At 64.5% G+C, this 115,343-nt stretch carries 94 protein-coding genes and 2 pseudogenes (2 of these 96 only partly in view); 63 read left to right on the top strand and 33 right to left on the bottom strand.

Going from position 1 to position 115,343, the window contains the following annotated elements; translation table 11 throughout:
- The 5 genes from GGC64_RS09815 to asnB all read left to right on the top strand — a co-directional run.
- Positions 1-366 carry the 3' portion of a hypothetical protein gene (locus GGC64_RS09815; protein WP_192722171.1) on the top strand. Its footprint begins 912 nt before the window's first position, so 366 of the gene's 1,278 nt are visible here — the last part of the coding sequence; the start codon falls outside the window, past its left edge; the stop codon is at positions 364-366.
- On the top strand, positions 353-1,465 hold the full coding sequence (locus GGC64_RS09810; RefSeq protein WP_192722170.1) for a glycosyltransferase: 1,113 nt from the start codon (positions 353-355) through the stop codon (positions 1,463-1,465). The genes GGC64_RS09815 and GGC64_RS09810 overlap by 14 nt, the downstream gene beginning before the upstream one ends.
- A 23-nt stretch (positions 1,466-1,488) precedes the next feature.
- The gene (locus GGC64_RS09805) at positions 1,489-2,262 is read left to right on the top strand and encodes a class I SAM-dependent methyltransferase (RefSeq protein WP_192722169.1); all 774 of its coding nucleotides are present in this window, start codon (positions 1,489-1,491) and stop codon (positions 2,260-2,262) included.
- 182 nt (positions 2,263-2,444) lie between these two features.
- Positions 2,445-3,401 carry a glycosyltransferase family 2 protein gene (locus tag GGC64_RS35265; protein ID WP_370582061.1) on the top strand — a complete coding sequence of 319 codons (957 nt, stop codon included), beginning with the start codon at positions 2,445-2,447 and terminating at the stop codon, positions 3,399-3,401.
- A gap of 45 nt (positions 3,402-3,446) precedes the next feature.
- Positions 3,447-5,288 (top strand): asparagine synthase (glutamine-hydrolyzing), encoded by a 1,842-nt coding sequence (gene asnB, locus GGC64_RS09795; protein WP_192722167.1) that lies wholly within the window; start codon positions 3,447-3,449, stop codon positions 5,286-5,288.
- A gap of 24 nt (positions 5,289-5,312) precedes the next feature.
- On the opposite strand, the gene GGC64_RS09790 is transcribed toward asnB, so the two are convergent.
- From GGC64_RS09790 to GGC64_RS09775, 4 genes are all read right to left on the bottom strand, one after another.
- Positions 5,313-5,828, bottom strand: coding sequence for a class I SAM-dependent methyltransferase (locus GGC64_RS09790; protein ID WP_192722166.1), 516 nt, complete (start codon positions 5,826-5,828; stop codon positions 5,313-5,315).
- A gap of 181 nt (positions 5,829-6,009) precedes the next feature.
- Positions 6,010-7,452 (bottom strand): polysaccharide biosynthesis tyrosine autokinase, encoded by a 1,443-nt coding sequence (locus GGC64_RS09785; protein WP_192722165.1) that lies wholly within the window; start codon positions 7,450-7,452, stop codon positions 6,010-6,012.
- 167 nt (positions 7,453-7,619) lie between these two features.
- Entirely contained in the window at positions 7,620-10,352 is a 2,733-nt protein-coding gene (locus GGC64_RS09780; protein WP_192722164.1) for an AAA family ATPase, read from the bottom strand.
- Between the two features lie 120 nt (positions 10,353-10,472).
- Positions 10,473-10,796 (bottom strand): hypothetical protein, encoded by a 324-nt coding sequence (locus GGC64_RS09775; RefSeq protein ID WP_192722163.1) that lies wholly within the window; start codon positions 10,794-10,796, stop codon positions 10,473-10,475.
- Between the two features lie 792 nt (positions 10,797-11,588).
- On the opposite strand from GGC64_RS09775, the gene GGC64_RS09770 reads away from it, so the two are divergent.
- Genes GGC64_RS09770 through GGC64_RS09745 form a run of 6 tightly spaced genes read left to right on the top strand, consistent with a single transcriptional unit; the run spans position 11,589 to position 19,348 of the window.
- Positions 11,589-12,524, top strand: coding sequence for a glycosyltransferase family 2 protein (locus GGC64_RS09770; protein WP_192722162.1), 936 nt, complete (start codon positions 11,589-11,591; stop codon positions 12,522-12,524).
- Positions 12,508-13,794, top strand: a complete 1,287-nt coding sequence (locus GGC64_RS09765; protein WP_192722161.1) for a lipopolysaccharide biosynthesis protein — start codon at positions 12,508-12,510, stop codon at positions 13,792-13,794. The genes GGC64_RS09770 and GGC64_RS09765 overlap by 17 nt, the downstream gene beginning before the upstream one ends.
- Positions 13,795-13,823: 29 nt before the next feature.
- Positions 13,824-15,497: a glycosyltransferase family 2 protein gene (locus tag GGC64_RS09760; protein WP_192722160.1), complete on the top strand. Its 1,674-nt coding sequence runs from the start codon at positions 13,824-13,826 to the stop codon at positions 15,495-15,497.
- Positions 15,494-17,278, top strand: coding sequence for a hypothetical protein (locus GGC64_RS09755; protein ID WP_192722159.1), 1,785 nt, complete (start codon positions 15,494-15,496; stop codon positions 17,276-17,278). The genes GGC64_RS09760 and GGC64_RS09755 overlap by 4 nt, the downstream gene beginning before the upstream one ends.
- Entirely contained in the window at positions 17,223-18,536 is a 1,314-nt protein-coding gene (locus GGC64_RS09750; protein ID WP_192722158.1) for a hypothetical protein, read from the top strand. Before GGC64_RS09755 ends, GGC64_RS09750 begins: the two co-directional genes overlap by 56 nt.
- On the top strand, positions 18,533-19,348 hold the full coding sequence (locus tag GGC64_RS09745) for an alpha/beta hydrolase (protein WP_192722157.1): 816 nt from the start codon (positions 18,533-18,535) through the stop codon (positions 19,346-19,348). The genes GGC64_RS09750 and GGC64_RS09745 overlap by 4 nt, the downstream gene beginning before the upstream one ends.
- Before the next feature lie 10 nt (positions 19,349-19,358).
- Here GGC64_RS09745 and GGC64_RS09740 read toward each other — a convergent pair whose 3' ends face one another.
- From GGC64_RS09740 to GGC64_RS09730, 3 genes are all read right to left on the bottom strand, one after another.
- Positions 19,359-20,564 carry a DUF1501 domain-containing protein gene (locus tag GGC64_RS09740; RefSeq protein ID WP_192722156.1) on the bottom strand — a complete coding sequence of 402 codons (1,206 nt, stop codon included), beginning with the start codon at positions 20,562-20,564 and terminating at the stop codon, positions 19,359-19,361.
- Between the two features lie 18 nt (positions 20,565-20,582).
- Complete coding sequence (locus GGC64_RS09735) at positions 20,583-21,911, bottom strand: DUF1800 family protein (RefSeq protein ID WP_370582042.1); 1,329 nt, start codon at positions 21,909-21,911, stop codon at positions 20,583-20,585.
- Positions 21,912-21,979: 68 nt separating this feature from the next.
- A complete protein-coding gene (locus GGC64_RS09730) occupies positions 21,980-22,978 on the bottom strand; it encodes a sulfotransferase domain-containing protein (RefSeq protein WP_192722155.1) in 999 nt (332 codons plus the stop codon).
- Between GGC64_RS09730 and GGC64_RS09725 the strand changes: the two genes are divergently transcribed.
- On the top strand, positions 22,935-23,789 hold the full coding sequence (locus GGC64_RS09725) for a Stf0 family sulfotransferase (RefSeq protein ID WP_192722154.1): 855 nt from the start codon (positions 22,935-22,937) through the stop codon (positions 23,787-23,789). The two genes, GGC64_RS09730 and GGC64_RS09725, sit on opposite strands and share 44 nt — an antisense overlap.
- Here GGC64_RS09725 and GGC64_RS09720 read toward each other — a convergent pair.
- Positions 23,776-25,176, bottom strand: coding sequence for a lipopolysaccharide biosynthesis protein (locus GGC64_RS09720; protein ID WP_369434918.1), 1,401 nt, complete (start codon positions 25,174-25,176; stop codon positions 23,776-23,778). The genes GGC64_RS09725 and GGC64_RS09720 overlap by 14 nt on opposite strands.
- 196 nt (positions 25,177-25,372) lie before the next feature.
- On the opposite strand from GGC64_RS09720, the gene GGC64_RS09715 reads away from it, so the two are divergent.
- Positions 25,373-26,962 (top strand): GMC oxidoreductase, encoded by a 1,590-nt coding sequence (locus GGC64_RS09715; protein ID WP_192722153.1) that lies wholly within the window; start codon positions 25,373-25,375, stop codon positions 26,960-26,962.
- Positions 26,962-27,807 carry an NAD(P)-dependent oxidoreductase gene (locus GGC64_RS09710; RefSeq protein ID WP_192722152.1) on the top strand — a complete coding sequence of 282 codons (846 nt, stop codon included), beginning with the start codon at positions 26,962-26,964 and terminating at the stop codon, positions 27,805-27,807. The genes GGC64_RS09715 and GGC64_RS09710 overlap by 1 nt, the downstream gene beginning before the upstream one ends.
- Here GGC64_RS09710 and GGC64_RS09705 read toward each other — a convergent pair.
- Both GGC64_RS09705 and GGC64_RS09700 read right to left on the bottom strand, forming a co-directional pair.
- Entirely contained in the window at positions 27,690-29,483 is a 1,794-nt protein-coding gene (locus GGC64_RS09705; RefSeq protein WP_192722151.1) for a GMC oxidoreductase, read from the bottom strand. The two genes, GGC64_RS09710 and GGC64_RS09705, sit on opposite strands and share 118 nt — an antisense overlap.
- 19 nt (positions 29,484-29,502) lie before the next feature.
- Positions 29,503-30,696 (bottom strand): glycosyltransferase family 2 protein, encoded by a 1,194-nt coding sequence (locus GGC64_RS09700; protein ID WP_192722150.1) that lies wholly within the window; start codon positions 30,694-30,696, stop codon positions 29,503-29,505.
- A gap of 443 nt (positions 30,697-31,139) precedes the next feature.
- On the opposite strand from GGC64_RS09700, the gene GGC64_RS09695 reads away from it, so the two are divergent.
- The gene (locus GGC64_RS09695; protein WP_192722149.1) at positions 31,140-32,135 is read left to right on the top strand and encodes a glycosyltransferase; all 996 of its coding nucleotides are present in this window, start codon (positions 31,140-31,142) and stop codon (positions 32,133-32,135) included.
- 2 nt (positions 32,136-32,137) lie between these two features.
- Here the strand turns inward: GGC64_RS09695 and GGC64_RS09690 are convergent, their stop codons facing one another.
- Positions 32,138-32,851, bottom strand: a complete 714-nt coding sequence (locus GGC64_RS09690; protein ID WP_192722148.1) for a sulfotransferase family 2 domain-containing protein — start codon at positions 32,849-32,851, stop codon at positions 32,138-32,140.
- A 4-nt stretch (positions 32,852-32,855) separates the two neighbouring features.
- Entirely contained in the window at positions 32,856-33,782 is a 927-nt protein-coding gene (locus GGC64_RS09685; RefSeq protein ID WP_192722147.1) for an endonuclease/exonuclease/phosphatase family protein, read from the bottom strand.
- Positions 33,783-33,923: 141 nt separating this feature from the next.
- Between GGC64_RS09685 and GGC64_RS09680 the strand changes: the two genes are divergently transcribed.
- The 5 genes from GGC64_RS09680 (at position 33,924) to GGC64_RS09660 (ending at position 38,912) form a co-directional block, all read left to right on the top strand.
- Positions 33,924-35,138 carry a glycosyltransferase family 4 protein gene (locus GGC64_RS09680; RefSeq protein WP_192722146.1) on the top strand — a complete coding sequence of 405 codons (1,215 nt, stop codon included), beginning with the start codon at positions 33,924-33,926 and terminating at the stop codon, positions 35,136-35,138.
- Positions 35,135-35,908 (top strand): serine aminopeptidase domain-containing protein, encoded by a 774-nt coding sequence (locus GGC64_RS09675; protein ID WP_192722145.1) that lies wholly within the window; start codon positions 35,135-35,137, stop codon positions 35,906-35,908. Before GGC64_RS09680 ends, GGC64_RS09675 begins: the two co-directional genes overlap by 4 nt.
- 63 nt (positions 35,909-35,971) lie before the next feature.
- Positions 35,972-36,739, top strand: a complete 768-nt coding sequence (locus tag GGC64_RS09670; protein ID WP_192722144.1) for a glycoside hydrolase family 16 protein — start codon at positions 35,972-35,974, stop codon at positions 36,737-36,739.
- Between the two features lie 104 nt (positions 36,740-36,843).
- Positions 36,844-38,199, top strand: coding sequence for a cytochrome P450 (locus GGC64_RS09665; RefSeq protein ID WP_192722143.1), 1,356 nt, complete (start codon positions 36,844-36,846; stop codon positions 38,197-38,199).
- Positions 38,193-38,912, top strand: coding sequence for a class I SAM-dependent methyltransferase (locus tag GGC64_RS09660; protein WP_192722142.1), 720 nt, complete (start codon positions 38,193-38,195; stop codon positions 38,910-38,912). The genes GGC64_RS09665 and GGC64_RS09660 overlap by 7 nt, the downstream gene beginning before the upstream one ends.
- A 287-nt stretch (positions 38,913-39,199) precedes the next feature.
- On the opposite strand, the gene GGC64_RS09655 is transcribed toward GGC64_RS09660, so the two are convergent.
- From GGC64_RS09655 to GGC64_RS09645, 3 genes are read right to left on the bottom strand one after another with little or no spacing between them, the layout of a single operon-like run.
- Positions 39,200-40,138, bottom strand: a complete 939-nt coding sequence (locus GGC64_RS09655) for an endonuclease/exonuclease/phosphatase family protein (protein WP_370582041.1) — start codon at positions 40,136-40,138, stop codon at positions 39,200-39,202.
- A 19-nt stretch (positions 40,139-40,157) separates the two neighbouring features.
- A complete protein-coding gene (locus GGC64_RS09650; RefSeq protein ID WP_192722141.1) occupies positions 40,158-41,375 on the bottom strand; it encodes an RNA polymerase sigma factor in 1,218 nt (405 codons plus the stop codon).
- Positions 41,376-41,383: 8 nt separating this feature from the next.
- A complete protein-coding gene (locus GGC64_RS09645; RefSeq protein ID WP_192722140.1) occupies positions 41,384-42,091 on the bottom strand; it encodes a YciI family protein in 708 nt (235 codons plus the stop codon).
- Positions 42,092-42,246: 155 nt separating this feature from the next.
- Between GGC64_RS09645 and GGC64_RS09640 the strand changes: the two genes are divergently transcribed.
- A complete protein-coding gene (locus GGC64_RS09640) occupies positions 42,247-43,827 on the top strand; it encodes a PE-PPE domain-containing protein (protein WP_192722139.1) in 1,581 nt (526 codons plus the stop codon).
- A 127-nt stretch (positions 43,828-43,954) separates the two neighbouring features.
- Here the strand turns inward: GGC64_RS09640 and GGC64_RS09635 are convergent, their stop codons facing one another.
- From GGC64_RS09635 to GGC64_RS09610, 6 genes are all read right to left on the bottom strand, one after another.
- A complete protein-coding gene (locus GGC64_RS09635; RefSeq protein ID WP_370582040.1) occupies positions 43,955-44,851 on the bottom strand; it encodes a cyclopropane mycolic acid synthase family methyltransferase in 897 nt (298 codons plus the stop codon).
- Positions 44,852-44,943: 92 nt separating this feature from the next.
- Positions 44,944-45,840, bottom strand: a complete 897-nt coding sequence (locus tag GGC64_RS09630; protein ID WP_192722138.1) for a cyclopropane mycolic acid synthase family methyltransferase — start codon at positions 45,838-45,840, stop codon at positions 44,944-44,946.
- Positions 45,841-45,955: 115 nt separating this feature from the next.
- Complete coding sequence (locus GGC64_RS09625) at positions 45,956-46,816, bottom strand: cyclopropane mycolic acid synthase family methyltransferase (RefSeq protein WP_192722137.1); 861 nt, start codon at positions 46,814-46,816, stop codon at positions 45,956-45,958.
- A 43-nt stretch (positions 46,817-46,859) separates the two neighbouring features.
- Entirely contained in the window at positions 46,860-47,729 is an 870-nt protein-coding gene (locus GGC64_RS09620; RefSeq protein WP_192722136.1) for a cyclopropane mycolic acid synthase family methyltransferase, read from the bottom strand.
- A 132-nt stretch (positions 47,730-47,861) separates the two neighbouring features.
- Positions 47,862-48,764, bottom strand: a complete 903-nt coding sequence (locus GGC64_RS09615) for an alpha/beta fold hydrolase (RefSeq protein ID WP_192722135.1) — start codon at positions 48,762-48,764, stop codon at positions 47,862-47,864.
- Positions 48,765-50,111 (bottom strand): AarF/ABC1/UbiB kinase family protein, encoded by a 1,347-nt coding sequence (locus GGC64_RS09610; RefSeq protein WP_192722134.1) that lies wholly within the window; start codon positions 50,109-50,111, stop codon positions 48,765-48,767.
- 206 nt (positions 50,112-50,317) lie between these two features.
- On the opposite strand from GGC64_RS09610, the gene GGC64_RS09605 reads away from it, so the two are divergent.
- Positions 50,318-51,577 carry an MFS transporter gene (locus tag GGC64_RS09605; protein WP_192722482.1) on the top strand — a complete coding sequence of 420 codons (1,260 nt, stop codon included), beginning with the start codon at positions 50,318-50,320 and terminating at the stop codon, positions 51,575-51,577.
- A gap of 144 nt (positions 51,578-51,721) precedes the next feature.
- Positions 51,722-51,985 (top strand): hypothetical protein, encoded by a 264-nt coding sequence (locus GGC64_RS09600; RefSeq protein ID WP_192722133.1) that lies wholly within the window; start codon positions 51,722-51,724, stop codon positions 51,983-51,985.
- A gap of 135 nt (positions 51,986-52,120) precedes the next feature.
- Here GGC64_RS09600 and GGC64_RS09595 read toward each other — a convergent pair whose 3' ends face one another.
- The gene (locus GGC64_RS09595; RefSeq protein ID WP_370582039.1) at positions 52,121-52,999 is read right to left on the bottom strand and encodes an alpha/beta fold hydrolase; all 879 of its coding nucleotides are present in this window, start codon (positions 52,997-52,999) and stop codon (positions 52,121-52,123) included.
- A gap of 145 nt (positions 53,000-53,144) precedes the next feature.
- Here GGC64_RS09595 and GGC64_RS09590 point away from each other — a divergent pair, with 145 nt between their 5' ends.
- A complete protein-coding gene (locus GGC64_RS09590; RefSeq protein ID WP_370582038.1) occupies positions 53,145-56,213 on the top strand; it encodes a TIM-barrel domain-containing protein in 3,069 nt (1,022 codons plus the stop codon).
- On the opposite strand, the gene GGC64_RS09585 is transcribed toward GGC64_RS09590, so the two are convergent.
- Together GGC64_RS09585 and GGC64_RS09580 are read right to left on the bottom strand one after the other, a co-directional pair.
- Positions 56,200-56,811, bottom strand: a complete 612-nt coding sequence (locus GGC64_RS09585) for a DinB family protein (RefSeq protein WP_192722132.1) — start codon at positions 56,809-56,811, stop codon at positions 56,200-56,202. The two genes, GGC64_RS09590 and GGC64_RS09585, sit on opposite strands and share 14 nt — an antisense overlap.
- 2 nt (positions 56,812-56,813) lie before the next feature.
- Complete coding sequence (locus GGC64_RS09580; protein ID WP_192722131.1) at positions 56,814-57,344, bottom strand: DinB family protein; 531 nt, start codon at positions 57,342-57,344, stop codon at positions 56,814-56,816.
- A gap of 61 nt (positions 57,345-57,405) precedes the next feature.
- Here GGC64_RS09580 and GGC64_RS09575 point away from each other — a divergent pair, with 61 nt between their 5' ends.
- Positions 57,406-58,359 (top strand): YafY family protein, encoded by a 954-nt coding sequence (locus GGC64_RS09575; RefSeq protein ID WP_192722130.1) that lies wholly within the window; start codon positions 57,406-57,408, stop codon positions 58,357-58,359.
- Here the strand turns inward: GGC64_RS09575 and GGC64_RS09570 are convergent.
- Positions 58,356-58,940 (bottom strand): nucleotidyltransferase family protein, encoded by a 585-nt coding sequence (locus GGC64_RS09570; RefSeq protein WP_225951227.1) that lies wholly within the window; start codon positions 58,938-58,940, stop codon positions 58,356-58,358. The two genes, GGC64_RS09575 and GGC64_RS09570, sit on opposite strands and share 4 nt — an antisense overlap.
- Between GGC64_RS09570 and GGC64_RS09565 the strand changes: the two genes are divergently transcribed.
- From GGC64_RS09565 to GGC64_RS09530, 8 genes are all read left to right on the top strand, one after another.
- Positions 58,939-59,706 (top strand): endonuclease/exonuclease/phosphatase family protein, encoded by a 768-nt coding sequence (locus GGC64_RS09565; protein ID WP_192722129.1) that lies wholly within the window; start codon positions 58,939-58,941, stop codon positions 59,704-59,706. The genes GGC64_RS09570 and GGC64_RS09565 overlap by 2 nt on opposite strands.
- A 36-nt stretch (positions 59,707-59,742) precedes the next feature.
- Positions 59,743-63,906, top strand: a complete 4,164-nt coding sequence (locus GGC64_RS09560) for an NEW3 domain-containing protein (RefSeq protein ID WP_192722128.1) — start codon at positions 59,743-59,745, stop codon at positions 63,904-63,906.
- A complete protein-coding gene (locus GGC64_RS09555; protein ID WP_192722127.1) occupies positions 63,903-64,451 on the top strand; it encodes a malonyl CoA-ACP transacylase in 549 nt (182 codons plus the stop codon). The genes GGC64_RS09560 and GGC64_RS09555 overlap by 4 nt, the downstream gene beginning before the upstream one ends.
- Positions 64,451-65,353, top strand: coding sequence for an ROK family protein (locus GGC64_RS09550; protein WP_192722126.1), 903 nt, complete (start codon positions 64,451-64,453; stop codon positions 65,351-65,353). Before GGC64_RS09555 ends, GGC64_RS09550 begins: the two co-directional genes overlap by 1 nt.
- 312 nt (positions 65,354-65,665) lie before the next feature.
- The gene (rplJ, locus tag GGC64_RS09545) at positions 65,666-66,238 is read left to right on the top strand and encodes a 50S ribosomal protein L10 (protein ID WP_192722125.1); all 573 of its coding nucleotides are present in this window, start codon (positions 65,666-65,668) and stop codon (positions 66,236-66,238) included.
- A 48-nt stretch (positions 66,239-66,286) separates the two neighbouring features.
- Positions 66,287-66,679, top strand: a complete 393-nt coding sequence (gene rplL / locus GGC64_RS09540; protein WP_192722124.1) for a 50S ribosomal protein L7/L12 — start codon at positions 66,287-66,289, stop codon at positions 66,677-66,679.
- 186 nt (positions 66,680-66,865) lie between these two features.
- Positions 66,866-67,945, top strand: coding sequence for an ATP-binding cassette domain-containing protein (locus tag GGC64_RS09535; RefSeq protein WP_192722123.1), 1,080 nt, complete (start codon positions 66,866-66,868; stop codon positions 67,943-67,945).
- Positions 67,946-67,948: 3 nt separating this feature from the next.
- Positions 67,949-70,189, top strand: coding sequence for a molybdopterin-dependent oxidoreductase (locus tag GGC64_RS09530; protein ID WP_192722122.1), 2,241 nt, complete (start codon positions 67,949-67,951; stop codon positions 70,187-70,189).
- On the opposite strand, the gene GGC64_RS09525 is transcribed toward GGC64_RS09530, so the two are convergent.
- Positions 70,161-73,616, bottom strand: a complete 3,456-nt coding sequence (locus GGC64_RS09525; protein ID WP_192722121.1) for a serine/threonine-protein kinase — start codon at positions 73,614-73,616, stop codon at positions 70,161-70,163. The genes GGC64_RS09530 and GGC64_RS09525 overlap by 29 nt on opposite strands.
- A 176-nt stretch (positions 73,617-73,792) precedes the next feature.
- On the opposite strand from GGC64_RS09525, the gene GGC64_RS09520 reads away from it, so the two are divergent.
- From GGC64_RS09520 to GGC64_RS09505, 4 genes are all read left to right on the top strand, one after another.
- Entirely contained in the window at positions 73,793-75,427 is a 1,635-nt protein-coding gene (locus GGC64_RS09520) for an alpha/beta fold hydrolase (RefSeq protein WP_192722120.1), read from the top strand.
- An 81-nt stretch (positions 75,428-75,508) separates the two neighbouring features.
- Positions 75,509-78,328: an alpha/beta hydrolase fold domain-containing protein gene (locus GGC64_RS09515; RefSeq protein ID WP_192722119.1), complete on the top strand. Its 2,820-nt coding sequence runs from the start codon at positions 75,509-75,511 to the stop codon at positions 78,326-78,328.
- A gap of 291 nt (positions 78,329-78,619) precedes the next feature.
- Positions 78,620-82,105 (top strand): DNA-directed RNA polymerase subunit beta, encoded by a 3,486-nt coding sequence (locus GGC64_RS09510; protein ID WP_370582037.1) that lies wholly within the window; start codon positions 78,620-78,622, stop codon positions 82,103-82,105.
- A 57-nt stretch (positions 82,106-82,162) separates the two neighbouring features.
- The gene (locus tag GGC64_RS09505) at positions 82,163-86,116 is read left to right on the top strand and encodes a DNA-directed RNA polymerase subunit beta' (protein WP_192722117.1); all 3,954 of its coding nucleotides are present in this window, start codon (positions 82,163-82,165) and stop codon (positions 86,114-86,116) included.
- Between the two features lie 404 nt (positions 86,117-86,520).
- On the opposite strand, the gene GGC64_RS09500 is transcribed toward GGC64_RS09505, so the two are convergent.
- Entirely contained in the window at positions 86,521-86,895 is a 375-nt protein-coding gene (locus GGC64_RS09500; RefSeq protein WP_192722116.1) for a hypothetical protein, read from the bottom strand.
- Between the two features lie 336 nt (positions 86,896-87,231).
- Between GGC64_RS09500 and GGC64_RS09495 the strand changes: the two genes are divergently transcribed.
- Together GGC64_RS09495 and GGC64_RS09490 are read left to right on the top strand one after the other, a co-directional pair.
- Positions 87,232-87,984 (top strand): deoxyribonuclease IV, encoded by a 753-nt coding sequence (locus tag GGC64_RS09495; RefSeq protein ID WP_192722115.1) that lies wholly within the window; start codon positions 87,232-87,234, stop codon positions 87,982-87,984.
- A 67-nt stretch (positions 87,985-88,051) separates the two neighbouring features.
- Positions 88,052-89,209, top strand: a complete 1,158-nt coding sequence (locus GGC64_RS09490; RefSeq protein ID WP_370582036.1) for a phosphatase PAP2 family protein — start codon at positions 88,052-88,054, stop codon at positions 89,207-89,209.
- A gap of 110 nt (positions 89,210-89,319) precedes the next feature.
- On the opposite strand, the gene GGC64_RS09485 is transcribed toward GGC64_RS09490, so the two are convergent.
- Entirely contained in the window at positions 89,320-89,778 is a 459-nt protein-coding gene (locus GGC64_RS09485) for an STAS domain-containing protein (RefSeq protein ID WP_192722114.1), read from the bottom strand.
- 241 nt (positions 89,779-90,019) lie between these two features.
- On the opposite strand from GGC64_RS09485, the gene GGC64_RS09480 reads away from it, so the two are divergent.
- The gene (locus GGC64_RS09480) at positions 90,020-90,364 is read left to right on the top strand and encodes a VOC family protein (protein ID WP_192722113.1); all 345 of its coding nucleotides are present in this window, start codon (positions 90,020-90,022) and stop codon (positions 90,362-90,364) included.
- Positions 90,365-90,416: 52 nt separating this feature from the next.
- Here the strand turns inward: GGC64_RS09480 and GGC64_RS35260 are convergent, their stop codons facing one another.
- Together GGC64_RS35260 and GGC64_RS09470 are read right to left on the bottom strand one after the other, a co-directional pair.
- The gene (locus tag GGC64_RS35260) at positions 90,417-90,782 is read right to left on the bottom strand and encodes an ACT domain-containing protein (protein ID WP_192722112.1); all 366 of its coding nucleotides are present in this window, start codon (positions 90,780-90,782) and stop codon (positions 90,417-90,419) included.
- A 21-nt stretch (positions 90,783-90,803) separates the two neighbouring features.
- Entirely contained in the window at positions 90,804-91,376 is a 573-nt protein-coding gene (locus GGC64_RS09470) for a dihydrofolate reductase family protein (protein ID WP_192722111.1), read from the bottom strand.
- Positions 91,377-91,551: 175 nt separating this feature from the next.
- Here GGC64_RS09470 and GGC64_RS09465 point away from each other — a divergent pair, with 175 nt between their 5' ends.
- From GGC64_RS09465 to GGC64_RS09430, 9 genes and pseudogenes are all read left to right on the top strand, one after another.
- A complete protein-coding gene (locus GGC64_RS09465; RefSeq protein ID WP_192722110.1) occupies positions 91,552-92,340 on the top strand; it encodes an alpha/beta fold hydrolase in 789 nt (262 codons plus the stop codon).
- A gap of 73 nt (positions 92,341-92,413) precedes the next feature.
- Positions 92,414-92,617, top strand: a pseudogene (locus tag GGC64_RS35255) (sigma factor); the annotation flags it as partial.
- 217 nt (positions 92,618-92,834) lie between these two features.
- On the top strand, positions 92,835-93,419 hold the full coding sequence (locus GGC64_RS09460) for a sigma factor-like helix-turn-helix DNA-binding protein (RefSeq protein ID WP_370582035.1): 585 nt from the start codon (positions 92,835-92,837) through the stop codon (positions 93,417-93,419).
- Between the two features lie 141 nt (positions 93,420-93,560).
- Positions 93,561-94,421 carry a CPBP family intramembrane glutamic endopeptidase gene (locus GGC64_RS09455; RefSeq protein ID WP_192722109.1) on the top strand — a complete coding sequence of 287 codons (861 nt, stop codon included), beginning with the start codon at positions 93,561-93,563 and terminating at the stop codon, positions 94,419-94,421.
- A 107-nt stretch (positions 94,422-94,528) separates the two neighbouring features.
- Positions 94,529-94,759, top strand: coding sequence for a deoxyribodipyrimidine photolyase (locus tag GGC64_RS09450; RefSeq protein ID WP_192722108.1), 231 nt, complete (start codon positions 94,529-94,531; stop codon positions 94,757-94,759).
- Positions 94,760-94,804: 45 nt separating this feature from the next.
- Entirely contained in the window at positions 94,805-96,433 is a 1,629-nt protein-coding gene (locus GGC64_RS09445; protein ID WP_192722107.1) for an acyl-CoA dehydrogenase family protein, read from the top strand.
- Positions 96,430-97,368, top strand: a complete 939-nt coding sequence (locus GGC64_RS09440) for a crotonase/enoyl-CoA hydratase family protein (protein ID WP_192722106.1) — start codon at positions 96,430-96,432, stop codon at positions 97,366-97,368. The genes GGC64_RS09445 and GGC64_RS09440 overlap by 4 nt, the downstream gene beginning before the upstream one ends.
- A gap of 23 nt (positions 97,369-97,391) precedes the next feature.
- The gene (locus GGC64_RS09435; protein WP_192722478.1) at positions 97,392-98,105 is read left to right on the top strand and encodes a PaaX family transcriptional regulator C-terminal domain-containing protein; all 714 of its coding nucleotides are present in this window, start codon (positions 97,392-97,394) and stop codon (positions 98,103-98,105) included.
- Complete coding sequence (locus tag GGC64_RS09430; protein ID WP_192722105.1) at positions 98,102-98,869, top strand: crotonase/enoyl-CoA hydratase family protein; 768 nt, start codon at positions 98,102-98,104, stop codon at positions 98,867-98,869. Before GGC64_RS09435 ends, GGC64_RS09430 begins: the two co-directional genes overlap by 4 nt.
- A 2-nt stretch (positions 98,870-98,871) precedes the next feature.
- Here the strand turns inward: GGC64_RS09430 and GGC64_RS09425 are convergent, their stop codons facing one another.
- Positions 98,872-99,276, bottom strand: a complete 405-nt coding sequence (locus GGC64_RS09425; protein ID WP_192722104.1) for a DUF3060 domain-containing protein — start codon at positions 99,274-99,276, stop codon at positions 98,872-98,874.
- A 1-nt stretch (position 99,277) separates the two neighbouring features.
- The gene (locus GGC64_RS09420) at positions 99,278-99,721 is read right to left on the bottom strand and encodes a DUF3060 domain-containing protein (RefSeq protein ID WP_192722103.1); all 444 of its coding nucleotides are present in this window, start codon (positions 99,719-99,721) and stop codon (positions 99,278-99,280) included.
- Between the two features lie 87 nt (positions 99,722-99,808).
- On the opposite strand from GGC64_RS09420, the gene GGC64_RS09415 reads away from it, so the two are divergent.
- The 10 genes from GGC64_RS09415 to GGC64_RS09370 all read left to right on the top strand — a co-directional run bounded on the left by GGC64_RS09415 (position 99,809) and on the right by GGC64_RS09370 (position 110,097).
- Entirely contained in the window at positions 99,809-100,342 is a 534-nt protein-coding gene (locus tag GGC64_RS09415) for a DUF3558 domain-containing protein (protein ID WP_192722102.1), read from the top strand.
- A gap of 2 nt (positions 100,343-100,344) precedes the next feature.
- Positions 100,345-100,878 carry a DUF3558 domain-containing protein gene (locus tag GGC64_RS09410; protein WP_192722101.1) on the top strand — a complete coding sequence of 178 codons (534 nt, stop codon included), beginning with the start codon at positions 100,345-100,347 and terminating at the stop codon, positions 100,876-100,878.
- Positions 100,879-100,942: 64 nt separating this feature from the next.
- Positions 100,943-101,527 (top strand): TetR/AcrR family transcriptional regulator, encoded by a 585-nt coding sequence (locus tag GGC64_RS09405; protein WP_192722100.1) that lies wholly within the window; start codon positions 100,943-100,945, stop codon positions 101,525-101,527.
- 277 nt (positions 101,528-101,804) lie between these two features.
- Entirely contained in the window at positions 101,805-102,179 is a 375-nt protein-coding gene (gene rpsL, locus GGC64_RS09400; protein WP_007167812.1) for a 30S ribosomal protein S12, read from the top strand.
- Positions 102,179-102,649, top strand: a complete 471-nt coding sequence (rpsG, locus tag GGC64_RS09395) for a 30S ribosomal protein S7 (protein ID WP_192722099.1) — start codon at positions 102,179-102,181, stop codon at positions 102,647-102,649. The genes rpsL and rpsG overlap by 1 nt, the downstream gene beginning before the upstream one ends.
- A gap of 84 nt (positions 102,650-102,733) precedes the next feature.
- Positions 102,734-104,839, top strand: coding sequence for an elongation factor G (fusA, locus tag GGC64_RS09390; RefSeq protein WP_192722098.1), 2,106 nt, complete (start codon positions 102,734-102,736; stop codon positions 104,837-104,839).
- Positions 104,840-104,928: 89 nt separating this feature from the next.
- Positions 104,929-106,119, top strand: coding sequence for an elongation factor Tu (gene tuf, locus GGC64_RS09385; RefSeq protein ID WP_015304990.1), 1,191 nt, complete (start codon positions 104,929-104,931; stop codon positions 106,117-106,119).
- 535 nt (positions 106,120-106,654) lie between these two features.
- Complete coding sequence (locus tag GGC64_RS09380; RefSeq protein WP_192722097.1) at positions 106,655-107,914, top strand: hypothetical protein; 1,260 nt, start codon at positions 106,655-106,657, stop codon at positions 107,912-107,914.
- Between the two features lie 175 nt (positions 107,915-108,089).
- Positions 108,090-109,031 (top strand): hypothetical protein, encoded by a 942-nt coding sequence (locus tag GGC64_RS09375; protein WP_192722096.1) that lies wholly within the window; start codon positions 108,090-108,092, stop codon positions 109,029-109,031.
- Between the two features lie 139 nt (positions 109,032-109,170).
- A complete protein-coding gene (locus tag GGC64_RS09370; RefSeq protein ID WP_370582060.1) occupies positions 109,171-110,097 on the top strand; it encodes a cutinase family protein in 927 nt (308 codons plus the stop codon).
- A 65-nt stretch (positions 110,098-110,162) separates the two neighbouring features.
- Here GGC64_RS09370 and GGC64_RS09365 read toward each other — a convergent pair.
- A pseudogene (locus tag GGC64_RS09365) lies at positions 110,163-111,293 on the bottom strand (MFS transporter); the annotation flags it as partial.
- Positions 111,294-111,426: 133 nt separating this feature from the next.
- Here GGC64_RS09365 and GGC64_RS09360 point away from each other — a divergent pair.
- From GGC64_RS09360 to GGC64_RS09345, 4 genes are all read left to right on the top strand, one after another.
- Positions 111,427-112,263 carry an SHOCT domain-containing protein gene (locus GGC64_RS09360; protein WP_192722095.1) on the top strand — a complete coding sequence of 279 codons (837 nt, stop codon included), beginning with the start codon at positions 111,427-111,429 and terminating at the stop codon, positions 112,261-112,263.
- 59 nt (positions 112,264-112,322) lie between these two features.
- Positions 112,323-113,765 (top strand): basic amino acid/polyamine antiporter, encoded by a 1,443-nt coding sequence (locus tag GGC64_RS09355; protein WP_192722094.1) that lies wholly within the window; start codon positions 112,323-112,325, stop codon positions 113,763-113,765.
- 8 nt (positions 113,766-113,773) lie between these two features.
- Positions 113,774-115,015: an arginine deiminase gene (locus GGC64_RS09350; protein WP_192722093.1), complete on the top strand. Its 1,242-nt coding sequence runs from the start codon at positions 113,774-113,776 to the stop codon at positions 115,013-115,015.
- 67 nt (positions 115,016-115,082) lie between these two features.
- A protein-coding gene (locus tag GGC64_RS09345; protein WP_192722092.1) for a mycofactocin-coupled SDR family oxidoreductase crosses the window boundary here: on the top strand, positions 115,083-115,343 show its 5' portion. The gene runs 594 nt beyond the window's last position; only the first 261 of its 855 coding nucleotides appear in the window; the start codon lies at positions 115,083-115,085; the stop codon falls past the right edge of the window.

The following is a 115,343-nucleotide window of genomic DNA, read 5'->3' as shown; positions in this document are numbered from 1 at the left end:
TTCGCCAGCATGTTTTTGCCGATAGGCCCGACGCTCATGCACCAGCTAGGTGCCGGCCAGATAGCCGTTCCTCAAAGCGTGCTAATACTGACAGCCCTCGTGATTTCATTCGATCTATTCAACTCTGTTCTGGCCTTCGCGGTGATGCCATCATTAGACCGCCTCGAGATTGTCACCCGAGCAACGGCCACGAGCGTTCTAGTGATGCTACCGATCACCTTGGTGGGGACCCTCCGATTCGGTGCCACTGGAGCGCTGGCCGGGGTGATATGCGGTCTCGTCGTGCGGATCGCCATTGAGATCGCAGGTGCCACAGCCCCTACTCGCGCCCAGAAACGAGAACGCTTCCACGATGGGATCCGATGAGAACATGGCGATTAAAGACGAAAATACGTCCTGTTCGCGCATTGGCGTCGCTGTCGTCGCGTCTGAACTATCGCCGCGGTTTGGCATCGAAGCAGCGACACTTTCACTCGTCGATGTGCTCGCACGTTGTTACAGCGTGCGAGTGATCACCATCGCTGACGCTGAACCCGAGGATTTCGTGGACACGCAGGCAACCCTTGAGTCGTGGGGACGAAAAGTAGCCGGGTGGAAACGGGTTGTCACGGTGTTACGAGCTTTCAGACATCGAAATGACTTGCGCGATAATGTCATCATCCTGAGCGGCGTATGGGCGGCCGTCCCCATGTTGTGCGTCTTGCCGAAGCAGTTTCGGATGCGGACCATCGTGTGGGAGCACGCCTTTTCCAGCGCGCAAGTCCGGTCACTTAAAAAGTTGCGGATATTGCGCGCGCTCGCGCGCCCACTCTATGCACGTGCATTCGCGATCGTTTCCGTGAGTGAGTCACTACGGAGTGATATGCGTTCAGCGGGATTTGATGGTGCGATAGAGGTGATTCCAAACATTACTCGCACCTTTGAATCGGGCGATACCGCGCGAGTGGTGGCTAGGAGGCTCCTGACAATTGGTTCGTTGGACAAGCGCAAGAATCAAGCCCTCGCTTTGCGTGCTCTTGCCCTCCTTCCGACAGACTATAGTTTGGACGTTCTGGGAAATGGTCCTGAACGGACCGCACTGGAAAACCTTGCGACGGAACTCGGAATCGCAGATCGCGTTAACTTCTACGGTTTCGTCTCAAACCCCGCCGAATACTACGCCCGCGCACAGTGCGTGATACACCCGTCCTTAACTGAGACCTACGGATTGGTGTTTTTCGAGGCAGCCGGATTCCGAAAGCCTGTCGTCGCGTTGAACAGAGGCGTAATGCGGGAGACGATACCGCAATTCGTTAGTGGTTTGCTCGCGGAAGCGGACCCAGGAGACTTCGCGGCCGCGATTCTTTCGCTCGAAACTAACCCGGTCTCGGACAAGGAGTTCACGGACGCAGAGCGTAGGCGAGATGCTCGCGCGCAGAAAATTGTTCATGACTGGCAGCTTCTGATAAACAGTGCTGCCTCATGAGTCGGCGAAGGCAGCGTGGCTGAATGGATGGTCGGGGGAGTGACTTGCAGCGGCTGGGCGAATGGCGCGAATCGAAATATGCGGTTGACGGACCGTTCGTCCGAGCCTCGAAAAACAGACGTGAATTGCCGTGCCACTCGCGCATCATCGCAGATCTCGTCGGACAGTTTTACTCGCGTACGATACCGCGGTGGGTATCGGGCGATTTGGTAGATTTGGGTTGCGGGAAGGCCCCTTTGCTGGGAGCGTACCGAGAGTACTGTTCTTCGATTCTTCTGGTGGACTGGCCGAATTCACCACACACCGATTCAATGGTCGATTTGATGCTCGATCTAAATTTCCCCCTGGAGGGTCTGAATTCTGATTCTTTCGATGTGGTTGTTCTTTCGGATGTGCTCGAACACATTAGTGAGCCCGCTTTGCTGATGTCAGAAATCGCGCGCATACTTAAGCCCGGCGGTCGACTACTATTGAACGTGCCGTTTATCTACTGGATACATGAAGGCCCCTACGATTATTACAGGTATACGCGTTTTGCTTTGGATCGACTCGCACGTCAAGCGGGGTTAGAAGTCGTTGATTTAGTTCCGTTGGGAGGCTGGATCGAGGTGATGGCTGACCTCTCTTCTAAATTGCTTGAACACTTTAGGCTGGCTTTCGTCGTCACTTCAATTCATCGCCTCGTAATGGCTTTCCACCGCACACGCCCTGGTTATCGATTATCGATGCTCGGCAGCGAGACCCTGCCGTTGGGTTACGGACTAGTTGCCCAGAAGCCGATGCGCACGGTGCCATGAGAATTAGTCCTGGCTCTGTCTAGATGTGTCCGCGGTTCGCTGGGTTGCCGTAGTGTGGTCGGGGGGTTATTTGCTGACACAGGAGACTGCGCCCACAGTGGCTTGGCGCGACGCACCGGGGGGATACGGGATTGGATGCAGACAAAGCAGCCATCGGCAGGCCGCTAGCAACCCCCGTCAGTGTGATCGTGCCGTCAATCGGCAGGCCTGAGCTCATCAGAGCGTTGCGTAGTGTGCGTGCACAGCGCTCCGCTGCGGCGCTGGAAGTGATCGTGGTTTACGACGGTGAACCTGGTCCTGAACTGCCAGCTGGGGTCGGCCGTCTGGCGGATCGTGTCATCCGCACTGCTGGCCGGGTCGGCGCTTGCCGTGCCCGGAACATAGGTATCTCGGCAGCCGCCGCCGACATTGTTGCGCTGCTTGATGACGATGACGAATGGTTGCCGGGGAAGCTTGAAGCGCAGCTTGCGTTGTTGGGGAAAGCGTCGGACCCGGCCCATACCGTGGTTTCCGGCCGGCAGCTATTCGTATCCCGCAAAGGTGCCGTGTCCAGACCATGCCCGGACCGTTTGATCGGTGCCGGCGAGCCCGTGGAGCATTATTTGTTTCGACGCCGGCCGCCGAACGGCGGACGCCCGACTTTGACCACTCCCACATTGCTTCTCCCCCGCGAACTGGCGGCATCGACACCTTGGAACGAGTCGCTGGTGCGGCACCAAGACTGGGATTGGTTAATACGACTGGGCCGCAGGCCTGGGACCACCTTTGTCCAAACGCCCCAGGCTGTGGCGCGCGTTCACCTCGGCTCAGCGCTTTCCATCTCAATGACGACCGACTGGCGCGCGTCTCTAGATTGGGCAAACCAATTACTCCGTGGCGATCCAGCGGTCTATGTCGATTTCGTTGCGGCGCAACCACTGCGTTACGCGTTAGCGGCTCGTTCATGGGCAGGGGTCCGAGCCGTGATTACCGCCCTGCGGGGCGTCAATCAATTTCCGTCGGCCGGGCCAATCGTGATTGGAGTTGCCGGGCTGATGCCCCGCCGGGCCATTGAACGCGTTGCCGTGGCAACCGGTGGCAGGCAACGACTTGCCCGCCGCCGATTGCGATGGGGTGTTCCCCACGAAGCCGGTCGGTAACGGCGTGCGTACTCAACGTGGAATGAAACCGGGAAGGTTCTTCGCATGTGTGGGATAGCCGGGATCCGCCGGACCGACGGCAAGCCGATCGACTCCGAGACACTATTAGCAATGGCAAACCAGTTGCGTCATCGCGGTCCGGACGCAATGGACCACTGGTTAGGCCGCTCGATTGGCATGGCGCACACACGGCTGTCGATCATTGATTTGCAGGGCTCCCAGCAGCCCATGGCCAGCTCAAATGGGCTTCGGCACCTTGTCTTTAATGGCGAGATCTTCAACTACCAGCAGTTGCGCCGGGATATTTCGTACCCGTATCGCACGCTGGGAGATACCGAGGTTCTGCTTGCCGCCTACGAAAAATACGGGCCCGCCGGAGTAGAGCAAGTGCGCGGCCAATTCGCCTACGCGATACACGACTCTGAGACCGGCGAGACGCACCTTTTTCGTGACCGCCTCGGGGTGCTGCCGCTGTACTACTACGCAGACACCGGCGTGTTCGCGTTTGCTTCGGAAATCAAGGCGCTTCTGCCGCTCATCAACTCGCCCTCGGTAGACGAGGACAGCCTCCACGATTACTTGGCGCATCGCGCAGTGCCCAGTCCACACACGCTCATCAAGGGTGTCCGCAAACTGCCCCAGGGCCATCACCTAGTTGTTAGGGCCGACGGAACGTATCGCGAATCCGCCTACTGGGAGTTGCCTCCGCAGGCCATCCCGCGCGCGGTGACAACCGCCGAGGCCATTCAACTAGTCGACAGCGCACTCAAGACTTCTGTGCACGAGTCCCTCGTCGCCGACGTACCGGTCGGCGTGTACCTGTCGGGCGGCGTTGATAGCAGCCTGTTGACCGCGATGGTAAAGCGAGAACATCCAGACCAAGTCCTGCACACGTTCGGAGCAAGTTTCGGCGACGAGCGGCATGACGAAAGTCCATGGGCCCGCAGAGTGGCTTCTCTTGCCGGGACGAGCCATCACGAGGTCGTGGTCACCGCAGACGACTTCCTCGACAATTGGGGGAAGTTGAGTTGGCATCGGGACGGACCATTGTCGGAGCCCGCAGACGTGGCGATCTTCCGGCTTGCCCAGCTTGCCCGCGATTACGTCAAAGTCGTGCTGAGCGGGGAAGGCAGCGACGAACTATTTGCCGGCTATCCCAAGTACATCTTTGCTGGCGCCACCCGTTGGCTAGGTGCCGTTCCCTCTGTCGGGCTGTTGGGGTCGTTTGAAAGATCTTTGCCCCCGGGCAAGGCCCGCATGAGGACCGTAGCCCGCGCCCTGGCGCAGAGAAGATACGAAGAACGGCTGCGCGGCTGGTTTGCTCCCTTCACGGTGGCGGAACGGAGGCTGCTAACGGGCCGCCCACCACAGCGCAGGGCGCCCAACCCTTACCGCCTTGGGCGCGGAGATAGCTTGCGCCGGATGCTGTACGCGGATACGTGTGTTTGGCTCGCCGATAATATGCTTGAGCGCGGTGATCGCATGTCGATGGCGGCGTCGCTCGAATCCCGCCCCCCTTACGTGGATTATCGGCTAGTTGAACTGGCCTTCGAATTGCCAAGCCGCCTAAAGACGAGGGGCTTCACAACTAAGTGGGTGCTGAAGCAAGTGGCGCGCCGATACCTACCCGACGACATCGTTCACCGCCCCAAAATCGGTTTCAGGGTGCCCTTGGATCGCTGGTTTCGACATGGTCTGAAGGACTTGGCATTCGACCTGCTTACCGGCCCTTCGTCGTACGTCGGAAATAACCTAAATAGCGGCGCAGTCAAGAGGCTTCTCGTGGACCACACCAGCGGACGTCGTGACGAGGAATTGCGTATCTGGACGCTGCTTTCGCTGGAAGTCTGGTATCGCGATCTGGTCAGTCGAGCGGTCCTATGCTAACTCACTCCAGCGCCGCGACCAGTGCTAAGAGTTGGTCAGTTTGTGATGTACTGGCTCGGATCGAGCACCGCACTGGCCGCAGTAGTATGCGGTGAACGTCGGACTCCAGAAAGAACCATCGATTCGCGCACCCTCCGGAAGCATCGATTCAAAATCTCGCTTCGACAGCAGTCGGAAGCGATCTGCTCGGCGTTGACGCCAAGAGGGCAGCCAGTGCAGCAAAACTGTTGCGGTATGGGCCTCAATTGGGAACCACAGGTTGGGGGTAGTAATGACCCAGCAGCGCGCGACACGACTCATCTCCGAGACCATACGAGCCTGGTCTGATCGGGTGCCGACATGTTCGATGATGGCGTTTGCCAACGCGAAATCGACGTAATTTTCCTCGAAGGGGAGGTCACGTGCATCTGCAACCATGAACGGATACGAGGTGTTGGCCGGGACAATATTGATCCCCATTTTTACATCAAATTCGGACAGCAGTCTTCTCTCGACGATGTCAGCGCTAGCGATGTCGGAGCCCGAGTATTCATCGCCCAAGACCCCGACGAGAAGGACTGTCCGACAGTCGTGCTCTCTCATCCAGCGGGATATGTTGTGCGCTTTCCTTTTGCGATTTCGAACGCTGTAAAAAAGAACGCCTCGATTCACGAAATTTCTGAATGCTTCAGACAGCGACAAGCCGATCACCTACCCCCATTAATCTAGCTCTTCCCCATGGTCAATCTCTTAGTCGGGCGCGATGCTTGGCGTCGTCGCTCCACGAGTCAAAACCGTCGGCTGACGCGCCGGGACCGCCCGATCGTTTTCCCGTGACATACGAGCCGTAGTAGCGGTAGTGGTATGCGCCTCCTTTGCCTTCCGGCGTCATGGTAAATGCCGCACCAAGAAGTGAAGCGCCGACATCTTCAAGGTTTTTGACCGCGTACGCTAGGTGGTCCCGTTTGGTTTGCCCATACCGTGCCAGGATTAGCGCGCCGTCTGAATGGGCGGCTAGAACCGCGCCGTCGGTCACCGCGAGCAGCGGTGAGGAGTCCACGATGACGTAATCGAAACGCGTGCGCAATTCACTGAGCACCTTCCGCGCTGCCAGCGACGCGAGGAGCTCGCTCGGATTCGGCGGGATCGCGCCCGAAGTTAGGACGGTTAGCCGGGGAAACCTCGACTTTTGCAAGACCTCGGAAAGCGATGCGCCGCCACTGAGCACGGTGCTAAAACCCACCGAACCGATCAAGTCAAGGTATTTATCCACCCGGGGCCGGCGCATATCACCGTCGACAAGCACTACGTTGTGCTCGGACTCTGCGAGCACTAGCGCAGTATTTATCGCCGCCGTTGTCTTACCCTCGCTCGGCTCCGAACTTGTGAAAACGATGAGGCGCGGGGGATTGTCCACCGCGAGGAACTGCAAATTAGTTCGCAACTTGCGGAATGCTTCGGCAGCCGGTGTGTTGTCGTTATCAAAATGGATCGCCGGCGTATTCCGCAGCTCTTTGTCGAACGGGATGCTGCCGACGACTCCGACACCCGTGATTTCTTCAACAATTTGCTGGTCTCTTATTGTGTTGTCCAAGCGGTCGCGAAGCAATGCTAACGCGATTCCCAGCAGTACACCGAGCGCGAGGCCACCTGCCATATTGATCGCGGTTTTCGGAACTACCGGCTCGGTAGGAGTCGTGGCACGTTGTTCTACGACCACGCGAGCATCGGGTTCGGCGCCAGACCCCGAAGTTTCCAATTCACGGACCATTTCGACCAATTCGTCGGATAACGTATTGGCGATGTCGCGAGCTTTGGTAGGCGACGCGTCCCGCACCGCCAGGTCTATCAGAACCGTCTGGCGTTTTGTCGTCGCCTTGACTTGTTTTTGCAGCTGTTGCGCGGTCATATCGAGGTGGAGCTTGTCGATTGTTCGCTGAGCGGCCGTCTTACCCATCAGTAGCTCGGCGTACGAGAAAACGCGCTCCTGGGACAGGAGATTGCCCTCATAAATATCGGTCGCCGAGGCGCCGGCCGTAGTCGAGACATATAGCCGCGTGGAAGCCTCATAAAGCGGCGTCGTGAGCAGCGTCAGCGCGGCGGCTCCGCCGACGGCCACGGCGACGGCCAGGAAGATGGTGATCCACCGGGCTCGCAAGAGCCGCAGGAAATTTTGAATTGTCAATCCGCCCCCTCAGCGCTATTTGTCCCGCCCCCCGTGCCCTTGGTCAGGGCATCGCTGCGGTTTGCTGGAGTATACAGTCGTTGATTTCGTTACCACTTGAAAACAGCTAGACCAGCGGTAAAAAGTGCGAAACAGCTCGGACCTTGCAGGATGGCGGTTGTTGCCGGTTACAGCTCCCCAATCACCCGCCCCAGCTCCGCGCGCGTCTTGATGCCCAGCTTGCGGTAGATCCGCACCAGGTTCGCCTCGACCGTCTTCGGGCTGATGAACAACGCGGTCGCGACGTCCTTGTTGGTCATGCCCGACGCCGCCAGCTCGGCCACCCGCCGCTCAGACGGCGTGAGCGATCGGTCGTGGGACGGGACCACCTCTGCGCGGGCGAGTTCGGACTGAACGCGCCCGGCCCACAGCGGTGCGCCGATCGCTTCGAACGTTTTCAGCGCCTCCCGCAGCGTCGCCCTGGCGCGCTCCTTCTGTCGTTGTCGACGCTGGAGCTGGCCCAGCAACAGCTGAGTTCGCGCCCGCTCGAACGGCATCGGCAGTCGGTCGTGCTGGGCCATCGCCTCCTGCGCCTCGGCCGAGGCGGCCTCGACATCGCCCCGCGCCGCCGACAACATGGCCCGGCAGCGACCACCGACAGCGAGCATCCACGACCGATCGAGCCTGCGGCCATTGCTTTCCAGCGCCTCGATCAACGGCTCAGCCTCGTCGCTGCGGCCAAGTGCGATCATGGCTTCGACCGCGTCGGGCATGAACGACGCGGTCATGATCTCCGTGCCGGGGATCGCCTCGAGCGTTCGCCGCATCGGGGCAAGCACCTCGAGCGCCTCGGCGTAGTGACCGAGCGATACCTCCAGAAATCCCAGGGTCATCGTGGGCCATTCCGCGAGGCGTGGTGAAGCAGTGCGGCTCGCGATTTCCAACGCGTGGCGGGCTGCGTCTCGCGAGACCTGCACGCGCCCAAGGTAAGCCATCGCCATTGCCTGCATAGAAAGCGCAATGCCAAGCGACCCGCTGCCCTGTTCGGCGCGCAACAGAGCCTCTTCGGCAAGTCGATCGGCGGCGTCAAGGTTTCCTCGCCAAATCTCGATTATGGCCTCGCAGCTCTCGACGGCGGTGAGGTCGTTTTCCGCGCCGCGCGCCGTGCATCGGCGTTGCAGCGCCTCCATTCTGGCGTGGGCAGCGTCCAGACGTCCTGTCCAGGCCATGATCAAACCTTCAATCATGCTGGCGCTGAACGGAATAAGCAGATCGGCGTCGGGGTCCTCTAGTTCTACGGCGCGCCGAAGGCTGATTTCATCGACGCCGTTGCCGAACATGAAGTTCAGCTGGACAGACATCGCCAACGCACTGCTGATTAGCGCCGCATCGCCACAGCGCTCGGCCTCGGTCAGCGCTGTGTGCGCGGTGGCCAACGACTCTTCGTATCTCGAAATCATTCGTTGACCGAATGCCAGCAGGATCAGCGTCTGCACCAACAGCGCCGGATTGTCTTCTGCGTCAGCCAGCGCCCGCTCGAGAACAGCGACGGCCTCGCTCCAGTTGTCGTCGTATAGGTGTATGCCGGCCAGCAAGTTGAGTGCGGCCCCGCGCCGCTCGCCAGACGTCAGCACGCCCAACGTCGGCTCGAGAGACGCCCGCGCTCTTTCGGGATCCCCGGCGTTGAAATGGTGTACCGCACCGTTGATTCGGCGATCGGGACTGTCGCCGCCGAGGCCGATCGCGAGCTCCACGAGCTCGGCGGCGGCGGCAGGCGCGCCACGGGCCGCGGCTTCTTCCGCCGCGGTGTCCAGGGCATGCAATGTGTCCGGGTCCGCGCTGGACGCTGCCAGCGCCATGTGCCTTGCCCTCAGTTCGGGCAACGTCACTGTTCGCGCCAATGACCTGTGCATGGCACGCCGCTCGGCCGCACTCGCATCCGCATAGACGCTCTGGGCCAGCAGCGGGTGGGTGAAACGCACCATATTGCCGTCGATTCCGACGATTCCCTTCGCTTCCGCTTCATCGAGCGAGTCGATGGAAGCGCCGGTGACTTTCGTGAGTAGTTCGACCGTCGGATCGGCGACGGATGCCGCCGCCAGCAACAGTTTTCGGGCGTCGCGGTCCAGCCGCCCGATCCGCAGTCGCATCAATTCGGCAAGCGAACCGGGTAGCGCTGTCTGCGGGCCCGTGGAGCCGAGATCGATGGCGCGCGCCAACTCGAGCGCGAAAAACGGGTTACCCCCAGAGATTTCGGCGATGCGCACCATCGTCGGTCGTGAGAACGCATGGCCGAGGCGCCCGGAAATCAACACGTGCAGCGCGCCAAGGCTCAGCGGCCCCACATGCAACCTTTCGATGCCGTCGGGCCTGGACAACTGCAGCCACGACGCCGTGTTCGCGCCATCTGCATCGGACCGTTCGGTGAGCAACAACCCGACCGGGCTTCGCAATCGCCGGGCGGCGAACGAGATCACGTCCTGGCTGGACCGGTCCAGCCACTGCGCATCGTCGATCGCAATCAACACTCGCGCGTCCGCTGCGAGGCATTCGAAGACCGCCGCGAAGGCGGCCGCAACGATGCGTTGGTCGGTGGCGTGATCCTCGCCGCTGGCACGCAGCAACACCCGGTCGACGGCGAGGCGCTGGACGTCCGGCAAGCCGGCAAGGACTCCCGGGTCGACGTCACGGAGCAGGTCCGCCACCGCCGCATAGGCGAGCATGGACTCCGCCTGGCCAACGCGGGCGCTGAACACGAGACAACCGTTGTCGCGCGCCCGTTCGACGGCCGACAACCACAGCGTGGTCTTGCCTATCCCCGGCTCACCCTCGATGACGAGTGCAGACGGCTGATGGGCTGCCGACTCCAGGAACTCCGAAACCGCGCGGATCTCCAGCGGACGGCTCACCACGCCCGGCATCAACGATCACCCCCAAATTGCCCCCAGCAAACAGAGGGTACATCGAACGAGGGTGCCTTCGTGGCGCATTGCGATGCCGCGCGTGGCAGCTAGATCACAGTTTCGCTGATCAGTTAGCGATCAGACGGGTGCGCTATCGGCAACTTCAGCCACGGGGTGGGGTTGAATCCGGGCACCCACGTCACCGGATATCCGCTGGAACGGGACGCCGGCACGAACACATGTCTGCGACACGATGTCGGGTGACGGCGCCCCAAAGACTCCGTACAGCACTTCGTCGGTCGGCACGGAAAGCGTGACGATCAACCGAACCGGCGTGCCCTCGGTACTGACGGCCACGGCGGCGGCATCGAGTTTGGCCACCATCTCATCGACCGATGTCGCGGTCATCTCGGGCAGATACCACTCGGCGAGGTAGTACGCCACATCAGCGAGGGCATCCATGAATCGGACGGTAGTGCGCAACGGTGCTGCTGGAATCGGGTGTTTCCCTATCCGTTCGCCTATCGGCTTGGACCACTCGGGCGTTGACGTCGCGCTGCTCGACCGTCGAATTCGCCACTAGCTCTATGCGCCATGATCATTTTGGCCCGGGCACCGCAATTTCCCGCAGCGATAATATTTGCCATCGTGAAGGATCCGTGCGATTACGGGAGGTTCTCGGTCTTGCCGTCGGCTCCGTGCGGCCGTCGCGTCCGCCGAATCGGAGGGTCGCCGAGTTCAATGCGACGTTGCGGCCCGCGCCCAGATTCGAGCGGCGCTCGGTCTGCCAAGGCCGGGGTGGATGGTGCGGCCATTTATGCAGCTAAAGGGCCGAATATGGGTCGTGTCGGGCAACGTTGAAGGGCCGGTTGGCCTGCCGCTTCACTCGGGCTCAGGCTGCCGTGCACCGCAAGCCGTCGGGCGTGGTTGGCGTAGGGATGTCCGTTAAGCGAAACAGCCGGGACCAAATGGTTGCATTGGTAACTAAGAGGAAATCTCCTCAATTTGCTGCAATCCCGCTGCGGTTATGAAAGGCTGATCCCGTTCGCAATCTTCGCAGATGTTGCCATGACCGACTCGTCGGCGCGGAGGCGAACGAAGGGGGTTAGAGGGCAGTGGTTCCGCACGCACCGTGATCGTCGGACGTCGAAGCGCACCGTTTGTGAATTGATAGCGCATGGTCAGTCGGGGGATTGGCCAAACAGCGTTCCGAGTAGATCCGATTGACGTACCACCTGGGGGAGTGCCATCGAAATGGCCGCACTAGCCAGCATCTGGGACGGAATACCGCACGAGACCCATCGTCCGAGGGTGTCCGTTGTCATCCCGGCGGTGAACGAAGAGCGAAACCTGCCGTACCTGGCATCCCGGATGCCGCGCGACATCGACGAGATCGTGTTCGTGAACGGGCCGTCGGTCGACCAAACTGCCGAAGTCGCCAGGCAGCTTTGGCCCGACGGTATCCACCTGTCGCAGACCCGCCGCGGCAAAGGCAATGCATTGGCATGTGGGTTCGCTGAAGCGTCCGGCGACATCATCGTGATGATGGACGCCGACGGCAGCACGTGTCCGACAGAGCTACCGCGATTCCTGGGCGCGCTGATCTCTGGTGCAGATTTCGCGAAGGGGTCTCGATTCGTCCAAGGCGGCGGCAGTGCAGACATCACGCGGTTCCGCAGTTTCGGGAATCACGGTCTCGTCGGCATCGTCAACAGACTGTTCTCCACCAAGTACACCGATCTGTGCTACGGCTTCAATGCGTTCTGGCGGCACTGCCTGGTTCACATGTGGCTGCCCGACATCGACGCGCCGCTGCCGCAGTGGGGGGACGGCTTCGAGATCGAAACCCTGATCAATCTGCGCGTGGCCGCTGCCGGGCTGAGCGTCGCAGAAGTGTGCAGCTATGAGAAGGCAAGGATGTACGGCCTGAGCAACCTCAACGCGGTCGGCGACGGGATGAGGGTGCTTCGGACCATCCAAAAGGAATACGCGCGTCTCAGGGCGTGTGGCGAATCGCCACGCGGAGACGGCAACATAGTGTCGACGCTCGACGCCGATGTCATCATTCCGGAAATCCTGAGCGGGCTACCGGAAGTTGTTGAATCACAACGCAGTTTCGAGCCTCACGTGATCAATGGCGCGAAGGTCCAAGCGTTCGTCGACAAGCCCGCCGATGACCGCGGAGCCTGAGGCGGTCGTCGACGGGCCGGCCTCACGGTTCGGGGCGCAGCGTCTGTATCGAGATGCTGCGTCACTGGCGTCGTCGTCTGTCACGAATGCTGTACTGGGCGTAGCCTTCTGGGCGCTTGCCGCGAAGATGTTCCCGCCCGCGCAACTTGGCGTGATGACCGCCGTGCTGGCGGTCATCGTGTCGGTCGCCATAGTGGTGGCGACGGGTGTCGGCGACGCGTACACCGCACTCCTTCCGGCCGCCGGGGTGGCTCGACTCCAGCTGTACCGCCGTGGCCAGCGGGTGTTCGTCGTGTTGGCGCTCGTGAGCGGCTTCGCTGCTGCCGGTGCGACGGTCGCCTGGCTCGATGAGGTCCGCGGCTCCGTCGTGGTCGCGATGTTGGTCATCATCGGCGTATTCGCCTGGGCCACCCTGACATTGCAGACCTCGGCGCTCGTTGCGCTCGGCCGGGCCCGTTGGTTGCCTGCGACCACCGTCGCGGTCAATCTCACGAAGATCGCGCTGCTCGTGCTGTTGGCCTACACCGAGAGCTGGCACCCGGTCGAACTGTCTTTCATCGTGGCCGCGGCGGTGGTGATCGCCGTTCTGCAACCGATGATCGCCAGGGTCGTGCGATCAGGTAGAGACCTGCCCCCGGCCGCCGCCCCCGAGGGTGTGCTCAACCGCACGTTCCGCTTGTTCGTCGGACAGACCGTGACGTCCTCGGCGCTCACCATGGGGTTGCTGATGGTCACCCCGTTTCTGGTGACGGTCTATTCCGATCCGAAGCAGGGCGCGTTGTTCGCCCTATCCCTTTCGATAGCGCAGGCGCTCGATTTCGTCGGCGGGTCCCTTGCCATGTCACTTGTGGTTCACGCATCCAGTGCGCCCGAAGAAGCGGGGGTGATGACGCGCAAGATCATGATCCGCGCCGTCGCGCTGTCGAGCGTCGGGGCGGTCGTTCTGATCGCCGTCGTCCCAACGGCTTTGCGCCTACTCAATCCGGAGTACGGCGCACTGGGAGCCACCGGCGTGATCGCGGCCCTGGCCGCAGGCTCGGTTGTTCGCTGCATCTACATGGTGTGGGCCGCGCTGCAGAAGGCGCGCCGCAACATGACGACCCCGCTCGTCCTGAACGCCATCACCGGAGTCGTGTTGATCACCGCCATACCCGTCCTGGTGCCCGCGCGCGGGGCATGGGGTGGAGCGATCGCGCTATTGTTTGCCCAAGTCGTCCTCGTTGCTGGAATCATCATCCATTACGGGGCCACGCGGAGGCGGGCCAGGTGAGCGCTACCGTCCGGTGGGGGGACGAGGAAATGACCGAGACGCTTCGGCCGATCGTCAGTGCCGCTCCCGCGCAAACATGGGCAGGCGCGACGTGGGTTGGCCAGATCGACGAGGAGCACGTCGATGGTCAGCGGATGCAGCTCTTCGGCGCCGAGGATTTCGCCAGGGCGCGGCTGCTGGTGTGGAGCAATGGCCAACCGCGCGGTTTCGTTGAGGCTTCCATTGTCGACGGAGGAGTCGACGGCTCGGTGCTGCGAGCCGGCATCGACGAGTTGCCTGCAATCGTTGAGAAGTCGGAGCGTAAAGATTTGCCACCGATCTCGGTAGTGGTGTGCACGCGTGACCGCCCCGAGCAATTGCGAGACGTCATAAAGAACCTGACGGAGCTGCCTTATCCGGAGTATGAGGTGCTGGTCGTCGACAACAACCCCGCCAGCGGACTGACACCGCCGGTGGTCGAGGCGTTCGCAGGCGCCAACGTCCGTCTCGTCAGCGCCGCGGGCAGCGGGCTCTCGATCGCTCGCAACACAGCGTTGAAGCACGCCCATTTCGACATCGTCGCCTTCACCGACGACGACGTCATCGTCGACCCGAACTGGTTGGACAATCTCGCATTCGGCTTCGGGCGCGACGAGCGCGTGGCGTGTGTGTGCGGCATGGTGCCGAGCGCCGAGCTGGCTACTCCCGCGCAGTCGTATTTTGACCGACGCGTTGGATGGGCTCGTCGGTGTGATGCCGCGGTGTTCAGCCTCGCCGATCCGCCGCCCGACGACGCGCTTTTTCCGTTCCGGGTGGCTCAATACGGGACAGGCGCGAACTTCGCGGTGCGCACGGATGCCGCCGTCGAGGTCGGCGGGTTTGACGAAGGAATGGGAATCGGATCACCGACCGGAGGAGGCGAGGACATCGACATGTTCGTTCGCCTGTTGTTGGCCGGTTGGTTGTTGGTGCGCGAGCCGTCGGCGGTGGTCTGGCATCAACATCGCCGTACGCCAGAGGAACTCGAGGACCAGATTCACAATTACGGCCTCGGGCTTGGGGCGTGGATCTCGAAGCTTCTGGTCAAGCCGCGGACGCTGCGGATGGTGTTGGTGCGTGGCCGCAAGGCCATCGACCATCTCAGAGGTGTGACCGTTGTCGACCCGCCGGACACGATCGCAGATGATCCCCGCCTGGTGCGGCTCGATCGTCGTGAACTTCATGGTGTGCTCACAGGACCGTTCGCATTGGCGCGAGCGCGAATCGCGGGTCGAAAGGCGAAACCATTGACGACGCCCTCATTTTCGCTGTTTCGGGCACTCGACTACCGCCAGGGTCAGATGTTTGGTGATCCGGACAATGCCATTGCCGCCGGACGATTGGCAGTCCTTGCTGTCGTGCTGGGCTTGGTCGGCGCTCTGGGCGCGGTTTCGGCTTTACCCACATTTCTGCTGGCGATTGCGGTGGGGCTCTTCATGTTTGGCGGGCCCGGCAGCCTCGTGATGTCCTGGTACACGCGCCTGCCCACCGGCGTGATGGTTTCCCTTGTGCCCGCGATCAGCGTGTCGATCTGCCTGCTGGTGGTGACGGCCCTCATCATGCTCGGCTTCTATGACCCAACCGTCGTCCTGTTCGGGCTGACCGGAGCGACCGTTGCCTTCGGGCTGCTTCGACTCGGATTCCTCGCCGCCCGAGCCCGTCGGAAGGCGGTGACGTCCGCATGACCGCGACGGTCGTCGCCGGCCAGGAAGTCGAGACGGTTGCCGCCGACATCGCCGAGCCCGCCCGGCCGCCCCGCCGGTGGTTGCCATGGGCGCTGCTGGCTGTCAGCGCCATCTGCTATGTCATCGGCGAACGCTCGATTCCCGACGCCGGACCATCGCAGTGGGGATTGATCGGCGCCACGTCACCGGCCTATCCGATCGCCATCGCGCTCGTCGTCATTGCGTTCACGATCGCGATCCGGCAGGCCAACGTGGTGTCGTCGGCGATCGCCACGATCTGCCTCGTCTTGGTGTTGCAACTGCCGCGGGCGACGGCAACCGATATGCCGATGTATTCCTGGACGTACAAGCACCTCGGTGTCGTGGACTACATCCAGCACTCCGGCGGGTTGGCGTGGGGCCTCGACATTTACAACGGTTGGCCCGGCTTGTTCGCGCTGACCGCCTGGTTCTCGGATTTGACCGGCGTCCCGCCCATCGTGATCGCGCACTGGTGGACACCGTGCTTCCATTTGGCGCTGGTGGCCATGGTGTACGGGGTGGCGCGAGCATGGGGTCTTGCTCCGTTGCACGCTGTGACGGCGATGTTCATGGTCGCAGCGCTCAACTGGGTTGCCCAGGACTATTTTTCGCCCCAGTCGGTTGGTCTCTTTCTGTCCGCGGCGATCATCGCGCTCCTCGGGCTGTCGCGGGAACGCCGAACGGGCGTATGCCTGATCATCGTTCTGTTCGCAGCGGTGAACCTGACGCACCCGCTCACTCCCTACTGGGTCGCGCTGCTCATCGGGCTGCTGGTCATTTCGCGCAACATGCGGCCGTGGTGGATCCTGTTTCCGCTGGCCGCTCTGCTGGCCGGCCAGCTGTGGCTGAACTGGGACCAGGTCAGCGACTTCAAGGACCACCTGTCGCTGGACTTCTTCAGAAACCTGCAGACAAATCTCGGCCGCTTCCATTTCGATCCGGTATTCGGCCAGCGTGTTGTCGGCTGGGGCAACCGCGCGATGGCCGTTGCCCTCTGGGGCGCAACGGCTTTGACGCTGCTGTACCGGTGGCGCAGGAAGCAGCCGTTCTTCGCGCTTGCAGTGCTGTCCTTCACTGGCATGTGTCTGGTCGGCGGCCTCGACTACGGCGGCGAGTCGATTTTCCGCGTTTACCTGTACTGCTTGATGGGGTGTTCTCTGGTGCTCGCGCCGGTAGTGGTGGCAATACTGCAGGGCGGACTGCGCGGCTACACCGCGGCGGTGTGCGTGTTGCTGATCGCGATCTCGGCGTCGGTCATGGGGAACACCGGTTCGTGGTTCGCCAACGTCATGCCCAAGAACCAGGTCGAGACGTCAGAACAGGTGCTGGCTCAGGCGGAGCTACCCGCATACATCACCGAAGCCGCACCGAACTGGCCGGAACGCAGCACCTGGCGGTATGCGAACTACATGCGCTTCAAGAGCAGTTTTGACCAGCCGATGATCTTCAAGAACGAGTTGATCAAGCGGCATTTCAATACCGACGAAGACTACGAGTGGGTCATCAAGGCACTCGACGGGCGTCAGGACGCGTCGACGTACTTGATCATCACCGACCAGATGCAGGTGTACTGCTGGTATTTCGGAATCCTGCCGTGGGATGCGCTGCCCAATCTGAAGGCACGGCTCTACGCAGACCGCGAACGGTGGGAGCCCTTCTTCGAGGGCGAAGGTGTCACGGTCTTCGTTCACAAGATTCGGCCAAGTGGCTCACCGGACCCGGTCATGGTGGGCAACGCCGCCCAGCGAGGCCGCGGGTAGGCCGCCGATGAACAGGGTCCGCGGCCGCAGTGACGACACCGTTGCGTTGCAGCGGCGCGACCGGCCCTGGCTCGACACCTACGTCACGGTCCTGGTCGGCTCCTTCGAGATGCCTTCGACGGATGACTTGAGGACAGCGGTCGCCGCACTGGCGAAGCGATATCCGGCCAGCCGCCTGACGTGGCGACCCGACGACGCCAGGCGGTACTGGATCACCGACCGGCCCGCCGAATCCATTGTCGTCGAACGGGATTGGGACGACGCGACCGATGTCGGCGACCGGGTCGCCGACCTGGCAGGCGACCCGACACTGGAACCACCGCTCAGCCTGATCCGCTATCCGCGGCACATTGGACTGAGGATGTCGCACGGTGTCGGCGACGGTCGGCTGTTTCTCACTGTGATCGCCGCGGCCTTGCAAACCGCCATCACCGGCGAAGTGGTGCAATGGCCAGTCCAGAGCGCCGGTCGTTTCCCACTGGCCTCGGCGGCATTCAACACGTTCGGCCGTCGGCCCGCGTTGGCCTTGGCTGCCATTGCTGATCGACCGGATCACGACGGTGCGACGAATCCGCCTGGCGAGCAGCGCCCTTGGTCACCGTCTCGCAGCGTGCAGCACACCAACATGCCGCGAGAGCAGGCGGACGAAATGTATGCCTGGGGTAAGCGAAATACTCCGCGCGCCAGTCGGTTCGCACTTCAGGTCTCTCTGTATCTGAAGGCATTGCACAAGGCGGGCCTCGAGATTGCCCCGGATGTGCGGGTCATCGTCGACCTTCGGCGGTATCTCGGGTGGAAGTACATCGACGGGAATTTCGTCGCAGGCGTTCCGATGCTGCTCGACTGGACCATGGGTCCCGAGGAGATTTCGGTGCGGATCAAGTCGACGAGCGCCTCTGGGCGTCCGCTCGCCGGCCAGATGCTCGCTGCGCTGCTGGGCGGCGTTTCGATGCCGGAGGCGACGTCGGTCGACACCGCCGCGCGACCGAGGATGACATTCAGCAATCTCGGGTGGTCGCCCGAGATCGACAGCCTGCCCTTCCTGCCCGACGAACCGCCCGTCTATGCGGGAAGCGTCCCGCCGGAGGGTCCGCTCGGGATGACAGTTCTCTGCGGCGACAACCGCCGAGTGATGGCCATGGATACGACGTTTCACGACAACGCGGTCAATCCGGTCATGTTGAGAGAGGCGATGGGCTTGGCATTGGCCGACCCGATCGGCCTCCTTTCCGACTCACGAGGAGCACGACTAGGTTGACCGCTTCTACGCAGTCCTCGATCCGGCGGCCCTCGGCCATCCGTTCACTACTCGTCCTGGTGCTGTGCGTGGTCATGGTCACCGCAACCGCATGTGCCGACCGGCAGAAGGGCGTCGAATACGAGTATTTGAGGCTCACGGTCGACGGTCAGGAAACGCTGGGCATCGCGGGCAAGGACAAGCTCATCCGAGCGGTGGTCGTCTACTTCCACGACGCCGGTGACGACGAGTTCGCAATGACTGCTGACGAGCCACACGCAAAGCTGACAAGCGCGCTCGTCAACGCGGGATTTGCCGTGGTTGCGAGCAGGGCCAGTGGGGACGCGTGGGGCAACGCGGCATCGCAACGCAACTACATCTATGTGGGCGGTACGGCCGCACAGCACTACCGGACCGAAAACGTGTTTTTTCTCGCCGACGGGATGGGCGCCATCGCCGCTGCGAATCTGCTCGCAGCGGGGCCCACGGTAAGGGTACGTGGCTTCGCGGCGATCAACCCGGTGTTTGATTTGAAAGCCGTTGCACCACAATATGAATCCGCGGTCACGAAGATGTACCCCGACGCTTCGATTCATGAGGTGAATCCGATGGGGCTGCCCTTCAACGCGTTCAAGGGCAAGGCCATGCGGTTCTATGTGAGTCCTGACGATCAGGTCGTGCGTAGCGATGCGAATGCACGCGCGTTCGCGGCCCGATTCGGATCAGTCTCAGACATCTCCGTCGTCGATTGCGCGGGCAACGACGGCAGCGCCGCCTGCTATCAAGGTGACGACCTGGTGAAATGGTTCGCCGAGCAGGAGAAGCGTTCGTAGCCTGCGCATCTCACAGAAATCCGAGGTCCCTGCGGCCCGCTCCCACGATCTGTTCGGAATCCGTGCCGAGGCCGTGCATGAGCACCTCGGAGTAGACGTCACGAAAATCCGTGGTCACCTTGAGGTCACCGTCGTCGAGATCGGTCAGGCTGGGCTCGTCACCATAGAACCCACCCTTGACTCGGGCGCCTGCGATGAACACGGGGCCTGCGGTGCCGTGATCAGTGCCAAGCGATGCGTTGGCCGCCAGTCGCCTGCCGAACTCCGAGTACGCCATCACCACCACGTTGCGACCGTAGCGGTCCTCCGCCATCCGTTGCAGGAACCCGCTGACGGCGGTATCGAACGTCGAAAGCAGTTGCTGTTGGGTGTCTCGTTCGTCGGCGTGGGTGTCGAACCCGCCCAACGAAACGGTATACACCTGGGTGGGGACGCCGGCGGAGATCGCGCGGGCCACCATCTCGAGTTGGTCGGCGAGCGGGTTGTCGTAGCCGTCGTAGGCAGCGGTGGCGCCGGCATCGGCCGGTTGCGGTTGCAGAGCGCTGTCGGCACGCTGCGCTGCCCGGTAGGCGGCGCGCACAGTCGACATCGCCGGGGTGTCTTCGCGATCGTCGGCACCCAGTGCGGCGATGGTGTCCTGGTACGGGTGTCCCGCCTCATCGCCGACGATGAGTGCTGCGGCCGTGTACTTTTCGCCGATGGTCAGCGGAGGCAACACGGCTCCGATGTTGACCGCGCGTAGCGGGTCGTCGCCGGTCGCGTCGAGCCAACGTCCGATCCAGCCGGTGTTCACCGGCTCCGACGGGGAGGCGGTCTGCCAAATGTCCATCGACCGGAAGTGGCTGCGGTCGGGTTTCGGATACCCCACGCCGCGGACGACCGCAAGGTGGCGGCTCTGCCATAGCTCGTACATGCCCTTGAGGCCCGGGTTCAGCCCGAGCTGGTCATCGAGGTGCAGCACTTCGGTTGCGTCGTAGGCCAATTCGGGCCTGGCACTGTAATATGAGCTGTCGCTGTATGGCACCACGGTGTTGACGCCGTCGTTACCGCCGTACAGCGTGACGAGCACCAGGATTCCGCTGCCGTGGGCAAGGGGTCGAGTACGCGCCGCGTCCAGCAGGTCGGGCCACGTCACCGCGGCGGTACCGACCAGCAGTCCTGCCGCACCGGCACCGGCGCTGGCCAACAGGAATCGTCGGCGGGTGAGTTCGACCATGTCTGTGCCTTATGCCCCTTACGAAGTCAGATTTTCCGGTGTGTTCGCCGCCGCCGCGACGAGCGCAGGCGGGTTGTCGACGAACTTGCGCAATGCCTGCGCGCTGTGGTCGGTCCAGGCACCGATGCCGAGGAGATAGCCGGCGGCATCCAAACGGTCAGCGGCAGCGGCCTGCTCGACGGTCGACAGATCAGCCGAGCCGGCCAGCGACACCGCCACGGCGAATCGGATGTCGGTGCTGGCATTCGACAACCACGCGCGACCGCTCGGCCAGCCGCCGACGTCGGGGGGATAAAAGGGTTTGTGCCCGAGGTTTGTGAGGGTGTCTGCGAGCCCCTTGGCGAGCGGGAGATCGAATAGCCGGGCGTCGAACGGAACGCGCAGCGACCGCACCAGCCCGACCGCCCATTCGGTTGGGGTGTTGATCATCCCGCCCGGGTGCTCGGTGAACTCCCGGTCGGTCAGTATCGCCTTGGTCAGCGCCATCAGATCGCGGTTGGGGCCGTATGCGGTGACGAGCCGGTCAAGCGTGCTCGGCGGTGGAGCCGAATCGATGGCGAGTTGGCGCCACAGCCGACCGGCTACGAAATGAGCGGATTCGGGCGCCGCGAGGACGATATCGCAGAACGCCGCGGCGTCGAGGTCGCCGGAGACGCCGAGCACTGTCTTCGACTGGGGGTCGCGGTCCTTGGCGACAACATGGGGCTGGCCGCCGCGGCCGACCGCCCATCCGGTCAGCGCCCGCGCACCCTCGCGGACGTCGACCTCGCCGTAGCCGTTCCCGTGTCCAAGGGCGAACAACTCCATGAACTCACGCGAGAGGTTCTCGTTCGGCGAAGCCGCGGTGTTGCGTATGCCGTCGAGCCACCGCAACATCGCCGCGTCGGTGAGCATCGCGTACGCCAAGGTCCGAAAGTCGCCGAGCTTCAAGGTGCGCAGCGCCTGGTTCTGGGCCGCCATCCACGCCGCGTACCGAACCTTCTTTGCCGAGGTGGCAAAGTGGTTGTGCCACAACAATGTCAACTTCTCGTGGACGGGCTCCTCGACGGACGCCATCCGGGTGAGCCACCATGAAGTCAGCGTCCGCATCTGTGCGTCGCGTTGTTCCTCGTAGGCCGCCATGGCGTCATCGGTTTGGTCGCCGGCCGGTTTCGCAGGCGGCGTCAGCTCGGGCATTGGCGTCGCGATCGCCCCGGGATCGGCATCCGGATCGGAGGCAAGAATGCGATCGAGATACGCGGACGGTTCCTCGCCCGCGATGGCGTCCACCGCGGCACCGGCGGCGCCGAACCCGATGCGCCGCATCAACCGTGCGGCGGCGATCCACTCGGCGGACTGCGTAGCCACCCATCCGATTCTAGCCACGCCGCCGCTGCCGAAGCGCGTTTGCTGACAATCAGCAGTTCCGGTCCGGTTTAGCGACTCTGCGCCCAGTCGGATATGTCGAAATCGAGGGTGGCCGCGAGATCTTGATTGTGCGGACGGAAGAATTCCTGCAGCATCTCGCGGGTCTTTGGACTCATTGCGCTGCCGTAGGTGCCTTGATGCAGGCGTGGGTAATTGAGGTCGGCGACTTCGCTGGAGGAAAGCCCGAGGAACTCCACCGTTCGCTGTACGACCGCGGCAGGGTGGTTCGACAGATCTTCGCTCTTCAATACGAGAATCTGCTCGGGTCGGTAGAGCGAATACCACCGGTCAAGCTGTTGGGCGTACAAACCGCGACTCATGTAGGTGTGATGCTGGTGTGAGTAGTCGTCGCCGACGTCCTCGGCGAGCCTGGCGCCGTCACCGATCAGTTTCAATTCACGTGCCAGCGCATCTTCGAAGGATGACGTTTCAAGTCCGTGTTTGACGGAGTGCGCATAGTGCGAATAGGCGCGGTCAACTGGATTGCGCAGGACCGCGACGAGCCTGGCGTCGGACAGCATGTCGGCGACCCGCCGGGGTACAGCAGGGTGAAACAGATAGTAGGGCGTCGCCTCGCCGGTGATCGACCCGGGCGGCACGCGGGATGGAAAATGAGTCAGGTACCAATTCCGGCCTCTCTCGAAGTTGAGATCGAAGTAGTGAATCTCCTTCCGTAGGGCGGGTTTCACCGAAGGGTGCGCTGTCAAATATCGGTAAAGCGATGTCGTTCCGCTTTTTTGGGCGCCCAAGATGAGGAATGCCGGCTCGGTGTAGCGGCCGACGGACACCGCGATCGTGCGATCGATTCGAAGCCGCCGCGCCAAACCGTATTTGCGATCGTCGCTGAGCGGGATGGCTTTCAGCGCTGCCTTCAGTGAATCCCTCACCACACCCCCTGCGGCGGTTACCGAGTTAGCCCGGCAACTCGCAGCATACAATCGAGACGTCGATCCGGGGGAGCTCGTGTACGAAGAAGTGGTAATCACCGAAAGAGCCGTCAACGGCATCGAGTTCGATCAGCCACCTTCGGCGCCGACCCGGCGGCTGATAATCTGTACCACCCCTCGGTCTGGCTCGTATCTCCTTGCGCGACAGTTGATTCGCGCTGGTATTGGGATTCCTCACGAGTATCTGAATCCCGTCAACATCTCGGTCATCGCGGCCCGCAGTTGCGGCTCCTATCTTGACTGGGTCGAGCACAACCGAACGACGCCGAACGGCGTGTTCGCCGCCAAGTTGCACTGGCCACAGATGGAGAAGCATCCAGAAGTGATCAACGCGTGGCTACGCCAACCCGGCACCGTATGCCTGTTCTTGCACCGCCGCCGCCTGCTTTCGCAGGCCGTGTCTTTCAGGGCGTCCCTGCACACCGGCATCTGGGACGTCGCAGACGAGATCAGCGCTGCCCCGCGGGCGCTGCCAGGGCTGACCGAGAACCGGGAGACGGACCACCTGGCATACCGCCTCATCGCGTGGAACGGCATGTGGCGGTTCTTCTTTGAGTCCAACGACATCGACGTAGTCGACCTGGCGTACGAGGACTTCGTGGCCGATCAGTCCAAGACGATCGCGGATATCGGCGCGAAGCTGGGGGTCGCGTGTGACGTGCCGCCCCCGGAGCCGTATTCGGGTTCGGGATCGAAAAGCGACGAGCAGGCGCAGCGTCGCTACCTTCAAACGTGGGCGTACCCGGATGATGGAGCGCCGCCACTGCGATATTCGCGCAGACTTGCTGTCGGCGCGCTGCTCGACTCGACTCGTCGCGGCGTCACCCGTCGATTGCGTTCGGTGCCAAGAATTTTCGTCAAGCGAAGCTGACACGGTTCGAGCGCAGTATCCCGATGACCGGGGGCAGCATGATCAGCCCTTCGATGAACAGCACGCCGCACAGCAGGGTGGCCGCCCTGTCGATCCCGCCGCCGAGCTTCATGGCCGTCGCCACGGCGACAAGCTCGACAATGGCGCCGATCATGCAGACCATGCCTGCCGTCCGAACGCGATCACGGACCCGCGATATCGCCGCGTAGTGCTGTTTGATCACGATGGGGACATAGGCGAGGGTCAGGATCGCAAGGGTGGTTGCCCCGAAGTCCGCGTATTCCGGACGGAAGATCGACAGCACCGGATGCGCAAGCAATGCCAGCAGCGGCATGCCGACGCATCCCGCGACGACAGAGACCGAGAGCGTGAAGCGGACCTTCCTGCGGAGGGTTTCTGGATCGCGCGTCGAGACCGCGAACAGGGTCGTGGAGAGGTGCGTCGGCACCAGGTAGAGGAAGCCGACGAGCATCCACGAGACATAAAAGACCGCGGTGGACTTGCCTGGGGCGAATGCCGCCACAACAACAGGCATCGCGAGCCGAGGGATGCTGATGGCCATGTTGAGCGTGTTGTAATGCGCTATCTGCGTTACCAATCCACGAAGGTGACGGGGAGAGCGCAGTCGCATGCTTGGCACGCCCCGTCGTCGTAACGGCCGAGCGGTTATCGCGACCGAGAGCACGACGGTGCTGGCCCACACGATCAGGACGGTGTCGGACGTCCTGCCGACCAGTAAGGCCAGCAGAAATACGCCGGGGATGCGTAGCGCCACCAGCACGGTGTTTCGCACCATCCGGGTCATCTGGACATATCCGCCGGTGACGCCGAGCGAAGCCTGATCCAAGACCAGCGCCCAACTCGAAACGGCGACGCCGACGATGAACAACACATACGTCGGCCAGTGAGTTCCGAAAACGTGATGCAGGCCCATGTTCGGTAGCGAGGCGACGACGAGCGCAAAGCACGTGGCAAGGGCCGCCGACAGCACCGCCGAAACGCCAAGCGCGGCCGGTAGTAGCGGATCGATGCGCGTGCGGTCCTGCGCCAACTGCCCGACCAGCATGGTGCCGAGCCCGAATACCCCAAGCACGCTCAGCACTGTCACCGAGGAGACGATGGCTGTCGCGTGGCCCATCTCGGTCGGTGAGAACGTGCGCGCGACGACGAGCCAGAAGAAGAATCCGCCGACGGACGTGACGAGCGTCGAGCCCATCAACGAAACCGAGCCAACCACGATGTCGCGGTGACCGACTAATTTGCCGCCGACGCGTCGAAACAGGGTCTGCGAGGGCGCTTCTTGCCGCGGCGGCGGCGGGTCTGATCGAGACTTGACGGGCGCTCCGCACCCCTTCTTGCCGGCTGGTTCGTCAAACGAGTCGGTCACAGATCCCCCACACAAACACTTCGAGCGCCCCACTCCCGGCCCGCTGCCCCGTCAGCCGCCGTTAATTTCGCATGGTACGGGGGTCTGGTTGCTGCGCGCAGCACAATGGCATTTGCGAATGGTCTGCAGGGTTAGCCAGATTTGCGGCGTAAGCGCAGTTAGGATGACCGGACATTCGTCGTGCGGGCGGGGAGCGATGGAAGTTGTGATCGTCGGGTCGGGTCCATCCGCGGCCGCCGCGGCGCTGGCGCTCGACGAGACACCGGATGTCGCGATCACCGTTCTTGACCTCGGCGGCGAACTCGAAAGTGAGCGAGTGACCGCGCGCTCGGCGATGGCGCGAACGGCACCGGACTCGTGGCGGCCCAACGATCTGCAGCTCGTGTCGGCGCGGCCGGAGTCCGGCAGTCCTGGCGAATTACCGACGAAACAGATCTACGGATCGAACTTTCCGTTTCAGGACTTCGGCCAACTCGACCGGATCGGTGCCGACGCGGGTGCGAACCGGTTGGTGGTGTCCGGTGCCTACGGTGGCTTCTCCAACACCTGGGGCGCGCAGGTGATGCCGTACTCGACGGGCACCTTCCGGACCTGGCCTATCGCGCGCAGCGATCTCGAACCGCACTACCGCGACGTCCTCGAGCGCATCCCGTATGCCGCAGAGTCGGACGATCTCGAGGAGACGTTTCCCCTGATGGGCGCCCCCGACCGGCTGCCGAAGGTGACGGCCCGTACCGCCGGGGTCCTGCGCCGCTACGAGAAGCACCGCATCAAGGTCAGGGCGCAGGGGGTGATCGTCGGACACGCGCGTCTGGCGCTGCGGGCTTCGGCGTGCCGACTCTGCGGGCTGTGCATGACGGGCTGCCCCTACGAGCTGATCTATTCCGCCTCCCAAACGTTTGACGAGCTCAGAAGCAGGCGGCGCGTCGCTTACCGGTCGGGGGTGCGGGTTCATCGCATCGAGGAGCGCGACGACGGTGTCTCGGTTCACGCGATCGAAATTGCGACGCGACAGCCGGTGACCTTGCGGGCAGACAAAGTCTTCATCGGTGCCGGCGCCATCGGGACGACCAGGATAGTCGCCAACTCTCTCGGGCTCACCGACCGCACGGTGAGGATGGCCGAGTCGGTGCAGTACATGGTGCCGTTTCTGTCGCGCAAGCCCGAGACGCGGCTGTCGCAGCAGGGCGAGTTCACGCTGAACCAGTTCAACCTGTTCGTCAGCTTCGACAGCGACGGCAAGGACGCCGCGCTCGTGCATTGCTACCCGTACAACGACATCATGGTGGACGCGCTACCCGCCGTGGTCGCGACTGGCCCGCTAAGTGCCCTTGGCAGAAGAGGTTTGCGTCATCTCACGGTCGGCCTCGGTTACCTGCCATCGTGGGCATCGCCGTCGGTTGACCTACGAATCGGGCTCGCGGAAGAGGACGGTACGTTGCCGCCGGTCCGTGTGAAGTCAGGTGAGAACGAAATGACGAAGCCAATGCTGAAGCGTGTGATTCGTCAGCTCCGGCGCTGCGGACCGGCACTCGATCTGTTTCCGATACCGGGCCAGACGCGTATCTCGGCGCCTGCGAAGAGCTATCACTTCGGCGGGTCGTTCCCGATGACCAGCGGCGGCGAAGGCGAGTTCCGCAGTGACCTCCTCGGCCGGGTAGGCCCGTGGCGCAACGTCCATCTCATCGACGGGTCCGTCTTCCCGACAGTGCCTGCCACCACCTTCACGTTGACGGTGATGGCCAATGCGCACCGCATCGCTGCCGACGCCGTCGGTGCCACCTGATGCCAACGTTGGCGCTCACCGGGGCCACCGGATACTTGGGCTCCGTGTTGTCCAGCGAGCTGACAGCCAAGGGCCACGAGGTGATTGCGCTGACGCGCTGCCGCCCTGAGGTCGATGTCGCAGAGTGGCGGCGCTTCGATCTCGGTAAACCCTTGGACGCCAACGCATTCGACGGGGTTGATGCGTTGATTCACGCCGCCTGGGTGTTGAGCGGCAAAGACACCTCCGAACTGTGGCGCCAGAACGTCGTCGGCTCGCGGCGGCTGATAGAGACTGCGGTGGCCTCGGGCGTGGGCACGGTCGTGTTCGTCTCATCGATGTCCGCCTACTTCGGGACCAGGCAGGCCTACGGGCTCATGAAGCTCGCCGTCGAACGCACAGCCCTGGATCTCGGCGGCATTGTGGTCCGTCCCGGGCTGGTATATGGGCCGTCGCCTGGCGGAATGGCGGGCACCTTGAAGCGGATTTCGCGGTTACCGCTGTGGCCCAGATTCCCGTCGGCACAGCTGTTTTTGGCTCACGAGGCCGACGTCGCTGCGGCGATGGCACGGTCAGTCGAGTCCTCCGACGAGTTATCGGGCCACATCCTCGGTTTCGCCAACCCCACGCCACTCGACCTGTCGTCGATTCTGGTCGGGCTTTCGGATCACGGCCGCCGTCGCCCCGCTCTTCCTGTTCCGGCCGGGCTGGTGATGGCCGTGCTGCGCGGGCTCGAAAGTATGGGCGTTCAATTGCCGTTTCGATCCGACTCACTACTCGGGCTCGTCGAATCCGCGAAGGTCCTGCCCGGGCAGGAGTTGCTCGCCGAGCGCGGCATCGAATTCAGACCGCTGGTCGCGCCATAAAGGTGCTCGATGAGTCGAATCGCGAACACGACGACCATCAGCGTCGAATTGGCTTGTCCCGAAGTCGGAAACACCGAGCTGGCGACCACATGCAGGTTGGGAATACCGTGCACCGCAAGGTTTTCGTCGACCACACCGTCGTCGGGGTCCTTCGACATCCGGGTGGTGCCGACCTGATGGAACCCTCCGCCGGTGCGCTCGCGCACCGCGGCGTGCAGGTCGTCGGCCAGGTACTCCAGCCGCCCAACACCGTTGGCACGCAGGTACTTGTCCCAGTGCCGGTGAGCCGCTATGACGCCGTCGATGTCCTTGTCGGTCCATCGGATATCGATCTCGAGGCGAGGCATTCCGAGTTCGTCGACATTGTCTGAAAGCCTGACACAGCTGTCGTACTGCGGCAGGTGCTCAGCGTGGTATTGGAACGGGTATCGATTGTTCCGGTTGAGGACGAAGAAACCAGGCGGCCTGCGCCCAGATGAGAACAACCGTTTCAGGCCGAAGCCGAGTCCGAACCAGATCGTGGCGACGGGTTCGCGCGCGAGGTTGCGGATATGCGCCCACACCGACGATCTGCTCGCCATTCCGTAGGGAGTGCCAGGGACCCTGCGACCAGTGAGGGGGAGGCGCTGCGCCGGCGGGGCAACGAGCGAGCCGAGCGGTGAGTGCAATACGAGATACGTCAAAGAGAGCCAGGCATTTCGATGCGACGCGTCGGCTAGCTCTGGGTTGGCGATCCAGCCGGAGATGTTGGGCAGTTCGTGTTGGATCAGATAGTCGTGGTCGAATGTGAAGCGGCGCCTGACATATGACCCGTCGACGTCGTGCTCGTAGTAGTAAATCGTCTGATCCGCCGGTGTGGTGAGGACGAGGTCGGCAACCACGCCCTCGAGATGCGCCATGTACCAATGGCCGAGATGGCCGGAGTGATCGCCGATGCTCTTTCCCGCCGGTCCCGGTGAGCACATGAGCAATCGGGTGCTCTCCAACCCGCCCGTTGCCACGATGATGTCGTCGCCGCCGATGGTGAACGAGCCGCCCGACAAGGTCCTGCACTCGACACCCGCCGCTCTGCTCTGATCGTCGTTGAGATTGATCCGCACACAGGTGGTATCGGTGATGACCGTCAGGCCGGGGGTATCACGCAGGTCGCTGAAGTACACTTTCCCGAAATTCGTTGGCAGCGACCATCGTTCGAGCGTTGACGTCAGAACATCGCCGTCTTCGAGACCGGGAACCAGGTGGCGGGGCAGATGCTCGATATCTCTGACGTCGAAGACCGGGCGCCCGCATTGCATCCATTCGCAGGCGCGGTCCAGAAACGCCACGGCGTCCCGGTAGGAAACCGGCCACCGGGCATCGCGCGTGAGGTCGCGCTGGACGAAGTCGACCGCGTCGTAGGGTACGCAGCGACCGCCCCAGATCGACGTTGTTCCGCCGATTCCGCGGCTCACGGTGAACTCGACCGGCGCGTGCAGATCTGGCTTAGGCCTGCGTGCCTTCGAGAGTCGTTGGTAAACGCGCCGCCTGCGGCGGTTGCCGGTTTCGACGACGATGACCTCGATGCCTTTGCGGCTGGCCTCCAGGGCAGACACGATGCCCGCCGGGCCGGCGCCGATGACGACGAGTTGCGCGTGCAGGTGCGCTCCCTGCTCAATGTCGTTGCCGGAGATGATCATTGCTGCGTGGCGTCGTGACCTAGGAGTTGCGCTGTCTGAAGGCTTCGCGGACGTACAACCACGGGCCCCGCCACAGCCCCTTGTGGCTGGCGCGGAACAATCGTTCTGGCAGGGGGTTCTGCCCGCGTCGCCGCCCGTTTTTCAGCATCGCGCGCACCTCGCGAGGCACGAACCCGAGGATTCGCCACGCATTTCGGGGCGAGGCGAGAAGCGAGCTCATGTAGAAAGCGGTGAGTCCGGCCGAGTTGCCGAACAGCTGACTCTCCAGAGCCGCGTCGGTGCGGCGGTGATAGTGCCATGTGATCGCGGGCGGCCAATGCAGGATTGCCGAGCCTGCCTGCAGGAGCCGGGAGAACGCCTGGGTGTCCTCGCCGCCCTTCGTCAATGTCCCTGCGCCCAAACGGTTCTCGAAACCTCCGATGGCGCGCAAAGCTGCCGTTCGCATTGCCATGTTGCCGCCCGATCCGAAGATGGGTCGTGGATACAACGGGTCGACGACAGGCGGCGCGCCCGCCCGCAGGACGGTCGGCTCCATGCCGCGCCCCTTGTTGAAACCGCCGTAGCGTTCCCAATCCACTTGCGCGCTCGTTTCCAACTCGGCAGGCAGCATCACGCCGACGACGGCGTCCGGGCGGTGCGGCGAGGCGAATCCTCGTTTCAGCCAGGTGATCCATTCCGGGTCAGCCACCTCGTCATCGTCGATCCATGCGACAAGATCACCGAGCTCCTCACCAAGTGCTCGGTTCCTGGCACGCGACAGCCCCGGAAGCGGTTCGTGATAGCAGCGAAGGTTCAAGCCGGGAAAATCGGTAAGCGAGTCGGCGATGTCCCGCTCCCGCGAATTGTCGATGACGACCACATCGAAGCTCTTGTCTGCCTGCTTCCGAAGACTGGTGAGCGTCCTGTGCAGCCCCTCGGCGCGATCTCGCGTGCAGATCACCACGGTCAAGCTGCTGTTGACGGAGTCGGTCGCCGCGACGGGCGCGGGCAGGTCCTTGCCTGCGAAATGGTCCCTCAATTCCGCAAGGGTGAGCGCCGACCGGTCCGCGATGTCCAGAAACCGAACCGCGACGCCGACGGTGTTCCGCCGGATGAGACACCATGCTGTCTGGTAGTGCGTCACATCCATCCTCTCGACGCCATACGTCGTCGACAGGTCGACGTCGAACACGGCGGCCGGTGGCCGCAACTCGTCGCGTCCGATGTCACGCACGGAGCACTCCGGAGGCCGGCCAGCCAGACACCATATGCCCGCCCCGCCTCGAGGTGAAACGGACGCGACGCGCAGTGATCCCCGCCCTGTTTCTGGTCACCAACCCCCCAAAATCGACTTCACGACCAGAGTCTGTTCCCCGCGACAGAGCCAGGTCGTTGCTTATGCGGCGCCCTAGCGCGGAACTCGCGCAGCTACACAGAAGCCCATTGGCCTGACGATAGCCTGCTGTTTTTGTCTTCAAACGTGTTTTCACCGGTGACGAGGCAATTCTGCCCGTTATCCGGGTAATGCCAAGCTCGCTGAGCTTCGTCAGGAGTGCACGTCAGCGAAATGCATATCGGCTATCGGAGTTCACCGTGACAACACGAAGGCGACGATTAGGCTCGTAGCGCGGAGCCCCGTGGGCGACTCCGCGATCACGATGGTGGGGGACACGGCTCGTGAGGCAGAACAACCGCGTGACGGCGTCGGTGGTGATCCCGGCGTTCACGTTCGATCGCTGGGACAACATCGCCAAAGCGGTCGACGCCGTTGCCGCGCAGACCCGGTTGCCGGTCGAGCTGATCCTGTGCATCGACCGCAACCCTGAGCTGCTCGCCGCTTGCCAGCGGCGCTGGGGATCGGCGGCGTTGCCCGTACCGGTCAAGGTGATGGCCAATGCCAACGAGTGGGTGCCGCGGGTGGCCACCGAGGCCAGCTCCGACGGGGTCGCGCGGGGATACGGCGGCGGCAGTGCACGCAACGCAGGCGCCGCAGCCGCGACGGGCGACGTCATCGTCACCTTCGACGACGATGCGTGGCCCGAGCCGGATTGCCTCTCCTACCTCCTTGCGCCCTACGACGATCCGGCGGTGGTCGCCGTCGGCGGAAAGACCGTGCCCGATTTCGAAACGGCAAGACCCCGTTGGTTTCCCCGCACGTTCGATTGGATCTTCGGTTGCGCATACGATGGGCTGCCGACGGTTCTCGCACCGACCCCGCGCCTCATCGGCGCCAACATGTCGGTCAGGGCGAGTGCGTTTCGCGAACTCGGCGGGTTCCGCGCCGTGGACTTCGACGACTTGGACATGTGCACACGGCTGGCGTACCGGTTTCGCGATTCGGCGCTCCTCTACGAGCCGAGGGCCGTTGCCCACCACTTCGTGCCGGCGAAACGTGTTACTTGGCGGTACTTCTGGACGCGTAACTTCCTCGTCAACCGGGACAAGGTGCCGGCCTTCGCGCAGATGGGCGAGGCCGCCAGCCTGGCCGCCGAGTTCAGCTTCGTCCTTCGCGCCATCCGGGGCCACGCCGCCGCCGCAGCCCGAGGCGTTTTCACCGGCAAGCCGGAGGAGGTGCTGCAATTGGGTGCCGCGCTCATCGGCATCGCCCTCGCGGGCATCGGCAATGCGGTGGGCAGGCTGCAGATGTGGTGGGAACGCCGCAAACCGGCCTGAGCTCACGCGTACCCGAAGCGTTCGTAGTCGACGGAAAAGAGCCGGTGTAGGTAATCGCGATCGTCCCTGGTGATCTCGTCGCCGGGGAGCGTTCGCGTGGACTTGTTCGCCCGGCCCAGTCGGATGTCGCCAAGGCCGATGCGCCTGCAGATTTCGCCGAAGTCCTCGTCGATACGCTCGACGCGCCCGACGAAGTCGACCAACGAAGCACCGGACGTATCGCACAAGAAGCTGGATTGTGGATGCATGGCCTGGTCGTCAAGCGCGCAGGGATGGCGGATGAACTCCGAGAAGCCGCTTGTCTCGCGGTAGGCGATCATTGCCGGCCAATTCAACGGATCGTCAGCCTCTTTGGACATGACCGCGTACCACAGGTTGCGCGGTAGCAGCCTCGCCCGCTCCTCGGCCTTGCGCTCGATGAACGTGTAGAGCGAGACCGCCCTGGCGATGGGGTCGCGTACGAAAGCGAACTTGTAGAAGCCGTCCCACGTATCGGTAGTCAACGCCGCGCGAATCTCGTCGGCCGTGCTGTGCTTGGCCAGCCGGTAGAGCGACCGATAACGCGGCCGGAGCATGCGGTCCCGCCATGCTTGAAAATCGTTGGAGACCACCACTGAGTCCGTGCCGAGGTGGGGGACAAGGACTTTCGTCACTGAGTCCCCCGCCGTCTTCGCGATGTGCACGAACACGAACTTGCGGTCGAAGGAGATGATCACGCCGTCAGGACTCTGGTGCCTCGACTCCGACCAGCAGCGCCCGGTGGTCGGAGCCGGTGATCTTGGCCGTCTTGGCCGACGATGCAGAGCATCGGTTGGTCAACACGTGGTCGATGGCGACCAGGGGAGGCAGCCGGACGTTGGCCGGGTAAGTGGCCGTGATCCCGGCTCCTGACTGTTCGGCGGCATCCCGGTAACCGCCGCTGAGCAACCGACGGAAATTCCGAGTGTCGAGCGTGTCGTTGAAATCGCCTGCGGCAATGACGCAAGCCGTTCCCGCATCATTGGCGAGGCGTTGCAATAACGGTTGTACATCATCGATTTCGCGTTTCCACGCATCGACGGAATCTGGCCACGGACCTTGAATGTGCGCGACGAACACCGTCGGGTCCCTTGCCAGGCCGTCGACATGGATCCGGGCGCTCAACGTCGCGTGCGTGTAGTCCTTGTACGACTGGACATCGCTGATCGGGTACCGGCTCCACAGGCCGGTGCCCGAGGCTTCCGGTCGTGCGTCGAGGGTCTGAAATGGAAAAGCGCGGTCCAACCCCGCCGCCGAGAGCTGTCTCGCCGCTCTGCGGGTGAGCTCTTGGACCGCGACGATGTCGGCGCCTGCCTTGGCCCTGTCCACGACCGCCTGCGGATCCGCCTGTCCCAGAAACAGATTCACCGTCATCACCCGGATCCGGATGCTTCTGGGGTCGTATTGGTCGCTTATGTACAGCGGCAGTTGGACGGCAACGGTCGCGATCGCCGTCGCGAGGGCAATTGCCGAGATGACCTTTCGACGCGCCAATAGCAGGAACACGACTGCGGCGAAGGAAGCCAGCCCGAGATAGGGCGAGATCACCGCGGCGCCCAGCAGCGCATGGTTGCTGATGGGTAGATAGCGTGCGAGCAGCCCGACGGCACCGACGGCTAACGCCGTCACCCCCAGGACGGTCAGCGTGCGACGCATCCGAATGGCTCGGGAGCTGCGCTTCTCCTTGGTTTCTTCATGCGTTGCGATACCGGGACTGTACCGGTAGCAAAGGTGTCTTGTACCGATATTCCGTCCAGCACCGATAGGGTGGTGAGGTCCCGCGAACGCGAGGAGGTCGTGTTCATGCCGCCGCGAACACTCAGGGTGCTGGTCCTCGACCAGGCGCGGGGGGTGTGGGGCGCGCAGCGCTACATCCTGCGACTGGCGCCGCTGCTCCGGCAGGCCGGTGTCGAGCTGGTGCTGGGCGGTCCGCGTTCGGTGGAACTGCACGGCGTGTGGCGGGCGGCCGGATTCGTCGCCGTCGACCTCGACCTGACGGTGGACCGCAATATCCGCACCGAAGGACGTCCGACTCCGTCCGGGCTTGCCCACGAGGGCCGGGACGGCGTCAGGATGGCGAGGCTGATCGCCGACGTGGCGCGCGCGGGAGATTACGACGCGATATGGGCCAACGCCCATTGGACACACGCCGAGGCCAGTGTCGCGGGCCGGATATGCCGAAAGCCCGTCGTCCTGCATCTGCACGAGGAAGCCGTGCCGGGGATGGGGCAGTGGCTGCGCGCCGGGGCGATGCTGCTCGCGACGCGCACGGTCGCAGTGAGTCGCGGTGTCGCCCGGTCGCTTCCCGCGGTCGCGCGCAACCGGGTGACGGTCATCCAGAACGGTGTCGACACCGAGGTGTTTTCGCCGGACTCAGGCGCAGATCGCAATGCATTTCGCGCAACTCTCGGCATCGGTGCAGAAGACCTGATGGTGCTTGCCGCGACCCGACTCGACCCCGTCAAGCGGATCGAGGACCTGATCAATGCCGTCCGATCCGTCGACGACGCGCGGTTGATGCTGGTGGTGGCGGGCGTGACAAGCGCGTTTGCCGGGTACGAACGCGAGGTGCGCGCCATCGGAGAAGAGCTGCTTGGGCCACGCGTCATCTTCTGCGGCGAACGCGACGATATGCCGGACCTGTTTCGTGCTAGTGATGTGGTGTTGCATGCCGGGGTGGTGGAAGGGATGCCGTTGGGACTGCTCGAAGCGCAAGCGTGTGGCACACCTGTCGTCGCATACGCCGTGGCCGGTGTTCCCGAGGCCGTGCGCGACGGGGTCACCGGCCTGCTGGCGCCGCCCGGCGACGTCGCAGCCCTCGGTGGCGCGCTCCGCCGGGTCACCACGGATTCAGCGGCGCGCATCGAGATGGGGCGCAACGCCCGCGCACATGTGCTGGCACATCATCAACTCCAAACCCAGGCCGCGCGAAACGTCGAGGTGCTGACCGAAATGTGTGGTGTCTCAAGAGCGATGGCCGGATGATCAAACCTCTAACCGTTGTCGCATTGATCGCAGCGATCGTCGTGGGGTTGACGGGCTGTGCGAAGGAAAAGGAAGCCGTCGGCTACGGCATGCCCGTCGACGGGGTGCTCGTCAACGGCGAGGGAACGTGGGGTTTGACAGCCACCGGCGTGCCGATCAAGGGCCTCGTCGTGTACTTCCACGGCAGCGATCAGGATGCCCACGTGATCCAGACCGAGCGCAAGCACACCGACCTGTTCGACCCGTTGTTGCGTGCCGGTTATGCCGTGGTCGCCGCGGACGCCGGCGGAAATGCGTTCGGAAACCCGGCGTCGCAAGACGCATACCGTGGGCTGATCGCGGCCGCGCAGAAGAAGTACATCGCCGGACCGATGTTCTTCGTCGCCGAGTCGATGGGTGCGCTTGCGGCGCTCGCCTTGATCCGCGACGACACCGCCCATCAGGTCAAGGGCATGGTCGGCGTCAGTCCGCTGATGGGGATGCCCCTCGAGATTCGCAAGGTCAGCTACGTCGAAGGCCCATGGGGTGGCGTCGTGCCGGAGAGCGCCGACCCGCTGTCCTGGCCGCCAAACGTGTTCGCAGGACGTAGTTTTCGGCTGTACGCCTCGAGTACCGATGACACCATTCCCGGCTCCGCGTCGGCGGGGGCCTTCGCCGACCGGTTCCGGTCGGTAGCGGCTATCACGCTCGTCGACTGCAAGGGCGGCCATGTGGCGACGAAGTGCTACCAGGGCACCGAAGTACTCGACTGGATTGCGGGCCTCGGCTGAGCCCGGTCCACCATGTAACGTGAAACGGGGTTTGCTCTTACGAGCTACAACGGGGTAGTCGACATGGTCAGCAACAGCATGGGTGGGTGGCGCGCCGCGTTTGCGGTGTTCGCCGGGGCCGCCATGTTTTCGGGGGCTGTGGGCTGCTCGATCGAGGGGAAGGCCGAGCCCGCCGCGGAGTCGAAGTGTCCGACCACTGCCGCGGCCACGTTGGGTTGGGGCGCCCCGGTGCATGGTTCTGAATTCGACAGTCCCGCCGACGTGAACAACTGGTGGCTCTACGACGGGCCCGGGCATGCCGGCAACGGACGCCGCACGCCACGGGCGATCAGCGCTGCAGACGGCTACCTCACCATCTTCGGCGATGCGGAAGGCAACTCGGGCGGAGTGGCGCTCAAGGGGCCTGGCCAGATGTTCGGCCGCTGGGAGGTCTGCATGAAGTCGCTTCCCGCCGCGCCCGGATATCACTCGGTGCTGCTGCTCTGGCCCGACGCGGAGAACTGGCCCGTCGGCGGGGAGATCGACTTCATGGAAATCCCGGATCCGACGCGGCAGACCGCCGAGGGCTGGTTGCACTTCGGGTTCGACGATCAACGGCAGGGCACCACGGTTCCGATCGACGCCACGCAGTGGCACAGCTGGGCCGTCGAGTGGACGCCTGAGCGCATCGCCTTTTTCGTCGACGGAGCCCAATGGTGGGAAACCCGGGACACCGCGCACTTCCCGCCGGGGCCGATGCATCTGTGCATGCAGCTCGACAACTTCGGCGGCGACATTGCCGCGGGGGGCCGCCAACGCATCGACTGGGCGCGCGAATACTCGCTCGGATGAACCGCCGCCCCGTTTGCTGACAGGCGCGCCGATCGCCCGACAGGCGGGTTTGTCGCGGAGTAAGGTGTTGGCACCGCAAAGGTCGTCGCGGTGGGGGAGGGGAAATGGGGGTGGCAGCCCGCGTGCCGCCTGGGCCGCGCTGGCCGAAGTTCATCCAGGCGATCGCATACCTGACCGTCGCAGGCCCGGTGATGAAGGCGATGACCAAGCGCTACGGTTCTGCCTTCACCATGCATCTGCCGGTTGTGGGGCCCACCGTGACCGTGACCGACCGTGAACTTGCCAAGGCGCTGTTCGCGCAGCCGCCGGACGCGGTCCGCGGTGTGGACGCGAACCTCGGGGTGATGCTCGGACCGGGATCGAGCTTCGGGCTCGAGGGCGACAAACACCGGCAACATCGCAAGCTGCTGCTGCCGCAGTTTCACGGCAAGCGGATGCGCGCCTATGAAGGCCTCATCGAACAGGAGACGCTGGCAGAGATCGCCAATTGGCCTGCAGATCAAGAGTTCTCGGTGCTGGATTCGACACTGACGATCACGCTGAACACCATCCTCCGTGCGCTTTTCGGCGCGGCGGGCGAAGAACTCGAGGCGCTGCGCAAGCTGATGCCCCCGTTGGTGAAAGTCGGCCAGCGGATGCCTTTCGTCCCGTGGTTGCGGCATGACTTCGGCCCGTGGAGTCCATGGGTGCGCTTCAAGTCCATGCGCAAGGAACTCGACGGCATCATCGAGACCCAGATCGCGAAAGCGCTGGCGGATCCGGCCATTGAGCAACGCACCGATGTGCTCTCGGCGTTGTTGCTGGCCCGCTATGACGACGGAACGCCGATGTCGCGCAGTGACATCACCGACGAGTTGTTCACCTTGGTGGTCGCCGGACACGAAACCACCGCGACATCATTGGCATGGTCGCTGGAACGGTTGCGCAGGCATCCCGATGTCGTCGCACGACTTGTCGACGAGATCGAGGCAGGCGAATCGCGGCTGTTGCAGGCGACCATCTACGAAGTGCTGCGCACACGCCCGGTGATCGCATCGACTGCACGCCAGGTGATCGCGCCTTCGATTGCGTTGGGGCCGTGGGTGATACCGCGCGGTTACACCGTGTCGGTGAACATCTACCTCACCCATCTCAACGAGCAGCTGTACCAGCAGGCCGAGGCATTCGATCCCGATCGGTTCCTGGATGCGGCCATCGATTTGTACTCGTGGATTCCATTCGGCGGCGGCAACCGACGATGCCCCGGCGCCGCTTTCGCGCACATGGAGATGGAGGTCGTGCTGCGCACGATTCTGCGGGAGTACGAGTTGGTGCCGACATCCGCGCCCGGTGAGCGGTGGCAGAGCAAGGGCGTTGCGTTCGGCCCGGCCCACGGCGCCCGAGTGGTCGTCCGTCGCCGTCGGCGCACAGCTGCGGCAGGCGGCGAGGCGAGCAGCGCAGAGCGGAGTGCGCCGTGGTGAACCGCGAACCCGACAGGGGTGACCCGACCGCGACGCCGCTGAACGTCGAATACCGAATCGATCGGATTGCCAAACGGCTGGCCGGCCGCTGGCTCGACTTCGGTTGTGCGGATGGCGGTTACGTGGAAGCGATGCTGGCTCGCGGCGCCGACGCGGTCAGCGGAGTCGACGTCGAGGAGGACCGGATCGCCGAGGCGAAACGGCGAAACCTCGCGCGTGCCGATTTCCTGGTTTTCGACGGCCATACGATTCCGTTCGACGACCAGACGTTCGACGGCGTCTTCATGAACGAGGTGTACGAGCATGTGGCCGACGAGGCGCGGGCGTTGGCGGAGACCCGTCGGGTCCTCAAGCCCGGCGGAGTACTCGTGCTCATCAGCCCGAATCGGTGGTTTCCGATAGAAGGCCACAACGTGTCGATCGGCCCGGTCACCGTGTGCCCGGCCCCGCTGATCCCGTGGTTGCCGGAACGTCTCACCCACGATTGGACCGCGGCGCGCAACTACTGGCCCAGGCAATTGGTCCGAGACGTCAACAATGCCGGCTTCGCCATCGATGAGACCGGTTTCATCTGGCCGGTGCTCGAGACATATCCGTGGCTGCCGTCTCGGGCCCTTGCGTATTACCAGCGCCATTTCCGCACCTGGGACCGCACGCCGGGGCTGCGACGGTTTGGCGTATCCACCCTTGTGGTCGGGGTCAAGCCGAGGTAACGATCAGGTACTTCTAAACGTGCTCTCAGGTTCGGACGCTGTCCACCGGGTACCGTACTTGTATTGTGAACGACCTTTGCCGCTGTGACCACCAGCGAGCCGCCCATCAGCATTACCGGGCAGGCTCCGAGTGCGCTTTGTGCGCACCCGGCAAGTGCACTCGGTATCGGTCCGCCACCCCCATCCGCAGTTTCTTCCGGCGGCTTGTCAGCAAGCCGGCCGTTGAACCCAGGCGCGACGCGGCCGGGCAGCCTGTCGACGACATGGGCGCTTCCGCTTAATTCTGCTCATACAGGAATCTCGATCACGCCGGCAAGGGCCCGGTGGTCGGAACCTGCGATGGCGAGTGTGCGAACAGCCGTCGCCGTGCAGCGCAGCGTCAGCACGTGATCCACGGCGAACAGCGGGGGAAGTGCTCGAACGTCGGCCGGGTGGGTGCGGGTCAGTCCCGCGCCTGCCTGCTCGGCCGCATCGCCAAAGCCATCGCGCAGCAGGTGGCGGAACTCGCGAAGGTCACGCGTCGCGTTGAAGTCGCCTGCGACGATGACTGCCCCCTCGCTGGCCGCCGCTAGCCGCGGCAGTTTCTCCGCCAGCCGAGCGAGGTCGGCGCGCCAGCCCGCGATCGGATCGGGCCAAGGTGCGGACAGGTGCAGCACCACAACGGTCGCTTCGGCGGACACGTCGGGGATGCGTACCTTCGCGGTGACCAGGCCGAGCCAGAAGTCGTCGTCGATCTCGGTGGTTGCGATGGGGTAGCGACTCCAGATGCCGACACCCGCGGGGCCCTTACACGCACGAAGCGCCCGGTGAGGAAGGGCCTCATCGAGGCCGGCGGCCGACAAAAGCTCGGCCTTCTCGGGCGTAAGCTCTTGCACCGCAAGGATATCGGCGTCGTCGCGAACCATCTTCACGACCCCGTCGGCGTCGGCCCGGCCATAGCGCAGATTCGCCGAGATCACGCGCACCCTGACTCCGCGAGTCCCGCCGCGGCGCACATACCACGGCAGCTGGACGACGACCACCGCAGCCGTCACTCCGGCTGCCACCGCCGCTAAGATCCAGTTACGTTGCAGCGCAAACACAATCAGCGACGCCGGCGCGCCGAACATCAGGTACGGCGCTAGCGCGGCCACCGCGAGCACGACGAGGTGGGTGATCGGAACGTAGCGCACGGCCAATGCGACCGCCGCGACGGCCAATAGGACGACTCCGATCGCTGTGGTCACGGCACGAGGGTAGCGACCACTAGCCGGCGCACTCCGCGAGCCGGCGACGCAGGAACTCCTGAGCGGGACCAGAACCGTTGCCGTCGAGCGCGGCGCGATACCACCTGTGGGCCTCGGCACGCCGACCCGCACGCCGCAGCAGATCCGCGCGAATTGTGATGACGGTGTTCGATGCTGCCAGCCGCGGATCGTCGGCAACGGCATCGAGGGCGGCAAGGCCGGCGGCAAACCCGTCGCGAAAGCCGATGGCCATTGCCCGATTCGCGCGGGCCACCGGTGACCCGGTGATGTCGATCAACCGGTCATAGGCCGCGCAGATCGTGGTCCAGTCCGTCTCCTGCCAACTCGGTGCGGTCGCATGCAGCGCCGCGATCACCGCCTGTGGCAAGTAGGGGCCCGTCGCGCCCGCCGCGCGCGTGAGCCGGTCGAGGCCCCTGGCGATCCGGCCGCGATCCCAACGGCTCCGATCCTGCTCCTCGAGCGGCAGCAACGCGCCGTCGGCGTCGACGCGGGTCTGTCGTCGCGAATCATGTAGCAGGACAAGGGCGGCCAACGCTTGCGCATCGCGGTCGTCGGGCATCAACGAGCACAGTTCACCGGCCAGCCGCACGCCTTCGTCACACAGCTCGTCGCGAACTGCCGATGGTCCTGCAGTGGACCAATAGCCCTCGGTGAACACCGAGTAGATGCATGCCAGCACGTGCGGAGTGCGTTCCGGTAGCAACTCGGCCGGCGGCACACGCAACGGGATGTTGGCGTGCCGGATCTTGTTCTTGGCGCGGGTGATCCGCTGTCCGACGGCCGACTGCGACTGCAGCAGCGCCCGCGATATCTCGGGCACGCTGAGCCCCGAGATCAGCCGTAGCGTGAGCGCCAACTGCGAGGTCGGGTCGAGCGCGGGATGCGCACAGGTGAACATCATCCTCAGCTCGTCGTCGCGAACGGGATGCACGTCGACGCGGTCGGTGCGGGCCCGGATGTCGTCCACCACGGCTGCGAGTTCCTTTCCGGGGCGCACGGATTCGCGTCGCAACCGGTCCAGTGCCCGGTTGCGGGCGACCCGAACGACCCATCCGCCCGCGTTGTCGGGCACACCGTCGCGGGGCCAGCTACGCAATGCTTCGGCGAAGGCCTCCTGGACGGCGTCCTCGGCGACGGTGAGGTCGCCTGACCAGCGCGCGAGCGCCGCGACCGCGGGCCCCCATTCCCGCCGAAAGACGCCGTCCAGGTTGGTCATTGACGCGGTTACAGCCCTGAGACGCCCATCAGCTGCCGCAGCTCGACCGTGGTGGCGGGAATCATCGACGCCAGTTTGGTGGCCTCGTCACGGTCAGCCGCCGCCAGCAGGTAGAAGCCGGTGGCGACCTCCGCGCTCTCCGGGTACGGCCCGTCGGTCATCAGCACCTTGTTGTCGCGAACGCGCACCGTCGTGGCCGACGCCGGCTCATGCAGCGCCGCGCCGCTCACGATATGGTCACCTGCCGCAGCGGCGAACTCGCCGTGCCGGGCCGCTTCGGCCTCCCACTCCGGCGTGCCTGGGGTGTGGGCAGAGGTGGGTGGCTCGAGCAGCAGCGCCAACCATTGGGCACCGCCCGCGCCCGACCAGTCGGGATCGAAAGCGTGGAAGGTCGGCCGAACCTCAACCGACCCGTGCTTGGCCGCAGGAACGTCGCGGGCCAATGCCAGTGCGTCGTCGAGGTTCTCGGCCTCGAAGACGTAGTAGCCGCAGGCCACCTCTGCGCTTTCCGCGAACGGGCCGTCGGTCATCGTCGGCGCATCGGGTCCGCCGGTGATTCGCACGCCGGCCTCCGTCGGGGCCAGCGCGTCGCCGGCCCGCAGCGCCGCTCGGGCCGTCGTGTGAAAGGCCTGGTATGCGGACATCTCCGCGGCGAATGTTTCGGGGTCGGGGGTTCGGTTGGATTCGGCGGTACGCAGCAGCGCGAGGTATTGCATGGGAGTCACCTTCCGGTCGCGAGCGGAACCCTCTGCTCCACTCTCTACCTGTCCGACGAACGGCGCCGCGCGAATCCGACACGCTCAGTGAACTTTGCGGAAGGAAGTTTTCGGTTCCGCCAACCGCCGCTGCACCGCTGTGTGATGGTTGACACATGCGTAAGTTCTCCCGCGCGTTCGTCGTTGCTGTCCTCGCAATCCTGAGTTCGGTCGTTCTGGGCGTCACGTCGGCGTTCATGGCGGCGCTGGCTTTGGGGGCCACTACTGCGCTGGTGGTACCGGGCACGGGCACCCCGAACGCCAACATCGTCACGAACTACATGGAAAACGCCAGGAGTCGCTACATGGCTCCGTTCACCCCATGCACGGACAACACGTGCGCCCTCGAAGGCGTCAACTACCCCGCGTCATTTTGGCCACTGGGGTTCATCGGCAATTGGTGTCCCGGGTTCAAGTGCGATACGTGGAACGACTCGGTTGGTACCGGGGTGCAGAATTTGGACGGGCAGCTCCGGGGGTTGCTGAACACCACGTCGGACAACGTCGTCATCTTCGGCTACTCGCAGGGCGGAGCGGTTGTCTCCGACGAGTTGCGCAATCTCGGCGACCTCACGCCCGAGCAGCGCGCCCGGCTGTCGGTGGTGACGATCGGCAACGCCTTCAATCCCGACGGCGGAATCTTCACCCGGCTCGGCTTCCTGCCGACGATCCCGATCCTCAATATCACCTTCGGTCCGCCCATGCCGACCGACACCGGGATACCGATCGACAGCATCGGCTTCCAGTACGACCCCGTGATGTACGCCCCGACGTACTGGGGCAACCCGTTCGCGATGCTGGACGCGTTGGCCGCATTCAACACAGTGCACGGGTATTACCTGGCGCCCAACGGAAACGATCCGACCGCCGGGTTGCCCTACGGCTACACCGACAAGGAATTGGCGGACATCTTGGCAGGCCCGTGCCCGGGTCCGAACTGCCGCGTCGACTCCCACGGCAACAGATACTGGATGATTCCGGCCAAGAGCCTGCCGATCGTGGACTCGGTCATGGGCGTGATCCCTGCCCCGCTGCAACCGGTGGCCAAACCGGTCGCCGACCTGGTGTCGCCGGTGCTGAAGGTGCTGATCGATCTCGGTTACGACTGGAGCGGTGATCCCGGCAAGGAGAAGTGGCTGTCAATACTGCCCTTCAACCCGATTCAGAATTGGCCCGCGGTGGGCGTGAACCTCGTCGCCGCGACGATCCAGGGCATCCAGGCCTTCATCGGCGACCTCGGTGGGCTGACGTCCACGCTCCCGCTCACCACGCAGTCGCCGGCGTCGACGACCACGGTGTCGACGTTGGCAGCGGCCGCGCGGACGACCGCGACGGAAGTGACCGAGACCGACAAGGCCATCGACAACACGAAGTCGACGTCGAAGCTGACGCTGGTGAAGGACACCAATACAGACACCACCGAGCAGCAGACGACGGTCAAGGACGAGACGTCAGCGTCGACGGAGGAATCGCCTGTCGCCAAGCCCGAGGCGACGACGGGCGACAAGAAGGCCGACGACAAGAAGGCCGACGACAAGAAGGCCGACGACAAGAAGGCCGACGACAAGAAGGCCGACGATAAGAAGGCCGACGACACCGCGGCCGACACGAGCCCTGCTGCCACGACGAAGTCCGATAACGAAAAGAAGTCGGACACCGACAAGAAGGATGCGGATACGGCCAAGGCCGCGGCCTGACCCGAGAAGCAAATCCCCCGTCACATCAGGCAGTGGCGGGGGATTTCCTTTGGCGAGCGCCTTGCCGAGTGTGGACTTGTGTCACGCTTCCGCGCGAAAAGTGTGCGGGTAACCCACGTTCGGCGGACTAGGCGGTCGCGCCGGGCTTCAGGTACGTCACCAGGTGCACGTCGATGTATTCGTCGGCGAATTTCTGCGCACAGCCCCGCAGGTACTTCATGTAGTTGTCGTAGACCTCTTCGGACTGGATCTCGATCGCGCGGGACTTGTTGGCCTCCAACGCGTCGCCCCACATCGTCAACGTCCTGACGTAGTGCGACCGCAGCGATACGACGTCGTCGAGGACGAACCCCGCGTCCTCGCCGTGCGTCCGCATCATCTGCGACGACGGCAGGCGCGCGCCGGGGAAAATGTCGGTCACCATGAACTTGATGAACTTGAGCACGTCGATCGACAACGGGATGCCCCGCTCCCGGAACTCGTCGGGGTGATAGCTGATGTTGCTCTGGATCGTCATCCGGCCGTCGTCCGGCAAAAGCGCAAAGCACTTTTTGAAGAACTCGTCGTAGCGCTCGAAGCCGAAGTGCTCGAAGGCCTCGATGGACAGAATGCGATCGACGGGCTCGTCGAACTCCTCCCAGCCGCGCAGCAGAATCCGCCGGCTCCGGTCGGTGTCGAGGCCGGCGAGCAATTTGGTGCTGGCAGCGTGCTGGTTCCTGCTCAACGTCAGACCGATGACATTGACGTCATGGCGTTCGATCGCGCGCTTCAGCGCTCCGCCCCAGCCACATCCGATGTCGAGCACGGTCATCCCCGGCTCCAGTCCCAGCCGGTCGAGGTGCAGGTCGACCTTTGCGTACTGGGCTTGCTCGAGGGTCAGGTCATCGGGCTCGAAGTATGCGCACGAGTAGATGCGGCTGCGGTCCTGGAACAGCCCGAAAAAGTCATCGGACAGGTCGTAATGCGCACCGATGTTGTCGAAGTTCTTGCGCATCTTCTCCGAGATGACTGCCACTTCCGACACAGCACAGCTACCTTCCCTAGACCAATCCAAGGTATCCAACCGCAAATCCCCCGTGCGCGCCACACGCCGGGGGATTTGCTAACGGACGGAAACTACGCGGCTGCGCCCGGCTTCAGGTAGGTGACCAGGCTGACGTCGATGCTCTCGTCGATGAAGTAGTACTGGCAGCCGGTCAGGTACCGCATGTAGCGGTGGTAGTTCTCCTCGTCGGTGGCCGCGATCGCCGCATCTTTGTTCTTCTCGAGGCGGTCGGCCCAGATGCCGAGCGTCTTGATGTAGTGATTGCGCAGCGACTTCGCCTCGGGCACCACGAAGCCCGCCTTCTCGCCGTGCTCCACCATCATCTGAGTGGTCGGAAGCCGGCCGCCGGGGAAGATCTCGGTGATCATGAACTTGATGAACCGGGCCAACTCGAAGGTCAGCTTCTTGCCGCGCTCGGCCAGGTCATATGGGTGGTAGCCGACGCTGCTCTGGATCGTCATCCGGCCGTCGTCGGGCAGGATGTCGAAGCAGGTCTTGAAGAAGTCGTCATAGCGCTCGAAGCCGAAGTGCTCGAAGGCCTCGATCGACACGATGCGGTCGACGGGGCTGTGGAACTGCTCCCAGCCCTCTAGCCGCACGTCGAATGTCCGATTGGTGTCGAGCTTGGACAGCAGCTGGTCGCAGTAGGCCTTCTGGTTCTTGGACAGCGTCAGGCCGATGACGTTGACGTCGTACTTCTCCATCGCCCGCTGCAGGGTCAGCCCCCAGCCGCAACCGACCTCGAGCAGGGTCATCCCCGGCTTCAGATCGAGCTTGTCCAGGTGCTGATCGACGTTGGCGATCTGCGCCTCGGACAGCGTGACATTGGGGCCGGTGAAGAACGCGCAGCTGTACTTGCGCGTCGGATCCTGGAACACCCCGAAGAAGTCGTCCGAAAGGTCGTAATGCGCCTGAATATCCTCGAAATGCGGCGTCATGTCCTTCGTGCCGGATGAATTGTCAGACATATTTCCCTGCTAAGCCTTCTCCTGGTGTGACCGCACTCTACGAGCCGCTACGGCAGCTACGTGCGCAACTAGGCGTACACCCTAGCCGTCCGCGAGGGCTGAACCCAATCTGACGCTACTTGTGCAGCGTGAACTGGTTGACGTCGATATAGCCCTTGCGGAACATGTCCGCGCATCCAATCAGGTATTTCATGTAGCGGTCGTAGACCTCTTCGGACTGGACGGCGATCGCCGCTTCGCGCTGCGCGCCCAGCGTGTCGGCCCACGTTTGGAGGGTGCGCGCGTAGTGGGGTTGCAGGGACTGGACCCGGGTCACCGTGAAACCGGCCGCCGCAGCGTGCTCTTCGACCGCCCCTATCGTCGGCAGCTGACCGCCGGGAAAAATCTCCTTGGCGATGAACATCGCGAAGCGTGCGGCGTCCATCGACATCGGGATGCCACGGTCCTTGACCTCATCCAGCGTCAGCCGGGTGATGGTGTGCAGCAGCATGACGCCGTCGTCCGGCAGCACGCCGTAGGTCGTCGAGAAGAACTGCTTCCACCGGTCGTGGCCGAAGTGTTCGAATGCGCCGATCGACACGATCCGGTCGACGGGCTCGTCGAACTGCTCCCACCCCTGCAGCAGCACCCGCTTTGATCGCGGACCGTTCATCGCGGCGAACGCCTGCGCGGCGTGGTCGTATTGATTCTGTGACAGCGTCAGCCCGACGACGTTGACGTCGTAGCGCTCGACCGCTCGCCGCATCGTCGCGCCCCAGCCGCACCCGATGTCGAGCAGTGTCATCCCCGGCCGCAGACCCAGCTTGCCGAGTGAAAGGTCGATCTTGGCGAGCTGAGCCTGTTCGAGCGACATGTCGTCGCGCTCGAAGTAGGCGCAGCTATAGGTCTGCGTGGAATCCAGAAACAGCCGGTAGAAGTCGTCCGACAGGTCGTAGTGGGACTGCACGTCCTCGAAATGAGGCGTCAGGTCGGCCATGAGCGGCCATGCTACGCGTCAAACTTGGCGGTTCCTGCCAGCCCTATTTAGCCAGGGTGAACTGGTTGACGTCGATGTAGCCCATGCGGAAACCCTTGGCGCAGCCCGTGAGGTAGTGCATGTAGCGGTCGTAGACCTCTTCGGACTGCACGGCGATGGCCTCGTCCTTGTGCGCCTCCAGCGCCTCGGACCAGCAGTCGAGGGTGCGGGCGTAGTGCAGCTGCAGCGACTGGCGGCGAGTCAGCTCGAACCCGGCCTTGGCCGAGTGCTCCTCGACCTTCTCGATCGAAGGCAGCCGGCCCCCGGGGAAGATCTCGGTGAGGATGAACTTCACGAACCGGGCGACCTCGAAGGTGAGCGGAATCTTGCGCTCGGCCATCTGCGGCAGCGTCAGCGCGGTGATCGTGTGCAGCAACATCACGCCGTCGTCTGGCAACAGTGAATGGGCTAACGCGAAGAAGTCGTCATAGCGGTCGAAACCGAAGTGTTCGAACGCGCCGATCGAGACGATCCGGTCCACCGGCTCGTCGAACTGCTCCCAGCCTTGAAGCAGCACCCGCTTGTCACGAGGACTGTCGGACTGCGCGAAAACCCTTTCCACATGCGCCTTTTGGTTCTCGCTCAGGGTCAGCCCGATGACGTTGACGTCATAGCGTTCGATCGCGCGCATCATCGTCGAGCCCCACCCGCAGCCCACGTCCAGCAGCGTCATCCCTGGCTGCAGTCCGAGCTTGCCCAGCGCCAGGTCGATCTTGGCGAGCTGCGCTTCCTGCAGCGTCATGTCGTCGCGTTCGAAATACGCACAGCTGTAGGTCTGGGTCGGGTCCAGCCACAGCCGGAAGAACTCGTCGGACAGGTCGTAATGCGCCTGGACGTCCTCGAAATGCGGCTTCAATTTGTTGGCTTGGGCCATGGATCTGGGTGCCTTCCTGGCTGGTCAGCGGCTATGCGCGGGTCGACGATGACGGCTTAGGTGCGCTGATGCACTCCTCCCGAGGTTACGCGCCATGCACCTCGGGAAACGAATCGAAAGGTGTGGCCGGGATCACGCCGCTTCTGCGAAGGTGGTCTTCAGCTCGCCGACAATGTCGTCCCACAGCTCGCGGGGCAGGTCATGGCCCATGCCGTCGAACAACACCAACCGCGCGCCCTTGATGGCACGCGCGATCGCGCGGCCGCCGAACGGGCGCATCAGCTTGTCGGCCTTGCCGTGAATGACGACCGTGGGGACGCTGATCTGCCGGTCGTAGCCGAGCAGGCTGCCGCTGCCGAGGATCGCGGCGAAATGGCGGCCGACGCCTGCGGGGTAGTAGGACCGTTCGAGGCCCTCGATCGCCTCCTCGCGGATGCGCTCGAGCGGCGCAGGATAGGCCGGGCTCCCGGTGATCCTCGTAACCCGGACGGCGTTCTCGACGAGCGCTTCGCGCGTCGCGTCCTTGGGCTTCTGCAGGATGGCGAGCAGTTGCTTGGTTCCGGGCGGGGGCAGCAGCGGCTGGTTGTTGCTGGAAAAGATGACCGCAAGGGTCTTGGTGCGCGGCTGGTGCCGGGCCGCGAAAACCTGCGCGATCATGCCGCCCATCGAGGCGCCGACGATGTGCGCCGTCTCGATCTTCAGGTGGTCCAGCAGCGCGGCAGCGTCGTCGGCCAGATCCTCGAGCGTGTAGACGGCAGGACTCTTCAGGCCGAGGAACGAGCGGACCATTCTTCTCGGCAGCGGCATGCCGGAGTGGCCGCCGGTCACCTTCGTCGACAGGCCGACGTCGCGGTTGTCGTAGCGGATGACGCGCAAGCCCTGGTCAACGAGCTTCTCGCAGAAGTCGGTGCGCCACAACAACAATTGCGCGCCAAGGCCCATGATCAGTAGGACGGCGGGGTTGTTGGGGTCCCCCATGTCCTCGTAGTAGATGTCGAGATCGCCGGATTTGGCTGTGCCCGAACGGATTTCCACTTACGCCTCGACCTCTTCAGTGTGTTCGCGGCTGAGCTCCACCATGAAGTTCGCGAAGTATCCGGTCAACTGCGGATCGGACATCATCTGCCACTTCGGTGCGAGTAGCTTCATGTAGCGCTCGACGTAGAGGAACTGCTTGCCGATCAGCACCAGCTCACGCGGCAGCTTCACGTCGTAAGCGTCGGCCAAAGTCGAGAGCTGCCTGCCGATTTCGGCGTAGCTCATGTCGCCAAGCGACTTCATGGTCAGTGGCGTCGCGAACTTCTCGAGGTCCTTGGCGGCTTCGGCCTCGGGTTTCATCGTGCCGACCGCACCCATCAGCACGACGATCTTGCCCGCCGCGGCGTGGTCCTTCTTGACCAGCAGCGCGTACACCAACTCCCGTAGCAGCCAGCGGGTCCGCGGGTCGATGCGGCCCATGATGCCGAAGTCGAAGAACACGATCTTGCCGTCTTTGTCGACGTACAGGTTGCCTGCGTGCAGGTCGCCGTGGAACAGGCCGTGCCGCAGGCCGCCCTCGAACACGCTGAACAGCAACGCCTTTACCAGTTCGGTGCCGTCGAAGCCGGCCTTGCGGATGGCGGCGGCATCGTCGATACGGATGCCCGCGACGCGTTCCATCGTCAGCACCCGCTCGCTGGTCAGGTCCCAATAGACCTGCGGCACCCGGATGTTGCGGCCCAGCGGCGAGGCGTGCATGTGCGAGACCCAAGCGTCCATCGACTGCGCTTCCAGCCGGAAATCGAGTTCCTCGGCCAGGTTGTCGGCGAAGTCGGCCACGACATCCTGTGCGGACAACCGGCGGCCCAGCTTGGCCAGTTCGACGATCTGCGCGCCGCGCTTGAGGATTTGCAGGTCTGCCGCAACGCGGCGGCGAATGCCAGGCCGCTGGATCTTGACGACCACCTCTTCGCCGCTGTGCAGGGTCGCGTAGTGCACCTGCGCGATCGAAGCCGACGCGAACGGCGTCGGCTCGAACGACTTGAAGAGCTTCGAGGGATCGTCGCCCAGTTCCTCGCGCAACAGCTTGTAGACCTGGTCCTCGTCGGCGGGCGGCACCGCGTCGAGCAGGCTGCGGAACTCGCGACTCATTTGTTCGCCGAACGCGCCCGGACTTGAGGCGATGATCTGGCCGAACTTGACGTAGGTAGGCCCAAGGTCGGCGAACGTCTGCGGGATCTGCCTGATGATCTTCTGCTGCAACGAACCCTTACCGGCGAGCTTGGCGACGACTCGCGCGCCGGTGCGGGTTATCTGCCAACCCGTCGCGCCGATGCGGGCGGCTTCGACCGGCAGCGGCACCCGGTCCAGCTTGGCCACCTCGCGGTGTTTAGTCGTACTCATGGTTGCAGTGTCTCAAACGGCGGGTTGACGAGTCTAAATCGTGTGCACCGGGTCACACCTGAGCAGAATGCGCAAAAGCCGAACATCGCTGATTAAACCGCTAGCGAGCACAAGCGCGCCACCTTCGTCGCCGATCCATAGCTTCAGACGCAATCAACGTCTGAGGAGCGGATATGGCAACACTGGTGGCACCGCGCCGCACGTCGATGAAGCGCGTCGCGGCGGCGAGCTTTGTCGGGTCGGCCATCGAGTACTACGACTTCTACATCTACGGCACCGCCGCCGCGCTGGTGTTCCCGAAGGTCTTCTTCCCTCATCTGGACGGCACGACGGCCACGGTCGCGTCGATGGCCACGTTCGCCGCGGCGTTTCTGTCACGGCCGGTCGGCGCGGCGTTCTTCGGACACTTCGGCGATCGCCTTGGCCGCAAGTCGACCCTGATCGCCACCATGCTGATCATGGGCCTGTCGACGGTGGCCGTTGGACTGGTTCCCGGCGAGGCGACCATCGGCATGGCCGCGCCACTGATCCTGTTGACGCTGCGCCTCGTCCAGGGGTTTGCGGTCGGCGGTGAATGGGCGGGCGCCGCGCTGCTGTCCGCCGAGTACGCGCCGGCGCGAGCCCGGGGTCGCTACGGCATGTACACCCAGATGGGTGTCGGCAGCGGGCTCGTCATGAGCAGCCTGCTGTTCCTGGTCGTGAACCAGACGATCGGGGAGTCCAGTCGCGCGTTCCTCGAATGGGGTTGGCGCATACCGTTTCTGTTCAGTGCGGTGTTGATCGCCATCGCGTTGTACGTCCGGCTCAACGTCGCCGAGACGCCGGTGTTCACCGAGCACAAGGAAAGCGACACCGCACGGGTGACGCCACTGGCCGCCTTGTTCGGAAATCAGCGACGCGAGGTGGTTCTTGCTGCCGGCGCCATGATCGGGTTCTTCACGTTGGGATACATGGCCAACGCCTACCTGATGAGTTATGCCCATACCCACGTTGGGTTCTCGCCGACACTGATCTTGGCGGTTGGACTGCTCGGCGGCGTGGTCGTGGTGGTCTTCAATGTGCTGGGCTGCGTATTGTCTGACACCGTTGGGCGCCGTCGCGTCATCATCGCGGCGTTCGCACTCGGCGTGCCCTGGTCATTCGCGGTGCTTCCACTGGTTGACACCGGGAATGCCGGCTTGTTCGCGTTGGCGCTCTGCGGAACCTATGCGGTCGCGGGAATGGCCTACGGCCCGATGGCGGCGTTCATTCCGGAGATCTTCGGCACTCGATACCGCTATAGCGGCGCGGCCGTGTCGCTGAATCTCGCGGGATTGGTGGGCGGTGCGGTGCCGACGATCATCGCGGCTCCCCTGGTTGCGACGTGCGGCGTGCCCGCGATCGGCGCCATGATGGCCGCGGTCGTCGTGGTCAGCGTGATCTGCACGGTCCTGCTGCCCGAAACCAAAGGCGTTGCCCTGCAATAGCAGTGAGCACAATGCGGTAAACGCAGAGATCGCCCATTGCGCGGGTTGTGCGCACAACAGCGACGCAGCGAACACGGATCCGTAGCTTTGGAGATGTGACACCGTCACGAACAACCAAACATCCACTTACACAGGAGAATTCACATGAACACCAACAAGTCACGGTTCTTCACCCGCTTCGTCGCAGGCCCGATCGCCGCCGCGGGCATCCTTGGCGGCGCCGCACTTGGAGTGGCCGCAGCAGCCAATGCCGACACCGGTTCGTCGGATCACATGAGTGGCGGTTACTCGACGGACTTCCACCCCAGCCACGACTCGCGGGACTCGGACCGCGACTTCCGGCCCGACTTCTGGGACTTCTGGCTTTGGCACCACCGGGATCACTCGTTCGGTTGGCACCGCAGCTGACGCGCAGCCCCTCATTCTGAGCCTCTTCTCGACGTACCGGGAAGGGGCTCAGTCTGTTTCGGGATATCGGGGCGGCGCCGCTTTTTCCGCCGTGTCCACTAAAGTCTGTGTCGCACACCGCAGTAGGCGGTGAAGTCACGACTCCGGGAGCATGTTCTCCGTCAGCGCCTCGATGATCGGCCGCCACACGGGCTTGGGCAGATCGTGGCCCATGCCGTCGACGACGACGTAGCGCGCACCTTCGATGGCTCGAGCGACATTGCGTCCGTTGCGCGGTCGGACCATCGGGTCCTTCGACCCGTGAATAACTACGGTCGGCGCGGTGATGCGACGGGCGTAGCGCACCAGGCTGCCGGTGCCGAGGATCGCATCGAACTGGCGAAGCATGCCCTGCGGGTAGTCGCTGCGGGTAGTGAGCTCCTCGACGCGACGACGCAAATCCTCCACGGGCGGAAGGAAATTCGGTCCGTTGATGATCGAGACGTTGCGCACCTCGTTGGCCAACCTCTCCTCAGCGGGGGCATCCTTTTTCGGCGCATCGAACGCCAAGCGGATCACCCGCCACTTCGGAATCGACGACATCGGCCTGCCGGAGCTCGTCATGATCAGGCCCAATGACTGAACCCGCTCGGGATGGCGGCCCGCCAGCACCTGGGCGATCATCCCGCCCATCGAGGCGCCCACCACGTGTGCTCGTTCGATACCGAGGTGATCGAGGAGTCCTTCGACGTCGTCGGCCAAATCCACCAGCGTGTACGGCACAGGGCTGCCGCGGCCGACGAGATACCGCAGCACCCGCGGGTAGACCGACCCCTTGGCCCGCGCGCCGTGCATCTTCGTCGAAAGGCCGGTGTCGCGGTGGTCGAACCGGATCACCCGGTACCCGCTGTCGATCAGGCGCGCGCAGAAGCCGTCCGGCCACATCGGCAGCTGTGCGCCGACGCCCATGATGAGCAGGACCGGCGGGTCGCCGATATCGCCGAGGTCCTCGTAGTGAAGCTCGATCGGGGACACGGGGTCACCGCATTGAGCTTTGCCGATTCTGCGCTCTGTCACACAATTCCTATAACGATTTGCTGATCTACGCCTGATCAGTCTGTTTTCCGCTAGTCTATGTTCTTTGCTGTTCCGGGCTTCTTGGGGGAGAGAGGCTATCGCAGTGCGGACGCGTTCCGGTGCCCTTGCCTTCGTGATGACCGCTGTGCTTGTTCTGACACTGGCATGGGCGGCCGGATGCGCGGTGCGCCGAGGCGCCGGCGCTGAACACCATCGAATTCCGACTGTAGCCGCAGGCTCGGCTCGCTTCCAGATCCTGTCGCCGACGCTGATCCGCACCGAATACGCGAGCGACCGCAAGTTCGTCGATCAGCCGACGTTCAACGTGATCGGCCGGGGGAACTTCGCACCCGCCGATTACACGGTGACCTCAATCGACGGCTGGCTGACGATCGCCACGAGCGCGATGACCCTTCGATACAAGACCGACTCAGGACCATTCACGCCACGCAACCTCATCCTGCAATTGAAGTCCGGCGACCAGAACGTGACCGCGACGCCGTGGCAGCGACCAACCTGCGTCGTCGGCGTCATCTGCGAGGCCGAGGAACTCACGCCGACCGGAGCTGCAGTCCAGCGTGATCACCGCGGCTACTCCGGAGGTGGGTTCCTCGCCGGGTTCAGGTTCGCAGGAGACGGCCTGACGACCGATGTCGACGCAGACTCGCCTGGCCGGTACCAATTCGTCGTCCGTTATGCCAACGCACAGCTTGGCGAAGAAGTGCAGCAGACGCGCACGTTCAGCCTGGCCGTCGACGGATACCCGAGTCAGACCCTGATCCTGGAGCCGTCCGCGGACTGGGACACCTGGCGAACGGCCGCGATCCCCGTCGATCTCGCCAAAGGTCATCACACGTTGCGCCTTTCGCGGAACACATCGGACTCCGGGGCGGTCAACATCGACACCGTCGCTGTCGTCGCGCCGGGTGCCCAAGCTCCGCAGTTGTCGCGCGAGCCGCTCGTCGACTGTGGTTTCAATGTCACCTGTGAGGCCGAAGGCTCAGGGCTGCGGGGCACGGCCACGGTCGTCAGTGATCGGCGAGGATATTCGGGCACGGGCTTCGTCAACGACCTGAACCCGGAGTCCGACTTGTTGATTCGCGCCGTCGGCGTTCCGGCCGACGGGCTCTACACGCTTCATATCCGGTACGCGAACGCGCGGCAGGTTACGCGCACGGCGACCCTTCGCATCGGTGACGTGTCGACGAGTGTCGCGCTGCCTGCGACCGCCGACTGGAACACGTGGGCCACCGCGGAAGCGCCCGTCGCCCTGAAGGCTGGTACCAACGACATCGTTCTCGGGTGTTCGGGCGCCGACGCGTGCCGAGTCAACGTGGATGCCGTCGCCGTCACCGCGCAAGGCGCGAAATCGCCTGCGCCACATGTCCCTCTTGGCGGCTATCGCCGCAGCTTCGACACCGTCAACGGCGACCTCGCCATGCCCTCCAGCACCCCGGGCTTGTTGCAGCGCGACGGCTGGTACCTGCTCGACGATTCCGCGTCGGCGATGTTCGACCCCACGACGAACGAGCTTTCGTCGCGGCCCGAAAACCGGGGCGCTTACCTTGACGGCTACCTGTTCGGGTACGGCGACGACTACCAGCGCGGCCTCGGCGACCTCGCCACTCTGACCGGACCCCCGGCCCTGCTGCCGCAATGGGCTTACGGCGTTTGGTATTCGGAGGACCACGACCGCACCGCCGACAGTCTCCAGACCGAGGTCGTTCCACAGTTTCGAGCCCAGGGCGTCCCGCTCGACGTGCTGGTGCTCGACACCCCGAAATTTCCGTCGCCCGAAGGGTTCCTCGATTGGGCCAATACCCAAGGGCTGCATACCGTTTTCAACGTCCACCCGAGTCTCGTCGAGTCGAATCCGGGGTTCGCAGAGGTACAGGCCGTTGCGAACAACCGGCTCGCAGGCGGCGATCCCTGGTCACCGGGGTCGTGTTGCGACGGTCCGCAGACTCCTACGGGAGCGACGCCCGACGCGTGGATCAACCAGCAGTACGCGGAGGCCGCGGAGAAGGACGGCCGACGCGGCTTCGTGCTCTCCCGTGCCTACGGCTCATTGCAGAGCAGCGGCTACGTCGGGCCTGCCGGCACGCCGACCGGCCCATGGGCCGACAAGCGCACCACCATTCATTTCACCGGAGACACCTACTCGACCTGGGGCACGCTGGCGGGCGAAGTCGGTTGGACACCAGCAGAATCCGTCGCGACCGGCATGGCAGCGGTCAGCCACGACATCGGCGGCTTCCTCGACGCGACCGGGCTTGTCGGTTCCGAAACCGACGGCTCGGGGGGGCGCACCAAGAAGCTGCCCGACGACCTCTACGTCCGCTGGCTGCAGCTGGGAACGTTCCAGCCGATCGACCGGTTGCACGGTGACCACAGCGACCGGATGCCATGGCAGTACGGCGTCGCCGCGAAGGAGTCGGCGAAGAAATTCCTGAATCTGCGTGAGAACCTGCTGCCCTACATCTACACCCTCGCCGACACCGCGAACCGCACCGGACTGCCGATCGCGCGGCCGCTGTACCTGGAGTATCCCCACGAAGAGCAGGCCTACGCGGCGGCCGACAGCGAATACCTTTTCGGCTCAGATCTTTTGGTGGCTCCGATCACCGCGCCCGGCGACAGCGTCACCAGGTCGGTGTGGTTTCCGCCAGGAAGCTGGACGAACTACTTCACCGGCGAGGCGGTCCAGGGCGGCGCCACGCACCAGATCACCAGCGGTCTCGACGCGATGCCGGTCTTCGTCAAAGCAGGCGCCATCATCCCGATGCGAACCTCCGACGTGGCCTACAGCGGCGCACCGATGCGCAACGTCACACTCGTCGTCGCCCAAGGAGCGCCAGGGACCTTCACCCTCTACGAGGACGACGGCGCAGGCGGCAGGAACCGCCGCGGTGCGACCACCAAGATCGACTACGCCGAGAATGCAGGCACACACACCATTCGAATCGATTCGACCGACGGCACTTTCCGCGACCAGGAAGGCGAGCGCCAGTGGACGATCTCAGTGCTTCATGCCGCCGCTCCGGCCAGTGTCACGATAAACGGCCGCACGGTGGCGCCGTCGAACTATGGGTGGGACAGCGCCACCGGCAACCTACGAATCACCTTGCCGGCAGGCAGGATTCAGGACGCGGTGACGGTCACGTACCAGTGACGTCGACAGCAGGTTGCCATGGCTTGATCCACTCGGTGGGTTCCCAGCCTTCGACTCCGGCCACCAATTCGTAAAGCGTTGCACCGTCGATGGATTCGCGAATGATGTCGGCATGACCGGCATGCCTGGCCAGTTCGTTGATCAAGTGGTGGATCACCCAGCGCACCGTCCAGTTGTCGATGTCCTTGGGGAACCACGGCACATCCTTGGGCACCGGCACCGCGGTGTCGAGGTCGGTCGCCGCCAAGATGCGCAGCGTTTCGGCGTTCTGCGCCTTGAACTTGTCCAACAACTCGGCAAGCGTCTCGTCGTCGCGCATGACGTACTCGTCTTGGTAGTCGGCGACGATCTCTTCGAAGGGACGGGTGTCCTTCGCCGGAAAGTCGGGGGCCGCGGCGACGCGTTCCATCCACGAGCGCTGAACGCCGGTCGCATGCTTGATCAGGCCGCCGATCGACAACTCGCTCACTGACGGCGTCGAGCGGGCTTGTTCGTCGGAAAGGCCGAAGGCAACCGCGAAATACGAGCCCTGGTGGTATTCGAGGAAGACGCGCAAGGCGTCGCGCTCGTCGCCGACGATGGGGGCTTGTCCTGGCATTGCTACTTTCCCTCTCGGTTGGTGGTGTGTAGGTAAAGATCTCGGATGCAAGCGATTTCGGCGCCGTGGTGAATGGCCTCGCGGTTGATGTGCAGGACGAGTTCTGCCATCGAATGCTCAGCCCACGGACCTTCTTTAGGTCCGATCGGACGCGCCAGATCCTGGTCATCCAGACCGTGGACGCCGGCGATCCAATTCTTGTACGCATCGTCGAGCTGGCCAAGCGCTGTCTTCGCGTCCGTCGCATAGTGCCAGGACTCGTAGTCGGCGGGCGGGCCGCCGAAATGGGAATGGTTGCGCATCGCGAAAACACCGACGATGACATGGGCCAGCCGCCACGCGATCGTCGTGAACGGCGCGGGCTCAGGCGGCGGGAACGCGAAGTCGATCGCGCCGTCGGGGTGCACCGTCCAGCAGTCCGGCACCGGCTGCCAGAAGTACTCCTCATCGGTCAGGCCGTCGAGCCGAGGGCGCAGCTGGTTGGTCCAGTGGTAGTCGAGTTGGTCGGCCAGATGGGTGGTCAATTCGCTCATGAGCTCAGCCTGGCAGAGGTATAGGACAGGTTCTGTCCTATGACTGTGTCATGGTGGAGTGGTGTCCGAAACGACGAGTCGCGTGCTGCAGCTGCTGGGGTTGCTGCAGTCGCGCCGGGTGTGGACGGGCGAGGAGCTCTCCGAGCGACTCGGCGTGACGACGCGCAGCGTGCGCCGTGATGTGGAGCGGCTGCGGGAGCTCGGCTATCCGGTGCAGGCCAGCAAGGGCCATGGCGGTGGTTATCAGCTGGGCGCAGGCGCAGCGCTGCCGCCGCTGCTGCTCGATCCCGACGAGGCGGTGGCGATGGCGGTGTGCCTGCGACTGGCCGCTGGCGGCAGCGTGGCCGGCGTCGGCGAATCGGCGTTGCGCGCGCTGAGCAAGCTCGACCAGGTGATGCCCGCGCGGCTGCGGTCGCAGGTGGCCGCGGTGCACGACGCGACGGTGACACTGCCGTCGAACTACTCGGACTCACCCGTCGAACCCGAGGTGCTGATGACGCTGGCGCGGGCATGCCGCGACCGCGAGCACGTCAGCGCGGGCTACGTCTCGCGGGCAGGCGACGCGACCCAGCGGCGACTGGAGCCCTACCAACTCGTGACGACCGGCAGGCGCTGGTATCTGCTTGCCTACGACCGTGACCGGCAGGATTGGCGCAGCCTGCGGTTGGACCGGATGGCCGACGTGCGCGCGCTCGGCAGTACGTTCACGCCTCGGCAGGCACCCGACGCGGCGACCTATGTGCGGCATTCGATCAGTTCGTCGCCTTACCGATACGTTGCCCGGGTGCGCTATCAGGCTCCTGAACATGTTGTGGCTCAACATTTCTCGCCGACGTCGGTGACCATCGAGGCAGACGGGCCGGACGCGTGCATCCTGACCGCAGGCGCGGATGATCCCGAGCGCATGGTCTTCTATCTGGCGCTGCCGGGCTGCGAGTTCGAGGTGCTGGAGCCGCCAGAGGTCATCCAGGCGGTCGGCTCGCTGGCCGAGCGGTTGCGGCACGCGGCGGGTTAAGCGGTGATGCCGAGGCGGTCGGTGAGAAAGAGGAACGCCGCGGCGAAGTCGTTGTCAGCGGTGGCGCTGCGGACCTGATTCCAGTTCACCTGTTCACGCACGGCTCGCACGGCAGGTAGCAGAGCGGCGAAGTCACAGTGATGTTCGCTGAACGACGACAGCTTCTCGGACAGCACCTTTGTAGGCGGCAGCACCGGCATCGCGATCGCGAGCACCTCGACGATGTCGGCGCCGCGGATGGTCGCCGTGTCGACCGGGACGCCGTTGAGTCGGTGCAGCACGTCAACGACGACGCCACCCGTGCATGCCTTGAACAACCAGTCCTCTGGCGGGCGATCGATCCGAAAGCCCGCCTCCTCGAGCGTCTTGGCCGCGGTGTCGGCATCCTCCTCGGCGACGACGAAGTCGACGTCGTGCACGGGCTCGGGACCGCCACGCACCCACAGGGCGTAGCTGCCCGCGAGCGCGAACTCGGGTCCCTGTGCTTTCAGCGCCGAAGCGGCTCGCTTGAGTGCGTCGCGCAGTTCGTCGTTTCGGGCGGGTACATCGGAAAGCGTCATCGTGGGTACTTGAGTACCCATGCGGATGGCTACCTTCAACATCCTGCACGGTCGCAGCGTTCACGACGGGGCGGTGCACCTGGACAGGCTGGTCGACTCGGTGAAGCAACTGGATCCCGACATCCTGGCGCTGCAGGAGGTCGATCTGGAGCAGGCGCGGTCGGGCAACGCGGATCTGACCGCGGTCGCGGCCGAAGCGATGGGGGCGGTGAGCCACCGGTTCGTCGCCGCGATCTCCGGCACGCCGGGAGCGACGTGGATGGCGGCGACGGGTCGCGAGCAGCCGGGCACCGCGGCCTACGGAATCGCCTTGCTGTCGCGCTATCTGGCCGAGAGCTGGCAGGTCGTGCGGTTGCCGCGCATTCCGGTGCGATTTCCGATGTACCTGCCAGGACCGCGACGCGTACAGGTCGTGCACGAGGAACCGCGGGCGGCGATGGTCGCTCGACTCGACACCCCGCTCGGTCCGTTGACCGTCGCCAACACCCATCTGTCGTTCGTGCCCGGCTGGAACAGAGTGCAGATGCGGCGGTTGGTTCGTGACCTGCGTGGCTTCCCCGGCCCCCGGGTGCTGATGGGCGATCTCAACATGGATCCACCGACGCCTCGGCGCTGGACACGGATGTCGTCGCTGGGCGAGGCGACGACGTTCCCGGCCGACGAGCCCTGCCACCAGCTCGACCACATCCTCACCGATGACACGACTCTGCGTGTCGACGAATGCTCGTCACCGCGGCTGCCGATCTCCGATCATCGAGCGTTGGTCGTCGACATTTCGCGGGCCTGAGGCCGCAACGGTCTCCGATCGCCGTAGGGTTTTGGCGTGCACGTCATCTCCGCGGAGTCGACGGAACTCTTCGTCGGGCCCGCCGACAACCCACTGCAACTGGTGCGGGTCAACTACACCGGCGGAGTCGGCGAAATCCACGTTGACGGCGACGGTCTGGCTGGTTCGGCCGAAGTCACGCCGGGTGACGGCGCCGTCGAGGTGCCGGTTCGCGTCGAACGGCCCACGCCGGGAGAGCAGAGAACCGCCCGCGCCGGCGACGCGTCGTTCGTGTTCACCGTCGCCGAGCCCGGCTGGACCATGTACATGATCAGCCACTTCCACTACGACCCGGTCTGGTGGAACACGCAGGCCGCCTATACCAGTGTGTGGAGCGAGGACCCGCCGGGCCGCTGCCGTCAGACCAACGGTTTCGACCTGGTGCGCGCGCACCTCGAGATGGCCCGCCGCGAGCCCGAGTACAAGTTCGTGCTGGCCGAGGTGGACTACCTCAAGCCGTACTGGGACACCCATCCTGAGGATCGCGACGACCTTCGCCGGTTCATCGCCGACGGTCGCGTTGAGGTGATGGGTGGGGCATACAACGAGCCGAACACCAACCTGACGAGCGCCGAGACGACGATCCGAAACTTCGTGGCCGGCATGGGTTTTCAGCGCGACATCATGGGCGCCGACCCGAGCACCGCGTGGCAGCTCGACGTGTTCGGCCATGACCCGCAATTTCCGGGGATGGCCGCCGACGCGGGGCTGACATCCAGCTCATGGGCACGTGGTCCACACCATCAGTGGGGGCCCGTGGCCGGCGGCGGCGATCCGCGCCGCATGCAGTTCTCCAGTGAGTTCGAGTGGATCGCACCGTCGGGACGCGGATTGTTGACGCACTACATGCCTGCCCACTACTCCGCGGGCTGGTGGATGGACTCGTCGGCGACGCTGGCCGAGGCCGAGCAGGCGACGTATGAATTGTTCACGACGCTGAAGACGGTTGCGCTGACCCGAAACGTGCTGCTGCCGGTGGGCACCGATTACACGCCACCGAACAAGTGGGTCACCGATATCCACCGGGATTGGAATGCGCGCTACACCTGGCCCCGGTTTGTGTGTGCGCTGCCGCGGGAGTTCTTCGCCGCGGTGCGGGGCGAGCTTGCCGACCGCGGCATCGAGGCGTCACCGCAGACCCGCGACATGAACCCGATCTACACGGGTTGCCACGTGTCCTACATCGACACCAAGCAGGCCAACAGGGCCGCCGAGGACGCGGTGCTCGATGCCGAACGGTTCGCGGTGTTCGCGGGTCTGCTCGGCGGCGCGACGTATCCGCAGGCGGCGTTGGCCAAGGCATGGGTACAACTGGCCTACGGCGCGCACCACGATGCGATCACCGGGTCGGAATCCGATCAGGTGTACCTCGATCTCCTCACCGGCTGGCGCGACGCATGGCAACTCGGCACCACCGCCCGCGACAACGCGCTGCGGCTGCTGTCCAGTGCGGTCGACAGCTCGGTGGTGGTGTGGAACCCGTTGGCACACAAGCGCTCCGACGTGGTGACAGCGCGGTTCTCACGGCCTGTGGGGGAGGGGGTGCGGGTCGTCGACTCTGACGGCGCCGAACTTGCCGCGCATGTCGACCACGGCGGGCGGTCAGTGAGCTGGCTGGCCAGGGATGTGCCCTCGGTGGGGTGGCAGTCGTATGTGCTCACCGCCGGGGAAGCGAAGTCTGGCTGGGAACCGTTGGACGGCAACTTGATTCGCAACGATCACTACCGGCTCGCCGTCGACCCTGCGCGCGGCGGCGGAGTCGGCTCGCTGGTGGAGGTGGCGTCCGAGCGCGAACTGATCGCTGACGGCAGGGTCGGCAACGAGTTGGCCGTCTACGAGGAGTACCCCGCGCATCCGCAGGCCGGTGAGGGCCCGTGGCACCTGTTGCCGAAGGGCCCGGTCGTCGCGTCCTCCGCGGCGACGGCTTCGGTGCAGGCATACCGCGGTCCGCTCGGTGAGCGGCTGGTGATCGACGGTCGCATCGGTGATGTATTGCGCTACAAGCAGATCGTGACCCTGTGGCATGGGGTGGCCCGGGTGGACTGCAGCACCACCGTCGACGAGTTCACCGGCGAGGACCGCCTGCTGCGGCTGCGCTGGCGGTGCCCGGTGCCCGGTGCGTTGCCGGTCAGCGAGGTCGGCGACGCGGTGATCGGACGCGGTTTCGGGCTGCTGCACGACCGCGCAGGGACGGTCGTCGACTCCGCGCAGCACCCGTGGACGCTGGACAACCCCGCGTTCGGCTGGTTCGGATTGTCATCGGCGGCACGCGTGCGAGTCGGTGACGGTGTCCGCGCGGTTTCGGTCGCCGAGGTCATCGCGCCGTCGGAATCGGTCTCGGCGGCGCTGGCGCGGCCGTTGATGGTCGCGCTGGTCCGCGCAGGCGTCACGGCCACCTGCAGCAGTGGGGATCAGCCGCGCTACGGCGATCTGTCCGTCGACTCGAACTTGCCCGACGCCAGGATCGCGCTCGGTGGCCCTGACGAAAACGATTTCACCGCAGCGGTTCTCGCCGAAGCAGAGCCCGTCTACGCGGAGGAATTGAAACGGCAGCTCTACACCCGCGGGTCGGCGCGACTATGGGTCCCGCCGGTTTCGTCGTTGGCCGACCAATGGGTGCCCGGTGCGGACCTGCGCGGTGTGCGCGCACTGCCGGTACTGATCGTCGCGGGAGCCGAGTTGGAGGATGCCGTCGGCTCCGTTGTCGAGGACCTCGCCGACTTCGAGATCGTCGTCGAGCAGGAAGCTTCGTCCGGGCTGGAGCCGTTCGAAGCGCATACCGTCGCGGTGCTCAACCGCGGAATGCCCGGCTTCGCCGTCGAATCCGATGGCACGCTACACATGTCGTTGATGCGGTCCTGCGCCGGCTGGCCGTCCGGCACATGGATCGATCCGCCGCGGCGCACGGCGCCGGACGGCTCGAACTTCCAGTTGCAGCACTGGACGCACACCTTCGACTACGCGCTGGTCTCCGGTGAGGGAGATTGGCGGCAGGCAGATCTCCCGGCTCGCAGCGCCGAGTTCTCCCGCCCACTCTTGACGGTCGCCGAAAACGACCGGACAGCAGGCGGTTTGCCCTCGTGGGGGTCGCTGCTGGAGATCGAGCCGGCCGGCAAGGTCGCGCTCGGCGCGCTCAAGGCAGCAGGCAATCCGCTGGCATCGGGCAGCGGCAGCCACGTCGAGGCTGCCGACGGCGTCGCGGTCCGACTCGTCGAAACCTGCGGTGCCACCACCGATGTCGTGGTCCGCTCTGGTCTGCGCCGGATCTCCGCGGCCTCGCGCGTCGACCTACTCGAGCAACCGCGGGTGCAAGGCGCCGCGGACAACCTGATGCTGCACGGCTTTGAGATCGCCACGGTGCTGACGCGGCTGAACATGCCGCAGGTGCTCGAGGCGGACCACGCTGTACTCGCACCCGACGAAGAGGCCGCGCAGCCGTTGTACGCGCGCTACTGGCTGCACAACCGCGGTCCAGCCGCCGTTGGCGGCTTGCCCGCCGTCGCACACCTGCATCCGCAACAGCTCACTGCAGAGCCGAATTCCCAAGTGTCGCTGCGGCTTACGGTGGCGACCGATACGAGCGACGCGGCACTGCAGGGCAAGGTGCGGCTGCTGTGCCCCGACGGTTGGAGTGCCGAGAACGACGAGTTGTCCTTCGTACTGCCGCCAGGCGACTACCTGGAGACAGACGTCGCTGTGGCGGTGCCGCCGAACGTACCTCCGGGCCTGTACCCGCTGCGCGCCGAACTGGCCGTGACGGGAAGTGACGCCGCGTCGATTCCGCCGTCGTGGCGCCAGACGGTCGAGGACGTGTGCGTGATAGCGATCGGTCACCGCGACGACAGTCTGTTGCGACTGGTCAGCGATCCTGAGCCCGTCGAGCTTTCGGCAGGCCAGACCGGACGGCTGGCAGTGACCGTCGGCACCGACGCATATGCCGACCTTGCGGTCGAGGCACATCTGATCAGCCCGTGGGGGACATGGGAGTGGATGGGGCCCGCCGCCGTCGGCCGCGAATTGCCGGCCCGCGGAACGGTAGAGCTCGAGTTCGACGTCGCACCGCCCGCGTGGACGGAACCTGGAGAGTGGTGGGCGCTGATCCGGATCGGCTGTGCCGGTCGGCTGGTGTATTCACCCGCGGTGAAGGTGACAGTCCGATGATTGTGGCGGCGACGGTGGGCGGCGTGCCGGTAGGGGTCGACGAGGTCGACGCCCGCGAAGACCGGCTGCGCGGCTCTCGGCTGGCCTCCTCCCTGCCGCGTCCTGGCACCAGTGAAGGCAGGCAACTGCGGCGGTGGCTGACCCAACTGCTGGTGACCGAGCGGGTGGCCGCCACAGAGGCGGCGGCACGCGGGCTTACCGGCGAAGGCGCGCCGAGCGAGGACGCGCTGCTGCCGGACGTCACGACCCGGCTGGAGATCGGCAGCGTTGCCGCATCGGTGCTGACCGAACCGCTGGCGCGCGCCTTGTTCGTGGACGTGACCGCGGACGTCGATGTCACCGACGCCCAGGTGCGCGACTACCGCGAGCGCAACCCGCGGCGGTTCGGCGGCGATGCGGAGGTCGCCGACCATCTGCGCGGCGCAGCTCAGCGGCGCGCCTTCCGGCTGTGGCTGGATGCGCGATGCGCTGAATTGGTCGAGCTGGCACCGGGTTACGAGCATCCAGGGGATCCGCGTCAGCCCGATAACACCCACAGGCACTGATGGACGTCACCCTCGCACTCGACATCGGCGGCACGAAGATCGCCGCGGGACTGGTTTCCGCAGAGGGCACGCTGGTGCATCACGCCAAGCTGCCAACGCCGGACGGTGACGCCGAGGCGATCTGGACGGTCGTCGACAGGTTGGTCACCGAGGCACTGGCCGAAGCGCACGGTCGGGTGCGCGGCGTCGGCATCTCCTCGGCAGGCCCGATCGACCTGCCGACGGGGACGGTCAGCCCGATCAATATCGTTGAATGGCAACGGTTTCCGATCGTGGATCGAGTGTCGGCAGCCACGGATGCTCCGGTGCGGCTCGGCGGCGACGGGCTGTGCATGGCGATGGGGGAGCGTTGGCGCGGTGCGGGCAGGGGCGCGCAGTTTCTGCTCGGCATGGTGGTGTCGACCGGTGTCGGCGGCGGCCTCGTACTCGACGGCGCGCCATACGACGGGCGCACCGGCAACGCGGGACACGTCGGCCACGTCGTCGTCGACCCCGACGGCGGGCCGTGCTCGTGCGGCGGTCGCGGGTGCGTCGAGACGATCGCGGCGGGACCGCGGATGGCGCAGTGGGCCAGGGAGAACGGCTGGGCCGCCCCGCCGGAGGCCGACGCCAAAGAACTGGCCGACGCGGCGACCGCCGGTGACAGCGTCGCGCTGCAGGCGTTCCGGCGCGGCGCGACGGCGGTGGCCGCGATGATCGCGTCGGTCGGGGCGGTGTGCGACCTCGACCTGGTCGTCATCGGCGGCGGCGTCGCGAAGTCCGGAGGGCTGCTTTTCGATCCGCTGCGCGAGGCGCTGGCGTCCTACGCCCGCCTCGACTTCGTCCGCGACCTGCGAGTGCTGCCCGCCGAACTCGGCGGCGAAGCGGGCCTGGTGGGCGCGGCAGCCCTCCTCGAGGCCTGAAAACCAGGCGCGAGCGACCGCGAAATGCCACTGATCGGCGGCGTGTCGCGTGCAGACACGGTCGCTCGCGTTAGGGAGGAGGGAGCGTTTTGGCTGATCGGCGGGTAGCAGGCTATTCTTGACCAGTTCCACCGAAGACCGTCGGTCACCGAGTAATCGGTTGAAGGTCCGGGATTGTCCCGGCGGCCCACGCAGGAGGACGAGGCTTGTTCTTTCACGCCCCGACCTGTCTGCGTCGGGGCGTTCGTCATTTCCGGCCCTCGTGCGGCTCTGAAGCGGGACAACCCGATACCAACCACGAGGAGGCAATGCATGGCCAAAGCTGAAAAGGCCACCGCGGTCGCCGACATCGCCGAGCAGTTCAAGGACTCGACGGCCACTCTGGTCACCGAGTACCGCGGACTCACCGTGGCCAACCTCAAGGACCTGCGCCGTTCGCTCGGTGCCTCAGCCACCTACACGGTCGCCAAGAACACGCTGGTCAAGCGTGCCGCGGCGGAGGCAGGCATCGACGGGCTCGACGAACTGTTCGTCGGTCCGACCGCGATCGCGTTCGTCAAGGGTGAGGCCGTCGACGCCGCCAAGGCGCTGAAGACCTTCGCCAAGGACAACAAGGCGCTGGTCATCAAGGGCGGCTACATGGATGGCCGCGCGCTGAGCGTTTCCGAGGTCGAACAGATCGCCGACCTGGAGTCGCGTGAGGTGCTGCTGGCCAAGCTGGCCGGCGCGATGAAGGCAAACCTGTCCAAAGCCGCTGGCCTGTTCAACGCTCCCGCGTCGCAGGTCGCCCGGCTGGCAGCCGCGTTGCAAGAGAAGAGAGCTGCCGAGGCGCCCGCCGACGCTGCACCCGAAAGCCCGGCGCCGTCCGACGACGCCGCCGAATAGATCCATCAACTCCACACACGTAAGTAAGTAAGTAAGGAAGGACCACACATGGCCAAGCTGTCCACCGACGACCTGCTCGACGCGTTCAAGGAACTGACGCTGCTCGAGCTCTCTGAGTTCGTCAAGAAGTTCGAAGAGACCTTCGAGGTCACCGCCGCTGCTCCGGTCGCCGTCGCGGCTGCCGGCCCCGCCGCTGGTGGCGCCCCCGCCGAGGCCGCCGAGGAGCAGTCGGAGTTCGACGTCATCCTCGAGGGTGCAGGCGAGAAGAAGATCGGCGTCATCAAGGTCGTTCGCGAGATCGTCTCCGGCCTGGGCCTCAAGGAGGCCAAGGACCTGGTCGACAGCGCTCCCAAGCCGCTGCTCGAGAAGGTCGCCAAGGAAGCCGCCGAGGAGGCCAAGGCCAAGCTCGAGGCCGCAGGCGCGACGGTTACCGTCAAGTAGTTTCATCACCTGTGGGGCGGATCTGGCAAACAGGTCCGCCCCACAGCTGCGTCTAGGGTGTGTTTAGGGTCGATCACAATGTGACGCAAGACGTGTGTCGTGGTCAGACGGCGTAAGCTACAGTGACTCAAGCCACAGGCGGGAGGCATGTGGCTGGGGCTGAAATACTTGGCGGAAGGATCGCGCGTGGGCATCGGAATTCAAGTAGAAGGACTGACGAAGTCCTTCGGGGCCCAGCGAATTTGGGAAGACGTCACCATGGAGATCCCGGCCGGTGAGGTCAGCGTCCTGTTGGGCCCGTCGGGTACCGGTAAATCAGTGTTCCTGAAGTCTCTGATCGGCCTGCTGCGGCCCGAGCGCGGCAAGATCATCGTCGACGGCACCAACATCATCGAGTGCTCGGCGAAAGAGCTCTACGAGATCCGCACGCTGTTCGGCGTCATGTTCCAGGACGGCGCGCTGTTCGGCTCGATGAGCCTGTACGACAACACCGCTTTCCCCTTGCGTGAGCACACCAAGAAGAAGGAAAGCGAGATCCGCAACATCGTCATGGAGAAGCTCGAGCTGGTCGGCTTGGGCGGGGACGAGAACAAGTTCCCCGGCGAGATCTCCGGCGGTATGCGCAAGCGCGCCGGCCTGGCCCGCTCGCTGGTGCTCGACCCGCAGATCATCCTCTGCGACGAGCCGGACTCCGGTCTTGACCCGGTCCGTACCGCGTACCTGTCCCAGCTGCTGATCGACATCAACGCCCAGATCGACTGCACGATCCTGATCGTCACGCACAACATCAACATCGCCCGCACGGTGCCCGACAACATGGGCATGCTTTTCCGCAAGCACCTGGTCATGTTCGGCCCCCGCGAGGTGTTGCTGACCAGCGACGAGCCCGTCGTCCGCCAGTTCCTCAACGGCCGCCGTATCGGTCCCATCGGTATGTCGGAGGAGAAGGACGAGTCGACGATGGCCGAAGAGCAGGCCATGGTTGATGCCGGTCACCACGACGGTGGTGTCGAGGAGATCCAGGGTGTGCCGCCGCAGATCCAGGCGACCCCCGGCATGCCCGAGCGCCAGGCCGTCGGCCGCAGGCAGGCGCGTGTCCGCGAGATCATGCACACCCTTCCGCCGCAGGCGCAGGAAGCGATCCGCGACGACCTCGAGGGCACCCACAAATATTCGGCGTCTGAGTTCGGTGAAGGCGCCACCGCGCGGCACCGCTCGCTGGACGACGACGCGCCGACGGGGGCAATTCCCCGCGTCGAGAGGTAACTTTTGACGAACGTCGAGCGCAAGGCTGGCGTTCAGAAAGCTCCAGTCCAAAAAGCGACGTTCTGCCGGATCTGTGAGCCGCTGTGCGGCATGATCGCGACCGTCGACGACGGCCGGTTGGTGTCGCTGCGTCCCGATAAGGACCACCCGCTGTCTGCGGGCTTCGCCTGCCAGAAGGGCATCGCGTTCACCGAGGTCGTCAACGACCCCGACCGCGTGACTCAGCCATTGCGGCGTGGAGCGGATGGCTTCGACCCGGTCAGCTGGGACGACGCGATGACCGATATCGCCGCCCGGCTGACGGCCATTCACCGCAAGCACGGTTCCGGCGCGATCGGCTGGTACTACGGCAACCCGGGTGCCTTCAGTTACTCACACACCCTGGGCCTTGCGACATTGATGAACGCCTTCGGCCCGCGTTTGCATGTCTTCACTGCCGGGTCCCAGGACGTCAACAACCGCTTCGTGGCCAGCCAGATGTTGTACGGCTCGCCGCTCGCGCTGCCGGTGCCCGACATTCTGCGCACCGATCTGCTCGTGGTGATCGGCGCGAATCCCGTTGTCTCACACGGCAGCGTGCTGACAGTGCCGCGGATCAAAGACCGGATGCACGACATCGTCAAGCGAGGCGGCCGGGTCATCGTCATCGATCCGCGCAAGACCGAGACCGCGGCCCAGTTCGAATGGTTGGGTATCGTCCCCGACGGGGACGCCTTCCTGCTGCTGTCTGTCCTCCACGTGTTGTTCGAAGAGAACCTCGCCGACCGCACCGCGCTGGCCCGTCAGGCCGACAGCGTCGCCTGGCTGGAACTGTTGGCCAGACCGTTCAGCCCGGAAGCCACCGAGCCGCGCACTGGAATCGATCCGGGCGTCGTGCGGGCACTAGCGCGCGACCTCGCGCGCACGGCGCGGGCCGCGGTGTACGGCCGGGTGGGTACCAGCACGGGTGAAAACGGCACTCTCACAACGTATTTGCTGGACGCAGTGAACCTGGTCGCAGGCAACCTCGATGTGCCGGGCGGCAGCATGTTCGGCACCCTCGGCATTCCGGGCGAGCGGTGGGGGATGAAGGTGCTCGGCGCGCTGCTGCGAACCAGCTACAGCAGCCGTCGGTCGCGCATCGGGGGCTTCCCATCGGTGTTGATGTCCGAGCCCGCAGGGGTGATGGCCAAGGAGATCACCACACCCGGCCGAGGACAGGTGCGCGCGTTGTTCGTCAGCGCGGGCAATCCGGCCCTATCGGTGCCCAACGGCAACGAATTAGAGAAGGCGCTGGCGTCCTTGGAGTTGATGGTCGGCATCGACCTCTACGTCAACGAGACACTCGCGCACTGTGACTACGTGTTGCCCGCGGCGACGATGTACGAGCGCGACGACTTCCCGCTGCCGTTCCAGACGCTGCAGCCAACGCCGTTCAGACAGGCCACCGAGGCCGTCGTCGCTCCCGCAGGGCAGGCCCGCGAGGAGTGGCAGGTGATCGACGACCTCACCCGCAGGATGTGGTGGCGCACGCCGGGACTGATCGCGCTGGCTGCGATACGAAAGATATTGGGGCTCTTCGGTATTCGATTGACTCCGCGCCTGCTGGTGGACGCCGTGATCCGGCTGGGCGAAGGCGGAGATCGCTACGGGCTGCGCCGCGGCGGGTTGTCGTTCTCACGACTTGCGGCAGACCATCCGCACGGAAAGGTTCTCGCGCGCAATCTGCGCGACGGCGTGCTGCGCAAGGTAGTCGTCTACCGCGGGGGCCGGGTGCGGTTGCGCCATGACGAGATCGCCGCTGAAGTCGACGCGCTGTCGCGCCGGGACGCGCCTGGCGGATATCCGCTGCGGCTCATCGGCATGCGCGAGACACGCTCGGAGAATTCGTGGATGCACAACTCGCCGCTGCTGATGCGCGGGGATCGAGTCCAGGCAGCGCGCATGCACGTCGACGACGCGGCCGCGGCCAACATCGTCGATGGGGACAGGGTGCGGATCGCCTCCCCGTACGGCGAGATCGAGCTACCCGTGGTGGTCACCAAGGACATCGTCGCCGGCGTCGTCGCGGTTCCGCATGGCTGGGGCCACAAGGGGACCGGCGGCTGGCGCGTGGCCAACGGAGCGGGTGGCGCCAACGTCAATCAGCTGATGTCCAGCGCGCCACAAGACTTGGAGAAGTTGGCCGGGATGGCTCGGCTGACGGGCGTACCGGTGCGCGTCGAGCGAGCCTCCGTCAAATCCGCTGCGCCACTGACGCAGTAACCGCTTCATCGAGGAAGTCGGGCGGGATCTCCGGCCATTCGGGACGCCACCATCCGGACCGCTGATCGGCCTGCAACTCCGAAAGTGTTGCGGCGACATACGGACCACCGTCGACGAGGTAACGCAACATCTTCAGCCGTGCGCATTGCGCGGCGACGGTCGCGATGATGGCCTTGGCCTCGTCGATGTGTCCGGCCGCCGACAGGCTGGCTCCCAGCAGCCGCCGCGCCCGCAGCAACGCCTGCGGCCTTGCCGGCGACGAGGTTCGCTCGACCCACTCCTGCGCCCACCGACAGGCCAGCTCCTTGGACTCCTGATCGTCGGCGCCCATCAGCACGCGGATGGCCGACGCCTCCTCGAACTGGACGGTGATCTCGTCGATCGCGTCGACCGGTTGGCGGCGGCTGTCATAGGTGGTCGTCGGCCACGGGTCGGCATCCGGATGCGGCGCAAGCCCGAGCCGCGTGCGTTCGTGTTCGGCCATCGCTCGCAACCGGCTCAGCGACAGCGCCCTCGCGACCCGGATGGCCTCGTCGAGCCGTTGCGCCGCGGCGTGCCGGTCGCCCTGCAGCGCCTTGATCCTGGCGGCGATCACGTAACGGGCGATTTTGAAGTCGACCGAGCCGCCCTCGGGGCCGACCTTGTAGCCCTCCTCGAGCAGCCGGGCCGCTTCATCGAGATCGCCTCGCTCGTAGAGCAATTCGCCCAAAGCAGAACTGGCAAGCCGTGCCGTGTAGGAATGGCTGCCGCCCGAGCGCTTTGCGATCTTGAGAGCCTTGCGGAAGCAGGCCTCCGCCGTCGGGTTGTCGAGCATCAGCCGGTGGGCCAGTCCGGTGTAGCAGAGTCCATGAACCATGTTGAAGCTGTCGCCGTTGCGCTCGGCGTAGGGCGCCGCCCAAGACTGGATCCGGTTCACCTCCTCGAGGTTGTAGTGATACGCGGCGGCGAAGGTGGACACGGTCGCCGCCACGCCTACGGCGAAGGGCCGCTGCGTTTCTCGTCGCTGAAGGCATGCCGAGATGTGTTCGTCGATGCCCGCGAGGCGGTCCGAGCGCAGGTCGGCCACTGCCCGCACGACGCCGCCTTCTGCGCGCATGTCCGCGATCTCTTCGTCGGTGATGCCGTATTTGGTCATCCGGGCTTCCATCAGATCCAGGGCCTGTTCGGCGGCGGGGATCCGGTGCAGCACGATGTTGGCCCACGCGAGCGCAAGTTGCAGCCTCGGGTCGGAGCGAACGACGGCCGAAGGCAGCTTGCCGATCAACCCGATCAGCGTGGCCATTTGTGACTTGGCCACCAGGTCGATGCCGCCGTTCTCGACGAGCGTTACTGCGCGCTCGTCATCACCGGCCGCAAGCGCGTGATCGACTGCCTCGCTGACCATTTGCCGATCGGCGAACCAAGTGGATGCCGCGCGGTGCAGGCGCACGACCCGGTCGGGATCGCGGCCGAGCCGATGCTGCAGGAAGTCACTGAACAATTGGTGGTAGCGGAACCACGTGTCGTCGATGCGGTGCAGGAACAAATCTCGTTCCTCGACCTGTTCGAGCATCGCCTGGCCGTCAGGAACACCGGACAGTGCCGACGCCAGGTCTCCGCAGATCCGCTCCGTGATCGAGGTGGCCAGCAAGAAGTCGAGCATCGACGGTTCCAGGGTGTCGAGCACGTTCTCGGCAAGGAACTCACTGATCGCGTGGTGGCGGCCGGTCATCGTGTCGATCAGCTGCACGGGATCGTCGCGGCCGCGCAGCGACAACGACGCCAGCTGGAGTGCGGCGACCCAGCCGTCGGTCTTGGTGGTCAACTCCTCGACATCGGCGTGGTCCAAGTCCAGCCCACTGAGGTCGACCAAAAAGTTCTTCGACTCGGCGACGTCGAAACGCAGTGCGGTGGCGTCGATTTCGAGGAGCTGGTCCTGCATCCGCATCCGGCTCATCGGCAGGCCGCTCTGGCTGCGGCTGGTCACCACCACGTTCAGGTCATCAGAGGCGTAGACGAGCAGGTACAGCAGCGCCCCGATGGTCGCAGGGTCGGTCACGCGCTGCCAGTCGTCGATCACCAGCGTCATACGTGTGCCCGTCTCATGGATCTCGTTGATCAACGAGGTCAGCACGTAACGCTCCGCCTCATCGTCGTGCTCCTGTAGCACTTCGCCGAGTTCCGTTGCGAGCGCGGGTGTCACGGCTCGAATGGCCTCGATCAAATGGGACAGAAACCAGACGACGTTGTTGTCGTCGTGATCCACGGTCAGCCACGCCACCGCGACGCCCTCGGCGCTCAGCAGCTTCGCCCACTGCGCGGCCAGCGTGCTCTTCCCGAAGCCGGTCGGACCGTGAATCACGGTGAGCTTCTTTGGCGGTCCGGCCCGTAGCACGTCGATCAACCGGGCTCGGTTGACCAACGGCTTCGTCGACACGGGTAGCTGAAACCGGGTGGCGGGTACGGGCGGCGTCATCGTCCGCGCCGGATACGAACCTGACGGCGTGCCGGGGGAGCGGGGTGGGTTGTACCGGATGGTCGGCGCCGGAATCGGCACTGGCATTTCATCCACCGGCAATCCGTGCATTCGCTGCACCTCGCGCAACTGCTCCCCGAATGCCGCCGCGGTCGATGGGCGGTCCTCGACATTGCGCGACATCGCCTGTTCGATCACCGTGCACACGTCGGCGGGCAGACCGGAGTCGCGCAGGTTCGGGATGGGGTGCTTGGTGATCCGCAGGAACTGGGCGACCATCTGCTCGCCCTTGCGACGTTCGTATACCGCGTGCCCCGTGCCTGCGCAGAACAGCGTCGACGCCAGGCTGTAGACATCGGAGGTGACGTCGGGCGCCTGCCCCAGCAGCACCTCCGGGGCGGTGTAGGCGGGCGAACCCATTACGGCGCCGTCGGCGGTCTCGAATCCGCCCATGACCCTGGCGATTCCGAAATCGGTCAGCTGCGGTTCGCCGTACTCGGTGAGAAGGATGTTCGCCGGTTTGACGTCGCGGTGAATGGTCCCGCGCCGGTGTGCGGTTTCCAGCGCCCCTGCCACCTTCACCCCGATGTGAACCGCGTCGGCCCAGCCCACCGGTCCGTTGTCGTGAATCTTGGCTTCCAACGAGCCGTGCGGGTGGTACTGCATCACGATGTACGGCCGGCCGGTGGCGGTGGTGCCGACCTGGAAGATGCTCACGATGTGCGGGTGGCCGGAGAGCTTGCCCATCGCGAGTTGCTCGCGGACGAAACGTTCGACGTTGCCCGGTTCGAGGTCCGCCGTCAGTACTTTGACCGCGACGGTGCGATCGAGTTCGGGCTCGCTGCAGCGATACACCACGCCGAAGCCGCCCCGGCCGATTTCCTGGGGATCTTCGAAACCGGCAGCCACCAACTCCGCCGGGACTCCGGCGTAAATGTCCCCCTGCGTGGGCAGCGGGTCGCTGCTTACCATCGGTCGTCTCGATATCCGCCATGGCCGTGCCATGGCCGCTGACCTGAGCATAAACCGATCTACAGGGCCGCGACCGCGGATGCGCCGCCGCCGACTGGCCGCCTGCATTTGAAATAAACGCCTCCGTCAACCCGCCCTGCGCGTTACCTTTGCGCCGTCAACGACAGGAGACGCGCGTGACGGACCGGTTCTCGGCGTGGTTGGGCGCGGTGATGGTGGCCGCTGGCGTGGCGGCGGCGATGATCGCCGGGGCGGGCGTGGCGATCGCCGACGAAGGTGACGGCTCGGCCGCCAACGGTGCTACCTCGTCGGAGTCGGCGAAACCGACTGAAAACAAAGAAGATTCGGGCGCCGCTAGCGAGAAGCCGGGCAGGGACGAGGCCGAGCCCAACGCGAAACCCGCCGACGAAGAGCCGGCGACTGTCAAGGAATCCAAGGGTTCGGATACCGCAGAGAAGGCCGAGACCAAGCCCGCCAAGCGCACAACCGTCGGGCACAAGCCCGCGGCGAAGCAGACGGCCAAGAAAGCGGCCGACGAACCAGAGTCAGAGAAAGCCACAGAACCCGCAGAGTCGGCTGTCGAATCCGTGGCCGACGTCGCGCCGGTATCCACGCCTGCCATCGAGGAACCCGCCCCGGCGCCGAAGACAGCCGCAGTCGCGTTCGCGGCACCGCGCCGTGCGGCGGTGACGTCCACGGCGACAACGCCACCGTTCTCGGGTCTGCTCAGCGCGATCGGCACGCTCGTCTTCAACCTGTACGGCCTTGCGACCAGGTTGGTCGGCGGACCGCCGACTCTTCCGCCGAACAGCACAGTGACCGTGCACAGCTCGACGCTGCGGCTCGACTGCGCGAAAGGCTACGACGTGCCCGCGGACTGGTACATCCCGAACAGCGCCGAACCGCCGACGCGGCTGATCTATCTGCAGCACGGCTTTTTGGCCAGCGGCCCGTGGTACAGCCACACGGCGGCCGCGCTCGCAGAGCAGACCAACAGCATCGTCGTCGCACCGACCATCACGTCGAACTTCTTGTCCTGCGACGCCTGCTGGCTGGGCGCGCCGCGGATGCAGCAGACGGTCGCGAACCTGTTCGCTGACGGCAACACGGCGCTGGCCGACAGCGCGCTGGCCGCCGGGTACACCGGCGCCATTCCCGACCGGGTCGTATTGGTCGGCCACTCGCTCGGCGGCGGCCTCGTCGCGGGCACCGCCGGCTACATGGCCGACAACGGTTCCGTCGACAGGCTCGCCGGGGTCGTCATGCTCGACGGGGTCCCCTTGGACGGCACGGCGGCGGCGTCGCTGAAGAAGGTGCCCGCCGACATCCCGATCTACCAACTCGCCTCGCCGAAGTACTTCTGGAACCAGTTCGGCGTCGGCACGGAGGCGCTGCTCGCGGCGCGCCCGGATCAGTTCATCGGGGTCACGCTGGTCGGCGGCTCCCATGTCGACTCGATGCGGGGCGGCAACCCGCTGATCCAGTTCTCGCAACAATTGGCTTCGGGTTTCTCGAAGCCGCAGAATGTGGCGGCCGCGCAGGTCCTGATGGTCGGCTGGGTCAATGACATGTTCGCTGGCAACCACGACAAGGGCATCTACGTGGACGCCGGCGAGTCCGTCACGATCCAAACTTCCGCGGGTCCGGCAACGGCGGTGGCGCTGCCCAATTCGCTCACCAAGCCATTCATATTGAACCCGCTTCAGGCGTTCGTTGCCCTGGGTAACGGCTTTTTCACGTTCGAACCGACGTGCGGCCCGGTCGAACCGGCGTGTAAGGCCGAGCCCACTCAGGAGCCCGTCGCGGCCTGACGTCTTCAGCGGTTTGTGTAAACCGCCCCACCGGTGACGGCACTCGGGCTATCGTTTGCTGCGGTCGAGGTGGGAGCGGGCATGGCTAACCAGTTCTTGGCGTGGATGAGTGCGGGCGTCGTGGCTGCCGGCGTTTCGGCTGCAGCCCTCGTGGGCGCAGGCGTGGCACTCGCCGACGGTGACGGCGCCGACGGCGGCGGTACCACCACGACGTCGGACTCGACGAAAGCCGCTGAGGGCCAAGGCGATTCGAACACGAAGCCACCCGAAGACCCGAAGAAGCTCGACGAGGAAAAGCCCGCGACCTCTGGTAAGGCCGACGGCGACAATCACCACATCAGACGGCAACACACGCCGCCGCGGGTTCATGTCCGCCGGGCACCTGCCGCGTCGACTGCGGCCAACGCCACCGGCACGAAGACGACGACGACGAAAGCGACCGACCCGGATCCCGCGGTCAGCGTCGACAACGTCGCGGTGACGCCCACCGCCACGCCAACAGCGCCCAGCAAGCCCACCGTCGTCGAAAGCGTCGCGACGGCGGTGTCCTCGGCGGTCACCACGCTGCTGAAGCCGTTCGGCGCGAGCACGACACCGAACGCGCCGGGTGCCCAGCCGCCAGTGTGGACGTTGGCGGCAGCGGCGCGGCGGGAATTCGAGCCGGGCGCTGTGTCGCCGTCGGTGGCGGAAGCGGTTGCACCCGTTGAGAATTCGCTGACCTACACGCCGCCACCTAACTTCTCCGACCGCATCAGCCTGATGTTCCAAGACGCGATGAGTTTCGTCAGCAAGGTGACCGGTGTGAGTGTGCAGGCCGTCCTTGGCAGGGTGATGGCCACCGGCACACCGCCGTTCTTCTTGACGTTCGGCTTGGACACACAGCGCACGGTGTGGACTGCCGAGGACGGCGCGCAGTGGCGGGTGTGGGAGTTCCAGCCGGCCGACCCGACCGGCAAGACGGTGGTCGCCTTCCACGGCGGCGGGTGGATCTACCAACCGAATGTCTTGAACTGGCTCGACTACACGAACATGGCGCGCGAGACCGGCGCCACGGTGGTCGTGCCGCTGTACCCGCTGGCAACCACGGAAGCGGGACGGGCCACCGTTGTCATCCCTGAGGCGGCCGACTTCGTCTCGGGCCAGATCGAGTCGCACGGAGCCGAGAACGTCAGCCTCTACGCCGACTCGGCGGGCAGCACCATCGCAATCTCTGCCGTCCGGCAACTGTTGCTCGCCGGAAAGCCGATCCCGTCGAGCATGGTGCTGATATCCGGGTCGATCGACTCCACGTTGTCGAACCCGGATATCCGCAATGTCGACGATCCGATCTTCGATGTCGACAACGCCAAGGACGTATGGAAGTCCCACTGGTTCGACGGCATCACCGATTTGCGGGATCCACTCGTCAGTCCGCTGTTCTTCGAGCCCGAGATTCTCGAGGCGCTGCCTCCGACCACGATTTACGTCGGGGAGCGGGAGATCCTGTATCCCGACACCTTGCTCCTGCACCAGCGCGCAGTCGACGAAGGCGCCCCGATATCGGTGGTGGTCGGAACGGGGCTGATCCACGACTGGCCGGCCCTCGGCTCGCCGCCGGTTGGTTTTTCCCAGTCAGCGGCGGTTCGTCCCGACATCTACCGTCAGCTCGGGCTCACCGAGGACGCCCCCCTAAGTGTCACGGAACCACAAGTGGCTCAAGCGATTCCGGGCCGACCGACATTGATCAACGTCGTCGGCTCGTTTGCGTTCGGGCTTTTCCAGGCGTTCGAGAGAGCCGTCGCAGGCCCGCCGCAGGTTCCGCCGGGCAGCACCGTGCGGGTGCAACGGTCGACGGTGGACCTCGATTGCGGTCCCGGCTACACCGTGGATGCCGACTGGTACTTCCCCGATACGGAAGAGGCGCCGACGCGGCTCATCTACTTCCAGCACGGCTTCCCGGGTTCGGCCGCCGAATATGACTACACGGCCGCAGAGTTGGCCGAGCGCAACAACGCGATCGTTGTCGCGACCTCTATTTCTGGGAACCTCCTCGACTGCTACGCGTGCCACCTCGGCGGCGATCCGATGCATGCGGCGGTGGCCAAGTTGTTCCTGGGCGACCGCGCCGACCTGCTCGCAAGCGCGAAGGCGGCCGGTTTCGAGGGTGACGCGCTGCCGGAGCGATTCGTGCTCGTTGGCCATTCGGGCGGTGGACAGCTGGTGGGCGGCGCGGCGGGATACTTCGAGGAGTTCGCGCCCGATGCCGAGGACCACAACCTGGCCGGCGTGATCCTGCTGGACACCTCTCCGATCGGCGGAGCGATCGAACGCGGGCTCACGAAGATTCCCGACGACATCCCGGTGTACACCATCTCTGCGGCGCCGAACTTTCTGAACTCGAAGGGCGCGATGAACCGGGCCCTGGTGGCCGCCCGGCCGGGCGAATTCGTCGGTGTCGAACTCGTCAACGGGATGCACTCGGACGCGCTGCAGACGCACAACCCGCTCGTGTTGATCGGAGGCCAGATAGCGGGCCTGGGCTTCTCACGTCCGGAGAACGTGCAGGCCGTCCAGGTGATCGCGCAGGGCTGGATCAACGACTTCTACGAGGGCACGCACACCGGCGTCTACGGCGCACTGGGGTCGACGGTCGACATCCCGGGCACCGATGGCGCCCAAGCCCATGTGCTGCCGACGCCCGCGCCCAAGTTGACGATCGTCGATCTGATCGTGGACGCGGCATTGCGGTCGACTCTCTTGCTCAAGAACTTCGCGGTGTGCGCCGAAGATCCTTCGTCGACCTTCAGCGCCGCCGCAAACCCAGAATTAACCGAAAACTCCACAGCCGACACGGCGCTATCTCTTGACGGAAAGGGTTCGACGGGCCAATCTGTTGGGCAGCGATGTATGAAAAAGGTGTGAAAGATCGAGTCGCCAGCCAGCGCCCGGTTACTTTTGCATGCAGTGGTTGAGGAATACGCCGTCCTGCGGTACTGTTGGACGTTGCGCTGGCTGCATCCTGCCCACCTAAACCCGCACCTGACACCGATGTCCTAGCCTGAGCCCCGCTCAGTGATCTAGTCGCGTGCCGTGCGTTCGGGGAGTTTGTGGTCCTGAGAGGCCAGCCAAACCGACGCAGATAGCGACTACAGGACAGGCCACTCAATCCTTTGTGGTCACCGAAAGTCGCATGAGGTGCTGGAAGGATGCATCTTGGCAGGGTCCCGCCAATCCAAGTCAGCAGTAGCTAATCCCAATAACTCCGTCCCCGGAGCACCCAACCGAGTTTCTTTCGCCAAGCTCCGTGAGCCTCTCGAGGTTCCGGGGCTACTTGACGTTCAGACCGAGTCGTTCGACTGGCTGGTCGGGTCCGACTCGTGGCGCGAAAAGGCCAAGGCCCGCGGTGACGTCAATCCGGTCGGCGGCCTCGAAGAGGTGCTCGCCGAACTCTCGCCGATCGAGGACTTCTCCGGCTCGATGTCGCTGAGCTTTTCCGACCCGCGTTTCGACGAGGTCAAGGCTCCGGTCGACGAGTGCAAAGACAAGGACATGACCTACGCGGCTCCGCTGTTCGTCACCGCGGAGTTCATCAACAACAACACCGGTGAGATCAAGAGCCAGACGGTCTTCATGGGCGACTTCCCGATGATGACCGAGAAGGGCACCTTCATCATCAACGGCACCGAGCGTGTCGTGGTGTCCCAGCTGGTCCGCTCGCCTGGCGTGTACTTCGACGAGACCATCGACAAGTCCACCGAGAAGACGCTGCACAGCGTCAAGGTGATCCCCGGTCGCGGTGCGTGGCTGGAGTTCGACGTCGACAAGCGCGACACCGTGGGTGTGCGCATCGACCGCAAGCGTCGTCAGCCGGTCACCGTGCTGCTGAAGGCGCTGGGCTGGACCAACGAGCAGATCGTCGAGCGCTTCGGCTTCTCCGAGATCATGATGGGGACGCTGGAGAAGGACAACACCGCAGGCACCGACGAGGCGCTGCTGGACATCTACCGCAAGCTGCGTCCGGGCGAACCGCCAACCAAGGAGTCCGCGCAGACCCTGCTGGAGAACCTGTTCTTCAAGGAGAAGCGCTACGACCTGGCCCGGGTGGGCCGCTACAAGGTCAACAAGAAGCTGGGCCTGAACGCCGGGCAGCCGATCACCAGCTCGACGCTGACCGAAGAGGACGTCGTCGCCACCATCGAGTACCTGGTGCGCCTGCACGAGGGCCAGACCTCGATGACGGTGCCCGGCGGTGTCGAGGTCCCGGTGGAGACCGACGACATCGACCACTTCGGCAACCGTCGTCTGCGCACCGTTGGCGAGCTGATCCAGAACCAGATCCGGGTCGGCCTGTCCCGCATGGAGCGCGTCGTGCGCGAGCGCATGACGACTCAGGACGTCGAGGCGATCACGCCGCAGACCCTGATCAACATCCGTCCCGTCGTGGCGGCGATCAAGGAGTTCTTCGGCACCAGCCAGCTGTCGCAGTTCATGGACCAGAACAACCCGCTGTCCGGGTTGACCCACAAGCGCCGCCTTTCGGCGCTGGGCCCTGGCGGTCTGTCCCGTGAGCGCGCCGGCCTCGAGGTCCGCGACGTGCACTCCAGCCACTACGGCCGCATGTGCCCGATCGAGACGCCGGAAGGCCCGAACATCGGTCTGATCGGCTCGCTGTCGGTGTACGCGCGGGTGAACCCGTTCGGCTTCATCGAGACGCCGTACCGCAAGGTCAACGATGGTGTGGTCTCTGACGACATCGAGTACCTGACCGCCGACGAGGAGGACCGCCACGTTGTGGCGCAGGCCAACTCGCCGATCGACGCCAACGGCCGCTTCGTCGAGGAGCGCGTCCTGGTTCGTCGAAAGGGCGGCGAGGTCGAGTACGTCTCGTCGACCGAGGTCGACTACATGGACGTCTCGCCGCGCCAGATGGTTTCGGTCGCGACCGCGATGATCCCGTTCCTCGAGCACGACGACGCCAACCGTGCCCTGATGGGTGCCAACATGCAGCGCCAGGCGGTTCCGCTGGTCCGCAGCGAGGCCCCGCTGGTCGGCACCGGTATGGAGTTGCGCGCCGCGATCGACGCCGGTGACGTCGTCGTCGCCGACAAGGCCGGCGTCATCGAAGAGGTCTCGGCTGACTACATCACCGTGATGGCCGACGACGGCACCCGGCACACCTACCGGATGCGCAAGTTCGCCCGCTCCAACCACGGCACCTGCGCCAACCAGCGTCCGATCGTGGACGCCGGGCAGCGTGTCGAGGCGGGTCAGGTCATCGCCGACGGCCCCTGCACCGAGAACGGTGAGATGGCGCTCGGCAAGAACCTGCTCGTGGCGATCATGCCGTGGGAAGGCCACAACTACGAGGACGCGATCATCCTCTCCAACCGCCTGGTCGAAGAGGACGTGCTCACCTCGATTCACATCGAGGAGCACGAGATCGATGCCCGCGACACCAAGCTGGGCGCCGAGGAGATCACCCGGGACATCCCGAACGTCTCCGATGAGGTGCTGGCCGACCTCGACGAGCGCGGCATCGTCCGCATCGGCGCCGAGGTCCGCGACGGCGACATCCTGGTCGGCAAGGTCACCCCGAAGGGTGAGACCGAGCTGACCCCGGAGGAGCGGCTGCTCCGCGCGATCTTCGGTGAGAAGGCGCGCGAGGTCCGCGACACGTCGCTGAAGGTGCCGCACGGTGAGTCCGGCAAGGTCATCGGCATCCGGGTGTTCTCCCGCGAGGACGACGACGAGCTGCCCGCGGGCGTCAACGAGTTGGTCCGCGTCTACGTCGCTCAGAAGCGCAAGATCTCCGACGGCGACAAGCTCGCCGGACGCCACGGCAACAAGGGTGTCATCGGCAAGATCCTGCCCGTCGAGGACATGCCGTTCCTGCCCGATGGCACTCCGGTGGACATCATCCTGAACACCCACGGTGTGCCGCGTCGTATGAACATCGGTCAGATCCTGGAAACCCACCTCGGGTGGGCGGCCAAGGCGGGCTGGAAGATCGACGGTTCTCCGGAGTGGGCTGCCAACCTGCCCGAGGAGATGCTGGACGTCGAGCCGAACAGCATTGTCTCGACACCGGTGTTCGACGGTGCCCGTGAAGCCGAGCTTCAGGGTCTGTTGGCATCGACGCTGCCGAGCCGCGATGGTGAGACGCTGGTCGACGAGGACGGCAAGGCGAAGCTGTTCGACGGTCGCAGTGGTGAACCGTTCCCGTACCCGGTGACGGTTGGCTACATGTACATCCTGAAGCTGCACCACCTGGTGGACGACAAGATCCACGCCCGCTCCACTGGCCCGTACTCGATGATCACCCAGCAGCCGCTGGGCGGTAAGGCGCAGTTCGGTGGCCAGCGGTTCGGTGAGATGGAGTGCTGGGCCATGCAGGCCTACGGCGCGGCGTACACGCTGCAGGAGCTGTTGACCATCAAGTCCGACGACACCGTCGGCCGGGTCAAGGTGTACGAGGCGATCGTCAAGGGCGAGAACATCCCCGAGCCGGGCATTCCGGAGTCGTTCAAGGTGCTGCTCAAGGAATTGCAGTCGCTGTGCCTGAACGTCGAGGTGCTGTCCAGTGACGGTGCAGCGATCGAGATGCGCGACGGCGACGACGAGGACCTGGAGCGCGCTGCCGCGAACCTGGGAATCAACTTGTCGCGCAACGAATCTGCTTCTGTCGAGGATCTTGCGTAATTGCGGCGGAGCCGCAGCGCTATTGGTTACTAATCCCGAAAGGGGAAAGGGAGTTACGTGCTAGACGTCAACTTCTTCGATGAGCTCCGGATCGGTCTTGCCACCGCCGACGACATTCGCAACTGGTCGTTCGGTGAGGTCAAGAAGCCGGAAACCATCAACTACCGCACATTGAAGCCGGAGAAGGACGGCCTTTTCTGCGAGAAGATCTTCGGACCGACTCGCGACTGGGAGTGCTACTGCGGCAAGTACAAGCGCGTCCGCTTCAAGGGCATCATCTGCGAGCGCTGCGGCGTCGAGGTGACCCGCGCCAAGGTGCGTCGTGAGCGGATGGGCCACATCGAGCTGGCCGCGCCCGTCACGCACATCTGGTACTTCAAGGGTGTTCCGTCGCGCCTTGGCTACCTGCTGGACCTGGCGCCGAAGGATCTCGAGAAGATCATCTACTTCGCCGCCTACGTGATCACCAGCGTGGACGACGAGATGCGCCACAACGAGCTGTCCACGCTCGAGGCCGAGATGGCCGTCGAGCGCAAGGCCGTTGAGGATCAGCGCGACGCCGACCTGGAGGCCCGGGCGCAGAAGCTCGAAGCCGACATGAAGGAGCTCGAGGACGAGGGCGCCAAGTCCGACGTCAAGCGCAAGGTCCGCGACGGCGGCGAGCGTGAGATGCGTCAGCTCCGCGACCGCGCCCAGCGTGAGCTGGACCGGCTCGAGGAGATCTGGAACACCTTCACCAAGCTGGCTCCCAAGCAGCTGATCGTCGACGAGGTGCTCTACCGCGAGCTCGTCGATCGCTACGGCGAGTACTTCACCGGCGCCATGGGCGCGGAGTCGATCAAGAAGCTCATCGAGACCTTCGACATCGACGCCGAGGCCGAGAGCCTGCGCGACACCATCCGTAACGGCAAGGGCCAGAAGAAGCTTCGTGCTCTCAAGCGCCTGAAGGTGGTTGCGGCGTTCCAGTCGAACACCAACTCGCCGCTGGGCATGGTGCTCGACGCCGTTCCGGTGATCCCGCCGGAGCTGCGACCGATGGTGCAGCTCGACGGTGGCCGGTTCGCCACCTCCGACCTCAACGACCTGTACCGCCGTGTCATCAACCGCAACAACCGGTTGAAGAGGTTGATCGACCTCGGTGCGCCCGAGATCATCGTCAACAACGAGAAGCGCATGCTTCAGGAGTCGGTGGACGCGCTGTTCGACAACGGCCGTCGCGGCAGGCCCGTCACCGGGCCGGGCAACCGTCCGCTGAAGTCGCTGTCGGATCTGTTGAAGGGCAAGCAGGGCCGGTTCCGTCAGAACCTGCTCGGCAAGCGCGTCGACTACTCCGGCCGTTCGGTCATCGTGGTCGGTCCGCAGCTCAAGCTGCACCAGTGCGGTCTGCCCAAGCTGATGGCACTGGAGCTGTTCAAGCCGTTCGTGATGAAGCGCCTTGTCGACCTGAACCACGCGCAGAACATCAAGAGCGCCAAGCGGATGGTCGAGCGTCAGCGCCCGCAGGTGTGGGACGTGCTCGAAGAGGTCATCGGTGAGCACCCGGTGCTGCTGAACCGCGCGCCGACGCTGCACCGCCTCGGCATCCAGGCTTTCGAGCCGATGCTGGTGGAGGGCAAGGCAATTCAGCTGCACCCGCTGGTGTGTGAGGCCTTCAACGCCGACTTCGACGGCGACCAGATGGCCGTGCACCTTCCGCTGAGCGCGGAGGCGCAGGCCGAGGCCCGCATCCTGATGCTGTCGTCCAACAACATCCTGTCGCCTGCGTCGGGCCGCCCGCTGGCCATGCCGCGTCTGGACATGGTGACCGGTTTGTTCTTCCTGACCACCGAGGTCCCCGGTGACACCGGCGAATTCGTGGCCGCGGCCAAGGACAAGCCGGAGTCGGGCGTGTACAGCTCGCCGGCCGAGGCCATCATGGCGATGGACCGCGGCGCGCTGAGCGTGCGCGCCAAGATCCGGGTGCGGCTGACGCAGCTGCGTCCGCCTGCCGACATCGAAGCCGAGCTCTTCGGCGACGAGGGTTGGAAGCCGGGCGACGCATGGACAGCCGAGACCACGCTGGGCCGCGTGCTGTTCAACGAGCTGCTCCCGCTTGGGTATGCGTTCGTCAACGAGCAGATGCACAAGAAGGTGCAGGCGCGCATCGTCAACGATCTGGCCGAGCGTTACCCGATGATCGTGGTCGCGCAGACCGTCGACAAGCTCAAGGACGCCGGCTTCTACTGGGCCACGCGTTCGGGTGTCACGGTCTCGATGGCCGACGTCATCGTGCCGCCGGAGAAGCAGGAGATCCTCGAGCGCTACGAGGCCGAAGCCGACCGGATCGAAAAGCAGTATCAGCGTGGTGCTCTCAACCATGAGGAGCGCAACGGCGAGCTGGTGAAGATCTGGCAGAAGGCCACCGAAGAGGTCGGTGAGGCGCTGCGGTCGCACTACCCGGCCGACAACCCGATCATCACGATCGTGGATTCCGGTGCGACGGGTAACTTCACCCAGACGCGGACGCTGGCAGGCATGAAGGGCCTGGTGACCAACCCGAAGGGTGAGTTCATCCCGCGCCCGATCAAGTCCTCGTTCCGTGAGGGCCTGACGGTGCTGGAGTACTTCATCAACACCCACGGCGCCCGAAAGGGTCTGGCGGACACCGCTCTTCGTACCGCCGACTCGGGTTACCTGACCCGTCGTCTGGTGGACGTCAGCCAGGACGTCATCGTGCGCGAGACCGACTGCGAGACGGAGCGCGGCATCAACGTCACGCTTGCGGAGCTGCAGGACAAGGCGCTGGTGCGCGATCAGCACATCGAGACATCCGCCTATGCGCGCACTTTGGCGCAGGACGCGGTCGATTCGAAGGGCAACGTCGTCGTCGAGCGTGGTCACGATCTCGGTGATCCGGCGATCGATGCGCTGTTGGCCGCCGGCATCACCGAGGTGAAGGTCCGCTCCGTGCTGACCTGCACCACCGGAACCGGTGTCTGCGCAATGTGTTACGGCCGTTCGATGGCGACGGGCAAGCTCGTCGACATCGGCGAGGCTGTCGGCATCGTCGCCGCGCAGTCGATCGGCGAGCCCGGCACGCAGCTGACCATGCGTACCTTCCACCAGGGTGGCGTTACCGGCGGTGGAGACATCGTCGGTGGTCTGCCTCGCGTGCAGGAGCTGTTCGAGGCTCGTGTGCCGCGGGACAAGGCGCCGATCGCCGACGTCACCGGGCGCGTGCGTCTCGAAGAGGGTGAGCGCTTCTACAAGATCACCATCGTTCCCGACGACGGTGGCGAAGAAGTGGTGTACGACAAGCTCTCTCGTCGTCAGCGCCTGAAGGTGTTCAAGCACGAGGACGGCACCGAGCGTCTGCTGTCCGACGGCGACCACGTCGAGGTCGGCCAGCAGCTGATGGAAGGCTCAGCCGACCCCCACGAGGTGCTGCGTGTCCAGGGCCCCCGCGAGGTGCAGATCCACCTCGTCAAGGAGGTCCAGGAGGTCTACCGCGCTCAGGGTGTGTCGATCCACGACAAGCACATCGAGGTGATCGTCCGGCAGATGCTGCGTCGCGTCACGATCATCGATTCGGGTGCCACGGAGTTCCTGCCCGGTTCGCTGACCGAGCGGTCCGAGTTCGAATCCGAGAACCGTCGGGTGGTTGCCGAGGGCGGCGAGCCCGCGGCGGGTCGCCCGGTGCTGATGGGTATCACCAAGGCGTCGCTGGCCACCGATTCGTGGCTGTCGGCGGCGTCGTTCCAGGAGACCACTCGAGTGCTGACCGATGCGGCGATCAACTGCCGCAGCGACAAGCTGATGGGTCTCAAGGAGAACGTGATCATCGGCAAGCTGATCCCGGCCGGCACGGGCATCAACCGGTACCGCAACATCCAGGTGCAGCCGACCGAAGAGGCCAGGGCCGCTGCGTACACGATCCCGTCTTACGAGGATCAGTACTACAGCCCGGACTTCGGCCAGGCCACCGGTGCCGCCGTGCCGCTGGACGATTACGGCTACTCGGATTACCGGTAGTCACCGTCGCTAGTACAACGAGAAAGCCCCCGCCGAGTGCGGGGGCTTTTTCGTTGCGCTTACCCGCGCTGTCGAGATCAGAGTCAAGGCACGGACGACGCGTGTCATAAGTCTGATCTCGACGAGTCTGGCATCCCCAATTCGGCACAGTCTGAGGGCACGTTGGACCACTTGGGATAGCCGGATTTAGGCGTGCATTTGTTTGCGCCGTAGGGTGTCGCTATTTTCGCAGGCGTGAATAATAAGGCTGGTTTAGAGCGCGAATACCCAGCCAAACTAATCTTCGTCAGCGATAATTACGACCCTCGGCAATGCCAATTGTTAATTTCGCAGGCCGATATTTCCAAGTTCAATTGTCGGCCCTCCGCCGGTGGCACGCACGCAGGCGCTACCTTCGCGGAGGCCTACGGCGCGCCCCCGCCCGGCACGCTGCCGACCTCGTGGCCGCCGGGGTTGGCGATCGTCGTACTGCCCCCGGTGGGGGTGCTGCTGATGAGCGCCCCGGGGCCATTGCCGTGGTACACGTCTACCGTCGATGGCGTCGTCACCGTCTCCGTCCAGGGATTGTTCTCGTTTACCTTCCCCGAGGGGCCGGCGATCGGTGTGACTGTCGTGGTACCGCCGGTGACGACTGTGCACTTGCCACCTGCGAACGTTCCGCCCAGATCCGCACATGTTGCGTGCGCCGATGAGGCGAGCGCCACACTTGCCCCGACCGCTATGCCGCCAGCGAGAGCAATGCCGCTTAGACCGCCTACGACCTGTCTTATTGCAGTCATGATTCCTCCCCGTTGTGTCGATATCAAGAAACGGCAGAGGGCTGCTCAGGTAGTAATTGGGTTCCTACTTTCTGTAGTCCAACTGTCGCGATATAACGGTACCGCTCCGCCGTTTGATATGCGAGCAACAATTTAGGAACTTCAGTGCGATATTCTTGATATCAATTGAAAATTGAATATTTGCTTCAGCGATCAAATGTCAAGCCATTAATTACCGTTGCAGACAATAGCGGGAATAGTTGAAGATTTAAATTGAGCTTGCAGGTGTACCTCGGCCTACCTGGGCGTGCCGTCGGCCGCGCGGCAGTGTCGGGCCGCCTCACTAGACTCGACCCCGTGCTCATTGGTTCCCACGTCCATCAAGACGATCCCCTGGCCGCGGCGGACGCGGACGGCGCCGACGTGGTGCAGTTCTTCCTCGGCAATCCGCAGAGTTGGAAGAAGCCCAAACCCCGCGAGGACGCGGAGGTGCTGAAGGCGTCGAAGATGCCGCTGTACGTGCACGCTCCGTACCTGATCAACGTGGCCTCGGCCAACAACAGGGTGCGCATCCCGTCGCGCAAGATCCTTCAGGACACCTGCGACGCGGCCTCGGAGATCAACGCGACCGCGGTGATCGTGCACGGCGGCCACGCCGACGACAACGACTGGGAGGCCGGATTCGAGCGCTGGCGCAAGGCGCTGGAATACCTCGAGACCGACGTGGCGGTCTACCTGGAGAACACCGCGGGCGGCGACCATGCGATGGCGCGGCACTTCGACACCATCGCCCGACTGTGGGACCACATCGGGGACAAGGGCATCGGCTTTTGTCTCGACACCTGCCATGCGTGGGCCGCAGGCGAAAAACTGATCGACGCCGTCGAGCGGATCATGAGTATCACGGGCCGCATCGACTTGGTGCACTGCAACGACTCTCGCGATGCCGCAGGGTCGGGCGCGGACCGGCACGCGAATTTCGGCACTGGACAGATCGATCCCGAACTGCTGGTCGCGGTGGTCAAGGCCGCCGACGCGCCGGTGATCTGTGAAACTGCCGACGAGGGCCGTAAGGACGACATCGCGTTCCTGCGCGAAAACATCGGGTGAAGCACGGTTCGATAAACGAACGATGATCTAACCCGCGGTGGCGCCAGGGTGAACTACGCTGAATTAAGTGTCGGCAGTTGACGACTCGCCAATTGCGTTGGTCCGCCCCGAGGATGCGGTCCCAACGCGTGAGCGTCGACTGACAATTACTCGGCGCGTCGCGGTCGCGATCTGGGCCGTAGTCATCGTATATCGCACTGTCACAACGGGTTTCGCGTTCAACCGCGAACTGTTGCTGCTCTACATCTGCACCGGGCTGCTGGCGGCCAGCATCGGTCAGGGTCGCCGCATGCTCTATGTAGTCCGCGACTGGTTGCCATTCGCGTTGGTGCTCATCGCCTACGACCTGAGCAGGGGAGCGGCCACCCTGGTTGGGCGGCCGACGATGTGGCACTGGCAGGTCGACGCGGATCGATGGATGTTCGCCGGCACGGTCCCGACGGTGTGGCTGCAGGAGCGGCTGAAGGTGGCCTACCCGCCGTGGTGGGAGATCGTCATCAGCACCGTCTACATGTCGTTTTTCATCCTTCCTTACATAGTCGCCGCGGTGCTCTGGCTGCGCGATCGCGCGGAGTGGAAGGCATTCGTTCGGCTCTTCGTCGGGCTGTCGTTCGCGGCGCTCGTCATCTACACGCTGCTGCCAGCGGCACCGCCGTGGGCAGCGGCCCGATGCACAGCCGCGGACGTGGCCAGTGGCCCGTCGGGCCCTGACTGCATGTTCCGCACTGGGCGGGGCGTGCCGGACGGCGGCCTGCTCGGCGCCATGCACTCGACGCGCGACGGCGCCAACGACTGGGTTGAGCGGATCGTCGGACGGGGCTGGGGAAAGCTGAATCTGCAGACTGCCAGTGCGCTGATCGACCAGGGCCAGGCGAGCGTGAATCTCGTGGCGGCGATCCCCTCCCTGCACGCCGGCCTGACCGCAGCGATCGCGGCGTTCCTGTGGACTCGCGTGGCGCGTAAGTGGCGACCGCTGCTGGCGGCCTATGTTCTCGTGATGGCGTTCACGCTGGTCTACACGGCCGAGCACTACGTCGTCGACATTCTTCTAGGTTGGCTGCTGGCCGGCATTGTCCTGCTGGCGATTCGGTGGTTCGAGGGCCGGCGCCGCGGCAGGGACCGACCGATAAGCGTTTCAGGCCTTCGCGCGACCGGCGGCCTCGGCGACAACGAGACCAACAACAGCGCCAGCGCTATCAACGCCAGCATCGATATCCAGCCGTAGGAGCCGTGAGTTCCGACCTGGCGAGTCGAGGTGGTTGGCACCGCTTGTAGGCCAGCGCAACAGTTCGAACGATGGCCCCGCGGAGGCAGCTTCCGGCTGGCAGCGATCTGCTATCCAGCGGATTGGACGGAATGCCGGCAGTGGGCTAGGTGATCGAGGCGGGCCAGCGCGGCGGCCATGTCCTGTGCGAGCGGAAGCTCTGCGTGCGGATCGCAGATTCCAACGATGCGTCGCACGATTCGGTCGCCGATGAACATCCAGTCCACGTCATGGCGAGCGCAGTGGACACTGACGTAGTGCAAGGCGGCAAATGCCTCGGTACCGAAGAACTCGACGTCGCTTAGGTCCAGTACGAGTTGTTTGGACACGCCGGTGTTGCGCTCGACGAAGCGGCCAAGGCTGCGGGCATTGGTGGCGTCCAGATCGCCGGTTGCGGTGATGAGCAGTCGCCTTGCGCTCAGATGCCGCAGGGCAAGAGCGGCGCGTCCGCAACGTTCCGATTCATCGGCAGATTCATCGGCAGCGGACAGCTGCGAGCGATACAACCTGGCGGTGTGAGCAATCGGCATCGCGAACCCCCTGTGTCCCCAAGGTGTGGGTCACGGCGGATGACTCTGCCGGTCAAAGCCTGATCGGCCGCAACCCAGCTGCTAGCTCAACCATGGTTGAGGCTACTCCCAAACTCGCGCACCATCGCGCCCTCGTTGCGGAAATATTTTGGCCCCGCAGCGGCGCCCCTCGGAAAGATCGACTTGTCGGTGGCTGGGTCTATAACGGGTTGCGCACCGTCCATCATCACAGGAGGCAACCATGCCCAATGTTGTGAACTACTTCGAGATCGGCACCCCCGACTCGGCGGCGACAACAGCGTTCTACGGCGATCTGTTCGGCTGGCAGGTCGGCGGTTCGGCCGACGACCAATACCGAATGATCAATGACGACAAAGGTGGTGTCTGGAACACCAGCAGCACAGGCGGGGATGCGTGGGCGATCTTCTACGTCCAGGTCGACGACGTGCGGGTCGCCATCGAAAAGGCAGAAGGCCTGGGCGCCACCGTCTGTGTTCCGTTCACGGACAACGGCGCACTGCAATTCGCCCATCTACGTGACCCGCAGGGAAACCGCTTCGGAGTGTGGCGGCCCAACGCCCGATAAACCGGCGGGCCAAGCGCCGAGAATACCTGCGGGAGCTGTGGATTCGTGGTCTTCAGACAACCCGGTGGCCGGCCCGGCGCAGCAGTTCAGCTGCCTCGTCCACCCGATCCGCGGGGATCAGCACGATGTCTCCGTCGAAGCTGGCGGCGACCCAGACGGGCACGTTGCCTGCTGCGAGCGGCGCGACGACCGCAGCCAACATGCCGGTCGCGTTCGGCGGGTGGGCCTCGTCGCCGTTCCAGAGCGCCACCCATGCATCGTCGGTCCCATCCTGGCGCCGCATGCAAGCTCCGCCGTCAGGGCCGCGCACGAGCGCGAGCACCTCGCCACCACGCGCGGCCCCGACGTCGGATGCCAGCCGCTCCAGTACGTATCGGCCCTCCAGCATCCGCAACGTCTGATGCTCCGCGCCTGACACCACCGCATCGTCGCACACCGATCACGTCTGACATTGGTAGGTCAGGTAGGTGAGGCTGTCACCGACAGTGTGGGTATCGATGAGTCGAAAACGTTTGGGGTTGCTGGTCTGGTCGAAGAGGCGGTCACCTGCGCCCATTACGACCGGGAAAATCGCCAGCCGCAGCTCGTCGACGAGGTCGTGCTCGATCAGCGTGTGCACCAGCTGCGAGCTGGCGTAGACGCGGATCTCGCCGTTGACCGTGTGCTTCAGCTTCAAGACCTCGTCTACGAGGTCACCGCCTAACAGCGTCGAGTTGTTCCAGCCGGGTTTTGTAAGGGTCGCGGAGACAACGTATTTCGGCAGGACGTTCATCCTGTCCGCCAACTCACCGGAACGGTACGGATACCGCGCGGCGAAAAACTCATAGCTGCGGCGGCCCAGCAACAGAACCTCGGCGCCCAGCACGTCGTCCAGTAGGCGTTTGGCCCATTCCTCGCGATCGGTCAGCGCAAGTCCGGCGCGCCAGTCCTCGCGGTTGAAGCCCTCGTCAGCGGTCGGGTCCTGAGTGACTCCATCAAGCGAGACGTTTTCGAAGACGACGATGCTTCCCATGTTGTGCTCCTAATTTGCGCGACGGTGCGACCACCGCGTGGTCATGAATTGGCTCAACGGGATAGACCCCTGCCGGTTGGGCAATTGGGCGGTCGCGGCCGCCCACTTCTCTTCCTCGCCGGGATCAGTACCAATGACTGACCAACACATCCGCCGTGACCGACGAGGAGGACGCATGACCGCCCTATCGCTGACCAGGCAGCAGCACCAGCCAGAGCAGTCCCCCCGAGAGCGGTTGACGTTCGTGTTGGTGCACGGAGCCTTCCAGACCGGAACCGTGTGGGAGTACGTGGGTTCCGAGCTACGGCGCCGGGGCCACGTCGTACATACCCCGACGCTTGCAGGGCATGGCCCGGATGCGGCGATGAACTTGACACACGCCGACGCGGTGGCCTCGCTCGTGGCCTACCTGCAAGGCCACGACCTGTCGGCTGTAGTGCTGGTGGGGCATTCGATTGCGGGGGCCTTCATCGCGAAGGCCGCCGAGCAGGCCCCCGAACGCATCAAGAGATTGGTGTTCCAAAGCGCATTCGCCGCGGCACATCGCAACGCGCTGGCCGACGAGTTCCCGCCGGCCGACGCCGCTTTCTTCGGCATCTCCGATGCCGCTGAGGGATTTCTGCTCCCGTTCGAGGTGATCCGGGAACGCGCCTGCAACGACATGGATCTGCCCACCGCCACCGCACTCTATGCCGACATGTCGCCCATCCCGGTCGCCTATTTCACCGACAAACTCGATCTCGAGGTCTTCTACGAAGGGGTCTGCACGGGAAGGCTCAAGACCAGTTACATACACCCGGTCAACGACTTCGCCTTGCCGCCAGGTGAATTCAGCTCGTTCCCACGGTTCGCTCAGCGGCTTGGACCGCTGTGCCGGATCCTGCAAATCCACGGCGCCCACTACGTCATGGTCACCCGCCCCAGTGAACTCGCTGACACTCTCATACAGGCAGGACGCGACTGACTAGCTACGCAGACCAACACCCGCAGGGGATCGCGCACGAAGCGGGAGGAAGACGTGACACGAGGATGGAGCGGTGACTACAGACCTGATCGCGGCCCGGACCGGAGACGAGGAAGCGTTTCGCCGGCTGATCGACCCTCATCGCCGCGAGTTGCTGGTCCATTGCTACCGGTTCCTCGGATCGGTCCAAGACGCCGAGGACGCGCTGCAGGAAACCCTGCTGGCGGCCTGGCAGGGTCTTCGCGGCTTCGAGGAGCGGTCCTCGTTGCGGACTTGGTTGTATCGGGTCGCCACAAACCAATGCCTCAAAGCGCTGCGATCAAGCAGCCGCCGGCCGCAGATGACCGCCTTCCCGCCCGGATTTGAGCCGCCCGAGCCCACTCGTCTGGGCGAGGTGGTCTGGCTCGAGCCCTGTCCGGAGGTCCTCCTCGAAGGCCTCGCAGACCGCGCTCGAGGCGCGCTACGAGGCCAAGCAAGCAATCTCGCTGGCCTTCGTGACCGCCGTGCAGCTACTGCCGGCGCGTCAACGCGCCGTGCTCATCCTGCGCGACGTACTCGGGTTTCGTGCCGGCGACGTCGCCGACATCCTCGAGAGCACCGAGGAGTCGGTGACCAGCGCGCTCAAACGTGCTCGCGCCACGCTGCGGCAGCGGCTCCCACCGGCCGAAGCTCAACCACCGCCTCGACCGGACTCGCCCGTGGAGCGCGGTCTCGTCGAACGGCTCACTCGAGCCTTCGAGGCCAGCGACGTGGACGGCGTGGTGGCCCTACTCTCCGAAGACGTCCGGCTGACCATGCCCCCTCTTCCAATGGAGTATCACGGCCGCCAATCGGCAGCGAAGTTCCAAGCCGCGATGTTCCGGACAGGCCGCGTATTCCGGCTGGTAGCGACCAGGGCCAACGGACAGCCCGCCTTCGGTGTCTACCTCCGCGATCCGCTTACCGGCGTCTTCCATGCCACCGGCCTGCTGGTGCTCACGCTCGCGGGCGATCGTATCTGCGCTATGACCCGCTTCGACAACAGCGTGCTGGTCCCCTTCGGACTTCCCCGAACCTTGCCGCCGGCTCGAAATAGCTGACTTCGAGATTCTCGAACCTCGCGTCGACCCCTCAATGGCGAAGCGTCCCTCAGCAATTCAAGGATTTGTCCGGCCATCTCGCCCGCATCGTCTGCCACTACCATCGGCACGACCGGACCGCACACTGAATCTGGAGTGGACATGGCCGCCCACATTTCGCCCGCTGGTTCGAATGAAGCAGATCCGTCCCCGCAGGTGATGAGCGAAGCCGCTCCGGTCCGGCGTCGGGCCCGCGGTTTCGTGCTCGCCACGTATGCGTTCACCTGGATCCCCATGATCGTTTTGATCGGTCTCGGTGCGGACGTGCGCGGGGGTCCAGCGCAGGCCCTCTTTGCCGTCGCGGCTTGCGGGCCGAGTTTGATGGCTGCAGTCATGTGGCTGGTCCATCCTCGCGAGCGCGGTCCGGTCCGTCAGCCGACGTGGTGGGTGGTACCGCTAGGGCTTGTAGTCGGAACTGCGGTGCCCGGCCTGCCCGCGCTTGTGCTGCATGGCAACGATCTCTCGACGGTGTCGCAGAGTTCGTCGGCGGCCCTGGCTGAGGCGGGTGGGCTTGTCGGATTTGTCGGGTTGACCTTGTTGGCGGGGCCGCTGGCCGAGGAGTTCGGCTGGCGGGGATATCTGCAGCCACGAGTTCGTCGGGAGCACGGCATCCTGGCAGCCACCGCGATCATCGGGCTGGTCTGGTCGGTGTGGCATCTACCGCTGTTCTTTCTGCACGGCACCGGGCAACAAGCTGCGGGCCTGCTCAGCGTCCGCGGCGTCACATTGCTCGTTGGTTTGTTCCCCTTCTCGCTGGTGATGTTGTTTCTCGTCGAGCGTTTGCGTGGCGGCGTGATCGCCGCGGTCGCCGCTCATTTCGGCTTCAACGCAGCCGACTCGCTGGTTCCGAATCCAGGGACGGTCGGCATGCTCATGGAGCTCGCCGTACTCGTGCTGATTGCTGTCGCCGTCGCCGCCGTATACCTGCGGGACGGCAGGAGCAGCGCGCCGACGCGTGACTAAAGCAGGGCTATTCGCGTGTTCGGCAGCAGACAGGAACACCACAGGTTGAGGATTCGCCCCTCGGGTACTCGTGCTCGACGGGGGCGGGGCATCTCTTGAGGAGGATCATGCTGCACGAATTGGTCTTGGCTGCACAGAGTCAGCCTGAAGCGGCAGGTTTCATTCTGCGGGGAATCAAGGGCATCTTCGTCGCCATCGGCAGCATCATCGCGGCCATTGTGTGTGCCCTCATCGCCGGGATGAAAGGGCGCAGCGCGCTGGGATGGGGAATCCTCGGGCTGTTCTTCTCGATCTTGACACTGATCGTGGTGATCGTGATTCCGTCGAAGAAGAGCTGATATTACGCCCATTGTGCGACTGTCGTGAAACTGTAATATAAAGGCATGCCAGACACGCATGCCGTCACCAACCAGGTCCCGACACTGGAGAACTTCAACCCCGCGACCTCGCCCGTACTGACCGAGGCGCTGATCCGCGAGGGCGGTGAGTGGGGGCTCGACGAGGTCACCGAACTCGGGGCCCTGGCCGGCAGCAAGCAGGCGGTTCGCTGGGGCGAGCTGGCCGACCGCAACCAGCCGATCCTTCACACCCATGACCGCTACGGCCACCGCGTCGACGAGGTCGAGTACGACCCGGCTTACCACGAGCTGATGAAGGCCGCGATCGGTCACGGTCTGCATGCGGCGCCGTGGGCCGACGACCGGCCCGGGGCGCACGTCGTGCGGGCCGCCAAGATGTCGGCGTGGACGCCCGAGCCCGGCCACGTCTGCCCGATTTCGATGACCTATGCCGTCGTGCCCGCGCTGCGCAACAACGCAGAACTGGCGGCGATCTATGAGCCGCTGCTCGCCAGCCGCGAGTACGACCCCGAACTGAAGGTGCCCGCCACCAAGGCCGGCATCACTGCGGGAATGTCGATGACCGAGAAGCAGGGCGGCTCGGATGTCCGCGCAGGGACCACGCAGGCGACGCCGAATGGAGACGGCACCTATCGCCTCGTCGGCCACAAGTGGTTCACGTCGGCGCCGATGTGCGACGTCTTCCTGGTGTTGGCCCAGGCGCCCGGCGGCTTGTCCTGCTTCTTCCTGCCGCGGATCCTGCCCGACGGCACTCGCAACCGGATGTTCCTGCAGCGGCTCAAGGACAAGCTCGGCAACCACGCGAACGCGTCGAGCGAGGTCGAGTACGACGGCGCCACCGCGTGGCTGGTCGGGGAGGAGGGGCGCGGCGTGCCGACCATCATCGAGATGGTCAACCTCACCCGGCTCGACTGCACCCTGGGCAGCGCCACCAGCATGCGCAGCGGCCTTACCCGCGCCATTCACCACGCTGCGCACCGAAAGGTGTTCGGCGCCTACCTTATTGACCAACCGCTGATGCGCAACGTGCTTGCCGACCTCGCAGTCGAGGCCGAGGCTGCGACCATGGTCGCAATGCGGATGGCCGGTGCCACCGATGCGGCGGTGCGCGGCGACGACCGGGAGACGCTGCTGCGTCGCATCGGCCTGGCGGCCAGCAAGTACTGGGTGTGCAAGCGCGCGACCCCACACGCGGCCGAAGCGATGGAATGCCTTGGCGGAAACGGCTACGTCGAGGAGTCCGGCATGCCGCGCTTGTACCGAGAAGCGCCGCTGATGGGCATCTGGGAAGGCTCAGGGAACGTGAGCGCGCTGGACACGTTGCGCGCCATGGCAACTCGGCCCGAATGTGTCGACGTGCTCTTCGACGAACTGGCCAAGACGACGGGCCAGGACCCACGCCTGGATGCCCACGTCGATGCTCTCAAGCCAGCATTGGCGGATGTCGAGACCATCCAGTACCGCGCCCGCAAGGTCGCCGAGGACATCAGCCTCGCGCTGCAGGGTTCCCTGCTGGTGCGCCACGGGCACCCCGCGGTCGCCGAGGCGTTCCTGGCCACCCGGATGGGTGGCGCATGGGGCGGCGCGTTCGGAACCATGCCAACGGGGCTGGATCTCGCGCCGATCCTGGAGCGTGCGATGGTCAAGGGATGACGCACGCCATTAGGCCGGTGGACTTCGACAACCTGAAAACGATGACCTACGAGGTCGCTGATCGGGTTGCGCGCATCACCTTCAACCGACCTGAAAAGGGCAACGCGATCATCGCGGACACCCCGTTGGAGCTGTCGGCCCTCGTCGAGCGGGCCGACCTGGACCCCAATGTGCACGTGATCCTGGTATCCGGTCGGGGCGAAGGCTTTTGTGCCGGTTTCGATCTGTCCGCCTACGCCGAGGGTTCGTCGTCGGCAGGCGGCGGCAACCCGTACAAGGACACGGTGCTGTCCGGCAAGACACAGGCCATCAACCATCTGCCGGATCAGCCGTGGGATCCGATGATCGACTACCAGATGATGAGCCGCTTCGTCCGAGGCTTCTCCAGTCTGCTGCACGCCGACAAGCCGACGGTGGTGAAGATCCACGGCTACTGCGTGGCGGGCGGCACCGACATCGCGCTGCACGCCGATCAGGTGATCGCCGCGGCAGACGCCAAGATCGGCTACCCGCCCACCCGCGTCTGGGGCGTGCCTGCCGCGGGTATGTGGGCGCATCGCCTCGGCGATCAACGCGCCAAACGTCTTCTGCTGACCGGTGATTGCATCACCGGTGCGCAGGCCGCCGAATGGGGGCTCGCGGTTGAGGCGCCGGACCCGAAGGATCTTGACGAGCGCACCGAGCGGCTGGTCGAACGCATCGCGGCAGTTCCGGTCAACCAGCTCATCATGGTCAAACTGGCGATGAACACAGCGTTGTTGCAGCAGGGCATCGCGACCAGTCGAATGGTCAGCACGGTGTTCGACGGCATCGCCCGGCACACCCCCGAGGGGCACGCGTTCGTCGCGCAATCGCGCGAGCACGGTTTCCGTGAAGCGGTCCGGCAACGCGACGAGCCATTCGGTGACTATGGCCGGAAGGCATCCGGAGTCTAGCCGTGTCGGCCATACCCTCGCGGTTGACAGCGCGGTCGGTGGTGCTGAGCGTCATGCTTGGTACGCATCCGGCCTGGGCCACCGCGGGTGAACTCATCAGGCTCACAGCAGATTTCGGTGTCAAGGAACCAACGCTTCGGGTGGCACTCACCCGCATGGTCAGTGCGGGAGACCTGGTGCGGTCCGAGGACGGCTACCGGCTCTCCGACCGGCTGCTGGCTAGGCAGCGCCGTCAGGATGACGCGATCAGCCCCACGCTGCGTAGCTGGGACGGCATGTGGACCACGCTGGTGATCACCAGTGTGGGAACCGACGCCCGCACCCGTGCTGCGCTGCGAACCACGCTGCAGGACAAGCGTTTCGCTGAACTTCGCGAGGGAGTATGGCTGCGGCCCGACAACCTGAACGTAGAACTCACGACCGAAGTTCTGGACCGGGTTCGGATGCTGCACTCCCGCGACGATGACCCGGCGGAGCTCGCGGCCCGGCTGTGGGACCTGCCACGATGGGCCCGCTACGGCCATCACTTGTTGCGTGAAATGTCAACCGCCACAGGTAGTTCCGCGAGGTTCGTCGCCGCTGCCGCGATCATGCGACATGTGCTGACTGACCCGGTGCTGCCCCGGGAATTGCTGCCCGATGATTGGCCTGGCGATGCGCTGCGGAAGGCCTACACGAACTTCGCCGCGGAAGTGGTCGCGCGGCGCGATAACGTCGAACTGATGGAGGCAACGTGACAAGTGGTGGTGTTCGGGTCGAGCGCAATGGTCCCGTGACGACGGTGATAATGAACCGGCCCGAGGCGCGCAACGCCGTCAACGGTGCCGCCGCCGCCGAGTTGTACCAGGCGTTCAACGAGTTCGACAAGGACGATTCGGCAGCAGTAGCCGTGCTCTGGGGCGATAACGGAACATTCTGTGCCGGAGCAGATCTCAAGGCGCTCGGCACTCCCGACGCCAACCCGGTGCACCGCACCGGCCCCGGTCCGATGGGCCCGAGCCGAATGGTGTTGTCCAAGCCGGTGATCGCGGCGGTCAGCGGCTACGCGGTCGCAGGCGGCCTCGAGCTTGCGATCTGGTGCGATATGCGTGTCGTCGAAGAGGACGCCGTCTTCGGCGTGTTCTGTCGGCGGTGGGGCGTCCCGCTGATCGATGGCGGTACGGTGCGACTGCCGCGGCTGATCGGTCACAGCCGGGCGATGGACATGATCCTGACCGGCCGCGGTGTCGACGCAGCAGAAGCCCTCGCGATGGGGCTGGCAAACCGTGTCGTGCCCAAAGGCCAAGCGCGCCAGAGTGCGGAGGCGCTTGCCGCCGAACTCGCCGAGCTGCCGCAACAGTGCATGCGGTCGGATCGGATGTCGCTGCTGAACCAATGGGGTTCATCGGAAGCCGAGGCCATGGATTTCGAATTCGCCAGCATCTCGCGCGTGGCAGCCGAATCACTCGAGGGCGCATCACGATTCGCTGCCGGCGCGGGCAGGCACGGCGCGAACGCCTAGCGTCAGCCCTTCGAAATCTTGTTACCCGACCCGAGGTCCTCGACCTTGGGGTCGCCGGCCCTGTAGGTGACGGTGTTGTTCAGGCCGACCACCGACAAATCCTTGTCGATGTTGTCGAAGGTGATCTTGTTGTCGGCACCGCCGATGTTCACGCTCGCGCAGGTGCCCTTGACCGTCAATGAGTTGTTGGAACCGCCCACGTTGAGCGATTTTCCGTCGGCGCAGTCGATGTCGGCGGTGGTGCCGAAGGACCCGTAGTTGATCGTGTTGCCGATTTCGACCTGGGCGCCCGAGGTCCCGGCGGTCGCCATCGGGGCGTCGGTGTCCCTCTTTTCGGAGTTGCAGCCTGCCAATCCCAGAGTGCAGGCCGCGACGGTAACGCAGACGGCGAAGGCGTGTTTCGACATATCAGGCGGCTACCCGATCTATCCGGTTGACCATCCCGAGTTGCCGGCCGCGGTCCAACACCACCGGCTCACCGCTCTTGTACAACACCATCTGGTCGTTGCCGTACACGGTGATGTCGTTGACGACGTTGTCGGCAATCACCGTGTTCGACGAGCCCTGCATGGTGACCGCCCAGCAGCTGCCCAGTGCGTACACGGTGTTGTAGCTGCCGTTCACGAGCAGTGTGCCGTTGTTGCAATCCAGCGTCTGCTGGATGCCCACACCGGTGATGTGGGTATCGCCCTGGACGTGCGCACCGACGACAGCGTTGTCGGCGCAGTTGCGTAAGTACGGATTGCAGACGACCGGGTCCGGATCCGCATTCGCGCCGGGTGCCGCCGTCAGTGCGACCGGGAACGCAACCATGCATGCCGCCAACGAGCGGGCCACGGCTCTCGACATCATGCAGGGAGCGTACGTCGGTGATCGGCGGTCGTGGCAGTGGTTCGCACGAGTCGCCTTCGTTGACCGTGCTGGGTAGCGTGATGACCGATGCGTTGGCGGGTCAACCCGGTTGCTGTCGTGGCGGTCATAGCGGTAGTGGCCGTCGCAGGGTGTTCTCAGACCGTCGGCGGCGCTGCGCGCCGGGCGCAATCCGGGGTGCCCGATCCCACCCGCAGTTACGGATATGTCGACGACCGATGCGGGTTGCTGGTGGACAGTTCGATTCAGCAGGCGATCGGCGCCGACCACATCGTGCGTCCCTACAGCGGGGCGGTCTGCCAATACGTGTTGGCCCGCGGTTCGGGCATGGTTGACGTGACGTTCTCCTGGTACGAGACGGGCAGCCTCGACCGCGAACGCGCGCTTGCCACCCAACGCGGCGCGACGATCACCGAGAAGGTCGTCGAGCGGCATCAGGCGTTCCTCGCGCGGCGCGACACCACAGGTGCGGCATGCTCGGCCACCGCGGCCGCAGGCACCGGCGTACTCAGTTGGTGGGTGCAGTACCGCAGCCAGCACAGCGGCGATCCCTGTAAGGACGCAGAGAAGCTGCTCACCGCCACCCTGCAGTCGGACATGTGAACATGGCTGCCGCAAAACCGATTTGGACGTATGTGGGTGCGCTTTGCGCGGCGGCGGCTCTGGCCGGTTGCGGGCCGTCGAATCATCCGGCGGCGCCCAGCACGCCTGCACCGCCGCCGGGCGCCGGGTTCCGCAGCGCCGACTGCAACGGCGTCACCGACGCTGACATCACCAAGGCCGCCGGCTCCTCGATGTTCACCAAGACGGTGGTCAGCGACGCCGGGTGCTTCTGGCAGGAGAACACCGTGCTCGGCACCTTCGGCCAGGGCATGGGCATCTCGACCTGGTGGTATCGGGGCAGCGACATGGACACCGAACGGACGCTGGAACAGCGGGCCGGACGCACGTTGACCGAACTGTCGATCGACGGCAACAAGGGCTTCAAGGCATTCGACGCAAACGCCTGCAGCATCTACGTGGCCAAGGGCTCTGACGTCATCACGTGGTCGATCCAGACGATGAATCCGGCGATGCTGCCGGACCTGTGCATGGTCACCGGCCAACTCGCCGAGCTCAGTCAGGAGCGCGTCAACTGACCGCAGGGAAACTAGAGGTGTTAGTTTTCCCTGATCAGGTTCTGTTCGACGGAAGGAAACGGCCATGGCGGCTCCATCAGCGAGCGGCCGACGCGCCACCAAGCTCAGCCGGGACTCCATAGTGAATGCTGCGCTGACGTTCCTCGACAGGGAGGGCTGGGACGCGCTGACCATCAACGCGCTGGCCACCCAGCTGGGCACCAAGGGCCCGTCGCTGTACAACCACGTCCAGAGCCTCGAGGACCTGCGTCGCACCGTGCGCATGCGGGTGGTCGGCGACATCATCGAAATGCTCAACACGGTCGGTGAGGGCCGCACCCGTGACGACGCGGTGATGGTGATGGCCAGTGCCTACCGCAGCTACGCGCACCACCACCCGGGTCGGTATTCGGCGTTCACCCGGATGCCGCTCGGCGGCGACGATCCGGAGTTCACCGACGCGACAAGGGCGGCCGCCGCGCCGGTCATCTCCGTGCTTGCCTCCTACGGCCTCGACGGCGACGCGGCGTTCTACGCCGCGCTCGAATTCTGGTCGGCGATGCATGGGTTCGTGCTGCTGGAGATGACCGGAGCCATGTACGGGATCGACACGGATGCCGTTTTCACGGATATGGTGATGAGGCTGGCGACCGGGATGGAAAGGCGCTGAGCGAGCTGGGGCTGACCTGCGGTTAGGCGGTTTCGCGCAGGTTTGGAGCGCTGCGGCCCTGCTGGTATTGTGGACGATCGTGCCTGGCAGATAAGGCGCTTGCAGACGTGAAAAGCTCAAGCATGCCTGCACGCCGGGCCAATTCGCGTGTCCACGAAGCCTAGAGAAAATCTACGCGGCGGGCGCATGCGACACACCCGATCGCGGGGTACGTGAACGGGACATAACTGCAGTACAGAGACTTGAAGAACGAACTAGCTACACAGAAAGCCGGTAGATGCCAACCATTCAGCAGCTCGTCCGCAAGGGCCGCCGCGACAAGATCGCCAAGGTGAAGACCGCGGCCCTCAAGGGCAGCCCGCAGCGTCGCGGCGTGTGCACCCGCGTGTACACCACCACCCCGAAGAAGCCGAACTCGGCGCTTCGGAAGGTCGCCCGCGTCAAGCTGACGAGCCAGGTTGAGGTCACGGCCTACATCCCAGGCGAGGGCCACAACCTGCAGGAGCACTCGATGGTGCTGGTGCGTGGCGGTCGTGTGAAGGATCTGCCGGGCGTGCGCTACAAGATCATCCGCGGCTCGCTGGACACCCAGGGTGTGAAGAACCGCAAGCAAGCCCGTAGCCGCTACGGCGCCAAGAAGGAGAAGAGCTGATGCCACGCAAGGGGCCCGCACCCAAGCGTCCGTTGGTCAACGATCCGGTCTACGGGTCGCAGCTGGTCACCCAGCTGGTCAACAAAGTTCTCCTGGACGGGAAGAAATCGCTGGCCGAGCGCATTGTTTATGGTGCGCTCGAGCAGGCTCGGGACAAGACCGGCACCGATCCGGTGGTCACCCTCAAGCGCGCACTCGACAACGTCAAGCCCGCACTCGAGGTCCGCAGCCGCCGCGTCGGCGGTGCGACCTACCAGGTTCCCGTCGAGGTGCGCGCGGACCGTTCGGTCACGCTGGCACTGCGCTGGCTGGTCAGCTTTTCCAAGGCCCGCCGCGAGAAGACCATGGTCGAGCGCCTGGCGAACGAGATCCTCGACGCCAGTAACGGCCTGGGTGCCGCCGTCAAGCGACGCGAGGACACCCACAAAATGGCCGAGGCAAACCGCGCCTTCGCGCACTACCGCTGGTGATTCAGCGCCTGACGGCAGTGCAGCCGCAGGCGCTGGGGTGTCAAGCCTGACAACAGCAACGATCAAGCGAAAGAGAAGACTTCTGTGGCACAGAAGGACGTGCTTACCGACCTGACCAAGGTCCGGAACATCGGCATCATGGCGCACATCGATGCCGGCAAGACGACGACGACCGAGCGCATCCTCTACTACACCGGTATCAGCTACAAGATCGGTGAGGTGCACGACGGCGCCGCGACGATGGACTGGATGGAGCAGGAGCAGGAGCGGGGGATCACCATCACCTCCGCGGCCACCACATGCTTCTGGAACGACAACCAGATCAACATCATCGACACCCCGGGACACGTCGACTTCACCGTCGAGGTGGAGCGCAGCCTGCGCGTGCTCGACGGTGCCGTTGCCGTGTTCGACGGCAAGGAAGGTGTCGAGCCGCAGTCCGAGCAGGTTTGGCGGCAGGCCGACAAGTACGACGTTCCGCGCATCTGCTTCGTCAACAAGATGGACAAGATCGGCGCCGATTTCTACTTCTCGGTTCGCACCATGGAGGAGCGTCTCGGCGCCAACGTCATTCCGATCCAGCTGCCCGTCGGCTCCGAGGGTGACTTCGAGGGCGTCGTCGACCTGGTCGAGATGAAGGCCAAGGTGTGGCGCGGCGAGACCAAGCTCGGTGAGACCTACGAGACCATCGACATTCCAGCCGATCTGCAGGAGAAGGCAGACGAGTACCGCACCAAGCTGCTCGAGGCGGTCGCTGAGACCGACGAGTCGCTGCTCGAGAAGTACTTCGGCGGCGAGGAACTGTCGGTCGAGGAGATCAAGGGTGCGCTGCGCAAGCTGACCATCAACTCCGAGGCCTACCTCGTGCTGTGTGGCAGCGCCTTCAAGAACAAGGGCGTGCAGCCCATGCTCGACGCGGTGATCGACTACCTGCCGTCGCCGCTGGATGTGCCGCCTGCCGTGGGGCATGCCCCCGGCAAGGAGGACGAGGAGATCACCCGCAAGCCGTCCGTCGACGAGCCGTTCTCGGCGCTGGCGTTCAAGGTGGCCACGCATCCGTTCTTCGGCAAGCTCACCTACGTTCGGGTCTACTCGGGCACCGTCGAGTCCGGTTCGCAGGTCATCAATGCCACCAAGGGTAAGAAGGAGCGGCTGGGCAAGCTGTTCCAGATGCACTCCAACAAGGAGAACCCAGTCGAGCGCGCGTCGGCAGGCCACATCTACGCAGTGATCGGTCTGAAGGACACCACCACCGGCGACACCCTGTCGGATCCGAACCAGCAGGTCGTGCTGGAGTCGATGACCTTCCCCGATCCGGTGATCGAGGTGGCCATCGAGCCCAAAACCAAGAGCGACCAGGAAAAGCTCGGCACGGCGATCCAGAAGCTCGCCGAGGAGGATCCGACCTTCAAGGTGCACCTCGATCAGGAGACCGGCCAGACCGTCATCGGTGGCATGGGCGAGCTTCACCTCGACATCCTGGTTGACCGGATGAAGCGCGAGTTCAAGGTCGAGGCCAACGTCGGCAAGCCGCAGGTGGCCTACAAGGAGACCATCCGGCGCAAGGTCGAGAAGGTCGAGTTCACCCACAAGAAGCAGACGGGTGGCTCCGGCCAGTTCGCGAAGGTGCTCATCGACCTCGAACCATTCACGGGCGAGGACGGTGCCACCTACGAGTTCGAGAACAAGGTGACCGGTGGCCGCATCCCGCGTGAGTACATCCCGTCGGTCGACGCGGGTGCCCAGGACGCCATGCAGTACGGCGTGCTCGCCGGCTACCCGCTGGTGAACGTGAAGGTCACCCTGCTCGACGGCGCCTACCACGAGGTCGACTCCTCGGAAATGGCATTCAAGGTCGCCGGCTCGCAGGTACTGAAAAAGGCTGCGGGACAAGCACAACCGGTGATCCTGGAGCCGATCATGGCCGTCGAGGTCACCACGCCCGAGGACTACATGGGTGAAGTGATCGGCGACCTGAACTCCCGCCGTGGTCAGATCCAGGCCATGGAGGAGCGGGCAGGTGCACGCGTCGTCAAGGCGCATGTGCCGCTGTCGGAGATGTTCGGTTACGTCGGAGACCTTCGGTCGAAGACCCAGGGCCGGGCGAACTACTCCATGGTGTTCGACTCGTATGCCGAAGTTCCGGCCAACGTGTCGAAGGAAATCATCGCTAAGGCGACAGGTCAGTAACCTGACCTGCCGTCACCGCGGCGAAGAACAACTGCAAAGATCAAACCTGCTTTACAACAAGCACCAACACAGTCCAGGAGGACAACACAGTGGCGAAGGCGAAGTTCGAGCGGACGAAGCCGCACGTCAACATCGGGACCATCGGTCACGTTGACCACGGCAAGACCACGCTTACTGCAGCAATCACCAAGGTTCTGCACGACAAGTACCCCGAGTTGAACGAGTCGCGCGCATTCGACCAGATCGACAATGCGCCTGAAGAGCGTCAGCGCGGTATCACGATCAACATCTCCCACGTGGAGTACCAGACCGAGAAGCGTCACTACGCGCACGTCGACGCCCCCGGTCACGCCGACTACATCAAGAACATGATCACCGGTGCCGCCCAGATGGACGGCGCGATCCTGGTAGTCGCCGCGACCGACGGCCCGATGCCGCAGACCCGTGAGCACGTGCTGCTGGCCCGCCAGGTTGGTGTGCCCTACATCCTGGTCGCCCTGAACAAGGCCGACGCGGTGGATGACGAGGAGCTCATCGAGCTCGTCGAGATGGAGGTCCGCGAGCTGCTGGCCGCCCAGGAGTTCGACGAGGATGCCCCGGTCATCCGGGTTTCCGCGCTGAAGGCGCTCGAGGGCGACGAGAAGTGGGTCAAGTCCGTCGAGGAGCTCATGGACGCGGTCGATGAGTCGATCCCGGATCCGGTTCGCGAGACCGACAAGCCGTTCCTGATGCCCGTCGAGGACGTCTTCACGATCACCGGCCGCGGCACCGTGGTCACCGGTCGTGTGGAGCGCGGCGTGGTCAACGTGAACGAGGAAGTCGAGATCGTCGGCATCCGTCCCGAGACCACCAAGACCACGGTCACCGGCGTCGAGATGTTCCGCAAGCTGCTCGATCAGGGCCAGGCCGGTGACAACGTCGGTCTGCTGCTTCGTGGCATCAAGCGTGAGGACGTCGAGCGCGGTCAGGTTGTGATCAAGCCCGGCACCACCACGCCGCACACCGAGTTCGAGGGCCAGGTCTACATCCTGTCCAAGGACGAGGGCGGCCGCCACACGCCGTTCTTCAACAACTACCGTCCGCAGTTCTACTTCCGCACCACCGACGTGACCGGTGTGGTGACGCTGCCGGAGGGCACCGAGATGGTCATGCCCGGTGACAACACCGACATTTCCGTCAAGCTCATCCAGCCAGTCGCCATGGACGAGGGCCTGCGATTCGCGATCCGCGAGGGTGGCCGTACCGTCGGCGCCGGCCGGGTTACCAAGATCATCAAGTGATCTGACACTTAGTACCGCAAAGCGGCGCTCACCTTTCCGGTGGGCGCCGCTTTCGTGTTGTGCGCGAGCTGGTGTTGGCAGCCGCACCCTACCAACTCCCACGTGAGTTAACAGCGGAACCGATAATTTTGCTCGAACGTAAAAATTAATTATCAGCTTAGTTAGTTTGCTTGTGCAAGAATTACCGCTTGCGTCAACGCCGCAGCGGCGACCGGTGAAACCCGAATAACTGCAGCTATACGTGGATATTGTGACCTAGGGCGGCAGCTATCTGGCCACCGCCTGCGCGCCGTGATCTTCGCCAAAACCGCAGTGTCCGCACCCATCCCTGGCAGATGTGACCCTTGACACATTAGCTAGCAAAGTTTTAACGTCTGCGTAAGCGAGTTCTTCCAGCTTCGGGTACGCGGGATGGGGAACGCCGATGACACGGTGTAGCGGCTATGGCCTGCAACAAGAGACGACTACGGGCGCGCATAGACAGCCTCGTAAACGATCCACGCTGACGCGCGTGGTGGTGGTGGGCGGTGCATGCATGTGCATCGGCGCGGCCGTGGAGATGGCGACCCCGACCGTCCAGGCGCTGACCATCGTGTTTCGCTCCACGGCAGGAAACGGCAGCACGAACGAGGTTCGGGTCAACCTCGTTCAGGGCAACATTTTCGATCCGCAGCTGGGGCTGCTCGGTCCCAACGTCAGCAACAACTCGACCGGTGACAACGGCACGACCAGTACCTTCAACAATCCGCTCGTCAACAATCCGCTCTTCAACAACCCGATCACCCAGTTCATCGAGGGCTTTTGGAATCAAGAGCTCGTGATCGGCGGAGCCGCGCAGGGCCCCGTCAACAACGTCACCCAGATCAGCTTCCTGTCGTTCAACATCTTCAATCCGCAAACCAGCCTCTTCGGCGGAAATTTGAGCAACAACACGACGAACACCAACGTCGCCAGCGGTTACGGCAACAACACCGCCGCCTCGGTGACATCGGTCCCTGGACTGTGGCCGGGCTGGTTCGGTGGAATGACCGGAAACGGCAACGCTACTCAGTTCGCGTTCTTCTCGGGCAACATCGTCAATCCGCAGTTCAGCATCTTCGGCCCGAACGTCAGCAACAACACCGCGATCACCAATCTCGCGGAGAACAACGGGAACTACAGCCAGGCTGCCGTGACGCAAGCCGGTGGACTTCTGGGAGCCGTCACCCGGCTGTGGGGAGGTTTCCTCGGTGGTGCGACCGGCAACGGAAACACCACTCAAACCGCAGTCGGCACGTCGAACATAACGAACCCCCAAGTGAGCATTGGCGGCTCAAATCAAAGCAACAACACGGCGGTCACAAACGAAGCGACCGGTAACGGCAATAACAGCCAAACGACGGTCGGCGGGTCGGGCAGCGTCATATCGACGGGTTCCACCGGCAATGGCAACACCAATCAGACGGCGGTCGGTACGAGCAATGTCGACAACCCCCAGACGAGTATCGGGGACATCGGCCTGAGTCCTCGTCCGGCGGAGCTCAGTGGCAGCCAGTCCGGCAGTCAGCTCACCACATCCAGCACGACCCCCACGTCGACGTCTTCGGCGGGAACCTCCGGCCAGGTCAGCTCCTCTACGTCCACTGCGACTGAAAGTGGCAGCAGCACAACGAGTTCCGTCGGGACATCAGGTACCAGCAGCACATCGGGTACCAGCGGAACCTCTGGCACAAGCGGGACTTCCGGCACAAGCGGAACCTCCGGTTCCGGCGATTCAGCTGGCTCGGGAGGCGCAGGCGGTTCAGGAGCGGGGTGAGGTGAGCAGGAGGTGCGAATGAAGTGAACGCAATCGGCAGTGTCGTCGCTGAGTGTCGCACTGCATCACAAACGACAACCGAACAACGTCGACACAAGAAGGACTTTCAGAAATGAATAAGCATCGCAAGACACGCAAATCGCCGATACCAGTGAAGCTCAATCGTGCGATTGCGATGAGCGCCGTCGCCGGCAGCGCCATTGGATTCGGCGCGCTCATGACAATGAATTCACCGACGGCGTATGCCGACACCGATTCCAGTTGGTGGCTGTTGAGCGGAAACAACACCCCCATTGCGAGCGGCAACAATCTTGTCATCGGCACCAGTGGAAATGGCAATTCCAATCAGCTTGCCCTCGGTACGGGCAATATCCTCAACGCGCAGCTCAACCTCTTCAGCCTCGGGGTCGCCACGGTGGCCAACGCGGCTCCTGCGGTTGGCGGCAACGCGGTCGGTGGCCCCGCTCTCAGCACTGCCACTGAAGCCGGTGTGCCGATCGGCGGGCTGGCGGTCGGAGGCGCGGCGGTCAACCCGGCGGTCGGCATCAATCCGGCGGTGGGCGGCATCGGAGGCCTGGGGGCGGCGCTGGGCGGCGCGAACCTCAATGGAGCGGGCGTCGGCGGCCCCGCCGCAAACGCGGCGCTCGGCGGCACCGCTGCCGAAGTCGCTGCGGCAACCCAGACGAACGCTCTCAATACGGCAGCGGGCAATACCGCCGCCGGCGGTGCAAACAGCGCGACCGGTGGAACTACCGGCGACGCCACCGGTGGCGATGTGAACACCAACCAGACTGGCGGCGAGGCCAACGCCACCGGAGGCGCAGGCGGAGGAGCCACGAGCGGCTCCGTCACCAGCGGCAGTTCCACGGGTGGAGCAGCGACCGGCGGCTCGGCCACCAACTCGGGAACCGCGACAAGCGGACGCGCGACGGGAGGCACCGCGATCGGCGGCAATGCCACCACCAGTGCTTCCGGCGTGGGATCTGGCAACTTGTCGAACAACAACTCGAGCTCGAACACCTCGAGTGGTAACGGCAACTCCAGTAGTAGCAGCACCGGCGGGACCAGCGGCGGCAGCAGCAGCGGCGGCAGCAGCAGCGGCGGTAGCAGCGGCTAGCGATAACCCGGACTGCGCTGGGCCGTCGACCGTACCGTCGGCGGCCCAGCGCTTCATTGTGACACGTGTAACGCGTGCGCAGGTAGGGACGATGAACCTCCCGAAGGTCCTGGTAGGGCCGGAGAAGGGTTGGGGTTCCATGTTTCGTCGTGTCACAACGCTTGCCTGCGCAGCAGCCGCCGCCAGTGCCGTATTCGCCGGCGTCTCGGCCGCCACTGCCTCAGCTGCGCCCGGCTGCCCGGACGTGCACTGGATCGGCGCCGCCGGATCCGGCGAACGCACAGGCGCGGATCTGACCACATATAACGGCATGGGCCGGGTGGTCAATCAATCCCTTGCCGATCTGTCGTCGCAGCTGCAACAGGACGGCCGCACGATGACCGCTGAGGCCGTCGACTATCCGGCGGTGCCGGTTCCCGACGACAACGGCGGCGTCGGGGCGTGGCTCGGCTTCATGGGCAGCGTCGACGCGGGTGCCAAGGCTCTTGGCGAGCAGTACGCCACGTTCGTTGCGCAGTGCCCGACCTCCAAGGTCGTGTTGGCCGGCTACTCGCAGGGCGCCATGGTCGTGCACCGGAACTTGGCCGCGCTTGCGGGCAGCCCGAACCTCACTGCGGTGCTGCTGATCGCCGACGGTGACCGGCGGCCCGAGGATCCCACCCTCAACCTGGGCACCGCGAGCGGAATCCCCGAGCGCGGCAAGGGTGTCGCCCAGGATTGGCCGATCCTGGCTCACGCGCCCGCACCGCTGGCTCCGGAACTCGGCGCGCGCACCATCAGCGTCTGCAATCTCAACGACGCGGTCTGCGACTACGACGAAGACGCCGATGACTCCAAAGCGGCGTATGCACGGCGCGTCGCCGTCCACACCAGCTACGGCGTGGGCCAGACGCAGAGCCTGGCCTGGACCGCGCCGCTGTACTTCCTGCTCGGTCCGGCGCCTCAGGTGCCCGGTTTGGATACCCATGCAATCGACAGCACCACCACACCGGCGGGCAGCAACAGCGCAGCCAGCACCACGACGATGGCGTCAATGGCACCGGCAGGCGACATCCCGACCCGCTGAAGCATCTCGAGCACCGTTCCCGATACCGCAACGCCGACACCGGCAAGCGTGACCAACGCTGTGAGGGTCACACCGGCTGCCTCGCCCGCGCGCTCGGTGCGCACCACCGCTTGAGTCGCGACCGTAGTGAACGCGTAGACCAAGCCCAGCGTGAATCCGCACGCGCTCAGCGCGGGTAGATACAGGACCCAGCTGTGCGACGCGCCCAGCGCCGCAAGCGACAGCGCTGCGGCGACCGTCGTCGCACCCATCACGAGGACCGGCGGCCGGCTGGCCGCGAGCCGGCCCGCCAATACGCCGCCCAACGCGGCGCCCGCCGACGGTCCGAGGAAGGCCAGTCCTGCTGCCAGCGGATCGAGTCCGCGCACCTGCTGCAGGTACATCGTCGACAAGAAGATCGTCACTCCGTAAGCGACGTTCGCCACGGTGCCTGCGATGACCAAGACGGTGAACCGTGCGTTGCGGGCCAGCGACAGATCCACCAATGGCCAGCGCACGCGGTTCTCGACGGCGACGAACACCGCGAGTGCCGCCAACGCGCACCCGAACGCGACAACCGTCGGCGCCGAAAGCCACCCCCACGTAGGGCCTCGGTCAAATGCCAACGTGAACAAGCCAATTCCGGCGGTGATCAGCGCCAACCCTGCAACATCGATGCGACGCGGCACCGACTCGTCATACGACTCCGTGATGAACCGGGCCGCTATGACCAGCACGGCAAGCGTGAGCGGTACGTTCAGCCAGAATATCCAGCGCCAGCCGATTGTCTCGGTGAGCAGCCCGCCGATCAACGGGCCCGCCGCATTGCCCAATCCCGCTATGCCGTAAGCCAACCCGATCGCATGACTGGCGCGCGAGGCCGGAAAGGCATTGGTCAGCACGCTCACGGAAACCGGAAAGATCAGCGCCGCACCGACGCCCTGCAGAGCGCGAAAGGTGATGACCAGTCCCGCTGTCGGTGCCAATGCGCACAGCGCCGACGCCACTCCAAACAGCGCAACGCCCGCGAGCAGCGCGCGCCTGCGGCCGAAGATATCGCCGATACGGCCCGCGGGCACCATGAAGGCGCCCAGCGCGAGCATGTAAACACTGATCACCCATTGCAGGTCGGGCGTGGTGGTTTTCAGATCGAGCGCCATCCGGGGAAGCGCGAGATTCATGGCGAAGTAGTCGATTTGCACGCAGAACAGCGCCATCGAGACGGCCGCAAGGATCCACCGGTAACGCACAGATTCGCCCCTCGCGCTCACGGCCCGACGATACGGCTCACAATCGCCGGATTGGCGCTAATCTGACACGCGAAGCTGGCAAACGACAGGAGCGTGGCAGATGTTAGGGCGGTACATCAAGTCCCAGATCACGGTGCTCATCTTTGGCGGTCTCGTCGGTCCGATCTTTTTGGCGGTCTACTTCGCGCTCGGCCAGATGAGCATCATGAGCTGGATGCTCTGGGTCGGCCTGCTCATCACCGTGGCCGACGTGCTGATCGCGTTGGCGCTGGCGAATTTCGGCGCAAAGTCGGCCGCCAAGACCCAGGCGCTCGAACAGAGCGGCGTCCTGGCACTGGCACAGGTCGTCGGCATCCATGAAACCGGCACCCGCATCAACGAGCAGCCGTTGGTGAAGATCGACCTGCAGATCTCAGGCCCCGGCATCAACCCGTTCGCCACCCAGGACCGGGTGATCGCGTCGATCACGCGGCTGCCGATGATCACCAGCCGCAAACTGGTCGCGCTCGTTGACCCTGCTACCAATGAGTACCAAATCGATTGGGAGCGAAGCGCTTTGGTCGCTGGCGTGATGCCTGCGAACTTCACCATCGCCGAGGACAACAGAACATACGACCTCAGCGGGCAGGCCGGCCCGCTGATGGAGATCCTGCAGATCCTCAAGGCGAACGGCATCGGTCTGAACAACATGATCGACCTGCGCTCGAACCCCGCGGCCCGCGCTCAAGTGCAGGCCGTTGTCCGGCGCGCCGCGGCGGCCCAGCAGGCCCCCGCCGCTCCTGCCCCCGCCGGGGCGCCCTATGCGCCTGCCCCTGCTCCCGCGCCAGAGCCGACCACCGCACAGCGGCTGCAAGAGCTGGAGACGTTGCGCGCCACCGGCGCGATCTCCGACGACGAATACAACGCAAAGCGCCAGCAGATCCTCTCCGATCTGTAGCCGGATCGTAGAATCCTCAATGCCGTTCACCTGAGTCGCATAGTCTTGTTGCGACTGTCATGACGGCGACGGAGCAACCGGAAAAGGTAACCGAAAAGGTCAGTCTCCCAACACTGACCGCGATGGTCGTCGGCTCGATGATCGGCTCCGGGGTCTTCCTATTACCCCGCCGGTTCGGCGCCGAGACGGGTGTGGTCGGCGCGATCATCGCGTGGACCATCGCGGGCACCGGAATGTTGATGCTGGCCTTCGTGTTTCAGCGCTTGGCGATGCGCAAGCCTGAACTGGACGCCGGCATTTTCGCCTACGCCAAGGCCGGATTCGGCGACTACGTCGGCTTCAATTCGGCGATCGGATATTGGGCGTCGGCGTGCGCAGGCAACACGTCGTACTGGGTGGTGATCACCGCGACCATGAGCGCGCTGATACCCGGACTCGGGGCGGGCGACACGGTCCTCGCGGTCGTGGTGTCGGCCGTCGGGGTTTGGCTGTTCGCCTTCCTTGTGATGCGTGGCGTGAAGGACGCGGCGGTGATCAATTACGTTGTCACCATTGCCAAAGTCGTGCCGATTCTGATGTTTATCGTGATCGCGATCATCGCGTTCAAGGCTGATGTCTTTGCCGACAATTTCTGGGGCGACAAAGACTACTCGGCTGCCTCCGTGTTCGACCAAGCCAGGGGCACGATGCTGATCACCGTGTTCGTGTTCCTCGGCATCGAGGGCGCGAGCGTGTACTCGCGAATGGCGCGCAGGCGTGAGGACGTCGGGCGAGCAACGGTCATCGGCTTCCTGAGCGTGCTCAGCGTTTTCGCGCTGGTGACATTGGTGTCGTATGGCGTGATGCCCCAGAGCACGTTGGCTGGCGTCAGTCAGCCGTCGATGGCCGCCGTGCTGGAATCGATCGTCGGACCATGGGGGTCGATCGTCATCCGCGTCGGCGTCATCGTTTCGGTGCTTGGCGCGTATCTCGCGTGGACGTTGATGGCCGCGGAGGTCCTCTACATTCCCGCCAAAAGTGAGGACATGCCGCGGTTCCTGGCCCGGACCAATCGCCACGGTGCGCCGGTGACCGCATTGATCATGGCCGCCTGCATGATTTCACTGTTGCTTGTCGCGCTGCTGTTCGCCGCTGACGCGCTCGATTTCATGCTGGACCTCACCGCCGCGTTGTCTCTCATTCCGTACCTGCTGGCGGCGGCGTACGCGCTGAAGTTGACGATCACGCGAGAGACCTACGACGCCGGAAAGTCGCTTGTGCCAGACATGATCATCGCCGCGGTGGCGACGGCGTACACCCTGTTCCTGGTTTCTGCGGCCGGAGTCGACAAGCTTCTCCTGTCGTGCATCTTGTACGCACCGGCCGCAGCGCTCTACTTCATAGCGCGCCGGGAACGCGGTCTGCGGGTGTTCAGGCCCGCCGAAGCGGTGCTGTTCGGGGTGATCGTCCTCGGGGCGGTCGCGGGTGTGGTGTCCTTGGCTACAGGGGCGATCGAAATCTAGGAGTAGTCGTGACGAATGCGTCTGCCAGCTATGGCGTTCACTCCGAGGTCGGCAAGCTGCGCAAGGTGCTGGTGTGCTCGCCCGGCTTGGCGCATGAGCGCCTCACCCCAACGAATTGTGACGACTTGTTGTTCGACGACGTGTTGTGGGTGCAGAACGCCCGTCGCGACCACTTCGACTTCATCGACAAGATGCGCGACCGCGACGTGGAGGTGGTCGAACTACACGACGTGCTCACCGAAACCATGGAGATCCCGGCGGGCAGGGACTGGCTGCTTGACCGCAAGATCGTCCCGAACGAGGTCGGCCTCGGACTTGTCGACGACACCCGCGGCTACCTGGATTCGCTGCAGCCGCGCCAACTCGCCGAGTTGCTGATCGGCGGCATGTCCACCCGCGACCTGCCCAAGGAACTGCAATCGGGCTACCGCGCGCTGGCACGCGAAAGTACCGGTGTCACAGAGTATTTGATGCCGCCCCTGCCGAATACGCTCTACACGCGCGACACCACCTGCTGGATCTATGGCGGGCTGACGCTCAATCCGTTGTTCTGGCCTGCGCGACATGACGAGACCCTGCTGATGAAGGCGATCTACGAGTTCCACCCCGACTTCGTCGGCTCCAAGGTGTGGTGGGGTGATCCCGAAAAGCATTGGGGCATGGCCACAATCGAGGGCGGCGACGTGCTCGTGCCTGGCAACGGCGTGGTCATCATCGGGATGAGCGAACGCACATCGCGGCAGGCGATCACCCAGGTGGCGTCCCGGCTGTTCGCCGAAGAGGCCGCGACGCAGGTGATCGTCGCTGGCATGCCCAAGCTGCGGGCGGCGATGCACCTGGACACCATCTTCACCTTCGCCGATCGCGACGTGGTGACCATTTATCCCGATATCGTCGACGCCCTGCAGACCTTCACGCTGCACCCAACCGACAACGACATCAGCGTCGAGGTTGTCGAGGCGAACAAGCCGTTCGTCGAGGTGGTGGCCGCTGCGCTCGGGCTCGGCAAGTTGAGGGTGGTCGAGACGGGCGGATCCGCCTACGACTCGGAGCGCCAACAGTGGGACAGCGGCAACAACCTCGTTGCCGTAGAACCGGGGGTGGTGTTCGCATACGACCGCAACACCCACACGAACACTCTGCTGCGCCGGGCTGGCATCGAGGTGATCACCATCGTCGGCGCGGAGCTCGGCCGCGGCCGCGGCGGGGGCCACTGCATGACGTGTCCGCTGATCCGCGACCCCGCCTGACGGGTGTACTAGAACACGTTCCAGTTCTGCTGTTAGCCTGGTCCGCAAGCTCACGAAAGGAGCAGCGGTGACGGCATCGAGCGGCAGCCTCCAACGCCGAGTGGCATTCATTACCGGGGCCGCGCGCGGCCAGGGCCGGGCGCACGCGATCAAGCTGGCCAACGAGGGTGCCGACATCATCGCGATCGACATCTGCGGCCCGGTCTCGGAGACCATCACCTATCCGCTGGCTACTCCAGAGGAGCTGGCCGAGACCGTGGCCGCGGTCGAGGCCACCGGTCGCAAGGTGTTGGCGCGTCAGGTCGACATTCGCGACCTGGCCGCACTG

Source organism: Mycobacterium sp. OAS707 (genome assembly GCF_014873705.1).
GTDB lineage: Bacteria > Actinomycetota > Actinomycetes > Mycobacteriales > Mycobacteriaceae > Mycobacterium.
The sequence above is the reverse complement of the archived record's forward strand: the minus strand, read 5'-3'. Positions and strand labels throughout refer to the sequence as shown.

Excerpts from the sequence above, each read along its gene's own strand:
- GGC64_RS09515 (WP_192722119.1), top strand. The coding sequence starts at position 75,509 with ATGGCTAACCAGTTCTTGGCGTGGATGAGTGCGGGCGTCGTGGCTGCC.
- GGC64_RS09525 (WP_192722121.1), bottom strand. The coding sequence starts at position 73,616 with ATGGTAAGCAGCGACCCGCTGCCCACGCAGGGGGACATTTACGCCGGA.
- GGC64_RS09630 (WP_192722138.1), bottom strand. The coding sequence starts at position 45,840 with ATGTCTGACAATTCATCCGGCACGAAGGACATGACGCCGCATTTCGAG.
- GGC64_RS09625 (WP_192722137.1), bottom strand. The coding sequence starts at position 46,816 with ATGGCCGACCTGACGCCTCATTTCGAGGACGTGCAGTCCCACTACGAC.
- GGC64_RS09380 (WP_192722097.1), top strand. The coding sequence starts at position 106,655 with ATGTGCATCGGCGCGGCCGTGGAGATGGCGACCCCGACCGTCCAGGCG.
- GGC64_RS09805 (WP_192722169.1), top strand. The coding sequence starts at position 1,489 with ATGGATGGTCGGGGGAGTGACTTGCAGCGGCTGGGCGAATGGCGCGAA.
- GGC64_RS09375 (WP_192722096.1), top strand. The coding sequence starts at position 108,090 with ATGAGCGCCGTCGCCGGCAGCGCCATTGGATTCGGCGCGCTCATGACA.
- GGC64_RS09465 (WP_192722110.1), top strand. The coding sequence starts at position 91,552 with ATGACCGCCCTATCGCTGACCAGGCAGCAGCACCAGCCAGAGCAGTCC.
- GGC64_RS09705 (WP_192722151.1), bottom strand. The coding sequence starts at position 29,483 with ATGATCATCTCCGGCAACGACATTGAGCAGGGAGCGCACCTGCACGCG.
- GGC64_RS09650 (WP_192722141.1), bottom strand. The coding sequence starts at position 41,375 with ATGACCAACCTGGACGGCGTCTTTCGGCGGGAATGGGGGCCCGCGGTC.
- GGC64_RS09770 (WP_192722162.1), top strand. The coding sequence starts at position 11,589 with ATGGCCGCACTAGCCAGCATCTGGGACGGAATACCGCACGAGACCCAT.
- GGC64_RS09480 (WP_192722113.1), top strand. The coding sequence starts at position 90,020 with ATGCCCAATGTTGTGAACTACTTCGAGATCGGCACCCCCGACTCGGCG.
- GGC64_RS09565 (WP_192722129.1), top strand. The coding sequence starts at position 58,939 with ATGCGGATGGCTACCTTCAACATCCTGCACGGTCGCAGCGTTCACGAC.
- GGC64_RS09445 (WP_192722107.1), top strand. The coding sequence starts at position 94,805 with ATGCCAGACACGCATGCCGTCACCAACCAGGTCCCGACACTGGAGAAC.
- GGC64_RS09780 (WP_192722164.1), bottom strand. The coding sequence starts at position 10,352 with ATGCCGGGCGTGGTGAGCCGTCCGCTGGAGATCCGCGCGGTTTCGGAG.
- GGC64_RS09405 (WP_192722100.1), top strand. The coding sequence starts at position 100,943 with ATGGCGGCTCCATCAGCGAGCGGCCGACGCGCCACCAAGCTCAGCCGG.
- GGC64_RS09610 (WP_192722134.1), bottom strand. The coding sequence starts at position 50,111 with ATGAGTACGACTAAACACCGCGAGGTGGCCAAGCTGGACCGGGTGCCG.
- GGC64_RS09570 (WP_225951227.1), bottom strand. The coding sequence starts at position 58,940 with ATGGGTACTCAAGTACCCACGATGACGCTTTCCGATGTACCCGCCCGA.
- GGC64_RS09555 (WP_192722127.1), top strand. The coding sequence starts at position 63,903 with ATGATTGTGGCGGCGACGGTGGGCGGCGTGCCGGTAGGGGTCGACGAG.
- GGC64_RS09580 (WP_192722131.1), bottom strand. The coding sequence starts at position 57,344 with ATGAGCGAATTGACCACCCATCTGGCCGACCAACTCGACTACCACTGG.
- GGC64_RS09455 (WP_192722109.1), top strand. The coding sequence starts at position 93,561 with ATGGCCGCCCACATTTCGCCCGCTGGTTCGAATGAAGCAGATCCGTCC.
- asnB (WP_192722167.1), top strand. The coding sequence starts at position 3,447 with ATGTGTGGGATAGCCGGGATCCGCCGGACCGACGGCAAGCCGATCGAC.
- GGC64_RS09410 (WP_192722101.1), top strand. The coding sequence starts at position 100,345 with ATGGCTGCCGCAAAACCGATTTGGACGTATGTGGGTGCGCTTTGCGCG.
- rpsG (WP_192722099.1), top strand. The coding sequence starts at position 102,179 with ATGCCACGCAAGGGGCCCGCACCCAAGCGTCCGTTGGTCAACGATCCG.
- GGC64_RS09425 (WP_192722104.1), bottom strand. The coding sequence starts at position 99,276 with ATGTCGAAACACGCCTTCGCCGTCTGCGTTACCGTCGCGGCCTGCACT.
- GGC64_RS09600 (WP_192722133.1), top strand. The coding sequence starts at position 51,722 with ATGAACACCAACAAGTCACGGTTCTTCACCCGCTTCGTCGCAGGCCCG.
- GGC64_RS09675 (WP_192722145.1), top strand. The coding sequence starts at position 35,135 with ATGATCAAACCTCTAACCGTTGTCGCATTGATCGCAGCGATCGTCGTG.
- rplL (WP_192722124.1), top strand. The coding sequence starts at position 66,287 with ATGGCCAAGCTGTCCACCGACGACCTGCTCGACGCGTTCAAGGAACTG.
- GGC64_RS09370 (WP_370582060.1), top strand. The coding sequence starts at position 109,171 with ATGTTTCGTCGTGTCACAACGCTTGCCTGCGCAGCAGCCGCCGCCAGT.
- GGC64_RS09440 (WP_192722106.1), top strand. The coding sequence starts at position 96,430 with ATGACGCACGCCATTAGGCCGGTGGACTTCGACAACCTGAAAACGATG.
- GGC64_RS09585 (WP_192722132.1), bottom strand. The coding sequence starts at position 56,811 with ATGCCAGGACAAGCCCCCATCGTCGGCGACGAGCGCGACGCCTTGCGC.
- GGC64_RS09765 (WP_192722161.1), top strand. The coding sequence starts at position 12,508 with ATGACCGCGGAGCCTGAGGCGGTCGTCGACGGGCCGGCCTCACGGTTC.
- GGC64_RS09755 (WP_192722159.1), top strand. The coding sequence starts at position 15,494 with ATGACCGCGACGGTCGTCGCCGGCCAGGAAGTCGAGACGGTTGCCGCC.
- GGC64_RS09760 (WP_192722160.1), top strand. The coding sequence starts at position 13,824 with ATGACCGAGACGCTTCGGCCGATCGTCAGTGCCGCTCCCGCGCAAACA.
- GGC64_RS09420 (WP_192722103.1), bottom strand. The coding sequence starts at position 99,721 with ATGATGTCGAGAGCCGTGGCCCGCTCGTTGGCGGCATGCATGGTTGCG.
- GGC64_RS09730 (WP_192722155.1), bottom strand. The coding sequence starts at position 22,978 with ATGCCGTTGACGGCTCTTTCGGTGATTACCACTTCTTCGTACACGAGC.
- GGC64_RS09775 (WP_192722163.1), bottom strand. The coding sequence starts at position 10,796 with ATGGATGCCCTCGCTGATGTGGCGTACTACCTCGCCGAGTGGTATCTG.
- GGC64_RS09640 (WP_192722139.1), top strand. The coding sequence starts at position 42,247 with ATGCGTAAGTTCTCCCGCGCGTTCGTCGTTGCTGTCCTCGCAATCCTG.
- GGC64_RS09670 (WP_192722144.1), top strand. The coding sequence starts at position 35,972 with ATGGTCAGCAACAGCATGGGTGGGTGGCGCGCCGCGTTTGCGGTGTTC.
- GGC64_RS09605 (WP_192722482.1), top strand. The coding sequence starts at position 50,318 with ATGAAGCGCGTCGCGGCGGCGAGCTTTGTCGGGTCGGCCATCGAGTAC.
- GGC64_RS09810 (WP_192722170.1), top strand. The coding sequence starts at position 353 with ATGGGATCCGATGAGAACATGGCGATTAAAGACGAAAATACGTCCTGT.
- GGC64_RS09355 (WP_192722094.1), top strand. The coding sequence starts at position 112,323 with ATGACGGCGACGGAGCAACCGGAAAAGGTAACCGAAAAGGTCAGTCTC.
- GGC64_RS09665 (WP_192722143.1), top strand. The coding sequence starts at position 36,844 with ATGGGGGTGGCAGCCCGCGTGCCGCCTGGGCCGCGCTGGCCGAAGTTC.
- GGC64_RS09710 (WP_192722152.1), top strand. The coding sequence starts at position 26,962 with ATGCCAACGTTGGCGCTCACCGGGGCCACCGGATACTTGGGCTCCGTG.
- GGC64_RS09450 (WP_192722108.1), top strand. The coding sequence starts at position 94,529 with ATGCTGCACGAATTGGTCTTGGCTGCACAGAGTCAGCCTGAAGCGGCA.
- GGC64_RS09620 (WP_192722136.1), bottom strand. The coding sequence starts at position 47,729 with ATGGCCCAAGCCAACAAATTGAAGCCGCATTTCGAGGACGTCCAGGCG.
- GGC64_RS09550 (WP_192722126.1), top strand. The coding sequence starts at position 64,451 with ATGGACGTCACCCTCGCACTCGACATCGGCGGCACGAAGATCGCCGCG.
- GGC64_RS09645 (WP_192722140.1), bottom strand. The coding sequence starts at position 42,091 with ATGCAATACCTCGCGCTGCTGCGTACCGCCGAATCCAACCGAACCCCC.
- GGC64_RS09740 (WP_192722156.1), bottom strand. The coding sequence starts at position 20,564 with ATGGTCGAACTCACCCGCCGACGATTCCTGTTGGCCAGCGCCGGTGCC.
- GGC64_RS09470 (WP_192722111.1), bottom strand. The coding sequence starts at position 91,376 with ATGGGAAGCATCGTCGTCTTCGAAAACGTCTCGCTTGATGGAGTCACT.
- GGC64_RS09360 (WP_192722095.1), top strand. The coding sequence starts at position 111,427 with ATGTTAGGGCGGTACATCAAGTCCCAGATCACGGTGCTCATCTTTGGC.
- GGC64_RS09715 (WP_192722153.1), top strand. The coding sequence starts at position 25,373 with ATGGAAGTTGTGATCGTCGGGTCGGGTCCATCCGCGGCCGCCGCGGCG.
- rpsL (WP_007167812.1), top strand. The coding sequence starts at position 101,805 with ATGCCAACCATTCAGCAGCTCGTCCGCAAGGGCCGCCGCGACAAGATC.
- rplJ (WP_192722125.1), top strand. The coding sequence starts at position 65,666 with ATGGCCAAAGCTGAAAAGGCCACCGCGGTCGCCGACATCGCCGAGCAG.
- GGC64_RS09485 (WP_192722114.1), bottom strand. The coding sequence starts at position 89,778 with ATGCCGATTGCTCACACCGCCAGGTTGTATCGCTCGCAGCTGTCCGCT.
- GGC64_RS09415 (WP_192722102.1), top strand. The coding sequence starts at position 99,809 with ATGCGTTGGCGGGTCAACCCGGTTGCTGTCGTGGCGGTCATAGCGGTA.
- GGC64_RS09500 (WP_192722116.1), bottom strand. The coding sequence starts at position 86,895 with ATGACTGCAATAAGACAGGTCGTAGGCGGTCTAAGCGGCATTGCTCTC.